This window comes from Synechococcus sp. UW140, assembly GCF_900474295.1.
Taxonomy (GTDB): domain Bacteria; phylum Cyanobacteriota; class Cyanobacteriia; order PCC-6307; family Cyanobiaceae; genus Synechococcus_C.
This window is the reverse complement of sequence record NZ_UCOB01000023.1, coordinates 55,845-163,987: the sequence shown is the minus strand read 5'-3', so window position 1 is coordinate 163,987 and position 108,143 is coordinate 55,845. Positions and strand designations below refer to the sequence as shown.

Annotated in this window: 131 protein-coding genes and 3 tRNA genes (1 of these 134 only partly in view); 64 read left to right on the top strand and 70 right to left on the bottom strand. The window is 58.4% G+C overall.

Going from position 1 to position 108,143, the window contains the following annotated elements; all coding sequences use genetic code 11:
* Positions 1-182 precede the first annotated feature (182 nt).
* Positions 183-464 carry a hypothetical protein gene (locus DXY10_RS09265; RefSeq protein WP_115018696.1) on the top strand — a complete coding sequence of 94 codons (282 nt, stop codon included), beginning with the start codon at positions 183-185 and terminating at the stop codon, positions 462-464.
* 167 nt (positions 465-631) lie between these two features.
* On the opposite strand, the gene DXY10_RS15020 is transcribed toward DXY10_RS09265, so the two are convergent.
* From DXY10_RS15020 to DXY10_RS09250, 4 genes are all read right to left on the bottom strand, one after another.
* A complete protein-coding gene (locus tag DXY10_RS15020) occupies positions 632-760 on the bottom strand; it encodes a hypothetical protein (protein WP_256359477.1) in 129 nt (42 codons plus the stop codon).
* Positions 761-831: 71 nt separating this feature from the next.
* Complete coding sequence (locus DXY10_RS09260; protein ID WP_115018694.1) at positions 832-2,202, bottom strand: hypothetical protein; 1,371 nt, start codon at positions 2,200-2,202, stop codon at positions 832-834.
* The gene (locus tag DXY10_RS09255) at positions 2,199-2,897 is read right to left on the bottom strand and encodes a TIGR03943 family protein (RefSeq protein WP_115018840.1); all 699 of its coding nucleotides are present in this window, start codon (positions 2,895-2,897) and stop codon (positions 2,199-2,201) included. The genes DXY10_RS09260 and DXY10_RS09255 overlap by 4 nt, the downstream gene beginning before the upstream one ends.
* Before the next feature lie 5 nt (positions 2,898-2,902).
* Complete coding sequence (locus tag DXY10_RS09250; RefSeq protein ID WP_115018838.1) at positions 2,903-3,862, bottom strand: permease; 960 nt, start codon at positions 3,860-3,862, stop codon at positions 2,903-2,905.
* A gap of 111 nt (positions 3,863-3,973) precedes the next feature.
* Here DXY10_RS09250 and DXY10_RS09245 point away from each other — a divergent pair, with 111 nt between their 5' ends.
* Together DXY10_RS09245 and DXY10_RS09240 are read left to right on the top strand one after the other, a co-directional pair.
* A complete protein-coding gene (locus tag DXY10_RS09245; RefSeq protein ID WP_170955768.1) occupies positions 3,974-4,909 on the top strand; it encodes a metal ABC transporter substrate-binding protein in 936 nt (311 codons plus the stop codon).
* Positions 4,910-4,965: 56 nt separating this feature from the next.
* Positions 4,966-6,099 carry a hypothetical protein gene (locus tag DXY10_RS09240; protein WP_115018692.1) on the top strand — a complete coding sequence of 378 codons (1,134 nt, stop codon included), beginning with the start codon at positions 4,966-4,968 and terminating at the stop codon, positions 6,097-6,099.
* On the opposite strand, the gene DXY10_RS09235 is transcribed toward DXY10_RS09240, so the two are convergent.
* Complete coding sequence (locus DXY10_RS09235; protein ID WP_115018691.1) at positions 6,100-6,504, bottom strand: transcriptional repressor; 405 nt, start codon at positions 6,502-6,504, stop codon at positions 6,100-6,102.
* 173 nt (positions 6,505-6,677) lie between these two features.
* Here DXY10_RS09235 and DXY10_RS09230 point away from each other — a divergent pair, with 173 nt between their 5' ends.
* Positions 6,678-6,881, top strand: coding sequence for a hypothetical protein (locus tag DXY10_RS09230; RefSeq protein WP_115018689.1), 204 nt, complete (start codon positions 6,678-6,680; stop codon positions 6,879-6,881).
* A gap of 192 nt (positions 6,882-7,073) precedes the next feature.
* Here the strand turns inward: DXY10_RS09230 and DXY10_RS09225 are convergent, their stop codons facing one another.
* A complete protein-coding gene (locus DXY10_RS09225) occupies positions 7,074-7,289 on the bottom strand; it encodes a hypothetical protein (RefSeq protein ID WP_115018688.1) in 216 nt (71 codons plus the stop codon).
* Positions 7,290-7,588: 299 nt separating this feature from the next.
* On the opposite strand from DXY10_RS09225, the gene DXY10_RS09220 reads away from it, so the two are divergent.
* Positions 7,589-8,098, top strand: a complete 510-nt coding sequence (locus tag DXY10_RS09220; protein WP_136989147.1) for a hypothetical protein — start codon at positions 7,589-7,591, stop codon at positions 8,096-8,098.
* Positions 8,099-8,269: 171 nt separating this feature from the next.
* Here the strand turns inward: DXY10_RS09220 and DXY10_RS09215 are convergent, their stop codons facing one another.
* The 3 genes from DXY10_RS09215 to DXY10_RS09205 form a co-directional block, all read right to left on the bottom strand.
* Positions 8,270-9,106: an N-acetylmuramoyl-L-alanine amidase gene (locus DXY10_RS09215; RefSeq protein WP_115018685.1), complete on the bottom strand. Its 837-nt coding sequence runs from the start codon at positions 9,104-9,106 to the stop codon at positions 8,270-8,272.
* Positions 9,107-9,721, bottom strand: coding sequence for an ARC6/PARC6 family protein (locus DXY10_RS09210; protein WP_115018683.1), 615 nt, complete (start codon positions 9,719-9,721; stop codon positions 9,107-9,109). It abuts the gene before it with no gap.
* 237 nt (positions 9,722-9,958) lie between these two features.
* On the bottom strand, positions 9,959-10,228 hold the full coding sequence (locus DXY10_RS09205; RefSeq protein ID WP_115018681.1) for a hypothetical protein: 270 nt from the start codon (positions 10,226-10,228) through the stop codon (positions 9,959-9,961).
* A 37-nt stretch (positions 10,229-10,265) separates the two neighbouring features.
* On the opposite strand from DXY10_RS09205, the gene DXY10_RS09200 reads away from it, so the two are divergent.
* Together DXY10_RS09200 and DXY10_RS09195 are read left to right on the top strand one after the other, a co-directional pair.
* Positions 10,266-10,700 (top strand): secondary thiamine-phosphate synthase enzyme YjbQ, encoded by a 435-nt coding sequence (locus tag DXY10_RS09200; protein ID WP_115018835.1) that lies wholly within the window; start codon positions 10,266-10,268, stop codon positions 10,698-10,700.
* Positions 10,701-10,816: 116 nt separating this feature from the next.
* A complete protein-coding gene (locus tag DXY10_RS09195) occupies positions 10,817-11,005 on the top strand; it encodes a hypothetical protein (protein WP_115018680.1) in 189 nt (62 codons plus the stop codon).
* Between the two features lie 8 nt (positions 11,006-11,013).
* Here DXY10_RS09195 and DXY10_RS14285 read toward each other — a convergent pair whose 3' ends face one another.
* The 3 genes from DXY10_RS14285 to DXY10_RS09180 all read right to left on the bottom strand — a co-directional run bounded on the left by DXY10_RS14285 (position 11,014) and on the right by DXY10_RS09180 (position 13,492).
* Positions 11,014-11,190 carry a hypothetical protein gene (locus DXY10_RS14285; RefSeq protein ID WP_206749697.1) on the bottom strand — a complete coding sequence of 59 codons (177 nt, stop codon included), beginning with the start codon at positions 11,188-11,190 and terminating at the stop codon, positions 11,014-11,016.
* 142 nt (positions 11,191-11,332) lie between these two features.
* Entirely contained in the window at positions 11,333-11,497 is a 165-nt protein-coding gene (locus DXY10_RS14615) for a hypothetical protein (protein WP_170955767.1), read from the bottom strand.
* 1,491 nt (positions 11,498-12,988) lie between these two features.
* Positions 12,989-13,492: a hypothetical protein gene (locus tag DXY10_RS09180; RefSeq protein ID WP_115018674.1), complete on the bottom strand. Its 504-nt coding sequence runs from the start codon at positions 13,490-13,492 to the stop codon at positions 12,989-12,991.
* 275 nt (positions 13,493-13,767) lie between these two features.
* Here DXY10_RS09180 and DXY10_RS09175 point away from each other — a divergent pair, with 275 nt between their 5' ends.
* Positions 13,768-14,223, top strand: coding sequence for a hypothetical protein (locus tag DXY10_RS09175; RefSeq protein ID WP_136989142.1), 456 nt, complete (start codon positions 13,768-13,770; stop codon positions 14,221-14,223).
* A 4-nt stretch (positions 14,224-14,227) separates the two neighbouring features.
* Entirely contained in the window at positions 14,228-15,667 is a 1,440-nt protein-coding gene (locus tag DXY10_RS09170; RefSeq protein WP_115018833.1) for a glycosyl hydrolase family 57, read from the top strand.
* Positions 15,668-15,760: 93 nt separating this feature from the next.
* Here the strand turns inward: DXY10_RS09170 and DXY10_RS09165 are convergent, their stop codons facing one another.
* The 6 genes from DXY10_RS09165 to DXY10_RS09120 form a co-directional block, all read right to left on the bottom strand.
* Positions 15,761-16,000, bottom strand: a complete 240-nt coding sequence (locus tag DXY10_RS09165) for a hypothetical protein (RefSeq protein WP_115018671.1) — start codon at positions 15,998-16,000, stop codon at positions 15,761-15,763.
* 39 nt (positions 16,001-16,039) lie between these two features.
* A complete protein-coding gene (locus DXY10_RS09160; RefSeq protein ID WP_115018669.1) occupies positions 16,040-16,492 on the bottom strand; it encodes a hypothetical protein in 453 nt (150 codons plus the stop codon).
* Between the two features lie 2,243 nt (positions 16,493-18,735).
* Entirely contained in the window at positions 18,736-19,872 is a 1,137-nt protein-coding gene (locus tag DXY10_RS09145; protein WP_115018664.1) for an NAD(P)-binding protein, read from the bottom strand.
* Positions 19,873-20,689: 817 nt separating this feature from the next.
* Positions 20,690-20,899, bottom strand: a complete 210-nt coding sequence (locus DXY10_RS09135; RefSeq protein WP_115018661.1) for a DUF2256 domain-containing protein — start codon at positions 20,897-20,899, stop codon at positions 20,690-20,692.
* Positions 20,900-21,160: 261 nt separating this feature from the next.
* Positions 21,161-22,276 (bottom strand): choloylglycine hydrolase family protein, encoded by a 1,116-nt coding sequence (locus DXY10_RS09130; protein WP_115018659.1) that lies wholly within the window; start codon positions 22,274-22,276, stop codon positions 21,161-21,163.
* 299 nt (positions 22,277-22,575) lie between these two features.
* Positions 22,576-23,727, bottom strand: a complete 1,152-nt coding sequence (locus DXY10_RS09120) for an acyltransferase family protein (protein ID WP_115018655.1) — start codon at positions 23,725-23,727, stop codon at positions 22,576-22,578.
* A gap of 660 nt (positions 23,728-24,387) precedes the next feature.
* On the opposite strand from DXY10_RS09120, the gene DXY10_RS09115 reads away from it, so the two are divergent.
* The 4 genes from DXY10_RS09115 to DXY10_RS09100 all read left to right on the top strand — a co-directional run bounded on the left by DXY10_RS09115 (position 24,388) and on the right by DXY10_RS09100 (position 26,543).
* Complete coding sequence (locus tag DXY10_RS09115; RefSeq protein WP_115018654.1) at positions 24,388-24,567, top strand: hypothetical protein; 180 nt, start codon at positions 24,388-24,390, stop codon at positions 24,565-24,567.
* A 55-nt stretch (positions 24,568-24,622) separates the two neighbouring features.
* On the top strand, positions 24,623-25,114 hold the full coding sequence (locus tag DXY10_RS09110; RefSeq protein WP_115018652.1) for a hypothetical protein: 492 nt from the start codon (positions 24,623-24,625) through the stop codon (positions 25,112-25,114).
* 113 nt (positions 25,115-25,227) lie between these two features.
* Entirely contained in the window at positions 25,228-25,998 is a 771-nt protein-coding gene (locus tag DXY10_RS09105) for a CsgG/HfaB family protein (RefSeq protein WP_115018651.1), read from the top strand.
* A complete protein-coding gene (locus DXY10_RS09100; RefSeq protein ID WP_115018649.1) occupies positions 25,998-26,543 on the top strand; it encodes a hypothetical protein in 546 nt (181 codons plus the stop codon). Before DXY10_RS09105 ends, DXY10_RS09100 begins: the two co-directional genes overlap by 1 nt.
* A 52-nt stretch (positions 26,544-26,595) precedes the next feature.
* Here DXY10_RS09100 and DXY10_RS09095 read toward each other — a convergent pair whose 3' ends face one another.
* From DXY10_RS09095 to DXY10_RS09085, 3 genes are all read right to left on the bottom strand, one after another.
* Positions 26,596-26,874, bottom strand: a complete 279-nt coding sequence (locus DXY10_RS09095; RefSeq protein ID WP_115018647.1) for a hypothetical protein — start codon at positions 26,872-26,874, stop codon at positions 26,596-26,598.
* A 257-nt stretch (positions 26,875-27,131) separates the two neighbouring features.
* Positions 27,132-27,305: a Nif11 family protein gene (locus tag DXY10_RS09090; RefSeq protein WP_115018646.1), complete on the bottom strand. Its 174-nt coding sequence runs from the start codon at positions 27,303-27,305 to the stop codon at positions 27,132-27,134.
* Positions 27,306-27,479: 174 nt separating this feature from the next.
* Positions 27,480-27,857: a DCC1-like thiol-disulfide oxidoreductase family protein gene (locus tag DXY10_RS09085; RefSeq protein WP_115018831.1), complete on the bottom strand. Its 378-nt coding sequence runs from the start codon at positions 27,855-27,857 to the stop codon at positions 27,480-27,482.
* A 107-nt stretch (positions 27,858-27,964) separates the two neighbouring features.
* Between DXY10_RS09085 and DXY10_RS09080 the strand changes: the two genes are divergently transcribed.
* Together DXY10_RS09080 and DXY10_RS14610 are read left to right on the top strand one after the other, a co-directional pair.
* Positions 27,965-28,378, top strand: coding sequence for a hypothetical protein (locus DXY10_RS09080; protein WP_115018644.1), 414 nt, complete (start codon positions 27,965-27,967; stop codon positions 28,376-28,378).
* Positions 28,379-28,588: 210 nt separating this feature from the next.
* Positions 28,589-28,741 carry a hypothetical protein gene (locus DXY10_RS14610; RefSeq protein ID WP_170955766.1) on the top strand — a complete coding sequence of 51 codons (153 nt, stop codon included), beginning with the start codon at positions 28,589-28,591 and terminating at the stop codon, positions 28,739-28,741.
* Between the two features lie 140 nt (positions 28,742-28,881).
* On the opposite strand, the gene DXY10_RS09075 is transcribed toward DXY10_RS14610, so the two are convergent.
* Complete coding sequence (locus tag DXY10_RS09075) at positions 28,882-29,067, bottom strand: hypothetical protein (RefSeq protein WP_115018830.1); 186 nt, start codon at positions 29,065-29,067, stop codon at positions 28,882-28,884.
* Between the two features lie 155 nt (positions 29,068-29,222).
* Here DXY10_RS09075 and DXY10_RS09070 point away from each other — a divergent pair, with 155 nt between their 5' ends.
* A complete protein-coding gene (locus DXY10_RS09070) occupies positions 29,223-30,491 on the top strand; it encodes a glycosyltransferase family 2 protein (protein WP_115018828.1) in 1,269 nt (422 codons plus the stop codon).
* A 3-nt stretch (positions 30,492-30,494) separates the two neighbouring features.
* Here the strand turns inward: DXY10_RS09070 and DXY10_RS09065 are convergent, their stop codons facing one another.
* From DXY10_RS09065 to DXY10_RS09050, 4 genes are all read right to left on the bottom strand, one after another.
* A complete protein-coding gene (locus DXY10_RS09065) occupies positions 30,495-31,217 on the bottom strand; it encodes a hypothetical protein (RefSeq protein ID WP_115018643.1) in 723 nt (240 codons plus the stop codon).
* A gap of 23 nt (positions 31,218-31,240) precedes the next feature.
* Complete coding sequence (locus tag DXY10_RS09060) at positions 31,241-32,185, bottom strand: LOG family protein (RefSeq protein WP_115018641.1); 945 nt, start codon at positions 32,183-32,185, stop codon at positions 31,241-31,243.
* Positions 32,186-32,292: 107 nt separating this feature from the next.
* On the bottom strand, positions 32,293-33,369 hold the full coding sequence (locus tag DXY10_RS09055) for a hypothetical protein (protein WP_115018826.1): 1,077 nt from the start codon (positions 33,367-33,369) through the stop codon (positions 32,293-32,295).
* A gap of 11 nt (positions 33,370-33,380) precedes the next feature.
* Positions 33,381-34,442 (bottom strand): hypothetical protein, encoded by a 1,062-nt coding sequence (locus DXY10_RS09050; RefSeq protein ID WP_115018639.1) that lies wholly within the window; start codon positions 34,440-34,442, stop codon positions 33,381-33,383.
* Between the two features lie 85 nt (positions 34,443-34,527).
* On the opposite strand from DXY10_RS09050, the gene DXY10_RS09045 reads away from it, so the two are divergent.
* A complete protein-coding gene (locus tag DXY10_RS09045) occupies positions 34,528-35,232 on the top strand; it encodes a class I SAM-dependent methyltransferase (RefSeq protein WP_115018637.1) in 705 nt (234 codons plus the stop codon).
* A 33-nt stretch (positions 35,233-35,265) separates the two neighbouring features.
* Here DXY10_RS09045 and DXY10_RS09040 read toward each other — a convergent pair whose 3' ends face one another.
* Positions 35,266-35,508: a hypothetical protein gene (locus DXY10_RS09040; RefSeq protein WP_115018636.1), complete on the bottom strand. Its 243-nt coding sequence runs from the start codon at positions 35,506-35,508 to the stop codon at positions 35,266-35,268.
* A gap of 46 nt (positions 35,509-35,554) precedes the next feature.
* Positions 35,555-35,827: a hypothetical protein gene (locus DXY10_RS09035; RefSeq protein WP_244282191.1), complete on the bottom strand. Its 273-nt coding sequence runs from the start codon at positions 35,825-35,827 to the stop codon at positions 35,555-35,557.
* 48 nt (positions 35,828-35,875) lie between these two features.
* On the opposite strand from DXY10_RS09035, the gene DXY10_RS09030 reads away from it, so the two are divergent.
* The 4 genes from DXY10_RS09030 (at position 35,876) to DXY10_RS14605 (ending at position 39,108) form a co-directional block, all read left to right on the top strand.
* Positions 35,876-36,331 carry a hypothetical protein gene (locus DXY10_RS09030; RefSeq protein ID WP_115018634.1) on the top strand — a complete coding sequence of 152 codons (456 nt, stop codon included), beginning with the start codon at positions 35,876-35,878 and terminating at the stop codon, positions 36,329-36,331.
* A 316-nt stretch (positions 36,332-36,647) separates the two neighbouring features.
* Entirely contained in the window at positions 36,648-37,799 is a 1,152-nt protein-coding gene (locus DXY10_RS09025; protein WP_244282189.1) for an inverse autotransporter beta domain-containing protein, read from the top strand.
* Between the two features lie 926 nt (positions 37,800-38,725).
* On the top strand, positions 38,726-38,971 hold the full coding sequence (locus DXY10_RS09015; RefSeq protein ID WP_115018630.1) for a hypothetical protein: 246 nt from the start codon (positions 38,726-38,728) through the stop codon (positions 38,969-38,971).
* A complete protein-coding gene (locus tag DXY10_RS14605) occupies positions 38,968-39,108 on the top strand; it encodes a hypothetical protein (protein ID WP_170955764.1) in 141 nt (46 codons plus the stop codon). Before DXY10_RS09015 ends, DXY10_RS14605 begins: the two co-directional genes overlap by 4 nt.
* Positions 39,109-39,161: 53 nt before the next feature.
* On the opposite strand, the gene DXY10_RS09010 is transcribed toward DXY10_RS14605, so the two are convergent.
* Together DXY10_RS09010 and DXY10_RS09005 are read right to left on the bottom strand one after the other, a co-directional pair.
* Positions 39,162-39,467 (bottom strand): hypothetical protein, encoded by a 306-nt coding sequence (locus DXY10_RS09010; protein WP_244282187.1) that lies wholly within the window; start codon positions 39,465-39,467, stop codon positions 39,162-39,164.
* A gap of 56 nt (positions 39,468-39,523) precedes the next feature.
* Entirely contained in the window at positions 39,524-41,056 is a 1,533-nt protein-coding gene (locus DXY10_RS09005; RefSeq protein WP_115018629.1) for a carboxypeptidase M32, read from the bottom strand.
* Positions 41,057-42,159: 1,103 nt separating this feature from the next.
* Here DXY10_RS09005 and DXY10_RS09000 point away from each other — a divergent pair.
* On the top strand, positions 42,160-42,624 hold the full coding sequence (locus tag DXY10_RS09000) for a hypothetical protein (RefSeq protein WP_136989136.1): 465 nt from the start codon (positions 42,160-42,162) through the stop codon (positions 42,622-42,624).
* Between the two features lie 31 nt (positions 42,625-42,655).
* Here the strand turns inward: DXY10_RS09000 and DXY10_RS08995 are convergent, their stop codons facing one another.
* Positions 42,656-42,880, bottom strand: coding sequence for a hypothetical protein (locus DXY10_RS08995; protein WP_206749696.1), 225 nt, complete (start codon positions 42,878-42,880; stop codon positions 42,656-42,658).
* A gap of 104 nt (positions 42,881-42,984) precedes the next feature.
* Between DXY10_RS08995 and DXY10_RS14765 the strand changes: the two genes are divergently transcribed.
* The gene (locus DXY10_RS14765) at positions 42,985-43,149 is read left to right on the top strand and encodes a hypothetical protein (protein WP_170953784.1); all 165 of its coding nucleotides are present in this window, start codon (positions 42,985-42,987) and stop codon (positions 43,147-43,149) included.
* 76 nt (positions 43,150-43,225) lie between these two features.
* Positions 43,226-43,570, top strand: coding sequence for a hypothetical protein (locus DXY10_RS08985; RefSeq protein WP_170955763.1), 345 nt, complete (start codon positions 43,226-43,228; stop codon positions 43,568-43,570).
* 40 nt (positions 43,571-43,610) lie between these two features.
* Here DXY10_RS08985 and DXY10_RS08980 read toward each other — a convergent pair whose 3' ends face one another.
* Complete coding sequence (locus tag DXY10_RS08980; protein WP_115018621.1) at positions 43,611-43,925, bottom strand: glycine zipper 2TM domain-containing protein; 315 nt, start codon at positions 43,923-43,925, stop codon at positions 43,611-43,613.
* Positions 43,926-44,298: 373 nt separating this feature from the next.
* Between DXY10_RS08980 and DXY10_RS08975 the strand changes: the two genes are divergently transcribed.
* Together DXY10_RS08975 and DXY10_RS08970 are read left to right on the top strand one after the other, a co-directional pair.
* Positions 44,299-44,556, top strand: a complete 258-nt coding sequence (locus tag DXY10_RS08975) for a hypothetical protein (protein WP_244282185.1) — start codon at positions 44,299-44,301, stop codon at positions 44,554-44,556.
* A 51-nt stretch (positions 44,557-44,607) separates the two neighbouring features.
* Positions 44,608-45,519: a histone deacetylase gene (locus tag DXY10_RS08970; RefSeq protein ID WP_244282183.1), complete on the top strand. Its 912-nt coding sequence runs from the start codon at positions 44,608-44,610 to the stop codon at positions 45,517-45,519.
* A 422-nt stretch (positions 45,520-45,941) separates the two neighbouring features.
* Here the strand turns inward: DXY10_RS08970 and DXY10_RS08965 are convergent, their stop codons facing one another.
* Complete coding sequence (locus DXY10_RS08965; RefSeq protein ID WP_115018617.1) at positions 45,942-46,292, bottom strand: hypothetical protein; 351 nt, start codon at positions 46,290-46,292, stop codon at positions 45,942-45,944.
* Positions 46,293-46,800: 508 nt separating this feature from the next.
* Here DXY10_RS08965 and DXY10_RS08955 point away from each other — a divergent pair.
* The 4 genes from DXY10_RS08955 (at position 46,801) to DXY10_RS08945 (ending at position 50,295) form a co-directional block, all read left to right on the top strand.
* The gene (locus DXY10_RS08955) at positions 46,801-47,085 is read left to right on the top strand and encodes a 4a-hydroxytetrahydrobiopterin dehydratase (protein ID WP_115018616.1); all 285 of its coding nucleotides are present in this window, start codon (positions 46,801-46,803) and stop codon (positions 47,083-47,085) included.
* 60 nt (positions 47,086-47,145) lie between these two features.
* Positions 47,146-48,261 (top strand): GTP-binding protein, encoded by a 1,116-nt coding sequence (locus DXY10_RS08950; protein WP_115018614.1) that lies wholly within the window; start codon positions 47,146-47,148, stop codon positions 48,259-48,261.
* Between the two features lie 67 nt (positions 48,262-48,328).
* The gene (locus DXY10_RS14600; RefSeq protein ID WP_170955755.1) at positions 48,329-48,493 is read left to right on the top strand and encodes a hypothetical protein; all 165 of its coding nucleotides are present in this window, start codon (positions 48,329-48,331) and stop codon (positions 48,491-48,493) included.
* A gap of 227 nt (positions 48,494-48,720) precedes the next feature.
* Positions 48,721-50,295, top strand: coding sequence for an iron ABC transporter permease (locus DXY10_RS08945; RefSeq protein WP_115018613.1), 1,575 nt, complete (start codon positions 48,721-48,723; stop codon positions 50,293-50,295).
* Here DXY10_RS08945 and DXY10_RS08940 read toward each other — a convergent pair.
* From DXY10_RS08940 to DXY10_RS08915, 6 genes are all read right to left on the bottom strand, one after another.
* Positions 50,274-52,418, bottom strand: coding sequence for a PhoX family phosphatase (locus tag DXY10_RS08940; RefSeq protein WP_115018611.1), 2,145 nt, complete (start codon positions 52,416-52,418; stop codon positions 50,274-50,276). The genes DXY10_RS08945 and DXY10_RS08940 overlap by 22 nt on opposite strands.
* Positions 52,348-53,379, bottom strand: a complete 1,032-nt coding sequence (locus tag DXY10_RS08935) for an esterase-like activity of phytase family protein (RefSeq protein ID WP_244282181.1) — start codon at positions 53,377-53,379, stop codon at positions 52,348-52,350. Before DXY10_RS08935 ends, DXY10_RS08940 begins: the two co-directional genes overlap by 71 nt.
* Positions 53,380-53,444: 65 nt before the next feature.
* On the bottom strand, positions 53,445-54,407 hold the full coding sequence (locus tag DXY10_RS08930; RefSeq protein ID WP_115018609.1) for a lysylphosphatidylglycerol synthase domain-containing protein: 963 nt from the start codon (positions 54,405-54,407) through the stop codon (positions 53,445-53,447).
* Positions 54,404-55,654 (bottom strand): LarC family nickel insertion protein, encoded by a 1,251-nt coding sequence (locus DXY10_RS08925; RefSeq protein WP_115018608.1) that lies wholly within the window; start codon positions 55,652-55,654, stop codon positions 54,404-54,406. The genes DXY10_RS08930 and DXY10_RS08925 overlap by 4 nt, the downstream gene beginning before the upstream one ends.
* Positions 55,651-56,328 carry a hypothetical protein gene (locus DXY10_RS08920; RefSeq protein WP_115018606.1) on the bottom strand — a complete coding sequence of 226 codons (678 nt, stop codon included), beginning with the start codon at positions 56,326-56,328 and terminating at the stop codon, positions 55,651-55,653. Before DXY10_RS08920 ends, DXY10_RS08925 begins: the two co-directional genes overlap by 4 nt.
* Positions 56,328-56,966, bottom strand: a complete 639-nt coding sequence (locus DXY10_RS08915) for a hypothetical protein (RefSeq protein ID WP_115018604.1) — start codon at positions 56,964-56,966, stop codon at positions 56,328-56,330. Before DXY10_RS08915 ends, DXY10_RS08920 begins: the two co-directional genes overlap by 1 nt.
* Positions 56,967-57,063: 97 nt before the next feature.
* Between DXY10_RS08915 and DXY10_RS08910 the strand changes: the two genes are divergently transcribed.
* A complete protein-coding gene (locus DXY10_RS08910) occupies positions 57,064-57,879 on the top strand; it encodes a lipopolysaccharide assembly protein LapB (protein WP_206749695.1) in 816 nt (271 codons plus the stop codon).
* On the opposite strand, the gene DXY10_RS08905 is transcribed toward DXY10_RS08910, so the two are convergent.
* Positions 57,839-58,132, bottom strand: coding sequence for a hypothetical protein (locus DXY10_RS08905; RefSeq protein WP_244282180.1), 294 nt, complete (start codon positions 58,130-58,132; stop codon positions 57,839-57,841). The two genes, DXY10_RS08910 and DXY10_RS08905, sit on opposite strands and share 41 nt — an antisense overlap.
* Positions 58,133-58,188: 56 nt before the next feature.
* Here DXY10_RS08905 and xth point away from each other — a divergent pair, with 56 nt between their 5' ends.
* Positions 58,189-59,019: an exodeoxyribonuclease III gene (xth, locus tag DXY10_RS08900; RefSeq protein ID WP_115018815.1), complete on the top strand. Its 831-nt coding sequence runs from the start codon at positions 58,189-58,191 to the stop codon at positions 59,017-59,019.
* 34 nt (positions 59,020-59,053) lie between these two features.
* Here the strand turns inward: xth and DXY10_RS08895 are convergent, their stop codons facing one another.
* Positions 59,054-60,511 carry an FAD-linked oxidase C-terminal domain-containing protein gene (locus DXY10_RS08895; RefSeq protein WP_115018814.1) on the bottom strand — a complete coding sequence of 486 codons (1,458 nt, stop codon included), beginning with the start codon at positions 60,509-60,511 and terminating at the stop codon, positions 59,054-59,056.
* Between the two features lie 137 nt (positions 60,512-60,648).
* Here DXY10_RS08895 and hemL point away from each other — a divergent pair, with 137 nt between their 5' ends.
* From hemL to DXY10_RS08880, 3 genes are all read left to right on the top strand, one after another.
* Complete coding sequence (gene hemL / locus DXY10_RS08890) at positions 60,649-61,950, top strand: glutamate-1-semialdehyde 2,1-aminomutase (RefSeq protein WP_115018601.1); 1,302 nt, start codon at positions 60,649-60,651, stop codon at positions 61,948-61,950.
* An 18-nt stretch (positions 61,951-61,968) separates the two neighbouring features.
* Positions 61,969-63,234 (top strand): carbohydrate porin, encoded by a 1,266-nt coding sequence (locus DXY10_RS08885; protein ID WP_244282179.1) that lies wholly within the window; start codon positions 61,969-61,971, stop codon positions 63,232-63,234.
* Between the two features lie 212 nt (positions 63,235-63,446).
* Positions 63,447-64,277, top strand: a complete 831-nt coding sequence (locus DXY10_RS08880) for a DUF481 domain-containing protein (protein WP_244282178.1) — start codon at positions 63,447-63,449, stop codon at positions 64,275-64,277.
* An 81-nt stretch (positions 64,278-64,358) separates the two neighbouring features.
* On the opposite strand, the gene DXY10_RS08875 is transcribed toward DXY10_RS08880, so the two are convergent.
* Positions 64,359-64,541, bottom strand: a complete 183-nt coding sequence (locus DXY10_RS08875; RefSeq protein ID WP_115018599.1) for a hypothetical protein — start codon at positions 64,539-64,541, stop codon at positions 64,359-64,361.
* A 63-nt stretch (positions 64,542-64,604) separates the two neighbouring features.
* On the opposite strand from DXY10_RS08875, the gene DXY10_RS08870 reads away from it, so the two are divergent.
* Together DXY10_RS08870 and DXY10_RS08865 are read left to right on the top strand one after the other, a co-directional pair.
* Positions 64,605-64,850, top strand: coding sequence for a hypothetical protein (locus tag DXY10_RS08870; protein WP_115018597.1), 246 nt, complete (start codon positions 64,605-64,607; stop codon positions 64,848-64,850).
* A gap of 38 nt (positions 64,851-64,888) precedes the next feature.
* The gene (locus tag DXY10_RS08865) at positions 64,889-65,356 is read left to right on the top strand and encodes a hypothetical protein (RefSeq protein WP_136989129.1); all 468 of its coding nucleotides are present in this window, start codon (positions 64,889-64,891) and stop codon (positions 65,354-65,356) included.
* 1,059 nt (positions 65,357-66,415) lie between these two features.
* Here the strand turns inward: DXY10_RS08865 and DXY10_RS08860 are convergent.
* The 4 genes from DXY10_RS08860 to DXY10_RS14730 all read right to left on the bottom strand — a co-directional run bounded on the left by DXY10_RS08860 (position 66,416) and on the right by DXY10_RS14730 (position 69,878).
* Complete coding sequence (locus DXY10_RS08860; RefSeq protein WP_115018594.1) at positions 66,416-67,105, bottom strand: hypothetical protein; 690 nt, start codon at positions 67,103-67,105, stop codon at positions 66,416-66,418.
* Positions 67,106-67,417: 312 nt separating this feature from the next.
* On the bottom strand, positions 67,418-67,630 hold the full coding sequence (locus tag DXY10_RS08850; protein WP_115018591.1) for a hypothetical protein: 213 nt from the start codon (positions 67,628-67,630) through the stop codon (positions 67,418-67,420).
* 1,035 nt (positions 67,631-68,665) lie between these two features.
* Positions 68,666-69,160: a YajQ family cyclic di-GMP-binding protein gene (locus DXY10_RS08845; RefSeq protein ID WP_115018809.1), complete on the bottom strand. Its 495-nt coding sequence runs from the start codon at positions 69,158-69,160 to the stop codon at positions 68,666-68,668.
* 307 nt (positions 69,161-69,467) lie between these two features.
* The gene (locus DXY10_RS14730) at positions 69,468-69,878 is read right to left on the bottom strand and encodes a cupin domain-containing protein (RefSeq protein ID WP_179949421.1); all 411 of its coding nucleotides are present in this window, start codon (positions 69,876-69,878) and stop codon (positions 69,468-69,470) included.
* 238 nt (positions 69,879-70,116) lie between these two features.
* Between DXY10_RS14730 and DXY10_RS08835 the strand changes: the two genes are divergently transcribed.
* Complete coding sequence (locus tag DXY10_RS08835) at positions 70,117-70,485, top strand: hypothetical protein (RefSeq protein WP_136989127.1); 369 nt, start codon at positions 70,117-70,119, stop codon at positions 70,483-70,485.
* A 74-nt stretch (positions 70,486-70,559) separates the two neighbouring features.
* The gene (locus DXY10_RS08830; RefSeq protein WP_115018587.1) at positions 70,560-71,015 is read left to right on the top strand and encodes an MAPEG family protein; all 456 of its coding nucleotides are present in this window, start codon (positions 70,560-70,562) and stop codon (positions 71,013-71,015) included.
* Between the two features lie 12 nt (positions 71,016-71,027).
* Here DXY10_RS08830 and DXY10_RS08825 read toward each other — a convergent pair whose 3' ends face one another.
* Both DXY10_RS08825 and DXY10_RS08820 read right to left on the bottom strand, forming a co-directional pair.
* Positions 71,028-71,492 carry a nucleoside 2-deoxyribosyltransferase gene (locus tag DXY10_RS08825; protein WP_371411142.1) on the bottom strand — a complete coding sequence of 155 codons (465 nt, stop codon included), beginning with the start codon at positions 71,490-71,492 and terminating at the stop codon, positions 71,028-71,030.
* A gap of 67 nt (positions 71,493-71,559) precedes the next feature.
* A complete protein-coding gene (locus DXY10_RS08820; RefSeq protein ID WP_115018584.1) occupies positions 71,560-72,474 on the bottom strand; it encodes an SPFH domain-containing protein in 915 nt (304 codons plus the stop codon).
* Positions 72,475-72,583: 109 nt separating this feature from the next.
* Between DXY10_RS08820 and DXY10_RS08815 the strand changes: the two genes are divergently transcribed.
* A complete protein-coding gene (locus DXY10_RS08815) occupies positions 72,584-73,042 on the top strand; it encodes an NfeD family protein (RefSeq protein ID WP_115018582.1) in 459 nt (152 codons plus the stop codon).
* Here the strand turns inward: DXY10_RS08815 and DXY10_RS08810 are convergent.
* The 3 genes from DXY10_RS08810 to ebsA all read right to left on the bottom strand — a co-directional run bounded on the left by DXY10_RS08810 (position 73,020) and on the right by ebsA (position 75,176).
* Entirely contained in the window at positions 73,020-73,538 is a 519-nt protein-coding gene (locus tag DXY10_RS08810) for a DNA recombination-mediator protein A (RefSeq protein ID WP_115018580.1), read from the bottom strand. The genes DXY10_RS08815 and DXY10_RS08810 overlap by 23 nt on opposite strands.
* Positions 73,539-73,634: 96 nt before the next feature.
* The gene (locus DXY10_RS08805; RefSeq protein WP_115018579.1) at positions 73,635-74,726 is read right to left on the bottom strand and encodes a phosphotransacetylase family protein; all 1,092 of its coding nucleotides are present in this window, start codon (positions 74,724-74,726) and stop codon (positions 73,635-73,637) included.
* 27 nt (positions 74,727-74,753) lie between these two features.
* Positions 74,754-75,176, bottom strand: a complete 423-nt coding sequence (gene ebsA / locus DXY10_RS08800; RefSeq protein ID WP_244282176.1) for a type IV pilus biogenesis protein EbsA — start codon at positions 75,174-75,176, stop codon at positions 74,754-74,756.
* On the opposite strand from ebsA, the gene DXY10_RS08795 reads away from it, so the two are divergent.
* A complete protein-coding gene (locus DXY10_RS08795; RefSeq protein WP_244282159.1) occupies positions 75,168-75,971 on the top strand; it encodes an SDR family oxidoreductase in 804 nt (267 codons plus the stop codon). The genes ebsA and DXY10_RS08795 overlap by 9 nt on opposite strands.
* Here DXY10_RS08795 and map read toward each other — a convergent pair.
* Positions 75,952-76,791: a type I methionyl aminopeptidase gene (gene map / locus DXY10_RS08790; protein ID WP_115018576.1), complete on the bottom strand. Its 840-nt coding sequence runs from the start codon at positions 76,789-76,791 to the stop codon at positions 75,952-75,954. The two genes, DXY10_RS08795 and map, sit on opposite strands and share 20 nt — an antisense overlap.
* 113 nt (positions 76,792-76,904) lie before the next feature.
* On the opposite strand from map, the gene DXY10_RS08785 reads away from it, so the two are divergent.
* The 4 genes from DXY10_RS08785 to DXY10_RS08770 all read left to right on the top strand — a co-directional run bounded on the left by DXY10_RS08785 (position 76,905) and on the right by DXY10_RS08770 (position 78,087).
* On the top strand, positions 76,905-77,219 hold the full coding sequence (locus DXY10_RS08785) for a PepSY domain-containing protein (protein ID WP_115018574.1): 315 nt from the start codon (positions 76,905-76,907) through the stop codon (positions 77,217-77,219).
* Positions 77,220-77,252: 33 nt separating this feature from the next.
* A complete protein-coding gene (rplS, locus tag DXY10_RS08780; protein WP_115018573.1) occupies positions 77,253-77,726 on the top strand; it encodes a 50S ribosomal protein L19 in 474 nt (157 codons plus the stop codon).
* A gap of 63 nt (positions 77,727-77,789) precedes the next feature.
* A tRNA-Trp gene (locus tag DXY10_RS08775) sits at positions 77,790-77,862 on the top strand.
* 36 nt (positions 77,863-77,898) lie between these two features.
* Positions 77,899-78,087: a hyperconserved protein Hcp gene (locus DXY10_RS08770; RefSeq protein WP_006043540.1), complete on the top strand. Its 189-nt coding sequence runs from the start codon at positions 77,899-77,901 to the stop codon at positions 78,085-78,087.
* Positions 78,088-78,153: 66 nt separating this feature from the next.
* Here DXY10_RS08770 and DXY10_RS08765 read toward each other — a convergent pair whose 3' ends face one another.
* Complete coding sequence (locus DXY10_RS08765; RefSeq protein ID WP_244282157.1) at positions 78,154-79,149, bottom strand: LysR substrate-binding domain-containing protein; 996 nt, start codon at positions 79,147-79,149, stop codon at positions 78,154-78,156.
* A gap of 117 nt (positions 79,150-79,266) precedes the next feature.
* Between DXY10_RS08765 and DXY10_RS08760 the strand changes: the two genes are divergently transcribed.
* Together DXY10_RS08760 and gltX are read left to right on the top strand one after the other, a co-directional pair.
* Positions 79,267-79,340 (top strand) — tRNA-Asp (locus tag DXY10_RS08760).
* Positions 79,341-79,360: 20 nt separating this feature from the next.
* Positions 79,361-80,794 (top strand): glutamate--tRNA ligase, encoded by a 1,434-nt coding sequence (gene gltX, locus DXY10_RS08755; protein ID WP_115018571.1) that lies wholly within the window; start codon positions 79,361-79,363, stop codon positions 80,792-80,794.
* On the opposite strand, the gene DXY10_RS08750 is transcribed toward gltX, so the two are convergent.
* The 4 genes from DXY10_RS08750 to wecB are packed head-to-tail and all read right to left on the bottom strand — an operon-like array spanning position 80,744 to position 83,984.
* A complete protein-coding gene (locus DXY10_RS08750; protein ID WP_115018570.1) occupies positions 80,744-82,012 on the bottom strand; it encodes a sodium:proton antiporter in 1,269 nt (422 codons plus the stop codon). The genes gltX and DXY10_RS08750 overlap by 51 nt on opposite strands.
* Positions 82,002-82,247 carry a hypothetical protein gene (locus tag DXY10_RS08745; protein WP_115018567.1) on the bottom strand — a complete coding sequence of 82 codons (246 nt, stop codon included), beginning with the start codon at positions 82,245-82,247 and terminating at the stop codon, positions 82,002-82,004. The genes DXY10_RS08750 and DXY10_RS08745 overlap by 11 nt, the downstream gene beginning before the upstream one ends.
* Positions 82,244-82,849: a DUF1643 domain-containing protein gene (locus DXY10_RS08740; protein ID WP_244282150.1), complete on the bottom strand. Its 606-nt coding sequence runs from the start codon at positions 82,847-82,849 to the stop codon at positions 82,244-82,246. The genes DXY10_RS08745 and DXY10_RS08740 overlap by 4 nt, the downstream gene beginning before the upstream one ends.
* Positions 82,850-82,871: 22 nt before the next feature.
* Complete coding sequence (gene wecB, locus DXY10_RS08735; RefSeq protein WP_115018564.1) at positions 82,872-83,984, bottom strand: non-hydrolyzing UDP-N-acetylglucosamine 2-epimerase; 1,113 nt, start codon at positions 83,982-83,984, stop codon at positions 82,872-82,874.
* A gap of 58 nt (positions 83,985-84,042) precedes the next feature.
* On the opposite strand from wecB, the gene DXY10_RS08730 reads away from it, so the two are divergent.
* Positions 84,043-85,311, top strand: a complete 1,269-nt coding sequence (locus DXY10_RS08730) for a type IV pilus twitching motility protein PilT (RefSeq protein WP_115018562.1) — start codon at positions 84,043-84,045, stop codon at positions 85,309-85,311.
* Between the two features lie 15 nt (positions 85,312-85,326).
* Here DXY10_RS08730 and DXY10_RS08725 read toward each other — a convergent pair whose 3' ends face one another.
* Entirely contained in the window at positions 85,327-85,515 is a 189-nt protein-coding gene (locus tag DXY10_RS08725; protein ID WP_115018560.1) for a high light inducible protein, read from the bottom strand.
* 46 nt (positions 85,516-85,561) lie between these two features.
* Entirely contained in the window at positions 85,562-86,632 is a 1,071-nt protein-coding gene (tsaD, locus tag DXY10_RS08720) for a tRNA (adenosine(37)-N6)-threonylcarbamoyltransferase complex transferase subunit TsaD (RefSeq protein WP_115018559.1), read from the bottom strand.
* 77 nt (positions 86,633-86,709) lie between these two features.
* On the opposite strand from tsaD, the gene DXY10_RS08715 reads away from it, so the two are divergent.
* On the top strand, positions 86,710-87,189 hold the full coding sequence (locus tag DXY10_RS08715) for a Photosystem I reaction center subunit III (protein WP_115018557.1): 480 nt from the start codon (positions 86,710-86,712) through the stop codon (positions 87,187-87,189).
* Positions 87,190-87,234: 45 nt separating this feature from the next.
* Positions 87,235-87,351 (top strand): photosystem I reaction center subunit IX, encoded by a 117-nt coding sequence (gene psaJ / locus DXY10_RS08710; RefSeq protein WP_007098612.1) that lies wholly within the window; start codon positions 87,235-87,237, stop codon positions 87,349-87,351.
* A gap of 149 nt (positions 87,352-87,500) precedes the next feature.
* On the opposite strand, the gene gmk is transcribed toward psaJ, so the two are convergent.
* Entirely contained in the window at positions 87,501-88,067 is a 567-nt protein-coding gene (gene gmk / locus DXY10_RS08705) for a guanylate kinase (protein WP_115018556.1), read from the bottom strand.
* Positions 88,068-88,133: 66 nt separating this feature from the next.
* On the opposite strand from gmk, the gene DXY10_RS08700 reads away from it, so the two are divergent.
* Positions 88,134-89,867 (top strand): NFACT RNA binding domain-containing protein, encoded by a 1,734-nt coding sequence (locus tag DXY10_RS08700; protein ID WP_115018554.1) that lies wholly within the window; start codon positions 88,134-88,136, stop codon positions 89,865-89,867.
* A 135-nt stretch (positions 89,868-90,002) separates the two neighbouring features.
* Positions 90,003-90,737 (top strand): twin-arginine translocase subunit TatC, encoded by a 735-nt coding sequence (tatC, locus tag DXY10_RS08695; protein WP_115018552.1) that lies wholly within the window; start codon positions 90,003-90,005, stop codon positions 90,735-90,737.
* On the opposite strand, the gene DXY10_RS08690 is transcribed toward tatC, so the two are convergent.
* Complete coding sequence (locus DXY10_RS08690) at positions 90,688-91,032, bottom strand: DUF3067 family protein (RefSeq protein ID WP_244282148.1); 345 nt, start codon at positions 91,030-91,032, stop codon at positions 90,688-90,690. The two genes, tatC and DXY10_RS08690, sit on opposite strands and share 50 nt — an antisense overlap.
* A 104-nt stretch (positions 91,033-91,136) precedes the next feature.
* Here DXY10_RS08690 and petC point away from each other — a divergent pair, with 104 nt between their 5' ends.
* The 6 genes from petC to DXY10_RS08660 all read left to right on the top strand — a co-directional run bounded on the left by petC (position 91,137) and on the right by DXY10_RS08660 (position 95,435).
* A complete protein-coding gene (petC, locus tag DXY10_RS08685; protein WP_115018551.1) occupies positions 91,137-91,673 on the top strand; it encodes a cytochrome b6-f complex iron-sulfur subunit in 537 nt (178 codons plus the stop codon).
* Between the two features lie 43 nt (positions 91,674-91,716).
* Complete coding sequence (gene petA / locus DXY10_RS08680) at positions 91,717-92,649, top strand: cytochrome f (protein WP_115018549.1); 933 nt, start codon at positions 91,717-91,719, stop codon at positions 92,647-92,649.
* Between the two features lie 20 nt (positions 92,650-92,669).
* Positions 92,670-93,518, top strand: a complete 849-nt coding sequence (gene lgt, locus DXY10_RS08675) for a prolipoprotein diacylglyceryl transferase (protein WP_115018802.1) — start codon at positions 92,670-92,672, stop codon at positions 93,516-93,518.
* 5 nt (positions 93,519-93,523) lie between these two features.
* A complete protein-coding gene (gene cobM, locus DXY10_RS08670) occupies positions 93,524-94,294 on the top strand; it encodes a precorrin-4 C(11)-methyltransferase (RefSeq protein WP_115018548.1) in 771 nt (256 codons plus the stop codon).
* Between the two features lie 38 nt (positions 94,295-94,332).
* Positions 94,333-94,404, top strand: a tRNA-Val gene (locus DXY10_RS08665).
* Between the two features lie 104 nt (positions 94,405-94,508).
* The gene (locus DXY10_RS08660) at positions 94,509-95,435 is read left to right on the top strand and encodes a helix-turn-helix domain-containing protein (RefSeq protein ID WP_115018546.1); all 927 of its coding nucleotides are present in this window, start codon (positions 94,509-94,511) and stop codon (positions 95,433-95,435) included.
* Here DXY10_RS08660 and DXY10_RS08655 read toward each other — a convergent pair.
* Entirely contained in the window at positions 95,347-96,969 is a 1,623-nt protein-coding gene (locus DXY10_RS08655) for a Ppx/GppA phosphatase family protein (RefSeq protein WP_115018545.1), read from the bottom strand. The genes DXY10_RS08660 and DXY10_RS08655 overlap by 89 nt on opposite strands.
* A gap of 108 nt (positions 96,970-97,077) precedes the next feature.
* Between DXY10_RS08655 and DXY10_RS08650 the strand changes: the two genes are divergently transcribed.
* Positions 97,078-97,986, top strand: coding sequence for a 4-hydroxybenzoate polyprenyltransferase (locus DXY10_RS08650; RefSeq protein ID WP_115018543.1), 909 nt, complete (start codon positions 97,078-97,080; stop codon positions 97,984-97,986).
* Positions 97,983-98,903 carry an LD-carboxypeptidase gene (locus tag DXY10_RS08645; protein ID WP_115018541.1) on the top strand — a complete coding sequence of 307 codons (921 nt, stop codon included), beginning with the start codon at positions 97,983-97,985 and terminating at the stop codon, positions 98,901-98,903. Before DXY10_RS08650 ends, DXY10_RS08645 begins: the two co-directional genes overlap by 4 nt.
* Here the strand turns inward: DXY10_RS08645 and ispD are convergent.
* A complete protein-coding gene (gene ispD / locus DXY10_RS08640) occupies positions 98,845-99,537 on the bottom strand; it encodes a 2-C-methyl-D-erythritol 4-phosphate cytidylyltransferase (protein ID WP_115018800.1) in 693 nt (230 codons plus the stop codon). The two genes, DXY10_RS08645 and ispD, sit on opposite strands and share 59 nt — an antisense overlap.
* 74 nt (positions 99,538-99,611) lie before the next feature.
* On the opposite strand from ispD, the gene DXY10_RS08635 reads away from it, so the two are divergent.
* From DXY10_RS08635 to fabG, 3 genes are all read left to right on the top strand, one after another.
* The gene (locus DXY10_RS08635; RefSeq protein ID WP_115018540.1) at positions 99,612-100,448 is read left to right on the top strand and encodes a glycosyltransferase family 9 protein; all 837 of its coding nucleotides are present in this window, start codon (positions 99,612-99,614) and stop codon (positions 100,446-100,448) included.
* Positions 100,448-101,557, top strand: a complete 1,110-nt coding sequence (locus tag DXY10_RS08630) for a TrkA family potassium uptake protein (protein WP_115018538.1) — start codon at positions 100,448-100,450, stop codon at positions 101,555-101,557. Before DXY10_RS08635 ends, DXY10_RS08630 begins: the two co-directional genes overlap by 1 nt.
* A 72-nt stretch (positions 101,558-101,629) precedes the next feature.
* Positions 101,630-102,382, top strand: coding sequence for a 3-oxoacyl-[acyl-carrier-protein] reductase (gene fabG, locus DXY10_RS08625; RefSeq protein WP_115018798.1), 753 nt, complete (start codon positions 101,630-101,632; stop codon positions 102,380-102,382).
* A 3-nt stretch (positions 102,383-102,385) separates the two neighbouring features.
* Here the strand turns inward: fabG and DXY10_RS14595 are convergent, their stop codons facing one another.
* Positions 102,386-102,562 carry a hypothetical protein gene (locus DXY10_RS14595; RefSeq protein ID WP_170953788.1) on the bottom strand — a complete coding sequence of 59 codons (177 nt, stop codon included), beginning with the start codon at positions 102,560-102,562 and terminating at the stop codon, positions 102,386-102,388.
* 129 nt (positions 102,563-102,691) lie between these two features.
* Between DXY10_RS14595 and groL the strand changes: the two genes are divergently transcribed.
* Positions 102,692-104,371, top strand: coding sequence for a chaperonin GroEL (gene groL / locus DXY10_RS08620; protein WP_115018536.1), 1,680 nt, complete (start codon positions 102,692-102,694; stop codon positions 104,369-104,371).
* Positions 104,372-104,401: 30 nt separating this feature from the next.
* Here groL and DXY10_RS08615 read toward each other — a convergent pair whose 3' ends face one another.
* From DXY10_RS08615 to DXY10_RS08590, 6 genes are all read right to left on the bottom strand, one after another.
* Positions 104,402-104,593, bottom strand: a complete 192-nt coding sequence (locus DXY10_RS08615; RefSeq protein ID WP_115018534.1) for a hypothetical protein — start codon at positions 104,591-104,593, stop codon at positions 104,402-104,404.
* Between the two features lie 94 nt (positions 104,594-104,687).
* Entirely contained in the window at positions 104,688-105,380 is a 693-nt protein-coding gene (locus DXY10_RS08610; protein ID WP_115018533.1) for an N-acetylmannosamine-6-phosphate 2-epimerase, read from the bottom strand.
* Positions 105,381-105,383: 3 nt separating this feature from the next.
* Complete coding sequence (locus DXY10_RS08605; RefSeq protein WP_115018531.1) at positions 105,384-105,896, bottom strand: hypothetical protein; 513 nt, start codon at positions 105,894-105,896, stop codon at positions 105,384-105,386.
* Between the two features lie 4 nt (positions 105,897-105,900).
* Complete coding sequence (locus tag DXY10_RS08600) at positions 105,901-106,740, bottom strand: ABC transporter permease (protein ID WP_115018530.1); 840 nt, start codon at positions 106,738-106,740, stop codon at positions 105,901-105,903.
* A gap of 75 nt (positions 106,741-106,815) precedes the next feature.
* Complete coding sequence (locus DXY10_RS08595; protein ID WP_115018529.1) at positions 106,816-107,829, bottom strand: ATP-binding cassette domain-containing protein; 1,014 nt, start codon at positions 107,827-107,829, stop codon at positions 106,816-106,818.
* A gap of 31 nt (positions 107,830-107,860) precedes the next feature.
* Positions 107,861-108,143, bottom strand: the final stretch of a protein-coding gene (locus DXY10_RS08590) for a heme o synthase (RefSeq protein WP_115018528.1). The gene runs 722 nt beyond the window's last position; the window shows 283 of its 1,005 coding nt (coding positions 723-1,005); the start codon falls outside the window, past its right edge; the stop codon is at positions 107,861-107,863.

Sequence of the window (108,143 nt, the reverse complement as noted above, 5' to 3'; positions counted from 1 at the left end):
ACCTGATAACTACGCAATGTTTATTTATATCTCTGAAGAATAAAAAACTGACGCTTGTCGTCGCTAAGCATGGCTGCGGGTGTGCCGATCCGTCTCCTGCCCTTGAGCATGTGGATAAATGTCACAACTGGGCTGACAGGGGCCCTCTCAGGAAAGAATTCCGCAAATGCCATCCACGATCCATGCCGCTGCTGTGGGAGAACCTCGCCAACCAGCTGAACAGCGTCCGCTCCACCACGAACGTTGACTACAGCACTTGGTCAACCCCTTCAGGTGCACCAGACCAAGGCAGTCGCGAAGAACGACTGAAAAAAGCCCTCGCTGCTGTGAAAGCCACAGGCAACAGCCAGATGATCGAGTCTTTGACCGCAGCGCTGGAAGGCCGCGAAGCCACGATGGAACTGCCGGATCTCGAGAGCGGTCCTCAGGCGTTCCTCAAAACGATGAATCAAACGCGAGGCTGATCCCACCCACTCAGCTACCAGCACCGTGCAGTGGATGGCCAGCGACGCTGACGCAAGGCGTTGCCCCATCCCAGCCACTGAGCTGCGCACCTTTATCAAGCTCAGGAGCCTCCGTGGGCAGGTGCTAAAGGCAGTCGCAACAGAAGGCGCTCTGACGTCAGGCGAATTTATTTCTGGCGTTTGGTGAGATCACCGAAATCATCATCGTTGGGCTGCAGAAACTGCCAAACCACCGGCACGGTGAACACCACCATCAAGCCAATAGTTGCCCAGATGGCCACGGTGTAATCGCCCACGTTGAAGTCCGCATCAGCGCCGACGTTAGTGGCCTTCCTCAAACGACAGGCCCCAGAGAGGACAGCCCGGCCTAGAAGCGTTCGATCCTGCCGGCAGCCGGCAACAGCGTGGCGCTGACCACCGACGGCTCGGCCTGGATCCGCAAGCCAAGTGTGCTGCCATCCACCCAGGCGATGCGCCCAGGCGCGCGCCGACTGGAGATCACAGACAGCAACAGCTGATCGCTGACAGGATCGAATCGCAACATGGAATCCGGTGCCATCAGCCAGGGCTCGAGGGTGCGTTGCTTGCGCACCTTGCCATCGCGATCAAGCAACAACAGCGTGTCAACAGTCTTAGGCAGGGAATCGCGCAGCACCACCCAAAGGCGTTCTCCCCCGTTATCGCAGGCCACCCCCATGACGGCCTGCTCACCCAGCCAGATCTGACGTGGTGCAAGGCCGGGAATCACCAACTCCACCGACCGGCGATAGTCCGGCCAATGACGCACAAGCAGAGCTCTGCCGGATCCAGTGCAGAACGCCCTCAGATCTCGACTGCCTGGAAGTGTCTGCCGATCAGAGGCTTGATCCTGCAGGGTCTGAAGGGACAACAGCTCCAGACCGTCGTACCCAGGCACCACCAAGCCAGTGCCATCCGGCAACAGACGGATAGGACCGGCCACCTTCAGGCTCAAATCGCGGCGCCGCCCATCGGGGCTACGCATCCAAAGCTGATCACTCCCTGGCTCAAGCCGGCCGGCCTGAACGAGTAGATCCCCTCTGAGGTTGCTGCTCACATGCGCGAACAACTGGGGTTTTTGGGTGATCCGCTCCAGGTCACCCACCAGAGGGGACCCCACTGCATCGGCATCGGTCGCGAGGGATCGCGGCATTAGGTGTCGAACGTCGACAAACTGGTCGCCGTTGTCGTCAGCACTGACGAAGGCGACGCCGCGGCCATCACCGAATGGCTCCACCTGAAAAATGCCAGGCAGCACTGGGCTCAGTGGCACCCAGGATCCCTGACGGTCTTGCAGCTGCAATTGCTGGCCCTCTTTCAGCTGCACGACGGCCAGTAACGTCGGCCGTGGATCCCAAAACCAACGGCTCGGCGCGACACGCAGACCGCGCCGATCAGCACCAGCCAGATCCAGCTGCAGCGGAGACTGGATGGGATCCGTGCGGTTGAGCAGCAATCGCCAGGCGTTGTCGGCACCAAACCAAGCATGGGACAGCTCCGGCTTGATTCGGCTCTCGGCCGCGATCGTCTCCCGTTGCATCGGGCGACTAAAACGCACATCGAGCGCGCCGGCCCCGGAACGAAGTGGCTGGATCGCCAACATCTGCAACCGGGGTGGACGGCGAAGCAGCACTTGTTGCTGGACCAGCACCAGCGCCGTCAGACCTCCCAGGGCCAGCAACAAAGGACGGGGCAACGCCCACAGACCAGATCGGGTCATGGTTCCAGAGGTCGTTCAGGTCGAGGGATGACCTTCAAGCTTGAAGGCTCCAGAACATTGCGCAGCGCACCGTCATGCTCCTGCGTCACCATCTTGCCCTTGACATCCAGCCAGGTATCAGGCTTCGGATCAAAGCCCTCCGGCCACAGCACAGGCAAACCCGATGGCGTGGCATCCGCCAGACAACACCGCACCATGAGTCGGGCGAGCTGAGCAGGTTCTCCCGGGCGCTTCAGCACAAAACCGCTGATCGACACCGGAGCCCCGGCATGCAGAGACGGATCGGGCTGTGTGCGCAGGAGCCGCACCCATTCGGTGAGCGTGCGCTGCTCAGGTGGCAACACGAACGCCAGTCGCGGCGCCTCCGGGAGACTGCTCGGTCGACTGGAGGCGAGATCATTAAACGAAGGCTGTGGCGGGAAGACGATGATCGCCAGCGCCACCAGCGCAGTCAGCCACCAGCCGCGAGGCAGAGTTTGGCTGGCCTGCCCCGCCCGCTTGCGACGCAGAAGCAAGCGCAGCTGCAGCAAGCCGATCAAGATCAACAGGCCACCGCCAACAGCAACAATCGGGTGATAGACGGAACGCAGGAGCAGATCGAGACGGCCGGATGCCGTGCTCCAGACCATCACCCAACCCCACAACAGCAACAACAGGGGAAGCGACAGGGATGACCAGCGAAGGCGAAGCGTCATGACGTTCAAAGCTGCACCAGGTTCACCCACTGACCGATCAGCAGCACCAGCAGCGACGCGGCCAAGGCGGTGACTGCAATCGCTTTGGGGCGCAGGAGCACGGTAAACAGACCAGCGAGCTTGAGGTCCACAACCGGGCCCAATAACAAGAAGGCCAGCAGCGCCCCAGGCGTGACCTGCGCAGCAAAACCGAGCGCAAGAAAAGCATCCACACTCGAACAGACCGAAACCACAAGGGCCAGCAACATCAGCGCCAGAACCGACAGAGTCGGAGCCGACCCCACAGCCAGCAACCAGGCGCGAGGCAACCAGGACTGAACTGCTGCAGCCAGGGCACATCCGAGCACCAGCAACACCAAAAGCCCGAGGAACTCTCGACCGCTATGCAGCAGCACGTCCGACAGCGAGATGGACTGGGATGAAGGGCGGGGCGAAATGGGAATCGGAGCCGCGCCGAGAACGCCACTGCCCCGCTCCAGCAGGCCGACTTCGGCGAGCGGCTGCGTCAACCGGCGCTCCTCGAGCAAGGCAGGCTCCAATAGGGCCCGTTCCCCCATCAACCCCAACAGGGCACTAAGGGCAATGGCAATCACAAAGGCCCCCAGAGGACGGGCGAATAGCAACCAGGGCTGATCAGGGAATGCAGCCCAGGTGCTGGCCAACACGATCGGATTGAGAACAGGCGCCGCAAACAAAAAACCGAAGCCGGTACCAAGGGGGGCACCGCTGGCCAGCAAGCGCCGGGCGACGGGCACATTGCCGCACTCACAGGCCGGCAGAGCGAAGCCGAGCAAGGCACCGACCACAGGAGCCAGCAGCGGGTGACGTGGCAACCGTCGCACCCAAGCAGCTTGGGGCACAAGCCAGCGGGCAAGCGCAGCAATCGTGACCCCTAACAAAAGGAAGGGAAGCGACTCAAGCAGCAAGCCTTGAAAGATCGCCCAGGCGGTGGCCAATCGCGCCATGAAGGTGAATGGTTTGGCCAATCATCACCGGCCCAGCCGCGATGGGGAAGAGCTCGGACATTGCACCAAGAATGAGAACCGTTATCATTCGGCCGTTCTCTGGTCTGCCTCATGGGCGTCTGTTATTCGCGCCTGCTGCGCAGCACTGCATTGATCGCCGCAGGCTTAGCCACAGGGCTGGCCAATCCATCACCATCCCAAGCGGCAACCCCAGCGGTCGTGGCAGGCGATGGGGTGCTTTGCGATCTCACCCGCACCCTGTCCGGCGGAGCCACCGATGTGCGCTGTCTGATTCCACCCGGCGCCGATCCCCACCATTTTCAACTCACGCCGGCCAACCGGAGAGATATCAGCAACTCCGAACTGGTGCTGATTAATGGATACAACCTCAACCCATCGCTCAGTCGTCTAGACGGCAATTTCGAGCTGATCGCCGTGGGCGAGCGCGCTGTTCCAAATAACCCCAACAAGGATCCCCATCTTTGGCACAGCCCTGCCAATACGGGTGCCATGGCCAATGTGGTGGCCGATGCTCTTCAACAATTACCGATTAATGCTGAATCGAAACAGGCTCTGAAACGACGCCAGCAGAACGTGATCGCCATCCTCAAGGATCTCGACACTTGGAACCGTCAGCAGATCTCCACCATCCCGGCTGACCATCGCGTTTTGGTGTCCGAGCATCTCGCGTTTGAGTTTTTCACCGACCGCTACGGGATGCGTCACGTGGCCATGATCGACGACTACGCCACCGGAGGCACCCTGCGGCCCTCCAGCCTGAGAGCGATCAGCAACGCCGTAAAAGCCTCCAAGACCAAAGTGCTGTTCCCCGAACAATTCCCGGTCTCCAAGACCATGAAGCGCATCAGTCGCAGCAGCGGCAAGCCCATTGCCAAGAACCTCGTTTTTGCGGACGGCACGGCACCTGGCAAGAGCCTGATCGAAACCGCCACCAGTAACACCTGCACGGTGGTGAATGCCCAGGGAGGCAGCTGCAATCAAGCCTCTGCCGAACGACTGCAACAGCGATGGAGTGCTGTCCAGTAAAGGCAGCAAGACCACTCCCCACTCAATCCCGACTCACTACCAAGACTCCATCCACAATGCGCCGCTTCTCAATCTCGCCTGCAGCCTTGGCTGCGCTTGGGCTGCTATCTCCGCTTGCCCTCGAGGCTGTCTTCGCCCCTGCTAGCCACGCAGGTGCAGGCCACAACCATGGAGGCGGCTCGGAAGAAGAGCTGCGCGAAGGAGAGACCAGGGTCACTCCTGTCATCACACTCGAAGGTCACGGAGGTTTCGAAAACAACCTCACCACCGAAGGGAAACCCTCCCACTACGCGATCGATGGTCTATTCGGCGCAGTGTTCGAATGGGGACTTCCCAACGACGGCAGTTTCAGCATTGAAGCCGCTATTGGTCCAGCCCTGGTATGGGGTGAGGCCGAACATTTCTACGGCAAGGTTCATCTGGACGAGCACGATGACCATGCAGCCGAAGGGGGTGCCCATGAGGACCATGGCGATGAGGACCATGGCGATGAGGACCATGGCGATGAGGACCATGGCGATGAAGACCATGGCGATGAAGACCATGGTGATGAAGACCATGGTGATGAGGACCATGGCGATGAAGACCATGGCGATGAGGGGCATGCCGACCATGCAGCGCATGGCCATGAGAAGGGGCAGCCCTACCGCAGAATCGACATGAAAGGGATGGTTCAGGCTCGCTACCAACCAAACGATCGGTTGGCGATTTCTGCAACCTGGCTTCCTTACGCCGTCATGAAATCCCAGGGAGAAGATATCCAGGGCGTGAAGCATGAGGTCTCAGCAGGCATCACTTATGCCTTTGGCGATGGAGACGTCAACTTCGCCCTCGGCGATGGCCTGGAGTCGGTGATCGATGGTGTCTTCGTGAATGTGAGCAATCACACCGGCTGGGAAAGCGACGGCACCTACATCGGCAACTACACCGATACTTGGGCAGGCTTCGGCTTCAATGTTGATTTGCTCAATATCACCCTCACCGGTGGCCCTCGCTTTTATAGCCCTGGCTCTTATTCAGGCCTGTCACAACGCACTGACTGGGGCGGAGACATCTCTTTTGAATACCCAATTTCGGACAGCGTTGTTGCTTTCGCCCACTTGGAGATGATGTACAGCACGCAAGGAGGGAAAGGTTGGGGCAAGGGCTTCCAGAACCATGTCGGAACTGGGGTCACCTTCCGCTTCTGATCACGGTTGCTCGTCGTCCTGCTGGCAGCGATTGCAGAGGCCATAAAACTCAAGGGTGTGGAAGAGCAATTGGTACCCGTCCTGTTGCTCTTCCGGGATCGTCATCGAATGCAACGGACAGGTGGAGAGCTCACGGGTCTCTCCACAGTTCACACAGGTGAGGTGATGACGATCTCGCATCACAGGGGCATAGAGCACCTCTCCAGTGGGCAGGTGGCGACACCTCACCAGACCGCGTTTTTGCAGCTGGTGGAGATTGCGATACACAGTCGCCAGCCCCATGCCCTGATCGCTTTCCAATAGAGAGCGATGGAGCTGCTGACCGCTGAGCTCAGCGTCGCTGGCCTCAAGCAGATCGATCAAACGTTGCTGCTTGCTACTAATTCCAAGCTTGGAGCTGACCATCACATCCGCGAGACGCCTCCATCATCCCGCGTCGGACGTGGTGTCTGTGAAGTGCTGTATTGCTCCGATTCAGCTCTTGACAGCCAGATAGGAATCACGGCGTCACCACTGGCGTACGAGGCCATCAACACCGACAATCAACGTCAAGAGCCCACCAGTGACATCCCACGGCCATGACCGGCGTCATCACAGGCTTGATCGTCCTCTACCTCCACTGCTGGTGGTGCGTGCGCACTAGCAACTCAGCCGCTCTGAAACGCAGCTGGCCTTACCCGCGCCAGCTGAAGGTGAACGCTGATCTTTATCAACGCTCCCGGAAGCGCTCAGGGCGGACATTGGCCCGCCATCGGGCCCGCCAGCTCAGGCTTCAGCCATAAAAAACCCCCGGGGGTCTCACGCCCGGGGGTCGGCAGGTTTTGCAGCAGTCCGTGTTCCGGACTGCATCAGTTGTAGTGGAGGCTCGACCAGCGCGGATGACTGAATCAATCCGCGAATGCGACCGGAGATGACTCGTGCTTGAAGCAGGTCGACCCGTTCTTCAGGCCCAACCAAAACCCGCGAGGCAAGGCTCAGAAACGCACTTGGACGGGAGCCTCCACGCTTAATCCCGCATCACGGGCATCACTGGTCATGGCCGTCAGGCTCTCGCCACTGAACACAGCCCGACCACTCAACAGGTCATCCCACTCGCTGGTGGGGAAATGGGCTTGCAGCCAGAACAAACCCAGGGCACTGCCGGGGCTGACAGCAAACGATGATTCAACCTGCTGAACGGTGAGATCCAAGCGTTGGCTCCTTCACTGGACACCATTGAGCCTTGAGCCCCAAACAAAAACTGTTTGTATTGATACAAAAACAAGGTTGAGACCCTTGCAGGTCAAGGCGAACACCGTCTGAACCCAGCCCCAGGCTTCCATCCCGCCAGAGGAGGGGATCTTGATCGGCACAGCCAACAAACCAGGTCCGTTTTTAAATTGCGATCTTGAGAGCAGGACGCGAGAAACCTGGAATCATGCATTTACGGCTCAAAACCAATACACGATCAGCTGGATTCTCCAGCCAGCAGGTTTTGCTGATGCTGTTGATGGCAATCCCGATCGGACTGATCGGGATTGGGGTCATGATCACCCTGGCCATGCACCACAACTCCAATTCCAACGCAAACTCCACAGCGCAGGAACCGAACCCAGCGGGCCCAGAGACGGTGACGCCGACACCACAGCAACAAACCATCCAGCCTTTACCGCAACAACCTCGAGCCGAACCGATCTTGCCGCTAAAACCACTGGCCAATCCTGTCGGCACACCAATCACCCGTAGCAGTAGCAGCACGTGTTGGTTTCAGATGCAAAGCGGAGGCAGCCTGATCGGTGAACGCTGTCGCATCACGCAGCGCACCAACGTCAATGGTGATCGGGTCTTCGATGTGGTTGAGCCTTCAGGACTGAAGCGATCGGTGGTGCTCTGGAACAACACAGACGTTGAGGTCTTCCTCGACGGTCAGCGCTACACAGGCACCTGGCGTATCGATGACGACGGCGACGTGCGCATCCGTCTTCCTGGTGGCACGTTTGCCTTCAGGCCGCCCTCCTGATCTCTAGCTGGTCACCCACAGAGCAGTTGAAGCCCTACGACGTCAGCGTGCCCATTCCTTTTAGACGACTCCTCTGCACATTCACTCGACGTCTTCACTGCAGTACAGGCGAAATCAAGACCCGACAGAACTAACTCAAGAGACGTTCTCCATCGTTATCAACATTCTCATTCAGAGCCCCGCCTGCCCATTGTCGAAACGCTCCAATCCGCACAGGCGAGCTGCCTGCTGATAGAGCGGCATGAAGCGATCCCAGCGGAAACTTCTTGGGTCGTAGCGACTACGGCTGCGATCCACGGCCTGATGGGTGGTCAACCGGGTCAAGGGAATGCCATGACGGGCCTGCCAAAGCAACACTTGACCAGCAAGGTTGCGGTACTGAGCTGGGGAATAGCCGGAATGGCTACCGCGGTCATCGCGTCCATCAACCGGTGACACCAGGCTCACATGCAAAGCGATGTTGTTAAGGGATCCCACCCGCCCAGGCTCACGACGCTGGGTCGCATCACCGAATGCCGACATCCCTGAGCCATAGGCACGATTGTTATCAGGAACAATGCGCAATCGTGATCCATCACGCGCAATCAGCATGTGATAACTCACCTGATCGGCATCCTCAGGATGCGGCGTCTGAAACAAGTCAACCGTGGCCTTCTCACCGATCACGGTTTCATGCAAAACAATCACCTGGGGCTTGGCATTCAGAGGTCGTCCCCAGACGTCACGGCTCTCCCGCTCACCGAAATTGGTGGGATCAGCCGGTTTGTCGAGCTCCTCCGACAAACCGAGCAGTTCGGAGCAGCGCTCAATCTGCTCAAGGGCCACTGGTTGTAGACCAGACGGCACCAGCTCCAACAAGGGGGGCGCACTCTTCGGAGCAACCGGAAGATCGGCCTTAGGCACGGGAGCAGGATCAGGGGTCGTCCTAAATCGAGGGAGCTGGATCGCACTACAGCCACACAGCATCAACAGCACACCAACAGCTGGGGAATAACGAATGAAGTCCATCTACTGCTTGCGGTAGTCCCAGATCTTCCAACGCCCAGACTCCTCCTTCAGGGTGTAAACCCAATCGTTGGTAGTGGAAGACTTTTCAGCCCCTTTTGGAGAATGCAAAGTGGAGTCTTCAGTCACAGAAACCACGATCGATGGCATCGCAATCGACGGAATGAAGCGAATGACACGATTGACACGGATGATTGAGTAGGAATAACGACTGTTGTTGTTTTTCAACCACTGAATCGATCCATCTGGCTTTGTGAGATCCGTCCAGAGTGGGCCAGCAGCCACCACCTGATCGGCAAGATCGGTATTAAAAGGAGGAGCGAAGATCTGCGACTTCACAGTGAGCCATTCCTCAACAATCGCTCGCGCCTGTTGCTGGCTCAGCCCAGACTGCGGTGCCGCTGAACGCTCCTTCGAAGGAAGTGGCTGGATCGTGGTACTGCGATCGATATCACTCGGAAGCTCCTGGACAACAGGGGGCTTTGGAGTGGGCGTCACAGCACCCTGACGCTGGATCAGCAACACAACAAGCCCCAAACCCAGCACACCAATTGGAAGGACAAGAAGCAGAGCCAGCAGGGCCTGTTGATTGCTAAAGCCCCGACCGCAAGAGGCCATTGACGATCTCTTCGATGTGAAGTTCAACCGACCCACAACATGAACACAACTTGACGATCCAAGTTAAGCCCCCTCAAATCCCTTGCAGCGACAGCCTCACAGAAAGCCATGGGGGTGGGTATGAACGACTCGCACCCCATTGACCTTGTCGTTCACCCGACAGAGCCAAGGAGCCAAAGCATCAACCTCGCAAGAAAACGACACCGACCACGTAATGCGATGGGTGCGCGCGCCCCATCACCGGCGTGCAAACAGCTGCCATCCGAACCAGAGGATCAAGACCAACACCACCCAGGGCAAGAGGGAGCGCAGCAACAGGGCGGCCACCAGGACCACACCGACGCCAATGGTGGTTTTGGTGACCAGAGCCTTGCTCTGGGGAGTCATGTACTGCCAGCGGGGCAAAAGGGGCATGGAAGCTGTCGTATCGATCCGTGCAGCCAGCATGGCCACCCTCGCAACCTTGATCAAGCCGGGCAGCACACCCTGGTCAGCCAGAGGCGTCATGCACAGTGGGTGCAAACGCCCGTCGCAGCCCGCTCCGATGTCTTCGCAGCTGCTCTCCCTCTCCACCTCCCAACCATTCCAGTGCCTTCCCCTCACGGAAGCGGTGCGTGACTTCATCCGCCTCCATGGCGAACGCGAAGGTGCCGTAGCGATCTCCGGCCTGCACACCACCACGGCTCTGATTGTCAACGAGATGGAAGAGCGACTGCTCATGGACCTCGAGCACTGGCTGGATCAACTCGCCTCCGCCTCCGCATCCTGGAAACACAACGATCTGGACCTTCGCCCAGACATCCCCGCGGATGAACCGCGCAATGCCCATGCCCATCTTCAGGCTCTTGTGCTCGGCAACCAGGTCATGGTGCCTGTGACCGATGGTGAGCCTGTGCTCGGGACCTATCAAGACGTGATCCTGGTGGAGCTGGATGGCCCGCGCCAGCGGCGGGTGTCACTGCAATGGCTCTCCGCCTGAGCCGGCCTGCTCCTGGAGCCGATCCGGGAACGCTCAAAAAGCCACCGACCTGTCGCCATTGCCACGGCGCGAGCTGACGACCACATCAAGCATGCAGATCAATCTGCCCACGGGTGATGACCAGCGATGAAGCAATGGCCCTGATCGAAGCAGCCCTTGATTACTGCAAGCATCGGCGAAAGTTACTGACCAATGCGGACCGAGATGACGACGCTTTGGCAATCGACCACGAATTCGAAGAATGGCTTCACCCCCAGGGCGGAGTGCTTCCACTGATGCCCTGCCCCAGGCCTGAGGAAGCCTGAGGCAGGGGTCAAACCGCCACTTCAGCCGACACTGAACGGATCAGCACCGCACCATCGGCGATCAGATCCAGACGCCATTGCCGCAGACGCGCGCGCGGCACACAAATCGAATGGGCCGCACCACCTTTCCAGAACTCAAGCCAAACCTGCTCGTCTGCAAGGGTGCGTCGGCCTGACACCCCCATCAATGGCCGGGAGCATGGTCGCTTCATCGCATTGCTTCAGCTAGCGCCATTGAGCCGTATCCATCCCCAGGCTGTTGTGGCGAAAGCAACGTTTCGAAAGCAACCTCGCCAAAGCGCCATTACCTAAAGCCAGAAGCATCGATCAAAGGGGTGGCTTCCCCAGGTCTCGCCGTACTGATCGCCTCAAGACCGCTGCGCCCTCCAGAGCAGAAGCACGGGGAAGCTGCACCTGCTCATGGGCCCACTGCTGAACCAACGTGGCCAGCAGCGCACGATCGCCAAACACACGGACCACAAACTCCACCATTGAGAACAGATCTCAATAGAACACAAAACCGGCTTTTCTGCAAGTGATTCTCAATTGCCTTAGCGGGTGGGGCATTGAGTGCATGAAGGCGAGGCAATCGCCAAGCCGTTCAAGCAGGGGTGCTTTTTATGCTTGCAACGCCTTGTCGCCGACCAGCACAAGCCACGACTTTCATCCAGTTATCCCAGGGGCGAGGTGCCGGAGGGCCCATCCCTTGAACGGCCACCCAGCGAGCCATCAACTGGTGATCCAACGCAGAGGGGAAGACTGGCCCTAGCCAGGCACCAATCAACTGGTCAGAACGCCATCGCACAAACAGCATAAAGAATCAGAACAGTGCTAAAAGTTGTCATCCCTATCAGACTTTTAATACGCATCCATTTCCTATCCCACTTATAGGGAGCCATCAGAACAATCGAAGTGAGCGTAAACAGCGCAAAGCCAGTTGTAGACCAATGTGGCGGCGTGCGCGTCGCCAACATGTGAATACCGTGAGACAGAAAACAAACCTGTGAGATATAGGAACTCAAAGCCCCGAGATTGTAAACCAGCGCTTTATGTTCAAAAACGAATCGAAGATTAGGCTTGGAGCTCATCCCCCATCAGCAAGCTCAATCTCAACGTAGCCACTGAATGGACAAAGCCACAAGGACACTTCGCCACTTCTGTATCATTTTGAACACGGAGCAAAGCATGCGCTACAACAGGTCATTCCTGCCATGGCTTGACATCAATGACCAACCAGAGACAAAAGCCGCAGCATGATTCCACACGCCTCGACCTTCTGGAAACCTGACAGAGGAAATCGAGCCTCTAGCTATCACGCAATGCACCTGACTCAGCCGACTGATCAATTTGATTGATCGATCCAGGCAAGAATCCAGGCACGTTTCAAGCCAAAGAGAATGCTTCAGCTTCACTCATCATTCTTTTCAGGCAAGAAGATGCATCTTCTGCGCTAATCCTTTTGGCTTACAAGCAACACTGAAGACTGCATCAAGTGATACTCATCGCAAATTACAATTGCCTCCAAGCAGGATTTATCCTCTACAGGCTCCGCCAAAAGCATCACGATAGTGATCACCGCTGCACGGCAGGGTTCTGGTGACAGCAGGTCTGCAGAAAAGGACTGACTAAGGGCAATCAATCCCGTCGCCGATTCTGCCAACCACCACAAAAGCACAACCGGGATGGGCTTCGGCCGCCATACGGCAGGCATCACTTCGGCTAGAGGCCCTCACCACAAACCGCTGTGCCCCACCAGGAGACTCCAACCTCACCTCATAAGACGAACGCATCACAAGCAAAGCAGCCCTTTTGTTCTGGCTCAGGTCGGAGGCTGAGCGCCAGTGCTGAAACACTCATCAAGGCGAAGATGCGTAGCAATTCCCACAACAGCGCCCTCCTCCCTTCGGGATAACAGGACTACAGAAGCGTCGCGCATCGGTACTTCTGTTGGGGGACTGGAGCGGGCCTGGACAGCCCGCCTTTTTAAGGCCGCGAAGGAATCGTGCGCACACCAGGAGCCGCCGTCTCGTCGAAGGCATCGGGATTGATCGGTGTGATCAAGGCTGCGTTTGCCCGCACTTTGCAACGCAGCATCTCTCCACGGGCTTGAAGAGGCCTGTGATCAAACACAAAGGTCCCCCTAGGCCCTACATCCACCGGCAACCAAGCTTGATCGTCCTGAAAAACGATCCCATTCAGCTGGGACTGCGCGATTGCAGTGCGAAGAATGCTTCCGTAATCGAGGGATACCAGTGGAACCGCATCGCCACCGAGCGACCGGCAGTTCAACCCGTTGCGATCCTGATCAATTACCAACCACAGCATCTGGTGATACTCACCTCTGTTTCCCTGCACCTTGGTCGTCAGGAAATTCCCATTGGCGGCAGGTCGAACCACATCAGCCCGCTGGGCCATCGCCGGCAATACCGGCCAAGCGCCGGTAATCACAACCAAGAACAGCAGCGGAGCCTGCAGGATCATCGCCATCGCAGCACACAGATGAGCTACCCCATGCTCGTTCGAAACGCCTGGCGCTGGATGAGCGAAAACACCGAAGCCTCGATGGGCGTTCGCAGACATCAGTGGAACCACGTGGTCGTAACAGCCACGACCACCGAGACTCCAGTCAAAGCAACACAGGACTGACGCTGACATCATTCCCCCGCCCCACCGGTCCGACAGCAAAAGCCATGGGCCCAAACCAGCACGTGCGCACGGTTGGTCGCGACACGCGGCCTTGGTGGCACAGATCACCCATCGCCATGAAGAACACCTCCCCAAGCCATAAAGCCCAGAGCATGACCCCGGTGGTCGCGACGATGCACGCGATGGCAAGCATTCTCGCCTGCTTCGGCCTGCTCTCCCCGCTCGGGGCAAGCCAACCACTCCTCGCCCAAACGCTTGGGAATGAAGCCTGGGTGAACTGCAGCTACAACGGCCGCAATCTCCGATGTAGGCGCACCTTTCTCTGCAGCAGCGCCCCTTGCAATCGATTCCGACTGACCTGGTCGGATGGCATCAGCGACACCTACACCCTGATTCGCACGACAACCCGCACATCGTCGATCTATCGCGATCCACGCGGCGGTGAGTGGAATCTGCTCTCATATGCCGGTTCATTTGTGCTGCGCAACCCCGCCAACGGCAACACGATCATCTTCGATGGCAGCCAACAAGACTGCAGCAAGGTGTGGCAGCTGGGCAGCATCTGTGGCTGATCAGATGCAAACCCTTCCAACGATCAGCGGCCGAGAACGTGAACTGCAGAAGCTGATGCAGGCAGAAGAACCTGTCTGGCTAGCGCAGTCTGATCGGCGTCTTGAGTCGTTCAGCTCCAGCTTTGCCTGTGCACTGCATATGCATCAGCCCACCATCCCCGCCGGGCCAGATGGAGAGCTGATCTCCCATCTGCAGTTCATGCTGGAGCACCCTGAGCAGGGGGACAATCACAACGCCGAACCGTTCGCCCAGTGCTACCGGCGAATGGCAGAGCTGATCCCCCGTCTCATTGATGACGGATGCAGCCCTCGAATCATGCTCGATTACTCGGGCAACCTGCTCTGGGGCGTTGAGCAGATGGGCCGAACCGACATCACAGATGCCCTGCGTTACTTGGCCTGCGATCCCACCATGCAGCGGCATGTGGAGTGGCTCGGAACCTTTTGGGGCCATGCCGTGGCCCCATCAACTCCTGTTCCTGACTTGAAGCTGCAGATTCAAGCCTGGCAGCATCAGTTCGCAGCAATCGCCGGTGATGCAGCGTTGCAACGCGTGCGCGGCTTCTCGCTGCCGGAGATGCACTTGCCCAATCACCCCGAGACGCTATTTGCTCTGGTCCAGGCCCTAAAAGAGTGCGGTTATCGCTGGCTTCTCGTGCAAGAGCACAGCGTAGAAACCCTGAATGGCGCAGCATTGCCTCGCGAGCAAACCTTGGTGCCGAACCGTTTGATCGCCCGCAACTCCAACGGGGAGGAGATCAGCATCACTGCGCTGATCAAAACCCAGGGATCCGACACCAAGCTGGTGGGTCAGATGCAACCCTGCTACGAGGCCCTTGGCCTGGAGCGACAGCCGCTGGACACGTGCATGGTTCCGGCCCTGGTCAGCCAGATCGCCGATGGTGAAAATGGCGGCGTGATGATGAACGAATTCCCTGCTGCCTTCATTCAGGCCCACGAGCGAGTGCGCAACGAAGCAACGCAGGCGATCAATGGCACGGAATACCTTGAGCTACTGCAAGCTGAAGGGATTGGGCCAGAGCAATTCCCGCCGATACAGGCGGTGCAGCAGAAGCGCCTCTGGGATGCCGTGGAAGGTGAGCTAAGCGCAACCTCCGTTGACGCAGCGATCAACCGATTGCGACAAGAGGATGGCGGATTCTCCATGGACGGGGCTTCTTGGACCAACAACCTCAGCTGGGTGGAGGGCTACACGAACGTGCTCACACCGATGCACCAACTCAGCGCTGACTTTCACGCCCGCTTTGACGATGCTGTCGCTGCTGATCCGGCGATGAGCGCAACACCCCACTACCGCAACTGCCTCCTGCATCTCCTGCTGCTGGAGACCAGCTGCTTCCGTTATTGGGGGCAGGGCACTTGGACCGACTATGCCCGCGAGATTCACCGCCGCGGCGAAGCCCTACTGAGCAAGCCGCAATGATGAAAGACAGGAGCTGGCCATCGTGCCGCCCTTGCCGCTCTGGCATGACCAGCCGCTCGACTGGTCTCAGTAGAGAACAAAACTGACCGGTTGCTAAAGCCTGAGCAAGCTGCGTAGCCAACGAACCACTCGTGTGATCACAGCCCACAACCCTTGGCTGGAGGCAGGGCTTTCCGGTCGGGCTAATGCTGCAGATGCAACGGCTGGCCTTTGGGGTGCATAGCCCTCGAAAGCGTGCTGCATGGCTTCGTCTCCTTGCAGGTCAGCCACAAGCGTGCGCTCACGAACACGGGCACCGCAGCCGGGAGAGTAACGACCCTGGTATTGCCGCATTCCAGTCATCAGAACAAGCCTCCAATTACGAACAAACCATCACACCGGATCCACCTCCTGAGCTGCTCTCTCACGGCAAGCCTTTTCCCGAAATGCGGATGTCGCCAACATGAGCACCAACACCGTCGGTTCTGCAGCACGGGCAGGATCTGACCAAACAGCGTCAAGCATCACAAAGGAACCGACGGCGGTGCCACAGCCCAGGGCTGTGGCCGCCATCACCGACACCACACCACACAGCAAAGGGGTACGACTCAGTTGTTGGTGATTCAGCACGGTGTTCATCACAGCCACGCCGCTGCTTTCACCATGACCACAGCAGGCGAAGCAGGCAGCCAAGGAGAGAAAAAGGATCGAATCATTTCCGGATTCACCGGAATAGAAGTGGACTGGGCAGCCATGGCCTCTTACCCAGGATCCAATTGTGCAGATGCTCACGCCCCAAGCCGGGCCAAAGGCGAAGCGATCCCAAGCAGAAGCGGTGCTTTCCACATCAATGCCACCAGCCGCTTTAGAACGGTGATGCTGCAGTCAACTCAATGAAATTCGACAGCTCAAATGCTCATCCGATGGGAAGCGTGATCTGTGATGGAACACACGCCCCATTCCATGCTTTGGCCTGCCCGCTGCATCCAAGTGCCACGCGAATTGGCAAACGCAAGTAAGAGCAAGACGCCAATAGGGCGACTCTGGTCTCGGTCACGAGACCTTTGCTGTTTCAGAGACCTGAGGACCCTTGCTTGCTTGAAGGGCCTCTGTCAAGGTCAGTGACTCTGCCCAAGGGTTGCCACGACGCTTACGCCACTGGCGTGACGTTCAACGCTCCAAATTGGCGTGTCTGTGCTTCGAGGACAGTTGAAGCAGGTTCGAAGCCCTGTCGTGGTCTTCGGTTTTGCTGAGCTGGCGAACGAGATTCCAGGTATCTTGGGCAGACATCTCGCCATTCTCTTCCCATTTGAGGCTTGAGAGCTGAGAAGAGTTCATCGCGGGACCGCCTGGTGATTTAAACCTAGGTATTAGTGCAGGGATGGCGTGACCCCAGCTTCACACTTGTTTCCTGTAGAAATCCTGAAACTGCTCGGACGACAACAGAGGCCAAACGACCTTCCAGCCGGGAATCATGCCCTGGAGCAAAACCGTCTCTGCTTGCTTTGAAGCCAAGACCATCCGAGCCAACCAGTGGGACAGGGGGGGGAGAAGCAGCCACGCATCGATCAGCGCCCTGCAAGCCAGGATGGCTGAGCAATCTGCCCTACAGCCAGGCAACGCTGATCGTTGACCAAAACGTTGCAGGCATGAAACATGCCGCTTGAGTATTCCTACTCCATCAAAGATTTTGGTATCACAAGCAACGCCAACTCAAATTCGTGATCAATACGTTATTAGTAATCACGTCAATCTAATGAGCTTCTCAATAACTACGATCGCCGCAGGTACGGTGATCTACATGTACTTCCTGGCCTTATTCGGCCCGGTACTGCGCTGACTCCCGCCATCAGGACAAGGCGAAGAGGCGAGATCAACCTGGAACTCAGACCTCCAAGCCAGCGTGAACGGGGTGAAACCAGGAAGCATTTTCTGGCCTGCATTCAGGGAAAGTGGCGACCCTAGACGCATCAAGCCATTGAGCAATATCCAAGCAAAGAGAGACTGGCCCGACTCAAGAAAGCAAGGGCGACAAAATGATGTGCATAAAAAGATACGTTGCAGCACCAATCAGGATGGTTGTAAGCGAAAAGCTCATCAAAACTCCCGTACTCGACTACCTTTTTAGGCGAGATTCAACAACAAACCACCAAAAGCACATAAAACTTTGATAGAGCAATAATACTTAGCCTCCTGGACTCGCGCGGGCGATAATTGCAAGGCCGCCCTATTGGCAGCAATTTGATTGCGCAACAATCAGAAAAATACAAGCAAAAGGTTTCAATCCAGCCCTTTTGATCAGCGCTCTTGACAAGTATCGACAGCCAAAAAGGTCACTAGTCGTCATCGACAGAGCAGACAAGCGGCTCTGAATCGCAAATCACAATGCGAAATACTGAAACGCGAAGTCAAGCTCAACTACAGGCCACCGCCTCAACGCCATCAAGCAACGTGTTGCAGAGTTAATGGATCAGCGAGATCACGCCTATTCAAGCAGGGAAGAATAGCCATCTTCCCTAAAGTGAAGCATTGGCTTACCAAGCTTTCTCTATAAACTCATCGCCGAGACAACTCGTCATGCCGCCCAGGCATCACATTCCTGCGGTTCACTCCACGGCAGGAGACACCTAAACCTGTGAACAACTTAGGCCTCGGAAACAGATTCAAAGCGATGAAGACCCCAGCCTCTACTACTGACTTGGAAGGCTGACTCGATACAGCGTATCGACGGCTGGCTTCCATTGCACAAGATGACGGGAGTCGATCTTATGACTATTGAGGCAGTCCCAAATATCATTACCAGCCAAAGTTGCCTTCGACCAATTGTCTCCTTCACTTTTCATTTTCTTCCTATTACTGTCTTTCCATTCAGTCCATTCCATCTGCGGATAAGCAGAAACATATCGATTAAGGATTACAAGCGTAAACTCCATTGCGCATCTGTGCTAAAAATCAGTCAAATCATAACATTGCAATGGGCCACATACATCAGATGCTCTGCACTTTTTGATGCATCGATGGAGCATTCGCCATTGCCAGCAATCCACTCTGAGCTTGTTGTGATCAATCCCTCAGCGATACTGCCTCATTTAGATCAGTTCGGTGGCAAGATCAACCGCACTTTGAAGAGCCCCTTCAGCCATGCCAAAGCCTGGGCCGGCAATCCAATCTCCACAAAAACCAACTGCGCTGGACTCGCACCATTGAAGGGAGTTGGCTAGGGGGGCATCCAGGGGCTGAGACGCTCCCCAACGCATCACGCCTAAGCAACGGGCCAGGGCAAGTGATTGAGCCAACTCGGGCCAAGGCAGCAACAGCTCCGTCAAAGCCTTCCGTTGGCGTGATTCTTGCTCCACCAACAAACCAGGCTGGCTCGCTGGCGTAATTGGGGATCCGTCGTCCAAGCCGTGGACGACTAAGCCCAGCCTGTGATCTTGCTGACGATGAAGAACAATCCGTTCGATGCCAAATTTTGCTTGAGCTTCAGGTGTCAACCAAATTTGCCGAGGTAGATGATCGGAACAGCGAGGCAATTCGAGCATCAAATTCCAACGTACCGATGCACGCATCTCACTAATTTGCTCGAGTGCAGCATCGAAGCAGGGATCCACATGCAACGGAACTGCCGAACGCAAAGGAACATCGCGCCAACCCAACATCGCCAGGGAACGGGGATGGGCCAGAAGATTTCCAGTGACCACGAGAGAACGTGCCCGACGCTGACCTGAGAGACACCACCATCCGTCTTCCCTGCGCAGGCTGCTAATTCGTTCTCCAAACGCCCCTTGCGTTTTTGAGCCTGCAGCCTTCAGCAACGCTTCTGGCACCGATGCCATGGTTGGCACACCACGAAAACGTGGGCCCTGAAGCAGTGGATGATCGGGTGGATCGACAATGGAACCCGCCGCACTCAAGCCAACAACAAGACCTCGATCGGGCTGAACAATTCCCTTCTCCATCAGAGGATTCCAGAGTTCAGCAAGAAGACCCTGCGGTGGTTGGCTGAAGCTGAAACAAGGTGCTCCATGATCAAGCCGCCAAAGCGAATCATCACGTCGACGCCGCGACGCTGCTCGACCACCCGGACCACGACCAGCCTCTAACAGCAGAATTGTGCCGTCAAAACCGCGCTGGCGAAGCGAAGCAGCAAGACCAGTGCCGGCAAGACCAGCTCCGATCACAGCAAGATCAACGTCTAGGTGCGATGAATCAGGAACAACGGTCATGAAGCGCCAAGGGCCACGGAGTTATGTCCAAGCGAATCGTGGGGAACGCAATGCCGGCCTGAGACCTACTGGGATCCACAGCGTGCAGCTCTTCTGAAAATCTAGGACGCTTGAGCTCGGCTCAGCGCCCGGCGGACCTCGCTCAGCAGGTCTTCACTAGAGATCGTCCTGCACTTGCACAGAAAGGAGCACGAGCTTTCGCCAAAGCCCAGTCGATGTTGACGGCATCGACCAAGACGACCCTTGCCACCATTAAATCGCTGCTCGCCTTCACGGCGGGGGTCGCTGGAGGATCTGTGCTGATGCTGGGTTCAGCCTTGCTCGCAATGAACTGGAAATGCAGCACCTTGAGCTGAGCACCTAGACGAAGCCATTTTTATTCGCGCCTGGTAAAAAGTACTTAGGCACTTCACCCAGCTCAATACAGCGTTTGACCCTATTAAATATTCGGCATAGTGTTTGAGGAGCGCAGGAGGATTACCAATGAGAGATACATTCAAGAACGAACACAACGCCACATCCATAGTCGAGAGATGGCAGTCAGTAGACAGCTACTTCGAGTGCATTACTGAGTGCGATCTCGAAGACAAAACATGCGTAACCAAGTGCATGATTACTTACCTTTGGCAAGAATCTGAGTAAAAGTGGCGGGGTCTATTTATTAACCGCATCGCTTAAGCAGATGCTCACCTTGCTTCAAATGATTGAACATGAGGTTGCACCAATAAGTGCTTGCCAGCCCTGATCCAGGACATAGGCGAAGTCCTGACAGGCCAGGCGGATTCGTACACCCTTGCAATTCAGCAGCTCCAGGTCATCAACAAATCCCTAGTCCTCCATCCGAACCACTGCAAGCAATACATCTGCTCTGCTCCCACTTGAGGCGGTTCCACCTCCTACAACTCCTTCTTCGGCGTCGTTCGAAGCAGTAGCGCACCTCCTCCCACACCTTCTTCCATTGGCAACGCCACTGAAATGCCCGCCCGCAGGCCGGGCCTGCCCCGGGGGGCGACGACCTTGCACGCACTTTACACTTCTTAGCAATAGGATCAGATCATCTGTTTCAAGGCGACATGACCACCGAGGACCTCATCGTGCTTGCAGTCAGCTTTTGCGCAGCCTGCTTCGCTCTTAATCTTTATAAGCTCAACCAGCCAGCGAGGTAATCAGTCACTCAGACTTCTAACACTGGCAGGTGGGCCAAACTTTTCAATCGAACCAGGCTCACTAGTCAATCAGAGCTCAAATTGACCTCTGCATCGAATGCACCAACGCCGAGGCCTCCTCATCAACGCAGTTCGGTAATCGATTGCTGTTGTGTCAAAGGCATCAGCTTGATCTCGCCTCCGGAGAGCGGCAGGTCGGCGAAACGCAATTGGCGTAGATCGGGATTCTCGAACGTTTTGATCGAGTAGGTGCCATTCTTCTGATCAGCAACAACGCTCCATTCGGTGATCTCATAGCTGGCTTTGGAACTCCCACCACCAAACGCACCACCAGGAGGAAGGACGATGCTTCCAGGCGGCAAATTAAACTGGCCAAGCAGATGAAACGCCGTGCCTACTTGCTGGGCTGAGCTCAAATCCGTGGGCGCGTTGTGACTGAGAATCAGTGCGCGGATAAAACGCGATGTCGACAAAAAATCACCCGGCAAGCCATGCAAGCCGACGCCTGAACTTGCAGGCGGCAACGTCTGCCCATTGATGCGCATCACAGCAGGAGGGTTGGCGCTGAGGTTGGCGTAGTTACCGGCAGCAGCCAGGTGATACGGCAAGGGAGGGTTGTTGGTGTAAACCCCCGTTGGGTTATCCAGCATATGGAGCTCACCCTTGATGTATTCCACCGACAGGCTCTGACCTGAGCTGTCGTGCAGGGTCATGTGAATCGGCACCGGGCCGCCGAAGGCTTGCAGCACCGATCCGTTCACCAGGATGTTGGGGAGCGCCTGCTTCACCTCGGCGATCGACTCGAAGTTGCTCAACACATAAGTGAGCAACTGCCAACTAGCGATGGATCGATTCTGTTGGCCAGACGGAACGTCTTGAAACTGGGCATAACCGGCGAAATTCAGCAGTCCGCCAGCCATACCGCGTTCGTTCATGCCATCAACGACGATGTCATCGACGCCAACGGCATTGAGTCCGACCACGGCATAGCGACTGGTCCATGCCAGACCGGTGCCTTGTTGCCCCGATGCCCCCACCCCTCGTAAGGATGTGCCGCGTTGAATCAGCAACGCCTCGCTGTTGAGTGGTTGGCCCCACTCCATGGTGCGGCCATACACCCTGCCGCCGTCATTGCCTTGCAGCATGAAGCTAGTGCAGGCAATGGCGGGGCTGATGGCACACCCCAACAAACTGATGCCGAGTAGGCATGCGAGCTGAAGTGTTCTCCGAGCGAGCATGGCGCAATAACTGAACCTCGACTTCAAGTCTTTGCAAGACCCATCGAGGGGCTCGTCAGTTCACGGAATGTTTTCCACCGGCACCGTTCAGGCTCACAGCAACGGCAGCTCGGATGCCACCCAGAACGGACGGAGCTCCTTAGAACCCGCTGATCCGTTCGAACAAACTGCCCAGTCCTCTTCGGAACCAGACCGAGAAGCAGCATCTGATCTGAGTGCCACCCTGTGTCCACAAAACTCCCCCATTGACTGCGAAGCAGGAGCAGAAAATGACATGTTAAAAACAGGTGATTTGTGAACTAGATGATTCTGGCGACAGGTGGAATCCGTCTGAGTTGATGGCTGATTCCAAATGAGATCGTGATTCCAAGAGCTGATGCAATGAGTGCAATCAGCCAATGATTGAGACCGATAAAACCAATGGCTTCTAGCACCACCACAAGCACCAGTGGGTGGATGATGTATGCCCCAAAGCTGTCGACTCCCGCTGTAGCCAACCACTGCCCGCAGCGATTCTCATTACGTTGAAACCAAAGCAACAGATAGGCGATCACTCCCCAACCAATGAAGGGATAGAGGAGAGCCATCAGAAGTGAGAGCTTGCCAATCTCAGTTGACATGCTGCCGTTGAAGGTCAGCACAAGCGAAATTGCCAGAAGGCCGAGAGCCAAAGCGACGGAGAAGCGGAACCACCGCAGAACCAAATGGGTGTCAAGCCGCTCCAGCCAGCGATGCAACGATGCCTTGCAGCCAAGAAAAAATAAAAAGCTATAAGTAAAAATATGCATGCCTTGGAAACCCAGGCCATCTAACGGTGAACTTCTCAAAGCAGACCAGAGGTCGGTGCGTGTGACCATGACGACTTCAAGGATCCCTAGCGCAACGGCACTGATGAGCCAAGAGCGCAGCTGGGGCGTAGGAACTGATGTGTCTACAGCGAAACGATCTCCTCGCAGCGCAACCCAGGAGCAATAGAGCAAATCGAAGACGAACAAAACGACCAAAAACCACAGCACTGATACTCGGTTAAAGGGCATGTCGTTCCAAGGCAGTTCCGCTAAAGGACTGGCCGGGGAGAGCCTCCCAACAAGATACGAGGCATTGTTGATCAACAGCAGACCAAATAAGAAGGGAATACCAATTCGCAGGAATCGATCTTTTAGGTAACGTGCAATGCCTTTCTTATGCACCGAACGCGGGACGAAGTATCCCGAAAGCAGAAATAACATGTACATGAAGAATGTATTGCAGAAATAGAAAAACAAACCGCATGCAACTGCAAAGAAAGGATCAGCAGACCCCCCGCTGGGAATCTGTACGCCAAACCAGCCCCAACCGCTATCGGAAAATGCTATTGGAACATGGACGGCAATGACTAGCGCAATCATTAGTGCCCTGATCTGATCAAAATAGAGCACACGTTGGTTGCTGTTGGTTTGCTGGCAAGTCATAGGACCAGTCTCACCAAGAGCCCCAAAGCCTTGCCCCCAGAAATTGGGGGTTCTCCTAATTCTCTTATGGAGAGATGCTTTTGATGGGTGTGAATGCATTGCTTTGCCGTGAGTTGTGAGCCTCTCGCCCCGTCAATCAATCATCTCCCCGCCCACCATCTTCCACACCCCCCAAATGGGGGAGACATTGATGAGAACTTCCTGAGTCAGCTGAATCTCAAAGGAACGCCTACAGGGCTTGCCATGGCTCTCAGCAAGCTCTTTCCGGTCACTGTCATGAGGGCCAGCAACAAACCCAGCAGCGTTGCAAAGTCCTCAGGGTCACCATCAGTTAGTGCCACCAGGCATGGTCCTGCTAATTGCTCCAGATCCGCCAGCATTTGAAAGGCAGGTCCGCTCAACTGCAGGCATGGGCGAAGTGGCAAACCTTTTCAGTGTGCCGAGCCCATCTCGATGATTTCGCCAACGTGTCCAGATGCCGAACAAGGACCGCCCACGCGTTGATGGACCCAACTTTGGTATCGACTGCCTGACATGCGTGACACCTCTACCGTCCAGCTTCAGAGAGGGCAGCAGTCCCTTTCGGCGTGGCATCTGCTGTCGTTATGACACCACTCCTTCTTATGCCAGTACTTTTGGTCATCCAAAAGGAGTCAACCAGTGACGCATGATCTGCGCTGGACCCTGCTCGCATGGAGTGTCTGCGCGGTGGCAGCGGCCTTCAAATTCGCACGCCTGGCCCGACAGATGCGAGGCAGCCTGACTCCAAACCAAGACCCAGATAACAGCGAGGCGGTGCGAGCTCGCCTGGAACGAATTTGGCAGAAGGATCTCCCCTAACCCTGCCAGCCCCAGACTCCATGTTCAGCTCCGCGTCTTTGCCTGCGACCCAAGCATGAAACCCTCTCCAAGCCGGATCCGACTCGCTCTTGTGATCGCCGTGCTGCTGGGCACTGCTCTTCCCGCAGCAGCAGGCCCAAAGCGGCAAATGGTGCGCGATGTGATCCAGTGCACACGCATGCAGCAGCGTTTCATCTTGGCTAGGGACCTCGGATTTGAGACTGGCCTCAACAGCTCGATCGATGCGGACGCGATTCCCGACGAACTGAAGCAACAGATACTGGAGGCCTATCTCCAAGTGGCTGACGAGGTGTTCTCATGGGACAAGGTGGAGTCCAAATATGAACAGCTTTATGGCCGCCACTACACCGAGAACGAGCTGAAGACCGTGCTGGAGCTGTGCCAGGACAGTCGCTACCAAATGGTGTTGAGCAAGGACTTGGAGATGCTGCCTGGAGGGCTCAAGATCGGCGAAGAGTTTGCTCCGGAACTCCAAGTCAAATTGCTGGAAGCGATGACCCGGCTGATGAAGAGCTGGCGACAATGACCAGCCTCACGCCCCATGCCAATGCCAATGGGACAGGGATAAAGAATCCACAAACCAGGCGTGCACAGCCAATCCGTCCCCCCTATCAGTGGAGCAAGACAAATCGCCTCCCCATGGATCGCCTTCCCCTGCAAGCCGTTGCCGTTGCTGGTCTCATACCACTGGCTCTAGGCCTACCCAGCAGTGTTCAGGCCCAGGTGCAAGGTGTGGCACCACGCCAGCCCGTGACCGTGGCCGTCAAAGAGATCACCAACAACGCCTCTGGAGTCTGGTGGTGGAGTCCACGGGTGTCGAAACAGCTCACCGACATGCTCTCCAATGAACTGAAGAGCACCGGCAACTTCACGCTGGTGGAGCGACAAAGCGTCAAACAAGTGCTCAGCGAGCAAGAGCTGGCCGAGCTAGGCATCACCCGCAAGAGCACAGCACCGAAACGGGGAATGATGACTGGCGCCAAGTACTACGTGCTTGGCAGCGTCAGCGACTATCAGCAGGGAATGGAGACCAAAAGCGGCGGCGGTGGCTTCAACATCATGGGATTCGGCCAACGCAAGTCGTCCAGTCAGAGCAAGGCCTACGTCGCCCTCGACATCAGGGTGGTCGACACCACCACCGGTGAAATCGCTTACTCACGCACGATCGAGGGCAAAGCCACGTCGTCGTCGAACTCCACCTCCTCCAGCGGCGGAATGTACGGAATCTCCTTCAGCGATTCCCAGTCATCGTCCAAGAAGGTTCCCGCCTCCAAAGCCGTTCGGGCCGCCATGATCGAGGTGAGTGAATATCTCAACTGCGTTTTGTACCTGCGCAACAGTTGCATCGCGGACTACGACCGCAAGGAGCAGAACCGTCGCGAGGCCACCAAAGACGTGCTCGAGTTCTGATGCAGGGCCCCAGCCAATCCGCAGCCAGGCTGGCAAGAGCGTGTTTGCTGCTCTTGCCACTGCTGGCGGAGCCTGCCTTTGGCGCTAGAGCTCGAGCCTCAACGGCAGCCAATGACACTGCGGTGATCGCATCAGCACCTGGTGCCACCAGCAGGGACGCTCTCAATACTTTCCTGCGCCAGCTTGATCGGGCTGAAGAGCTTTATCGCGCCCTGATGTTTGAGGAAGCGGATCGCATCAGCGAACTCACGGTGATGCGAATCAACGCCTTCCTCGAGAGTCATCGCCACCTCAATGGGGTGGATGAGATCGAAGCGGTGCTCCAGGCCCGCACCGCTCAGCTTCGGGAGTTGCGATCGCTGCTAGAGCATGACCGGGCGCTGGAAGAACAACGGTCCGCGGAGCGCTACGACCGTCTGAAAGCAGAACGGGAGCGGCGGCGGCAGGCCTACCAGCTGGCGCTGGAACAGCGCCGAGCAGCGGAAGCACGCGCCGCCCGCTGGTGGCCTGTCTGGTTCGGCCGGCCGCTGATCCTGAGGTACTGAACCCTCGAAAAGGAGTCGAGTCGTTCGCAGGTTGGAAGCCAACCTGATGCTCTTACCACCAGCGCAGCTGATTGCGCAGACGCTGGTACCAAGGAGTGGCATTGCGAAGTGGCTCGCCTCGTTCAGTCGCGGGGCCCTGCCCAGACTCCATGCTCTCCAGCTCACGTCGAAGTTGACGCAAAACTGGCAGCAACAACACACCGGCAACCAGCCCCACCAAGAGCAGAACAGGCAGCAGTGAAACCAGCCAAATGGTCATCACCAGGCCCGCCAAAGCACTGGCCAAATGCTGCAGCCAACGCGGCCGCTGCCGGCCCGGCAGCTGCTTCATGGCTTCAGAGCTCGAAGACCGTGCCCAGCAGACCTGCTGGATGGGCGAACTGCTCCACACCCTGCCGTTCAAGCTGAATCAGCATGACGATATGGGCCATAAAGCGAAACGCTGAGAGCAGCGCCAAGCCAATACAGAGGGGGCAATGTGTGATTCCCATGCAAAAAGCATCCCTGCTTCCTTGTCTAGGGGCCTCTCACCGTTCTATTTCTTGATCTTCAGCCGGAGCGGGTGCTCCGCTCCGGCTGAGCCCTGATTCACTGATGATCCCGCTGCCAACGGGTGAGATTCGCTGGGGAGAACTTATGGCCATGGCGCTGGCCAACCTTGGCCACACAGGTGTTGTCCTTGCCGCATTCCGCCACTTCGCGGCGAATGGAATCATTGCTCTGTGCTTTGGACAGAAACGTCTGCAGTTGCTTCATCGACATGGGTGAAACCTCGCGATGGGTTAAACCACCGTTAAGCAAGCCAGGCAAGACCTACGACCAGCCCATCGCTTTTCTTCCAATCTGGATGGTGAGCAGGACCCCTGTTTGAGCAGGCTCGGGGTTTCGATGAAAGCCCCTCACGGCCCCACTGCACTGCCTAAACCCTGGCCAGGGCTACAAGGCATCGGGATCGGGCCTCAGGCCCTGGATGAGAAGAGCCAGGCGCCGGGCCAACAGCAAGGCCGGATAAGCGAAGGCAGCACGCTGACGATCATGGAAGACAGCCTGGAGAAGCTTCAACAGCGGATCACTCGGCTTCATCCGCCGGGAGATCTCTGCGATCGCCGCACTACCGTGCCAGACCTGCTCACCTTCGAGCAACACAGCTCCGTCAGCCAGATTGAAGCCGCGTTGACTCAAGCGTCGCCGCAGCTCATGCTCCTGGCGGCCATCAATGATGTGCAAGTCCGAAATGCCTGCCTTGAGCTCGCTGCGCAGGGCGAACTGACGGCAGAAAGGGCAGGCACCATCAAAGACGAGGGTGAGCGCCATCAGAGCAGCAGATTCAGGCAGCTCACGAATCATGGACGTCTGCATCTGAATCAAGCTCGCCTGAAACGAAGCGAAAGGGGCAGCATGGCAACAGCCACAAGCCTCTAGTGCCGTTCTTTCTGGTTCAGCCACTGCTCAGCCTGCTGCTGGTGCTACTGATCATTCCCCTACCCGCAGCAGCCTTGAACGAACCATCCTTGATGCCCTCCGACAGGGCAATGCAAGTCTGGGAGTGCGATGGAGATCGACTGAGCGTCCGCACGACGCCAGGAGCAGTTGACCTACGGGGCCTAACCACAGAGGTGCCCAACATCGAGGCAGGCACCGCCCCAGGGGATGGGGTGCTGATCACCTGGCGTGGAGAAACACTGCAGCTACCCCGAACGAATAATGCAGGCACCCCCAGCTATACGGATGGACGTTGGTGGTGGCGTGCTGAAGACCCCGCAACGCCTGAATGGAAGGAACGTCGCGGCAGCATCATCAGCTACGCCTGTCGCCCCCTTGATCCAACGCTGTGAATCCAACCGGCCCAACAACCTGCAGGGATTGAGCGATCCAATCAGGCTGAAAGCCGCTCCAAGCTGGGCTGAGTTTTGACTGCCCGGCGGATCGCATCCTCAAGACGACGGCATTCAAGACATCGGCAGGGCTCTTCATCCTGGGAATGATGAAAGCGAATCGGGGGGCGACTGGCGGGCATCAACACGTCGTCAAGATCTCCTGCTGTTATGACGCTGAAATGGGAGAGCGCCCAACCCAAGGCTGGCCAGCTGCAACAGACCGTGATCGAACCTGTTCTCCCTCGTCGTCACCAGCGCATTCGCCGGCGTGAACGATGCCTGAGGGATTTGATCATCCGTCTCGGCTTGGCGATCACCTGATCCAACTCAGCCAGGTTGAGAGCCCATAGCAGCACAGATAGCAACAGAATCACTGCCGCGATCCACACGTAGAACCAGACCATCAAACTGATGTCGCTGCACACGACCTAGCACCGATCCGGTGGCGCAAGCCTTAGCGGTCAGGCGGCGTCGTAATGCATCTCGACTTCAGGCGCGGCCTCAAGATCAGAGAAGCTCTCCCCCTCCTCAATCGCGTAGAGCTTGTACAAGGCCATCGCCGCTTCGTTCCAACGCTCCTCCTCAATGGCCTCCAGCATCTGCTGGAAACACAACACATTGACCACTTCAAGATCGAGCTGGTGCATCAGATCCCAATCACCTGGGCGCAACCTATCCAGAGAAGGCCAGGAAGACAGCAGGGAAAGCAGAACAATCCTGGAAGATCCTGTCCGACCAAGACGACGCAACTCGCCACCCATTGTCCGAGCTGCCCAGACTCAGGCCCGGTGGCAGTCTGACGATGGCGACATGGAACCTGGACCCGATCAGCCTGACCAGCCTGGGCCTGATCGCTCTGGGGCTGATCGCCAATGTTGGCCTTCTGATCGTGCTGGTCAGCCTGCAAAGGGTGTTCTCCACCGCCCCGACCCTGGCTGCCGGCCCGACAACGAAGGGCTCAGCGCCTCTACCCACTGGCCTCACCGTGGTAATCCCGGCCTACAACGAAGCCAACAACATCGAGCGATGTCTCAGCAGTGTGCTGCGCTCCGATCAGCCTGCTCGGGAGTGGCAGGTGATCGTGGTCGACGATGACTCCAGTGACGCCACTGCCAGCCTCGCCGAGGCCACGGCCCAAGCCAACCGTTCTCAACAAGCTTCGGTTGCGATGATCGCAGCGGGCCCCAGGCCAGAGGGAGAGCATTGGGTCGGGAAGAACTGGGCCTGCACCCGCGCCATGGAGCAGGTGACGAGCGACTGGGTGCTCTTCATCGACGCCGATGTGAGACTGCATCCCCAGACCCTGCGCCGGGCCTTGGATCACGCCATCCGCGAGGAGGCCGATCTGTTCAGCCTCGCTCCGCGACTGGTGTGCGGCTGCCTGGCGGAGTGGATGGTGCAACCGATCATGGCCAGCCTGCTCGGCATCGGCTTCCCGATCCGTGAAGCCAACGACCCACGATCGGAGGTTGCCTTCGCAGCAGGGCCATTCATGCTCTTTCGTCGCCAGAGCTACGACGCGATCGGTGGCCACCGCGGCCTAGCCGGAGAGGTGGTGGAAGATCTCGCCCTGGCACGCAAGATCAAATGCAGTGGCAAACGGCTGCGCTACTGCCTCGGTCTCGATGCAGTCGATCTGCAGATGTATGCCGATTTCTCCTCCCTCTGGGAAGGCTGGAGCAAGAACTGGTTTCTTGGACTCGACCGCAATGTGCTCAAGGCCCTGGGAGCCGGTGCGGTGGTGGTGCTGATGTTCACGGCCCCCTGGGCACTGATCGCTCTTGCCGGAATGATGCCAGTGGTTGCGCTACCAACATCTCCGCAGCTTGTGCTCGAGGAGGTGGTGATGGCCACGGGGCTAATGGGCATCAGCCTTCAGCTGGGCATCCGCCTCTGGACCCGACAGCGGTTCGGCGTGCCCATCACCTACTGGTGGCTGATGGGTGTGGGAGGGCTCATCGTGGGTGCGATCGCACCAACCTCCGTTTGGCGCAGTCTCACCGGCAGGGGTTGGACCTGGAAAGGCCGCTCACTGGCGTCGGTCGCAAGCGCATCGGATCCAGGGATCTGAGCCTCAGCGCATCTGATCAAGGATCCTGCTCTTGATCTCGGCGATATCCATCTCCTGGTCAGGAAGGCGATAGCCAATGAAATCCCAAATTGGCACGTTGATCATGCGCGCGAGGTCGCCGGCATCCCAACGGATCTCCTGCTGGTTGCCGTGGTCAATCAGATGGATGCGTTGACCATTTCGCAACACCAAATTCAGCTCATAGCTCCAATAGTGGCTCTGACGGGTGTGAACCTCTTCATCAAGAAGCTGAATGCTGTAGACCTCGTGAAAGGGAATCGCTCGGCAGACCAGGCCCCGCAGCAGTTCCACCCGGCCGAGCCAGGCCAATCGCTGCGGTCCGAGGCGCACCTCCCCGACGTTCCCGTCAATCACAACGGGGCGATTGGTCAGATACAAGGAAACCGAACAGGCCACCGCGATCTGCACCAGCATCGGCCACGATTGCAGCGTTGCATGGTCATTGCCCTGAAGACCGACAACGAGGGCATGGATCATGGCCACGAGCCCTGCCACCTGCAGCAGCGTCTGCCAGTGGCGTTGGAGAGTCGGCCGAAAACTCAGTACTCCAGGAGAAATCGGCCGGAGACGATGCAACGTCTGGCGATAGCCACCGGGGGCGAGTGGGGTCCAGCCGGTCTGGATGGCCACCGGGTCATCGAAGCAACCGGGATCGAGGACCGGATAGCGCTTGCGGCCAATGGGCCAAGGGAGTCGCCATTTCATTCAGCCCCCTCTTGCCTCAACAATCAGAGTGTCATGGAGGAGGAGGTTGTAGCGGACGCATCACAAGCGTGTGCATCGAAAGCCTGAATCAAGTTCCAGGCCTCCTCAGCCGTCTCGGCGAACTGGAAAAGATCCCGATGCTCATCCCGAATCAGCCCGCATTCAGCCAGATAGCCAAAGTCGATCAGTCGACTCCAAAATTCTTTGCCGAACAGGATCACTGGCATCGGGCTTTTGATCGCCGTCTGGCGCAGAGTAAGCACCTCAAACAGTTCATCCAGTGTTCCGAATCCACCTGGGAACAACACTGCCGCCGCTGAGCGCATCACGAAGTGAAACTTGCGCAGGGCAAAGTAATTGAACTGGAAGCACAGTTCCGGGGTGATGTAGGGATTCGGCTCAGGCTCCCCAGGGAGCTTGATACTCAAACCGATCGAACGACCACCCGCATCGAAAGCTCCTCGGTTAGCCGCCTCCATGATCCCGGGCCCACCACCCGTTACCACCACATGGGAGTGACGCCCCTTCTGCTGATCTTGAGCCACGAGCCGGGTGAACTCCCGTGCCGCTTCGTAATAGCGGGAGAAGTCGAGTTGGCTGCGACTACGCCTGAGCTGATCTTGGAGGCTGCGATTGAGCGGATCATGGAAAGCTGCGGCTTCTGCCTGAGCAAGGTTCTTCTCAGCAAGAGAGCGCTCAATAACATTCACACCACCAAAGATGATGATTGTTGAGTCAACAGCTTCAGCATCAAGAACCTGCTGGGTCTTCGTAATCTCCAGCAGCATGCGAACCCCACGCATGTCCTCACTCTCCAGCAACGACTCATCGGAATGAGCAAGGCGATAGCTCGACGAACGAAGAATCATTTCGAGATTGTGATCAACGAGAGCTTGGTCCTCACTTCTCCAACCAAGACCTGCTTCTCCGGAGCCAATAGCCTCTTTACCAGGAAATTGGTCTGACATCGTGCTCATTTTACACAAACCAATCTCAACAGATTTCAATGAGATTTCACATCTCCGTGGAGATTCTTCATGAATGAGCAGCCTTTGAAAAGGGCTTCAAAGGCTGCTCATTGACACAATCTGCGCAGACGTGGAAGAACACATAACTGGCCGCCTCGAGTGAGCTTGCTCGCTTCAAGAGCTCGCCATGGCACGATCCAGTGAGCAGGGTCCACCCCCGCCAAAGCCTGAGCGGCATCGGGATTACGCAGATGAATCACCCTTCGCTGACTCAGGTTGAGACGGCTCCGAAGCCATGGGGTGAAGATCACCTCCTCCAACAGCAGCTGATAAGAACCATCAGCAATCGCTCTCTTGAACCCCACCTCGATGGCCTCAGCCAGAACAGGGTTGGCACGACTGACATAAAAGAAGCCAGCAAAGGGATAGGTAATCAGGAGATGGTGATCGAGCTGGGTATCTTTGGCTTGGCGCCGCACGACGAGTGATTCCCTCTCGAGTTCAGCGATCCCCCTTGGGAACAACTGAACGCGCTGATTGTCGACCAAGCGCAGCAAATCATCAGGCGACGTGGTGTAAGTGCGCAGCCCTGCAGCATCAAAGATCTCGACATCGCTCCAACCCAGCCCCTGAATCAACACCAACCTGCGCAAGTCGGGAAGATCCTTCACCTCAGCCAGGAGTGGCAGGTTATTGCGATTGGTCCAGCCGGCCCGTAAACCCAGCAATCCGCCCGTCAGCGGGATCATCACAGGCAGCAGGCGGCGATTGAGCGCAGCTCCTGCTCCATACGCTCCCACCGTGACACCAGTGGGGTTGCGACTTCCCTGGAAACGCTCTGAAGCCAAAGCATTCACCACCTCATCCTGGGGCAAAACCTCAGTGCTGAAGCCAAGGGCGAAAGGCTGATCGCTGCGCTCAAGCACCAGACGCAGAAGGCGATAGTAAAAGCTGGCTTCGCTCTGGCCCATCCGCCGGTCAAGCACCACGGCAAGAGTTCCTGAGGGCAGTGCCGCCACCTCCACCGGTGTAAGCACATGGCTGTCATCGATGAACAAGCGCCGCTGACCCACACGGGTTTGCACAACCAAGGCGCCGATCAGCAGGATCAGGATGCTGATCAGAGTCGTGGTGAGAGCCTTCACACCCTTCTTGGATCCTGGCGATAGAGGTCTGATCTGCATGGCCGAACGCATCAGGGAATGATCCAGACAATGCCGAGCACGGTAATAGCCATGTAACTGGGCAAAAGCACCACCCGCAAAATGTTGGACACCCTTGGGGTATAGCTGCTGAGGTGGTGATCAATGATCTCATCGGCTGCCACCACATAAAGGATTCCGAGGAAGACAATCAACTGCAGATTGCCGATGAAACCGGTCATCGCCGTCACAGGAAGATTGCCGGCAATAAAGACGTAATTGCCTCCGGCAGACACGACAGCTGCCAGGATCAAATCATCACGGCTGCGCGTGATCATCAGGCTCATGCAACACAACCCAACCGCCAGCATGTAGCCAAGAAAATCAGGGGCGACATACAACAGGCTGCGTCGCTGGATCGGCAGATCAAACGACACGGTGGGTTGGCGGCGCACTGCCTGCTCCGCAGCGGGAGGGATGCCGAGATCGCTCATCAGACTGAGGCTGCTGGCATAGGCGCTGGGCTCCTTCAGCAGCCAACCGGGCAAGAGCAATCCGGGACTGATCACGAAGGGGTGATCATCCTCCACATCGAGGCGAACTGGCTGGAGCGGATCATCAAGACCAAACTGAAGTTGGAGAATTTGGTCATCAAACGGGTATCGGCTCAACTGCCAGCGCTTCACCACGGCCGAGCGGATCCGATAGAGCGTCCAGACCCCTCCAGGTCGTTGTTCCTGGCGCACCGACTGGAAACGCTGAATATCGCCGTCATAGATACCGTTGATCAAGCGCAACTGACCACTGGGATCAGCCGAAGGATCCCCTTCCCAGAGCGTCCATAGCAACAGCTCGATCGAAAACTGATCATCCAGTAAATCAATATCGCTGATATTGGTGGCATACACACCCACCGAAAGCCGAGGAAGATCCTGATCAGGAGCGATCGTCTCCTTGGGAGGAGATGATGACCACTCGATCGGCGGCAAGGCATCGATCACTAGCTCAGGCTGCTCGGGAGAAGGAGCGCGCAGGAGCGAGACCAGCAGCGACATCAGCAAAGCGAGCAGCAAACCGAGAAGCAGCCAACGCCGTCGACGGGGCCCTGCAGCCACGAGTCAGATCATTCAAGAGGCTCCCACCTTGACACCCGGGACTGTCTCTCGCCAGAAAGAGTGATCAAAGCCACGACGTCGAACGATGCCCAACCTCGACTTCGACGGCGACTACGGACGGACCTACTGCACCAGTATCCGTGACTCAGTGCCTGGCTACGACGTACTGCACGAGATCGCTACAGCCGCTGTCCATTGCGTGGCGACTCCCGTCAGACGGGTTCTGGTGGTAGGTCCTGGACCCGGCGACGAGCTTTTACCACTGCTCAGTGCCTTTGCTGAAGCTGAGGTGGTGGTGGTGGTGGTGGAGCCTAGTGGCCAAATGCTTGAGGCATGCAAACACAAAATCGCCTCACTGCCTGGAGTCGAGCGCTGTCGATTCCTGCAGGCGAGCCTGACGGAAGCTCGCTCCGGGGAGCTTGATGGTGCCCACTTCGATCTGGTGCTCTGCCACAACGTGCTGCATCTGATGGCCTCTGCAGAGCAAACAGTCATGCTGCGTGCGCTGGCTGATCTCACCACTTGCGGAGGCACACTGCTACTGAGCGGCTACAGCGAGCCGGAAGCGCCAACCGATTACCAGCGAATGCTGGCGGTGGGGAGCCAACGGCTCGTGGATCGCGGCATGTCAAAAGACACCGTCACCACCTTGCTGGCCACGCGCAACCGCTTGGTGTTCTCCGTGGATGACAAACGCGTGCGCACGGTTCTAACCCAGGAGGGACTGGACACACCTGTCGTGCTTTATCAGGGGTTGTTCGCCCACCTCTGGCTCTGCCAGCGCCCCTGACCCTCAGGTCTGGCAGTTCAGCGCTCAGACCAATCAGGACTGCTGCGAACGAAAGCCCTTCAACTTATCGAGATCTTTCGACTGATCAAGTTTGAAGTCGGTGAGGATCAACGCCTTGCCGATCGTATTGATCGCATCTTCCATCCGCTGCAATCGCTCAGCACCTTCAGTCGACGCTCTTGCCGCCCGGATCACATCAGGCGTCAAGGCTTGGGCGGCTTGCTCCATCGCAGTTGCGATCTCACTGACCTGCGCAAGCGCCTCGTCCTTACCCATCGGCCATCAATGCTGGTAGGCACAGTCTGCCTGCAGCTGCTGCCGCTCAACGCATTCCCGTCTCACCGAAGGTGACCTCCAGAATCGCGGCATTGAGCAGCACTTGCATGCGCTGCAAATCAGCCTGCTCCATCGGATCACCTCCTGGCCAACGGTCGAGGCGGAACGTCACCGCATCCAAGAGCAGACGTAAACCACCTGCATTCAGAGAGAATTCCACCGTTGGCTCGGAAGCATCAGGTCGAGCATCACGGTCTCCGTCCTCCATCAGCAAGCAAAGCGCTGCTTGCAGTGTGGCTAGGGTGAAAGGAAGCGGCATCAGGTTGAAACGCCCCGCTGCACCAACTTGAGGGAAGGCTCAGGCACCATGCAAGACCACGGCATTGCTTCCAGGCCACGCCGACTGGCTCACCATGTCTTGACGTCGCTTGCCATGACAGCCATTGCCATACCAGCACTCAGTGCCAGTTGGCAGCCGCCGCAGGAACCAACGCAATGGCTGAGCGTTCGCCAAAGCCTTCAGAACGCAGGCAAGATCGCCGTCGCACCGTGGATCTTCTTCGGCTCCCTCGACCGCGAGAGCACACAAGCCGCTGAATACCTAAGCAATCTCAGAGCAGAGGATGGCCTGGTGGAATTCGATGGGCTCCTGCTACTGAAACGATCCACTGCATCGCCATGGAGTGTGCGCCCTCTCACCATGCGCGCCATCTGTGGAGAAGGGCGACTGGAACGCCAACAGGCCGATGGCAGCTGGGAGGACTACTCAGGCCGTCCAGGCACCCTTGAGAAGGTGGATTGGATCTGTCAACAGCCCGACTAAGGCCCTAGGGCTCCGGTCGCTCCTGATCTTGATCAGCACCGGTCGATTCCTCCCCAGACTTCTCTTAAGAGTCTGATATCTGCACTTACAGCGGACTCAATAGGTAGTTATTCATTGATCTTGCTGACCGCACCTTCGACCGTACCTTTCTTATTGGGTTAACCGTACCTCTATATCTATCGCGCATCTGTCTGTAGAATGAATATTGGCAAATCTTCTAATTGGTTGGTGTATGGGATTGCCCGTATTCATTTCCTTTAAGGATCCTGTCCAGACTTGTTAAAGACGGCATCATGCGCGGACTGATGTCAGCCCAATGCTCCGCCGCCTCTCGATTGGATTACTGGCTTCTGCTGTTGCCATTGCACCGCTGCCTCTAAAAGCACAGGACGGCAGTGCAGAGGATCTGGGTGTGATGAGCATCAGCCTCAAAGACTTCGTCAAGCCACGGGTTGGCTTCCAAGGTGCCTTGCAGGGTGCTGGAACACCGAATCAAGCAGGTATCGGCGGCTTCCTTCCGATCTCTGTTGGCGAGAACAGCGTCTTCTTTGCTGACGTGCTGGCGAACGTCAACTTCGCTGACCGTGAGGGCGATAGCAGCATCATCAATACCGATGTGGCTGGTACCACCATCTCCACCTCATCACGTCTGGGTTATCGCTGGCTGAATGGTGACCGCAGCTGGATGTACGGGCTGAATGCTGGTTATGACAGCCGCCCGATGAATACAGGCGGAACCGACACCTGGGTCGATGTCAGCGGCACAGAGAAGAGTGCCTTCTTCCAGCAGGTGGCTGTCAATGCAGAAGCTGTTTCCAATGCCTGGAACCTCAATGCCTATGCCTTGATTCCTATTGGAGATACCGAGCAGAAACTGAACTGGTATTACCAAGGTGGTGCACTGGATACCTATGGGCTTGATGTTGGTTATTTCATCACGCCTGAGCTGAATTCCTCTGTTGGTTACTACTACCAAAATGGGGATACGGGCGATGCTGATGGCTCTGGTGTGCGTGGACGCTTGGCTTATGAGATCAGCCGTGGTTTAACAGCAGGCCTGAATATCTCCTACGACGAAGCATTCGATACAAGGGTTTCAGCTGATCTAAAAGTTCGCTTTGGTGGTGCAAGTACAACAGCCCAGCGCAAAGCAGTTCAACAGCTACCCGTTATTACTGCCTTGACCTCATCGCCTGGCTACCGCGATGTAAGGGTTCATGATGGCCCCGCCTTAGGAAAGTGCGTGTCAGAGGATGACAGTGGGTATTCAGACGCTCAAAGAAGCGCAATAGTGGATCTTAAACGTAAAGAGGTAAGACTTGAGCAAGATTTTATGGAGGAGCTAAATCTCTCGTCCAGGCAATGGGGGGAAATGCTTACTAGGGAAAAAAATGCTAAATGGAATGCTTTCCTGAAGCGAAAAGGCCTATGCGAATTCGAAAGACTGATTCTCGGTAGTAAATTTTAATAAGCCAAACCTCTCCTTTCTCTCTCTTTATTAGCCTCCAATACCTGGCATGATTGAGCGCAGTTGAGCAGAGATAGACGGGTCTTAATTAGCAATCAATCCTTCAATCAACTAGCAACTACGGCCAATACTCGTTCAGCGACAGCAATCAGCTCAGACTCGCTTGTCTTAGTGCCCTGAGCGCCGGTGATGCTGACGAGCATTTGAGTCACGATCTCAATAAATATATTACCAAGGTCATAGGAGCAGAGAATGAAGATGACAAGCTTTATGCAGGCACTTTCCACCTGAGAGCAAACTGCTACGCATAATCAAATTAATTACAACTGATGCTGAGCTTTAGCACCAGCCCAATAAATAAATCTCGGGGAGACCCTCCTCCTTGCCATCCTTACGAGGAGTTTCGATGTCTCAGTTGCTCAAGGGAAATTCAGAGTAGCTTGTGATGCAGACCTCGGCCTGCCTGAAAGACTTTGAGTCAACAGTTAGTTTAATCGCATTAAGCTGTTGTTGGCTCTCCAAGCCGTCAGGAGCTAGCCCTGAGCTATTGGGTCAGCAAAGGGTGGATACTGATCACCTCAAACAATAGCAAAGTTGGTGCAACCCCAGCTGACGGTATTACCTAATTAACTATAAATGAACACTAATATTACCTACATCACCATTCAGGTAGATGCAGCTCATATCAAGTTTGCGTCTGCTTTGTCTGGTCTTCGTACGGCTTCTGACATTTAAAGGGAGTTGCTGATAGACGATCTCAATGAAGCTCACCTAACGGCACAGAGACTTGGTAACGCTTACAGCAAATACCTTGTCGGTCAGAGTCACGCCAAAATCACTCACATGACTAGCCGATCCATTCAGCAGTGGATTTCTTTTCTCAAGATCGATGGCCACAAGAAAAATCTTGTTAACCTAAAAACCTAATGTCAAATTACGCTCAGATTGTTGATGGTATTGAAGATCAAATCCAGGACCTTCTTGCTGCACAAACTAATTACACAGCACAACTTGAAGCACTACAGGCTGAACTAGACCGTATCCCCCAACAGATTGCTGATCTGGAGGCTCTGAAGACCTCAGCACAATCCCTCTCTTCAAATCAGATAGATATTAATCTCAACATCACTGGTGCCAACCTTCGTAGCCACTCAACCCCGGTTGGGTCATGAGTGCCTCTAAGTACCTCAAACGCCATCAGATCGAAGAGGTCGATGAAGAGGACGTCGGTTGTCAGTACCTCAAGGTCGTCCAAGTCGTGGAGGTGCTGGACCAAGAAGGCAACCTGTTCCCAGACCCAGATGAGTAAGTGCAAGTTGTAAGTGCATCTAAAACAGACTCTTCTAGAAACCCTTTGTCTGACTACGTTTCTGGCGACTCATCCGATAAATCGCTTTTCTTGATCAACTCAGCCAGGATGTTGAGTTTCGCATTCTCAGACTCTGAGGCTCGAGCAGCCAACCATGCACGAGCCGATTTCTGTTGATCAAGCTGTTTCAGCAAGGCAAGCGCCGCCTCGCGCAACTCGTCGATGTCCTGACATTCACGAATCCATCGCGACAAGCGCTCACTCTCAAACGACTGTTCCAAACCTTGTTGAATTGGTTCCATCAGCTTGATCCAGGCGATCGGAAGCCAGTCGGGCTGCGCTGTGATCCACCTTCGCATGGGTTTCAAGCAGCCTGTCGAGCCACCGCAAGCACAGCCTGAGATGCCGGCCTCAATCAGCCAGCGGCGCGCAATTGGATCAGCTTCGCTTCGAGATAGGTGAGGAAGGGCTGGCTGGACAAGGGATGACCACTCACCTCCGCCACGAGATCCTCTGCATTCAGAGCCCGCCCCACGGAATGCACCTTGTCTCTCAACCAGGCGAGCAGAGGTCTGACATCACCGCTGGCCACGTGCTGCTCAGGAGGACCGATGTCTGCCGTCATCGCCTCACTGAGCTGAGCACTGACCAAGTGCCCCAAAAGATAGGAAGGGAAATAGCCGAAAAGGCCCTCACTCCAGTGAACGTCCTGAAGGCAACCCTGGGCATCGTCGGCAGGGGTGACGCCAAGCAGCTCGCCATAGCGACGGTTCCATTCCCGCGGGAGGTCCTCCACAGGCAACCCCTGCTCCAGCAACGCCAACTCAAGGTCTGTACGGATCATGATGTGAAGCCCATAGCTGAGCTCATCCGACTCCACTCGATTCGGACCCGGAACAATCGGATTCATGGCCCGCCACAACATCGTGGCGGAATCAAGAGGCGACCCCTCGGCAGCAAAACGCTGCCACCAACGCTGCGCAAACGCTTCACTGCGCGCCACTCTGTTCTCCCAAAACAGGGACTGACTTTCATGCACCGCCATGGATGTGGCCTGCCCCAACGGCCAGGCGAACCATTGATGACTGGCAGGAGGCAATCCCTGCTCATAAAGGGAATGCCCCCACTCATGAGCGGTCGCCAGGAAACAGGAGAGGGGTTGACCGGTGACCACCCTTGTGGTGAGACGGAAGTCACGCGGACCGAGCGTGATCGAGAACGGGTGAGGTGAAGTAGCCACACAGGTGATCGCTGGATCACGGCCCCATTCCTTCAAGAGCTGATCACACAAACGGTGCTGCTGGTCTGCACTGAGATCCCAATCGACACCACGAGTCGATGGTGCTGCCTGCACCTGATCGAGCAGTTCCGGCAAGCGCTGGCGCAAGGGAGCGAAGAGCTCAAGCAGGCGATCGAGGCGCAGATCAGGTTCGAACGGTTGAGCCAGGGTCTCCCAGCAGCCTCGAGGCTCATCCAACTGACGAGACTGCTCCTGACGCAAACCAATCAGACAGCGAAGTGCCGGTGCGAACAAAGGAAAATCATTGCTGGCACGTGCTTGCTGCCAGCAGTCATACCCTTCAGCCTTTGCGGTAGCGAGGGCTGCCACCAACTCTGGATCCTGCCGCTGCTGACGGCGCAGATCCTGCTCCAGCAGCTCCAGATTCCTGCCCCGCTCCTGTTCCTCAAGCTCTGAGAGCTGCTCAAGGCGGCGGGCATGCTGCCAATCAGCACGAGCTTCAGCGACAAGCGCGGCGTAATCAGCCGAACTCTGGCGCTGATGCAACTGACGGGCCAGCAGCGTCAGTTGCTCGCCTCGCCAGGGGGCGCCTCCAGCGGGCATCCGGGTGTTCTGATCCCAATAGAGCGTCCTGTTTATGGAGTCAATGATCTGGGTTTCGCGTAGGTGCTCCGCGAGGCGTTCCCAAGCCGTTTTCCCGGCACCCATTGGCTCTCCGATCTAAAAAGACCCTAACCAGCTTCCAGGTGGACCACCAACTCAGAACACAGAACCAATGAGACCCAAATTCACAGGCTCACCACCAGAGAACATCCGCGTCGTGATCGGCAGTGCCGCGAGCTCCAGGTACTAGCGCTGTTGTTCAGAGCCATTTTGATCGTCGGACCGAAGTTTGGCCTCCCACCCTCTCCGTTGCACTGGTGTTTCGGCCTCTCCCGGTCCAAACGGACTCAGAGCTGGCCGACCCACTGGCAGAACTTCAAATAGGCAGGGGTCCCGATGGCAATAACTGCGGCGAACGTGAGAAGGGGCATTTCGCCATCTCCTGAACTCCTTTCAACATCGCTGCAGACCTCCACCTTCCACATCCCCCAAATGGGGGAGATGTTGCTGAAAACTTTTGCGGAACCTGACAAATTTGTAGACGATGGACTAAAAGACAAGCCACAGCTAGAAACAGAGTAGAGTCTTGATTCCCATGTCTGAAATGAGCTCTGATCATGAACTCTCAATAGATGAGCTAAAGCGAGTTGCTGGTGGTAATGATGAGAACAAAAAGCCAATAATGGGAGCAAGAAAATAGAAAGTGAGGTTACTGAAGCAAACGACCCATACGGAAGGAAGTTTGTAACCAAAATGGTGTTCCTTTTGCCTTAGATTTTCCGACTTAGAAGTTCCTTTTACGGACCAATAGCAGTACTGTTTGTCTTGAAAGTGGTTCCGGTCAGACGTAGATTCAAGATCACATCAACTTGAGCTGCACGAAGTTCCATTATCTTTTATAAGCTTAAGGGTTTACAAGGGGCCTCCAATGAGGCCTATGTTACGTAGCAACTAAGGCGAGTCGGAGGCATCTTGCAGAGCCTTCTGAGGGCTCTGAGTGCATGTTTTGGACATGTTTTGGACATGCTTTGAGCTGCGTTGTATCTATCGTAAAACGATCCACGAACAGCAGCTTGACCACAAAGGTAGTTGAACTGTTTAAGGTTAATCTGTTTTGTTTTCATTATTATATTTATTGTTTATGTTTGTTCCTTTGCGCTTCACAGGGCCTCACCTAGCATGATGAAAAGCCAATAAGTCAACCTTTCGTGAAGCAACCGGAATCACTGCCAGAGTCGATGACGCTTTATCCCAGCAGGATCAAGTGGATCTTGATATTGCTGGTATGTATCGCCCTTTTTATCTCGGGCATCTTGTTAATCGAAAACAAACCAGAAATGATGCTGGTGAGATTGATTCTGCTGGCAGGAGGTGGCCTCGGAATTCCGCTATCCGTATGGAAGCTGTGGCCAAATAGTAACTGGTTGAAACTTGGGCCGGATGGAATACGCGAGAAAGTGCTATTTAGAAAGTTCCATTATCTCTGGAGTGATTTGCTTTATTTTGAAATTACAACTGTTCAACATCGATCAGGATATTCCAGTAGCAAGACGGAGTTGGTGAGCTTCTGGATCAAAACCGATGAAAACAGGCACTCTTTGAGTGAGTGCTATGGGAAAAAGCCTAAAGAGCTTGTTGGCATTCTGGAGTCTTATTTGAGTAGGTATCGTTAGTCTCTGAACGAATCCCAGGCCTAATCATCGTTTAGCAGTGACTATTCCTCCCTTTCCCACCAGCAATGGCGACCAGAGCGATGGCATCCAGTTCAACGTCATCAAACTCTTCATCGACGTCAATGGTTTTAATCAGTTCCGAGACCTCAGCTTGATTGAGCTCCAGCCCTTCCTTGGCGGCTAGAGCAATGATGCTGTTGATGCCTGCTTCTGGATTGGAAACAAACTGCTGATAGAGCTCAAGCTTTGTCGCCATCGGCATGGCGTCAGAAAGCTGCGGCAAAGAAACAGATTGCAGCCAAGGGAACACATCAAAGCCAGATCAGGCCATCGTCGAAGACGTCAACGCACAAGACCACCATGCTGAAAGAAGATTGGATCCGTCTGGCGATGCCTGCCGCGATCACGCTGCTGGCTGCAGCAATCATCGTGAGCCCATTCACAGCGAAAGCACAACTGGACGGAGCAACAGTCCATGTAAAACAGGCCTGGGGCGATCGCTGGGACATCAACGACTGCAGATAGCCCTCGACCAGACAGATGAGCCTGAAGCAGTGAGAGAACCAAATCACATTCCCAAGTGATCTGGATCAAGCCATTGATGCGACAACGGCCTGAGGGTGGCTGGCAACAGACCCGAGGCTCAACCACCGTTATGGCATTTCCCCGTCCTTGCAACAGCCTTGCCATCACCATTGCCCTCAGCGTGGGCACGCTTCTCACCTCGCCACAAAGCCAGGCCGGAGGATGGTTCGCCTGTGCGGTGGAGGGCAGCAGTGGGAACAAAGCGCTGGTGGTGGGAACCGAGGAGGTGAGCCTGGATGCAGCCGTGCCGTTTCAGGCCATCCCCATGCAACCCAACCCGAAACTAATGCTGGCCTCCGGGGCGACTGCAGGTCGCTGTTATCTCACTGACCGCCAGGAACGTGCTGTGCTCAACCGCTGAGCAGACAACAAGGCCCACTGAGCGAAGCGTTGCGATTCGCTCAGCCGCCATCCACCTGACAACCCACCAGAGCACCGGCAGCGCCGCCCAAAGGCACACCGATCCAGCGACCATTGCCTCGCGACAGTGCTGCACCAAGGCCGGCCCCAAGCAAGCCACCGATCACGCTGCCCTCGACACAGCTGTTGGTGTCTGGATCACTCACCGTGGTGGTGGAACGATCCCTCTCATCATCAGCGTCATCGAAATCGTCGAGGAACACTGAATCGCCGTGGTGATCGGCAAGCAACGGAGGCACACTGAAGGTGCAGATGGTGAACAACGCCAGGCCGGTGATGGCAAGCGCGCGTTTCATGGGGAGAGAAATGCAACGCCCCAACACTGCTGTCACTGGGATCCGAAGCGTGACTGAAACACATCGAAAATCCATTCAGATGTGACTGAGTCCGAGCCTGCCCTCAGGACTGACATTCGCCTCACGACCAGCCACCTTGCCATCCGCAGCTTGTCAGCACTTCTTCACCAGCGATCAGACGCAAGCATGGAGGCTTCGAGGCCCATTCAAGGAACACAGACCGAAATTACGGCAAGTCGCCAGATTGCTTGAGCTGAGTCCAGGCTGAGCAAAGCCGTGAAGCTGACGAAGATCCCCAGCCAGCCTGAGCAACCTGCGCTCACCCACCAGGGCGATGAAGAACGACTAAGAATGATCCCGCCTGATCCCGGAATTGTCAGACTCTGAAAACATGACCGGAGGGTGTCTCGTGAACGACCCAATCAATGCGCCGGCCTGCCACCTGAGCTGGACCGTCACAAAGGTGTCTCGACGGCTGTTTGCAGTAGCCGCCACCTTGAACGGCGCCGACTATGACTTTGTTGGCAACTTCCAGTCGTTAAGAGAGGCCCATGCGGCCGGACGCCTCTATGCCAGCAATCTCGCTCATCACCAACTGAGCACCCAAAGGCTGATCTCCAGAGCAGCTTGAACCGCTGTTCAAATCCATCAGACTGCGGCGGTGGCCTGATTTGAACCGGCTGTGCTGCCGCTTGTCTACCACCCTCTTTATTCAGCCCCCCTTCCGAGCAGCCATCGCTTCCCGATGGCCAAATTCAAGCTGCTCTATCACCATCTGCTGAACAGCTCTCTGATTCAAGAACAACAGATTCACCGGCCACTAAGCATCAGCAGGCGTGATCTCGAGCTCGTGCACGATCGGCATTACCACCAATCCTTTTGCCGGGGCAACCTCACCCGTGAACAGCAACGCCGCATTGGCCTGCCATCCACCCGCCCACTGGTGCAGCGCACCTGGCTGGCAGTAGGAGGCACCCTGCTCACAGCCCGTCTGGCACTCAATGCAGGCTTGGCCTGCCATCTTGCCGGTGGCACCCACCATGCGCATCCCAGCTTCGGCAGCGGGTTCTGCATCTTCAATGACTGTGCCGTCGCCGCCTCAGTGCTGCTTCAGCAGGCCTTTGTGCAGCAGGTGCTGGTGATCGATCTGGACGTCCACCAAGGGGATGGCACCGCCGCCATCTTCGCCCAGGAGCCAAAGGTGTTCACCCTGTCGGTGCATGCCGCCAGCAACTTTCCTCTGCGCAAGGTCAACAGCGACTTAGATATCCCCCTTGAGGATCAAGCCGATGATGACGGCTACATGGCGGCCATTGGTGATCGATTACCAGATCTACTAGATCACCTCAAGCCAGACCTCGTTTTCTACAACGCTGGTGTAGACCCACATCGCGACGACAAGCTTGGACGGCTTGGCCTCACCGACCAGGGATTGCTGAATCGCGACCGCCTAGTCATTGACGCCTGTTTACGCAGAAGCATTCCGATCGCCACCGTGATCGGCGGCGGCTACGACGCGATCACCCCGCTCGTAGAACGGCACGCAATCGTGTTCAGGGCAGCCGTCGAACAGGCCAGGCTCTTCGGGATCTAACACCTTGGCCTGCAACATCAGCTGACTCAGCAAAAGCTTGGAACAGCAATGCATGACGCCTCACCTCTGACACTCACACCAACACTCACTTTTTGAGAACCAATACACCCGGGCAAAAAGAAACAAGCTTTTGAGACAAAGAAGCTGCTTGACAAAGACTCTCCCTTCAAGCAGATACGGAATGCCCACGATGCGCCCAACAAAAACGAGCACAACTGATCTCAACCCAGCAGGAAGATTGAGAACAAAAGCCCTACAAGAAAGCTCCGAACATAAGGTTGCATGCCGACTGGACAACACTCCCCAACGACGATCGCCTCAACACAACCAACCGCATCCCTTCAGCCGCAACCCTTCGAGACCGGCTCATAACAGGCAGAGCCACAAAACCATTCAGAAAACAACAACAGAAAGCTCACAGCTTAGGCAACAACGTTGCCGTAATAGCGCCTGACATCAGGCTTGATCCAGAAGATCAGAAGCGGGATCGTGACCGGCAGGCAACACACACTGGTCATACCTATGGCAATCAGAACAAGAATCCACACCCAAACCCATGGCTTCGGAGGAAGGAAGAGTGGAACAAACGAGATAACAAGGCAAGGTATACCTAAAACGAGAAAGACCAAACCAGTAACGACAGCCTCTTCTTCGCCCGACAGAAACATCAAGGGCGACAAAAGAATCAAAACGAGATACATCAAAGACAACCCACCCATATACACCTTTGCCCAGAGAACGACGCCAGGCTTCTTGACAGGAGCAACAGTCATTCACTCAAAACAACTTTCTGCAGACTAGGACAGTGACCCAAGCTCTTTCCACGGATTACAGAGGTAGAGCCACTACCTGCGAAAGCAATTAAACCTATAGAAGAATGATCCAGAAAGGCCAATCGAAGAGGGAATCAAGCAATCAGGACGACTTGAACTAGCTTCCATCGCTCTTGCGGCAATAGCCACCACCTGCATTGGCCCATCCCGAAGGACAAGTCTCACCCTTTGACGGCTGCACTGTATGGGTCATCAGCCCAAGAGTGCTGCACGTTCCTTTAGCAGTATCCACGTAGCCCATTGGACAGATCTCCCGGAGCTTGGGGACCACGCGCTGGCCCCAAGCTGCAGGCGCGCAAACCGATTGGACGAGGGCGCCACCAACGGCTGTGGCACCGATTACTCCCTTCACCAGCGTCCAGTGTTGGAGCTTCACACCATCAAGACATTGATCTCCACACGTTAGGCAGCTTGTTCAACCCAGGCTGAGCGCAGACCAGTCAGAACCATGGCAACAACCCTGCTCAATCAAGCGGAGATCCAGGCACTTCCCCAGACCCTGCCTCAATGGCAACTGGTGGAGGGGAGGCTTGAACGCCACTGGACGTTTGCCGATTTCGTGAGCGCCTGGGGATTCATGAGCCAGGTCGCCCTGCTGGCAGAAGCCATGAACCACCATCCCAACTGGAGCAACGTTTATTCCCGTGTCACGATCCAACTGAGCACCCATGATCTGGGCGGACTGTCCAATCTCGACCTCGACCTGGCGCGGGCGATCGACGCGCTGAGCTAATCCCTGCCAGCATGAGCAACTCTGGCGGCCGATGAGCGCCCTCTTCACCTGCAACAGCCAATGACCGCTTCATCTCCCACTACAGAGATACAGACCAGCGGTGTGCCGGTCACCATTCTTACGGGCTTCCTGGGGGCAGGCAAAACCACTCTGCTCAATCACATCCTCACCAATCAAAACGGCATGAAGACAGCCGTTCTCGTGAATGAATTCGGAGAAATCGGCATCGACAACGACCTGGTGGTCAGTGCCGGCGACGACATGGTGGAACTCAGCAACGGCTGCATCTGCTGTTCGATTAACGACGAGCTACTCGAGGCAGTGGACAGGGTCCTGGACCGACCTCAGCCAGTCGATTATTTAGTCGTCGAAACCACTGGTCTGGCGGACCCCTTACCGGTTGCCATGACCTTCCTTGGCAGCGAGCTACGAGACAAGACCCGGCTCGACTCGATCATTACTCTCGTTGATGCCGAGAATTTCGACGACCAGCTTCTGGCGAGTGAGGTTGGGCGATCCCAAGTGGTGTATGGCGACATACTTCTCCTGAACAAGACAGACCTCGTTGACGAGCAACGCCTCCAGGGCATCGAGCAGAAGCTTTGCGATGTCAAGAAGGATGCACGCATCCTGCGCTCAGTCAAAGGCGACGTACCGCTTCCTCTGCTCCTAAGCGTGGGCCTGTTTGAAAGCGATCGCGTTGTCAGCCCCACCGAGCATGACCACGACCATGAGCACGGGCATGAGCACCATCACCATGGCGGGCATGAGCACGACCATGAGCCCCACAACCATGGCGAACACGGGCACCATCACCACGACCACGACCATGGCCACGACCATGGCCATAACCATGCCGACCACTTAGCGATCGAGGGATACACATCCCTCTCCTTCAGAAGCGATGGGCCCTTCTCCTTACGCAAATTTCAGTATTTCCTCGACAATCAGCTTCCCTCCTCTGTGTTCCGTGCCAAGGGGATCCTCTGGTTCAACGAAAGCGAGCGTCGACATGTGTTTCACCTAGCGGGCAAACGCTTCTCCATTGATGACAGCGACTGGCCTGGAGAGCGCAAGAACCAGCTGGTGATCATCGGCCGCGATCTCGACCACAGCTGTCTGCGCAAGCAACTTCAGGCCTGTGTGGCCAAGGATGCTGGCAAAGGGTTCGCTTAACACAGGCCTCTGGATGACAGGGCCGCAATTGCGACAAGCAGGATCTGATCAACGTGTTTAAGGTGACATGACTTCGGGAGACGGCATGGTTGAACTCCTTACCGCAGCACTCGCGCTCACAGCGATCTTCGTTGCTGTGCTGATGCTTGCCGACTCCGACGACGACAACAGCGGGGGCGGCCTCATGGAACCCTCCCTTGTTCCCATTCCGATTCGAACCAATCGGCGCTGAAGGAGTAGCGATCACCATGCCCCTCACCCCCGCCCAGAGGCGGGTTTTTTGTTGCCTGCAGCGACCAGCACAAAGCGCTATTGCGTATCATTATCATCGTGCCGATACGCGCTGATGCGGTTCAGTTTGAACAGTGCCTTCTGGCAACGAACCGCATCACTCTCTTTACCTCTGGCTTCGACACTGAATGGCAACGCCGTGGAGCTGATGACCGCTAATCGCTGGCGATGAGTCAGCCAGCAGGGTCACCACGCCCCTCGAACCGGATCCTGTGGGGACCCAACCGCAGGCTGCTCAGCCTTCTGGCCATGCTGCTGGCAGTGCTGGCGCTGCTCCCCCTGGTCGGGCTGATTGGAGCAGGGCTGCAAGGGATGAGGGATGGGTCCGCCAGCCTGGGCGCCGATGGTGTTGAGCAGATCACCGGCACGATCAGCCTGCTGATCGGCACCACCTTGCTGGGCTCCCTGGTCGGCACTGCCAATGGCTGGCTCCTCGCCAATTGCCGCTTCCCAGGACGTCGACTCCTGCGCATCGCCCAACTGATTCCGCTGGCCACCCCCTCCTACCTCCTCGCCGCCACCCTGGTGGACCTTGGCAGCCCCCATGGTGTGCGCATCTATGGCCTCGGCTGGGGGGTGGTGGTGATGGCACTCTCCACCTATCCCTACGTCTTTCTATTAAGCACGGAAAGTTTCACAATCTGCGGCCGCCGCCAACTGGAGGCCTGTCGCTGCCTTGGCGTCGGCCCCTGGAACAGCTTCTGGCGGATCGCGCTGCCAATGGCAATGCCAGCAATCGGTGCCGGCATTGCCCTCATGGGCATGGAGGTAGTGAATGAACTTGGCGCTGTGCGTCTCCTCGGCATCCCCAGCCTCTCCTCCGGAATCCTCCAGGCCTGGGAAACGGAGGGCAACCCTGCCGGTGCTGTTGGTCTGGCCCTGATCACTCTTTGCATCGTGATGGTGCTGCTGGGAGGAGAGCGTCGGATGCGTCGGCGCAGTCGGCGCTGGTCAGAAGGAGTCGCCGGAGGCGAATCCCCGGCTTGGCCCCTGCATGGAGGCCGGGCGATCACAGCACAGCTGCTTGGCTCCATTCCACCCCTGCTGAGCCTGGGGACTCCTCTGCTCTGGGCCGGCATGAACGTTGACCAACTCGAACAAGGGATCTCTCCCGAACTGCTGCTGCTCACGGGGCGAAGCTTCGGCCTAGCCCTTGCCGCCGCCGGGCTTGCAATCGTTGCAGCCCTGCTGCTTTCAATCGCCAAACGCTGGAGCCAATCCCGCTGGCTCCAAAGCCTCACCTTCCTCGCTGGCATGGGCTATGCGATCCCAGGCGTCGTGCTGGCCTTAGCCCTGCTACTGCTCGGCGGGCCATGGCAACTGGCCCCACTCCTGCTCCTGCTCTGGGGGTACAGCGATCGCTTTCTGGCCGTCGCCAAAGGGGGGCTCGACGCCGCCTTGGAACGACTCTCCCCCAGCCTCGACGAGGCGGCCACCGGCCTCGGCTGTCGATGGCCTGATGTGCTGCAACGCATTCATTTACCACTGCTGCGCGGCCCGCTTGCTGTGGGTGGCTTACTGGTGTTCGTCGACACCGTGAAAGAACTACCGCTCACCTTGTCCTTACGCCCCTTCGACTTCGACACGCTGTCAGTGCGGGTGTATCAGTACGCCAGCGATGAGCGTCTGGCGGCAGCGCTATGGCCAACGCTCATGATTCTGGCCCTCGGCCTGATGGCATCTCTGGCTCTGGTGCCAGGTCTCGACCACAGCCCCAAGGATCAGAACCCAGTCAAAGATTGACCGTCTCGGCGCTGCACCGCCACCACCCCCGGCCGTGGTGGACGAGCTGGTGCCTGGGCTGGCCAGTTTGACCCCAATGGCACCGTGCGTAACTGCTTGATCGGCTGGCCATCGCTGTCCTGAACCTGATGGACCTGCACAACCTCAGCCCCTTGAAGGCGACGGCCATTGCGCTCACCTGGATGCTGAACGGCCAGGAACAAACTGCGCTCCTGAGCATCAAGGCTGAGGCCGCAGAGTTCCGATTCCATCGGAGCAATCGCGAAAGAGGCTGCCAGCTCCGCGCTGCCTTGTGCAGCACGGGGAATGAACCAGCAAGTGTTATTACCGAAGACCTCAGCGTCTTGGCCGACGTGATCGGTCACAACCCAAAGGTTCCCGCCGCGATCGATTGCAAGGTTGTCGGGATTGGAGAATCCCAGCCCTCCGCACCAGGGTTCCCCCCCGGTCGCAGCCATGCGCCAACGAAAGCGGCAACCATCCACCTCACTGATCCGCATCACCCAGCCATGCGACCAGTTGGCTTGGCCATTAGGCCCTCGAAAAATCGCTGGATCGGCTCCGCCCTGACCATCGGCAGTCCCTGAGGTGAAGGCCACCAGCAGGTCACCGCTGATCGGATCGAGTTCGGTGTCTTCGGGGCGCGCCGTCGGCGTAGCCCCGATCGCACTCGCGGCGAGATGGGCATCCACCAAGATGGCCCCCTGCAAGGCGTCGCCTTTGCCCAGGTAGAGGCTGGCCAAATCAGGGTAAAGGCGGGCATAAGCGGCCACGGCCTCATCGTCACGAAAGAGCTCTTCACCCGCTTGGCTTCGATCGGAATGGGGCAAGGCAAGCGGACAGTCGATCCCCGCCGCCGCATACGCGCTCGGGAGAAAAGGCCGCACAGACGTGTCGGGACGCAAAGGCAGCCACTCCCCACTGCCATCGGGACTGAAGCGGGCCACCTGCAGCTCACCCTTCTCCAGCAAGCGCGAATTGGACGGATCCTGAGGCGAACCCAGCCGTTCCGCACTGACATAGCGATAGAGATGCCCCCCACGGCGATCACAGCCCGAATACACCTGCAGGTATTCACCGGCCACAGCCCGCACCGCCACAGCTTCGTGGCGAAAGCGCCCAAGAGCGGAATGTTTCAGCACGGTTGAGTGCGGATCTAGCGGATCAATTTCCACCATCCAGCCGTACTTGTTGCCGGCGAGACCATAGACATTGCCCAGCCCCTTGAGACGCCCCTCCCGACACTCAAAGGGGCAAGCCTGCAGTGCCTGGGCACTGCCATCGGCATACACCCCCTCTGGCACTTGAACCTGAAAGTTTTCCTCGGCACTGAGCACCGTGCCCCAGGGGGTCATGCCTCCGGCGCAGTTCGCGAAGGTGCCGATCACAGCGGTACCAAGTCCATCGTCGTAACCAATCCGGCTAGAGGCCGAGAACACCGCCTGGGCAGGACCTGTGGTCTGAAGACAACGCTCCGGCTTGTACCAACCAGCCAGACCATCAATACGGCGCTCACGAGGATCCAGATGCCGCGTCCACACCCCCTGAGCCGACCGGCGCAGGTGAATCACCCCGATTCCCAGATCAGCCATGGCCTGATCACTCACAGCCCGAATCAGATCCAAAAGCGGATCATCAGACTCCAGGGCACTCGCATCAATCACACCGCCGCGGGACGCCAACGCATCCACCAAGGCTTGCCAGGGCAGCGGTGCAGCGATCACGTCCGCAAAGCCATCCGCCCAGGGCCGAGGGCTGATGTATTCGAAATTGACGCTCAGTAGGGCGCGGTCCGTCCCCAGAGCCACAAAGCCGAGATAGTCGTTGTTGAAGCCAAACCGACCATTGGCAAGCGGGTCTCCCCAAGCCGCGATGAGATCGGCTCGGAACTCCTCAGGCACGACAAGCCGGTCGTCGATACTCACGCGGCGATACACCTCCCTCTGCTCAGCAGTGGAGAGACCATCACTGTGCAGCGGCAAGGGTGTGGCCACGGGCGTGAACGGCCAGGAGGGCCCAGTCGAGGTCGACAAGGCAGAAGCCACTCCTTCCTCAGTCGACTGAGAGAGCACCAGGCCCGCACTGCCAAGACCGAGCAGGCTGAGCGCCGAACGGCGATGCATGACGAGGAGCCAACACGGTGACCCAGCTTCGCTGAAGGGGGTTGAAGTTGTCGTCGCTCACGGCTACAAGAGTGCGCCGTCCGTCCGGAAGCCGCGGCCCCCAGGCCAATCCCTCCCAATTATCCGCCGGCAGACCAGCATCGAGAAGATCCCATCCAACGAGCGGCTGGAGCACCGGAGCGCCGGAATGAAGCACTAACCGCCCCCCCCACTGGGCAGGAGGCTGATAACGACGCACCAGAGCAAGAACACCGGGGTGATCCTGCAAGGCCAGCAATTCGGTCAGACCTTGCCCCATGGACGATGAACGAACGGCAGGTCCAATCGGGAGAGACCCGAGCTCGCTCCAGCCTCCATCCAGGCTGAACGCAGCAAGCCGAACCTGATCGAAACCAACGGCAGACTTGTCCTGAAGCAAGGGTGCTTCCGCTGCAACGAGCAGGGAACCATCCGCACGAGAGGTGAGAGATTCCGGTCCCTTATTGGTCGCCAGCCCAAAGCCATCGGAAAACTGCCAGGTCCGAGGCAGATCCCATTGCTGCTCAAGGCGTCCGTCCCGCAGAGACACCCGCAGAAGCTGAGCCGGACGATCGTGTTGCCGGTGACCTTCGCTGACGATCCAGGCCTGGTCGCCTCGCATCACCAGCCCCTCTGCATCGAGACGCACCGGCAACGGTTTGCCTTGTGACCTGCGCAGCATGAGCCTCAGCCCCATCTCCAGAGGCCGGCCGGTTTGAATCCAACGGGCCAAGCCCCGAACCGGCACCAGATGCCCCTGAGGCGCATCACTGAGCAACCAGAGCTTGTCATCATCAGCCGCATACGCCGCCGCTGAAAACCCACCGAGCGGCTTGCCATCATCCGCCCGTCGAGGCAAGGCCTGCTGCCGCACCAGCTCCCAACCTGCCGATAGCGGGCAAGGGAGAGCGTCAGTCCAGGACGGCAGATCCACGGCGGTCATCGGTCCCATCCTGAAGCCAGCTTTGCAAGCGAAGCGGCTCCCAGGCTGGCGGACCAGAGGGGTGTTCAACGCTTCGCAGACGCATCCTCGGCCCTCGCAGCACCGATGAAGGGCCATGGAGCCCGCTGATCCAGGAACACCGCTCCCGCCGCCAACACGTCGGCCAAGGTCACCACCAATCGGTAACTGAGGGCGACGGCGAGCAGCGGGGCTTCAGCGACAAAACCACTCAGTCGCAGCAGCAGGATCGCTTCAAACACCCCAAGGCCTCCTGGGGCCGCAGGAACAACCAAGCCAACCGTCCAGGCCAGGGAGAACCCTGCCAGCCAGATCCCGAGAGGGTGCCCCTCGCCGAGACCGAACGTTTGCACACAACACCAGAATCCGGCGAACCGGAAGAGCACAAACCCCATCTCCATCGCGAGGGGCCACCAGGGGTAACCGCCCCGACCACTACCGAGAGTGTTGGGATCAAGAGGGGCCAGCGTGTCTGCATCGGCCCGATTGATCTGCTTCCATTTGGCCCGCTCCAGCCTCTTCAGCAGCGGCTCCCGGAAACGGGGAAGAAGCACAACGGACGGCAGAACACACAACAGTGCCAACCCTGTTTGCCAACCACCAAATGGCACCCAGAGCAGGGCTGCTACAGCCATCACCAGCGGCTCCAGCAACACCGACACCAAAGCTCGGTTGGCACCGAGGCTGGGCTGCAGGGTGCGCAGGCGATCGACGAAATGCCAGACGCCTCCGGGCAGGTACTTGAGCAGATTGGTGCGCAGATGCAGAGGCACGAGCGCCAGGGATTCACGTCCATGGCCCAGCCAATCCACCAGCACCCGCCAGGCCAGGGCATTCACCACCAGACTCATCCAGCTGAAGGCCAAACCCAGCAGCAGCCACCACCATCCCCGGGCACTGATCGACAGGTCGCTCAGACCAGCGATGTGGCCGGACAGGGCCCAGCCCACGAAGCCAAAACTGGCAAGCGTGACCCAGAGCCGAAGTCCGCCCGGCAGCTGCAGCTTCACAGCGACCAATCCTCGAGAGGTCTGAAGCGATCGGCCTGCGACAACACTGTCATCCGCACCTGTTCGATCGAGGCTTCTGCCTGCAGGCTGACACGACGCAATTCGTCGTGTTCCACTTTGAGCGTGGTGTGTCCACCTGGCCTGCGCACCTGCTTCACACGCACATCACCCCAGGGAGATGGGCAGAGCCCCATCCTTCGCCAAAGCAGCCAACGGCCCTGACGCCGTTCACGCAAGCCCAGACTGGGACCCTGCCCAAACCAAACAGCCCTCAACGCCGCGGCCCGGTCTGGGAGGAGCAGCGCCGTCATCGCCACGCCCTGGCGGGCTTTGTGCATCAACGCAGGTGTGGTGACCACCTCAAGCGCACCCGCCTGGCGCAAGCTTTCCGCAAGATGGGCAAGGTCTTCAGCGGAAGCATCATCGATCCAGGCTTCCTGAACCACGAGCTCTTGCCAAGCCAGATTCTGCTGTTCCGGTGGGGCCTTTGGCTCACCCAGCTCCCGTGTCTGTACAGGCATCTCATCCACTCGCAACAGGCGGAGAAGATTGGGACGATCGAGTTGACGGTGTCCTAGCCCAACCCCAATCGCCTCCACCACGAGGTCACCGGGCTCTTCGAACCCCTCTGCCAAGACCGCCATCAGGGCCAACCCCGTTGGCGTGGTGAGTTCACCGCTGGGGAGAGCAGGGCCTGATCGCAGCGGCACCCTGTGCTTTCGGGCCAGTTCCAAGACAGCCGGTACCGGGACGGGAAGGCATCCATGGGCGGTCTGAACGGTTCCCCGACCCGCAGGCGGTGCAAGACACAGCAGTCGCTTCGGCGCCATGAATGTGATGGCAGCACACACACCCACCACATCCACAAGGCTGTCGATCGCCCCCACTTCATGGAAATGAACCTGCTCCGGGGAGCTGCCATGCACGGCCGCCTCAGCATCTGCGAGGGCAGAGAACACCGCCAGCACGCGAGTCTTGAGCAAGGGATCCAAAGCGGCCTCAGTGATCTGCAAGCGCAGGTCCCGCCAGTGACGATGCTCTGCTGCTGCATTGGCCTCCACCTCGAGCTGGAGTCCTCGCAGGCCTCCATTCGTGCTCTCCTCCACCACCAAGCGATAGGCCTCGCCGAGGCCGAGGGCTGCCAATGGTTGATGGATCACCTCCGGAGGCACCCCCAAATCCAGACAGGCCGCGAGCAGCATGTCGCCCGCGAGACCCGTGGGGCAGTCGACCACAAGGGTGCTCATCCGGCTTCAACCGCCTCGGACTGGGGCGATGACAGGAGCTGTTCCGCCAGCTGTTCCAGCCGGGGCTTCTCTTGTCGCAACCACTGATCCACCTCCCGGCGCGCCCGCCTCTGCTCCCGTTGGGCGGTGTCGACGTCATGACCAGACAGACCCCAAAGACGACCGAGCAGAGCAGAATCATCCGCACCTCCACGGGCTGAGCCATACAGGAGGGTTTCCGCCACGATGCCGGCCTGCAGCACCCGACTCCAGCGCCTGAGGTCTTCCAGTGGCATGCGCGCACTGTCAGGAATCACGAATTCGGTCGCACCGTTGCTACGGACTCCAGCCTGAAGGCAGGCCTTGGTGCCGACGAGCACACGCTTAACAGGCAACGCATTCTCCTGAGCCAGCAGCAGATGACCCGCCTCATGGCAAGCAATCCGACGTAATCGGGCCCGGCCGCCGGGCAAGGCCTCTGCCAGCAAGTGCCCCCCCAGCCCTTGCCACTGGGAAGCATCCACAGTGAGACCAACCAGCAGACCGATCACGCCCACGGCGATCCAGGCCGGGGAGATTCCCACGAGAGGGCCGAAAACACCCACCAGCGTGGCCCCGCCCACAACCACTCCAGCAGTACCGCTCGACACCGCACCCTGCGACTGAGGACGTTCAGGGGGCGAAGAAGGCTCCATCAGGCCTCGGCCCTACGACCTCGCCCCTTCCCTCCCCGACCCTTGCCGCCGCGGGTGGGCATCGGCGCAATCGCCTCACAGTGTTCAACCTGCAAATCCTGACCCTGACGTCGCACATCGAGGCTGACGAAATGTCGCAGCTGATCAAGCGGGAGCTCACCCTTGAGCTGCAGCTTGAAAGGGAGCGGGCGACTTCCATCCGCTCGGGGCTGCTGGCGCACCTTGACCACAAGGTCCCCACTTTCGGGCCGCGTAAAGATCAGCTCACCGCGGATGGAGAAAAAATCATCTCCCTCCGGCAGGGTGTCGTGCACCGGCTCCGCCTCGGCGACTGGCGACAGATCGGTGCGATCGAGAGTGCTCGGCTCCCAGATCCCAGCAATCTGAAGATGCAGATGGCCGCCATCGCGGGAGCGGGGGTACACCACCCAAAGATGAGGCTGCTCCATCGCCAGGTGACGACGCATCAGGGTGAGCATCCGGCCGAGAACCACGGCCTCCAGTTCCTGCCCCTGGTCATCGACCAGCACCCCTCGGGTCAGCTGCTCATCAGACTCGGGTCGGTAGGTGCCGCGGACAACGCCGATGGCCCGGTATTGCAACGGTTCAGTGACCGGGGAAATCGGATGGTCGCGCATCAGTCAGAAAGGGCATGCAGTGGCCCGCAACAAACTCTAGCCAGCATTGGTGATGCCCCCCAGACTGATCGGACCTGGCGGGGAAAGGACGAAATCGGTGGCAGGACACAAGCGCTGGTGGCTGGGGGGTGGACTGGTGGTCGCTCTGGGAGTGGGGTGGCTGCTGAGTGAGCTGATGAATGGTCAGTCCACGCCATCACCCAGCCGGATCGAAGTGGATCGTCAGGTGAGTGCACTGCTCAGCAGACGTGAGCAGGAGCCCCTAAGTACAGCCGACGAGCGGCGTCTGATCGAACGTCTTCTGGCCCTCGGACGACTCCCTGAAACCATCGTGCTGGTTGAGGAACAGCTGGCAGCCCAGCCCAAGGCCTGGCGCTGGCGCCTACTCCTGAGCCAGCTGCACCTGCGCAACGGCAATACCAAGGCAGCCGAGACGCAGCTGCTGATCCTCATGCGTCTTCAACCGAATGAGCTTGAGGTGCTGCAGACGCTGGCCTTGCTACGCATGCAGCAGGGCCGTCCCCTGGAGGCAGTGAAGACAGTGCAGTCAGCCCTGAGCGCCAGCCCCAAACAGGAACGGATGCCGATCGGCCTTCTGCTGGCCGACCTTCAACGACAAAGTGGTTCTGCTAACGCTGCCCTAAACACCTATCGACAGCTCAGCAAGGAAGCGCCTCAAGATGCCAGGCCTCTGCTGGCCGAGGCCGTACTCAGACAGGAGCAAGGGGAACGGGAGAGAGCCCTGGCCCTGCTCGAAACAGCACGGCAACGGCAGATGGCAACCAAAACCGATACTCAGGTCCTGGATGCCTTGGCAGCCCGTTGGGGGCTGGTAACGAACCGCGCCAAATCCGTCGGTGACGGAACGACGGCTACTGAACCGAACCCGGGGTCTGCGACTCCCACCCCTTGAGGGCGGCATCGATGGCGTCGGAGGGATCCGTGGCATCGTCCATTGACGTGGCCTGACGCAACCGGTTGAGCAGATCCATCGGATTGGTTGCATCGAGCACCGAACCCTTGGGTTTACCGGGTTCCGTGTTGTAAATCTCCTGCTCAGCTGGAGTCTGGTAGCCAGACAGCGGAGCCTGAGCCTGGGCAGCACCTGCTCCACTCAACGCCACAGCCATGGCGATCACAGCAACGCGTCGTGGGATCGGCAGCATCGTCTGACTCCGGAGGGAGATCAATGCTAAGGGTCACCAACGATGGAAGGAACCCCATGCTGATTGCCAGCTGGAACGTCAACTCCGTACGCACCCGTCTGGAGCATGTGCTGGCCTGGCTGGAGCACACCCAGCCGGATCTTCTCTGCTTACAAGAAACCAAAGTGGATGACCCCCTCTTTCCTGCAGAGGCATTCGAATCGAGCGGCTATCAGCTGAGTTTCCATGGTCAGAAGGCCTACAACGGCGTGGCCATGCTGAGCCGCGAGCCACTCGACGATGTGCGCAAAGGCTTCATCGGTGAACTGGCGGAGGATGGCGAAGCCCTGCAACTCGGAGAGCAGAAACGGGTCATTAGCGCTCTGATCGACGGTGTGCGCGTGGTGAACCTTTATGTGCCGAACGGATCGTCACTCACGTCAGAAAAATATCCCTACAAACTGCGTTGGCTGGCCTGCCTCAAGCGTTATCTCGAAGCAGCACGGACGCGAGACGAACCCCTCTGTGTGGTTGGGGACTTCAACATTGCGATGGAAGCCCGTGACATCCATGACCCTGAGCGTCTGAGCGGAGGGATCATGGCCAGCGACGCCGAACGGGAGGCCTTGCACCAAGCCCTCGGCGACAGCATGAACGACGTGTTCCGCGTGTTCGAACCTGATGCGGGTCACTGGAGTTGGTGGGATTACCGAAGCGGCGCCTGGAACCGTGACAGCGGCTGGCGTATCGACCACATTTATCTCTCCGACGACTTGCTCAGCACGGCACGAGGCTGCGTGATCGACAAGCAGGAACGAGGCCGAGAGCAGCCCAGCGACCATGCACCAGTGGTGGTGGATCTCTGTTGGCCTCCGGCAGAGGAGGAGGAAGAGGACGACTGGGAATGAACTGTTCTGAACCACGCCCCTGGCTGGGGTTGGTTCAGAAGGCGACCACAGAGGGATCGGCCGGAAGCGTCACAACCTTGCGGGAGGCCTCTGCACAGCTGGTGGGGGTGGGAAAGATCTTGCCGGGGTTCGCCAGTCCCTCGGGGTCAAACGCCAGCCGCAGTCGGCGCATGGTGGCCAGATCATCAGGTGAGAACATCCAGTCGAGATAACAGCGCTTATCGGCGCCCACACCGTGCTCACCGGTGATGCTGCCCCCCACCGCCAGGCACTCACGCAAGATCGCCGCACCGAGCTCTTTGACACGGGCATCAACGCCGGGCTCATCACGGCTGTAGAGAATCAATGGATGCAGATTTCCGTCGCCGGCATGGAAAACATTGGCGACAGGAAGACCATGGTCACGGCTGAGGTCCTCGATTGCGGAGAGCACCTGAGGCAGGCTGCTGCGAGGAACCACTCCGTCCTGCACGTAATAGGTAGAGGAGATCTGGCCAACAGCGGCAAAGGCGGACTTGCGCCCCTTCCACAACAGAGCCCGATCGGCCGCCTCATCGGCCCGGCGCACGCCGCGGGCTCCGGCATCACGGCAGAGCTGAGCAGCACGGTCTGCCGCGACAGCCACTTCTGCGGCCTGGCCATCGAGTTCGACCAACAACACCGCCGCCGCATCACGGGGGTATTCGTCGTGCCCGAACAGGTCGTTCACCGCATTGATCATGAAGTTGTCCATGATCTCCATCCCCGCAGGCAGCACTCCTGCAGCGGTGACCAGCCGAACCGCCTCTCCTGCCGCTTCCATCGTGGGGAAATCAGCCAGCAGCACACTCACTCGCTCCGGAGCCCGCAAGAGGCGCAAGGTAATGGCCGTGGCGATGCCGAGCGTGCCTTCACTACCGATGAAGGCACCACGCAGATCCAGCTCAGGACACTCCACCAAATCGGCCCCGAGATGGGTGACGCTGCCATCAGGAAGGACCACTTCCATACCCAGGACGTGGTTGCTGGTCACGCCGTATTTCAAGCAATGCACGCCACCGGAGTTCTCGGCCACGTTGCCGCCGATGCTGCATACCACCTGGCTTGAGGGATCCGGGGCGTAATAGAACCCTTCCCCCGCCACCGCTCGGGTGACCCAGCTATTGATCACCCCCGGCTGAACCGTGATCGTCTGATTCGGCAGGTCAAGAGCAAGAATCTGCCGCATCCGGCTGGTGACAACCAACAACGCCTCCTGCTCGGTCACGGCCCCCCCGGACAAGCCTGTGCCACTGCCGCGAGCGACGAAGGGCACGCCGTGATCGCGACAGCAACGCAGCGTGGCCGCCACCTGATCCGTCGTGCGTGGCAACACCGCCAGAGGGGGCTGATGACGGTCAATCGTTAAACCATCACAGTCGTACGCCAGCAATTCCTGACGTTTGCGCACCAGAGCATCAGACGGGAGGATCCGGCTGAGATCTCTGTCCAGAGCTGCCCAGTCGTGGGTCAAGGGGCCCAAATTCGCTTCATGCAACTCTGACAGAACCGGAGCTGAAGCAGCAGGGCCAGGTTCACAGTTCAGTCGCAAGTGACCATTTTGAGTCAGGATGCTTCACGGTTTGCATCTGCCCCTTGGCATCCGTCCCCGTGACAGCTCCCACCCTGAACACCAGCCACTCCCAGGCCATCTTCAGTGCTGCCCAGAGCCTGATGCCCGGTGGCGTGAGCTCGCCGGTGCGGGCGTTCAAGTCGGTGGGCGGCCAGCCGATCGTCTTTGACAGGGTCAAAGGTCCCTACGCATGGGACGTCGATGGCAACAAATACATCGATTACATCGGCAGCTGGGGGCCGGCCATTTGTGGCCATGCCCATCCAGAGGTGATCAGCGCCCTCCAAGAAGCGATTGAGAAGGGCACCAGCTTCGGGGCACCCTGCGCCTTGGAAAACACCCTGGCAGAAATGGTGATCGACGCTGTCCCCAGCGTTGAGATGGTGCGTTTCGTCAACAGTGGAACCGAGGCCTGCATGGCCGTTCTGCGCCTGATCCGTGCCTTCACCGGTCGTGACAAGGTGATCAAATTCGAGGGGTGCTACCACGGGCACGCCGACATTTTCTTGGTGAAGGCTGGTTCCGGTGTTGCCACCCTCGGACTCCCAGACTCCCCTGGAGTACCGCGCAGTACGACCGCCAACACCCTGACCGCCCCTTACAACGACCTTGAGGCCGTCAAACAACTGTTTGCCGAGAACCCAGACGCCATCTCCGGCGTGATTCTCGAGCCCATCGTCGGCAATGCTGGATTCATCACCCCCGAGCCAGGCTTCCTGGAAGGACTGCGAGAGATCACCAAAGAAAACGGTGCTCTGCTGGTGTTCGACGAGGTGATGACAGGCTTCCGCATCAGCTATGGCGGAGCCCAAGCCCACTTCGGTGTGACGCCTGACCTGACCACGATGGGCAAGGTCATTGGTGGAGGCCTCCCCGTGGGTGCCTATGGCGGACGCAAGGAGATCATGGAAATGGTCGCTCCTGCTGGCCCCATGTACCAGGCCGGAACCCTCAGCGGCAATCCCCTGGCCATGACGGCTGGCATCAAGACACTTGAGCTGCTCAAGCAACCTGGCAGCTACGACAAGCTCACCGCCACGACCGAAAAGCTGATTGCAGGGATCAAAGCTGCTGCTTCGGAAGCGGGGCTGCCGATCACAGGGGGCAGCATCGGAGCCATGTTCGGCTTCTTCCTGTGTGAAGGCCCTGTTCGCAATTTTGAAGAAGCCAAAGCAACCGACGCCGAGCGTTTCGGCAAGCTGCATCGCGCCATGCTCGAACGTGGTGTTTACCTCGCCCCTAGCGCCTTTGAAGCTGGCTTCACCTCCCTGGCCCACAGCGATGGTGATATCGAGGCCACCATTCAGGCCTTCCGCGACAGCTTCGCCGCCATTGCCTAAGCCTTTCCAACCACAGCCATGACCTGCAGGTGCACGGTTCAGCGAGTGCTGGCCGGCCTGACAGGTCTTTTTTTTGCCGGATTCCAACCACAGGCTGCGGCCGCAAGCCCGATGCAGTCCTGGCTGGGGCTTCCCGAGTGGGTGGACTTCGATGTTGACTACACCGCACAACCGATGGCGGGGCTTCTGGGTGGCTTGAATCCAGCGGCTACGAGCTGGATTCAAGCCACCGTGCTCAACCTGACACTCAGCACCGGAATTGAAAAAGCAGCACAAGACTGGTCGGAATTCGACCACTGGCAGCTCAATCTGGAGCTCAGTCACTATGCGGGCAATCAGACTTTTGCTAACGAGCTTGGTGCAGAATTTGCACTACAAGAGCTGTCATATCCAGACGGAACTTGGATCAGTGAATCCAGCATTCGCCGCAATCGTGGCACGAGCTGGTGGAGTGCGGAGGTCGGATTAATCTCACTCAATCCTGATTTCCTGGTCACACCAGCTACGAACAACTACATCAACTCCAGCTTCAACAACACGCTCAATCTTCTAATCGAGGGGCTGCCAATTGATCCGTTTGTCGCACCTGGAGTGCGATTCAGCGTGCATACAACTGCACTTGGAGATGCGAGCTATGGCTACTTCAATCTGGGCAAGGAAACCAACATCGCCGCAAGCCTGGGTGTCAACCCCGAACAACCTGATCTGCGCGGGAGTGTTCAGGTTGCGCAATGGAGCATGAACCCTTTACCAGCACGCACAGACCTGCTGGAGCCCATTGAGATCGGCAGCAGCAACAGCCATGTGGCGCGACAGCTCCCCCCACCAGCCGTCCAATTAGGAGGATTGCTAGCCAACACGCAACTGCTGACAGAGAACGCCTCTGACATCGGCGACGGGGTCAATCGCGTGGCCTACGCATCCATCACCTGGCCAATGGATCTACCCATCGGCCAGGACAACAGAGTGTGGATCGCAGGCGCCCTAGGTCTCGACTCTGCCAACAACCCAATACCAAGCTTTGCTGAAGCCGGCTGGCTTTCTCAGGGTCCCGTACCGCATCGCCCACTTGATGTGCTCGCCTTAGGCATCAGCCGCAGCAGCTTCAGCCCAACACTGATGCCCCAACAAAGCTTTGAAGGCGTGATTGAACTGAACTATGCGATCTGGATCTCCCAACACGTTCAGTTGCAACCCCTGATGCAATGGATTCTCAATCCATCTGGTCGTGGTTCCGTGCCTGGGATCTGGGCGACGGGGTTGCAGCTGAACCTGAATCTTTAAGCCGTTGATGCCCGAAAGTACGGACCGGTTGGTCCAGCCTCAACGAAGCACACCAACGCAAGCAGTGGCATGAGAAAGTAGCCGCGGTTCTTCGATGCCCCTTGGTCTACACCTTCAACTCTGGGGCCCACCACCCAATCGGTGCGCTCGCCATCATCAGCGTGCTTGCGAGCGGAATCACGTGTCCGATAAGCAGCGCTCAAGCCGAGACGGTGGAGCTGATCCTACGCAATGGTGACAGCCTCAAAGGCACCATCGTCAAGGAAGAGAGCAATGGAGACGTCACCGTACTGATCCATCCGGACCTTGGACGCATGGAGATCAAGACCGCAGCGCTCAAGCCCCGTACCACCAGGCCCTGGAGCGCCAGTCTCTCCGCCGGTGTCAACAGCTCCAACACTGACAATGACCTTTCCGCTGGCGGAGCACTAACACTGTCTGCGAAGTACAAGCAGAACAAGGACGAGCTGGCCTTCAATGGCCAGGCCCATTACGACGTTTCTCGCGATGTCGGAGAAACCGAGAACAGTGTCGACACCAACGAGGGAAATGCCGAACTGCGCTACTCCCGCCAACTCAAGGGTGACCTCAGCGCCTACATCTCCAGCCGCTACAACTACGACACGCTCAATTCAATCGGAACCGACACCGTGGTCGGCTCGATCGGACTGGGCCTTGATGTGGTTAAAACGCCAACCACCGTGGTGAACCTGTCGATCGGCCCATCACTGCAACAGCTCTGGGGTGGTTCAGGCTGCATCAATGATCCGGTCTGCGGCAACCTCTACGCCGCCAGCACAGCACGTGCTCACATGGAATGGAAACCCAACAAAAACATCAAGCTGAGTCTCACCAACCAGTTCACCGGGGCCTATGTGAATGGGCTCTCGCCGAGCAATACATTTTCCGGAACCCTGAAGGTATTCCCAACGGGAAATCAGTCCTTTTTTACCTCATTCAGCGCCCAGACCATTTACAACTCACTCCAAACACCACAAATCAACAACAGCATGTCGATTCAACTCGGAACCGAATTGAAGTAATCAAATCAAGCCCTAGCCTTCACCCTCTTAAACCCGCTTCTAAAAGACTTTCAGAAAAAACTACAAGAATGCTAGCTGTATCTATTTCTTCTTGCCGTCAAGCAAATCAATCAATCCTTGCAACTTTTCGATCGATTCCCGCACCGCAGCCGCCTCAGGCATGGTTCCGTCCTCCATCACTGCAAGGTGCATCTCCTTGCACATATTGCGTAATTGCTGAATTCTCTGCTTGACGTCGGCTTTCTTTTCAGCTGCAGTCGGCATTGAAATCCAAGCAATTTCGGCATCTTACCATTTACTGCATGGAAACATGAGGCGATTCTGCCGATGGCGCGTGACATCCCAGCCCAGGAGCAGACACGCAAGTGGTTCCGCAGCCATCTGCTTGGCCGCGAACTGGAATTGCAGGAGCTGTACGACCTAGCCCCTGGAGAGCTGGATCTGCTGATGGCGGAAACAGCGGAGATCCGCTCCGACCTCGAAAACAAAGCCCGTAGCCATGGCCGGTGGTGCACCGCCGGCTACGTGCTTCAACTGGCTCGGATCATCGATGCACGCCGCGATGCCGAGTAAAGGATTCACAGGGATGATGCAGACATGATCCAACGGCCTTGGAGCCTCCATCTGTGAATGCGCCCCTTGCCGACCAGCTGCTGGCCATGGGCATGCAGGATCTCGACATCAGCCTGGTGCTGGCCAGGCTTGGCGATGAGCACTACGACCTCAATGACACGTGCTTCCTTGCGGAAGTTTTAGCTCCCAATCGAATCCAGGCGATCGAAAGCTTTATCTGGGGTCATCTCAGACCAAGCTTCCGCGGCAAACGTTTCTGCTTGAGCCCCGATTTCCTCAAAGCAAACGTGGACTGGGGCAGCGCCTGGCGACTGCTGCGTCAACGGCACGGCATGGGCTGCGTCCAGCTCCCCAAGGAACCGGACCAGGCCATGGTGCGTTTCCTGTTTGTAGCAGGTCGAAATGCCCTGTCGCCAAACACTCCAGCCCTACATCTTGATCAAGCCGATCCGCACTGCAGCGACCAGCTGATCTGGGGGCAGCCCCTGAAAGCAAGTGCTTCCTGAACCAGGTCAAGACCAGCCGAGAAGCACTCGCAGGGAGACGAGACTATCGATCAGAGCTGACGATTAGCCCAAGGGAACAAACCAGCAACCAACCTCAAGCCAAGCAACGCCAATCCATAAGGATGAATAGATCACGCACGGCAGTCGAAGTTAATCCCCACCAAGTTTGCAACTAGTTTGGACCACATACTTTGAGCGCCATGCCTCTTCGCCAATAAATCGACGGATTTCGCTGTCCCTCAACTTTAAGAGCAATACTGTCATCATTCACAATAGAATAGTCGCCTCCATACTTCCACGCGGACGCGACACCCCTACCAAACACTGGTAAGTAATAAATGCCCTTTTCAGCGTAAATCACATCAGACGTAAAACATCCACCGAAGTAATTCCATGACGTCTTATTATTGGGCACTGCGCTTGCCGCAAAAGGAACAAAGAGAGAAAGCAGCAAAGGCAAAAACTGCTGTAACCGAATCACTTGCTTCATCAAGAGGCGAAGGCTCTTCCTTCACGTGGCCGTGACTGCAACGATAGGGAGCATCCGTCAATGCGCAGAAAACTCTGATTGAGCTGATAAGCATGGCAACGATGATCGGCGCGAGACCTGGCGGAACTCAGGAGCTGATCATTGCGTTCGCAAGGACAGGCCGATCTCATTCAACCGTGGAGCTGCGCAAACCAGAAGCCGGCCAATTGCCAACTCGACCAGAGGAAGATGGCCAAAAAGATCCAGTTCATCCACGCCGGTCGATTTCTGTTCTCGAACATGGACTCCTAAGCAAGGCTGGGCTCATCTTCGCCGGCAACCACCCAAGCCCTGCAGAACTCGTCACGGTTTGATGCTGGCCACCCAGCTGGGGAACACCACCTGCCTCATCTGCGGCGGTCACTCCCCATTCTCAAGCTGTAGCCCTGAGATCGCCAACACTGCTCAAGAACTTCAGCTGACCATCTCGGCGAATCGCCAATCAGGCAATCAGCACGGACAACGGAGACATCAATAGCAACGGCTTTGGCCTAGCACTTTCTTGGATCCAGACTGTCAACGCACACAAGCTAATGAACCTCGTTGAAGACTGGCGGATTCAAAACATAGTTTTCACCATAAACCTCGCACAACGTCAGAAGTTTTTTGTCCTTCAGGGGCACTTGAATCAAGTTGTGATCAACACGTGAAAAAACACGGCAGCGCGTCCTTGATGGGTCGCCTACATCAACACCAACCATGACTTCATAAACGAGATCACTGTCACTAATGGGGTCATCAGTCATTGGTTTCTTGTAGACCTGGTGATCCCATGAACAACAACTAGACCGACCACTTGCGACGTAATAGTCGGAAACACGTTCGAACCCAGCATATCCACCCTGGAAGAAAAGATAGGCGTTGATCGGCCCAGGCCCTACAGAAGTCTTGAAGATACGATGCTCACAATTGGGGCCTGCACCGCAGGCACCAGTCTCTTCAATTTCAAACAGTCCATCCGCATCAACATCTCTCAACCGCCAACCACCTGTGGGGGTTTGAGAGACAGACTGTGTGCGTTTGAGCAGCGAGAGACAGGATTCACTGCCTTGAGGCTGGAATTCAACGTGGAGCGTTCGACGTTTTGTCGCATCACATTGACGTTGTGTGATGCGAATCTGAGAGCCATCCGCATTGCGCTTCTCAGAATGCTTGATCTCACATGCAGCAAAGGCTGAACCATGGCTCAGCATCAAGACGGCAACAAGAAGTATTCGCATCAGCTCAGCCCAAAAAGCCGTTGATTCTGATAGGTCATGCCACGAGCTGGCAAGTTGAAGAGATGGAGAAAAACCAAGCGGAGCAACAGAACGCCGTTGAGGTTTGTACTTCCCACCAGGTGGCAGAGTTAGCCCATTCACCCACATCGAAAGCTCAAGCCATCTCAGCCAATACCAACGTGAAGTTGCTCAAGCAAGAAACGCATCTGAGCAGTCATAGAGGCAAAAATAAAGCACCGATGCCATTCAGAATCGGTGCGCGGATCAGGGGCAGGAAGCCAACCGGGACGTTGTCGCCACAAAAGGACTGATTCAGGAGCCCCCATGACAGATCCTTGTTGCCAAAGCACGCTTGGCCGCGAAGCTGGCTTCCCCTTCTGCATCCTTAATCACTTCATCAACGCAGTGATCGAAATAGCGGGCTTGGTTGGCAATCGGTGCAAGCTGAATCGCTCCATAAATCACCGCAAATGTTGCCAGCACTGGATAGAGGTGAGCATTGATGAGATCACGTGCTTTGGACATTCATACAAGGCTGAACTGACTCCAGCAAAGCAGAGATCAACAAAAAAGCACATGCAGAGCGCATTGATCGCAATCGCAGGCCTCAGCAACAAATGGGCAGGCAGCTCTCAGCCCTCGCTGAAATGAAGGGAGATCGCTGAGGCAAACCATCAAACCCCTTAGCAACATGCAAGCCAGAAGCAGGCATTGGGGCTTGCCTTGCACTGGAATCTGTCACTTTGATTGCCAATAAGCCCCAAACAGGAAGCGTTGCTAGCAATGAGACAACGACCTCTAACACTTGGACTCACTGATCGCAATCATCTTGACGCTGGCAATAGCGTCAACAGCAAGCGTTATGGCGCTAACAACGCCAGATCTAGAAATCAAACCATCGACAGATCGCTCAACAGGCACAATAAGAAATCCTAGCGATATCGAATGAAGCGAGTCGCGGCACTAGCTGCAGTGTTCAAAGCGTGCAGCGTGCATAGAGACAGTTAACAAGTTGAGCGATCACCTCAATGCAGAAAACTTGACAAAATGGATCGAACGCGAAGCCTATAAAGGCACCTGCTCAGAATGGAGGGATCACTGTTCTATTCCCCGAGGTTGATCTTATTTGAGTACCCCTGCCACTTGAGGTCGAAGCGGCGTAGGCAACTCTCCCATTATCCTCAACGATTTTCACATGACACTCATCAACGGTTCCACCAGCATAATTCCTGCAATTTGAATAGTAATAACTAACGACCTTCCCATCACTGATCCACTTAACTTTGACCCCCGACATGTTGCCGTTGCTCCATAGCCTGGTCAAAATACAACTCTCCTTCACGCCATTGAAGTGGCATTCGGATTGGACCTGAGAAGATACTGTGGTCGGAAAAACCATTAGAATGATCAGTCCAAGAACAGACCTCTTGAAAATTGTCTGTTCCATTGCCTTCGTTTCTACTTAGTTCAGTCTGAACACCATCGACAAGTTTGACGACAGAGAGAGATTGGGATACCGAAAAAGAGTCGAAACCTGCTGTTAAAGCGAGAAGGGTATCCCTACCGGTAGTTCTCGAACTGGAGAGGCACATCTAGATCATCCTCCTTGGTTTTCAGCAGCTGGATCGCCTGCTGCAGATCGTCCTTGCTCTTGCCAGTGATGCGCAGGCTCTCCCCCTGAATCGCAACGGTGACCTTCTTCAGCTCATCACGGACGCTCTTGCTCAGCTTCTTGGCCAGCTCCTGACTGAGCCCCTTGCGCAACTTCACCACCTGCTTCACGCGGTTACCGCCAACGGCCTCAGGGCTCTGAAAATCAAAGATTTTGAGAGAAAGGTTGCGCTTGGTCGCCTTCGCGCGGAGCACATCCTCCACAGCCTGAAGGGTCATATCGCTGGCAGTGGTAATCACCACCTCGGTCTCCTCGAGATCGATCTCCGTCGCTGAGTCCTTGAGGTCATACCGGTTGCCAACATCCCGGCGAACCTGATCAAGGGTATTCACCAGCTCCTGGCGGTCAAAATCGGAGACCACATCAAATGAAAAGCTTGCCAAAACGCTGCTCTCTTGGTTGCCGACTGAGTTCAGTCTTGCAATCAGAGCGCCGAGCTGCCAACTGCAGCACCTCAAAAGGTGTCTCTTACGCTCAGAGAGAAGAGGCGCATGCCCTCACCCCAGTCAGTCGCAAGCCACGGTCGCCGCTGCGGTGGGACTGCATGCAAAGCAACAACCACAAGTACAGCCGAGGGCCATCAACGGCGGCCCCCAGTCCTGATCAAAGCGAACTGCAATGACATGAACCGACTCCGACTCAAGCTTTGGCTTATCAATCAACGTGTTGGCTCAATAAGGCTTCAGATTTTTATGGCTTGGTCAATAATGTCGTTGGGACTCCTTTCTCACCTGCATAAACGACAACAACATTGACAGCTTGTGAGCCCAGAGCCTTGCCCGAATGGATGGTATTAACCACCTCAATCAAGGCATCACTTTCTTGGTAGATCTTTTTCCTACCATCCGTTAACTGCAGCTCAAGATTCCCCTGAAGGATGACAGCGGCATTAATGACAGGGTGATAGTGCCAAGGCAAGGTCACACCCAACTCTGAGGCGCCATGGCCGTCATGGGTGCTTCCAAGGGCCGCAATCAGCCCCGAAGCAACCAGCAACAGCGGCAGAGTCAACACGATGTTTTTCATGGTTGCAACGTGGGTGCTCAATACATGGTGGCGACGAGAGAAGCTGGAATGCATCACCACACCGGCACGTCCCAACGATGCCTAGCCACACTTCGCCGACCCCATTGCCGCAAGCAGTTTTCAGCAAACAACGCTTGAATTTAGGGATCGAGATGCTGAACATTGGTTGCATGAGCTGCACGTCCCAGTGAGGGCCCCAGAGCACAACGCAGCCGTGAAGAGCTTGATCAGAATCACAACAACTGGAGATCCCGATCACCCAATCGTGTAGCCGAATCCATCAGCTTCCCAACAGTCATTCCGCAGTCTGGCCATGCCTCCACTTCCAGCAAACCTGAAAGCCACCCTGATCAGTTGTGCCAGCGGCACTGCAGTCTTGGCAAGCACCGCCATGGCCCACCCGATTCTGATCACCACACAGTCAGCCGCCTTCCTGCGCGATTGCGGCCATCAATCACCAGCAACCGTCAGCTCGATCTCCTCAGGCTGTCCCAACCGAGAACGAGGACTGGTGGGAAGCGGCAGCCGTCTGGAGCAGCTTCAGACGGTGCATCGCAGCCGCTCTGGGATGAAAGGCCTCTGGTATCAGGTACGGATTGTGGAGAACAGCACGGCATCGCAAACCGCATCCACCCATGCGCAAGCCGGAACGATCGGCTGGCTGCGGGCGAATGCTTTCTGAGCGAAGGCTGCGGTCAGTAGGGCTCACAGCGATCGGGATCCGTTCCTTTGAATAGAGGCATCAGCATGCACACGATGCCTCTCACCGCACTCTTCACCGCCAACGCCGCGGCCCCCTTCGCCTGGTCGCTGGTGCTGGCTGGAGCCGTGGTCATCGTCAGCATCATTCCCCTGGGGGCTGCACGATCCCAAGCGGACTTCACCATGGCCGACATGGCCGCGCCGCGGGCCATGTTCGACCGCCTTCCAGCGTGGGGCCAACGGGCCAGCTGGGCGCATCAGAACAGTTTTGAAGCCTTCAGCCTGCATGCCCCTGCAGCGATTTTGTCGTTGGTCGCAGCCTGTGAAACAGGTCCGCTACCAGGGCTCGCCATTGCCGCGGCCTTTCTGCAGCCAGGCTTGAGACTGCTCTACATCGGGGCCTACGTCGGCAATATTCCTCCCTTGCGGGGTCTGTGCTGGGCATCAGCGCTGATGTGCACAGGTGTGCTCTACCTGGAGGCACTCAAAGCCCTTCTCCAAGCAGCCTGAACACAGTGGCGTTCAGCCCAGGGCCCACTGGGCGAGAGCTTTGTCAGGGGATCCAATCGAATTGATCGAGTCGTGCACGTAGCTCTCCCAGCCTTGCTGAGGCAGCCCGGCATACACCATCAAATTGAGTGGATAGTGATCCGAATCGGTACAGCGACGGAAATCATCTCGAAACAAGAACACGGGCTTAGCCAGAGCGAAAGCAACCCCCAGCTCCACCATCACGCCCTCATCGGGTGGGGTGCCGTTCACAATCGCGAACAGACCATCAGCCTCACGCACGTCTTGCAGACATTGCTGCGACACCGCATAGGCCCAACCAGGCTGATCAAGATCGACGCCAGCATTGCGCGCGAAAGGCTCCCAAACTCTCAAGCCCAAGGCCTGAAGTGCCTCGACATAACGGGGGAGCAGCAATTGCCGACTTTCGACTGAAAACCCCAACGGAGATGCCAGATAGATCGTCTTAGCGGTCACTGGCACCAGCTGTGATGAGCCTCGGTCGACCGAAGGAAGAGCTGCTCAGAATCCTTCCCCATCTGCATCAGCCTTGATCCCCTTGAAACTGCTTCAGGGCAGCCAGCAGGGCGGCAGGCGACTGGGGATCAACCATCAGCACGCTGCCACCTGGGGAATCCGCCAGTTGTTCGCCCATCGCCATCCAGTCCTTCGCGAGCATCAGACGCATCGCTTCCGCCGTTTTGGGATTGGCTTCCAAGGCTTGTGCCATCACCAGGGCTGACTTGGATTTCGCTTCGGCCAGCACCTGCTGCTGATGCGACTGAGCCTCAGATTCCAACAGGAGTGCCTCCTTCTGAGCCTGGGCATCAAGCACAAGAGCTTCGGCGCGTCCACGTGCCTCGTTGAGCTGGGATTCCTTTTCTCCTTCCGAGCGCAGAATCGCCGCCCGCTTCTCCCGTTCCGCCGTCATCTGCTGTTCCATCGCCTGCTGCACCCCTGCGGAGGGAACGATGTCGCGCATCTCAACACGGGTGACTTTCACGCCCCAAGGGTCCGTGGCCTGATCAAGCTCCCGAAGCAGCAATTCATTCACTTCACTGCGGGTGGTGAAGGTCTGATCGAGATCCAGTTTGCCCATCTCGGCACGGATCTGAGTCAGCACCAAATTCACCATCGCCGCCTGGAGGTTGTCAACGGCGTAATACGCCTGTGAATGCTCCAGCAGCTGCCAATAAACCACCGCATCCACTTCGATGGAGACGTTGTCACGGGTGATGCACTGCTGAGGAGGAATGTCGAGCACCCGTTCCTTGAGAGACTCGTGGCTCACGACCTTTTCCACCACTGGGAGCACAAGGGACAAACCTGGCTGAAGCTCGCGATCAAACTTTCCCAAGCGCTCGACCAGACGAGACCTTCCTCCGCTGGTCACCTTGACGCTGCCAGTACCGAGCACCGCAAGAAGGATCAAAGCGGGCAGGCTGAAAAATGCTTCCAAAACAGCTGAGCAGTTGTTCGGACCTTAAGGACAGCGCTCCTAACGCACAAGCACGTCCACAACCGGCAGGATCGGCTTCAAAGTGAGGTGTGTTGCCGCAACAACCCCAATGACCACGTTCTGGGTGCCGCTGATCTGGCTTCTGGTCGCTGGGGTGCTGCTTGCCCTGGAACTGGCGCAACCCACATTCGACGGCCTGATGTTCGCTGCCATTGGGGCCCTGATCGTGTCGGTGATCACCGCCCTTGGGCCGTTGCCAGTGCTGCTTCAGGTCAGTCTGTTCATCGCCATCACGGTGATAGGCACCCTCTGGCTGATGCGGTGGTCAGCCCAGCGCAATCCTGCGCCGGAGAGGCAACGGCAACGCGACGATCTCGCGGAAGTTCTGGGCACGATTGCGCCAGGCGGAGAGGGGAGGGTTCGCTGGCATGGCCAAAGCTGGGCCGCTGCGTCACTGGATCTGGACCGTTCAATCCCCCAGGGCGAACGCGTACTGGTTGTGGGGCGTGATGGCACCCAGCTTCAAGTGATGGCGCAGACCACGGTCAGTCGAAAAACAGCAGACTGACCACCTTGCCCATGTCTTCGGCACTGCGACAGCTGTTCAGAAGTGTCTCACTGTCGTGAAAAGCAAGACAGATCAGCTGATCACAGCGCGTGATGATGTCTTGATTGCAAAGGCTGCTTGCCAGGGGCAAAGGCAAATCATCCTGCTCAGGCTTTTCAATCAAATGCAGCACCCGATCAAGGCTGTCTCGAATCTCCGGGACCTGCCGGTCGAGGCTCTGTGGCAGCAGAACGGTCAGTTGAGCCGGATCAACCTCGAGGACACCGCGGATCACGGCGGCATTGACACCCTGCGCTCCTGATGTGATTAGGGAATGTCCTTCCTGAGCCAAAGAACGGGCGATCAACTCGACGAGATGAATCGCCACGACCGGGACGTGCCGACTACCAAGAATTGCGATCCGTCGTTTGCCTTTGTCCTGGAGAAGAGCCAGTTCCTGGGCAAGTGTGTCAACCCTGTCAAGGGAAGGAAGATCAAGGGAACGGCTCAAAGACATCCCGCCATTGTCAAGTTGAAATTAGCAGCAATGTCCTTGACCAGGAAGCAGCAATCGCACCGGATCTAACTCATGCGAAAGCGAGGGATCCAGCGATCAACAAGTCCATCCCAAAGCATCGAACAATCGATCGAGCTGGCAGTGCTCTTCCACGAGACGGAACGCATAGGTGGCTTTCACAGCTTCATGAAGGCGCACATGGCCAAAGGCCTGTTCAATCACTTCAACCGTGGCAAGCGTGTCGTGTTCCACCTTCAGTAAAGGCACCTCAAGTTCATCCGCCCGACTGATCAACTGAGGCAAAGGCTCACCAGCACCTGTGAGAATCAAACACTGGGTGGAAGCCTCCAGGGCTGCCAGCTGAATATCAGTGCGATCGGCACCAGTGACCACGGCCATGTTGCGGCGGCGACGGAAAAACTCCATTGCCGAATTCACGTTCATGGCGCCGATGCTCAGGGTTTCCACCAGCAGTTCAAGCCGCTCTTCACAGCACAGCACCCGGGCATCCAAGCGACGCACCAGCTCCCCCACCGTGACACTGCGGAGCAAAGGAGAACGCGGCATCACACCGAACACAGCCAAACCAAGCGATTCGAGCTCAGGCACCACATGGCGCTGCAGCGACTCGACATCATCTGGCGTGACGGCATTGAGAACGATGCCTACCAAACGTTCTCCAAGTTGATCTCTGGCCGCCAATAGGGCATCAACGCTGCGGCTGTCTTGCCAGAGGTGGACAAGCACGACCGAGGCATCGAGGCCACGGGCCAGCTGACCGAGGCTGAGACCGTAAAGCAGGCCCTCGTGAAGACTGCCAGCCGCTTCCAGCAACGTGACCGTCTCATCGTCGCTCTGCAGTTGCTGCTGCAGACGGACAAAGCCCTCGCCGGCCTGAAGGTGTCCATCCGCCAGCCGTTGATCGGCGGTGGCGGGGGCCAGAAGGTGGAGAGAGGGAATCAGCTGATCATCCTTGAGGCCCAGGGTGGTGCCGATGAAGCGAACGTCGTCATCGATCAAAGGGTCCGGCAGCGGGCCGACCTCCGGTGTCCAGTCCAGGCTTGTGGCCAGGGGCTTACCAAAGCGAACCTGCCGCCCGGAGGATGCCAACTGGCGGGCCAGACCAAGCACAAGAGCAGACTTCCCGCTGAAGGGTTCACACGATCCGATCAGCAAGGTGGATCCCATCAACGGCTCCGCAGGCCTTTCAGAGGATCAATGTAACGGGCCTTCCCCGAGCGATCCGGTTGGGGTCTGTTCCAGCAGAAGCCATTGCCAAAAGCGGTCAGGCAGATCAGCCACACTGGCCTCAGCTTCGGCATGCATCAACCACTCCACCAGTTGGTGACCTGGTACATCAAATGTGTAGTGCAGAGAAGCTTCCCTGGGGAAGCTGAGCGTGCAGTGAGCCGGGGTGAGCGGAGCTCGCACCGGCTCCCAGCAGAGCAGAAAAGCATGCCCTTTCCCCTCGCCCAGTGAGCGCGCCCCCTCAAGCCGGCCCCGGGAGAGCAGCGGCAACACCTGTCGCAAAGCCTGCTCGTTCTGAAGCCCACCGCAATAGGGAGCGAACAGGGCGAGCTGAGCTGCATCGGCTGGACTGATCAAAGGCCGCGCGTGTTTCTCTTCAGGATGCCCCAAGCTGGTGGGATGGCCCACATCCATGCCCCAGGAGAGCGCACGGTGCCTGAGACCACTGCATCGTCCCCATCCGGCAATCACTGGCAAGGACGCCGGATCGGAATCACTGGTGTGCGAGGCGCCTTAGGACAGGCTCTCTGCCGGCAGTTTCTGCTGAGGGGCGCCGTGGTGGTCGGTCTCAGCCATGGCCCTCGGCCCGAGCACAGCGAACCAGACCATGCTCCGCAGGAATGGAGGCAATGGACATGTGAGCAGGAGTCCGAGCTGGATCCTGTGCTGAAAACCCTTGATGTGCTTGTGCTGAACCACGGCATCAATCCTGGAGGAGACCAGCGCAGCGAGACGATCACCCAGGCCCTCACCATCAATGCCCTGAGCAGCTGGCGACTGATCAACCGCTTCGAGGCCATTGCCACTGAGGCTGGCTGCGATGGGGGGCCAAAAGAACTCTGGGTGAACACATCGGAAGCAGAGGTCCAGCCCGCGCTAAGCCCTGGCTACGAATTGAGCAAACGTTTGATCGGCCAGCTGGTCAGCCTGCGCTGGAGCCAACGCAGCAAGGCTGAACAGCGTCAGCTGCGCCTGCGCAAGCTTGTGCTTGGACCGTTCAAATCCAATCTCAACCCGGTCGGAATCATGACGGCGGATTGGGTCGCCAGGCAGGTCCTGAGCCAAGCCAATCTGGGCCTGAACCTGATCATCGTCACGCCCAATCCGTTCACGTATGTGCTGATGCCTGTGAACGAACTGGGGCGAGCGCTCTACAGCAGATTATTCAGTCGCCCCGATCCGTGAGGATGTCGCAGCCATCGGACGTCACCACGATGGTGTGCTCCCACTGAGCCGAGAGGCTTCCATCCCGGGTGACAACGGTCCAGCGGTCCTTGAGGGTTCGGCACTGCTTGCTGCCCGCATTCAGGATCGGCTCCACCGCCAAGGTCATCCCTGGTCGCAGGGTGAGATTGGGGAGGTCATCAGTACGGAAATTGAAGACAGAGGGCTCTTCATGGAGATTGCGGCCCACGCCATGACCGGTGTAGTCCTCCACCACGCTGTAGCCATTGGCCAGCACGTGATCTTCCACAGCGCCAGCGATATCGAGCAGCGTGTTTCCAGCCTTGATCTTGGCGAGACCAGCCATCAAAGACTCACGGGCCACTCGGCTGAGGTTCTGAGCCTCTTCGGGAGCATCGCCAACACAGATGGTGACGCAACTATCACCGTGATAACCGTCGAAATAGGCGCCGGTGTCGACCTTCAAGAGGTCACCTTTGTGAATCACCCTCTTGGCGCTGGGAATGCCATGCACCACTTCGTTATTGATGCTGGCGCAGATGCTGGCCGGAAAACCGTGATAGCCCTTGAAACTGGGAGTGGCTCCCATTTCACGGATGCGGCGTTCAGCAATGGCATCCAAATCACCCGTGGTCTGGCCGGGCTGAACAGCCCCCATGATTTCGCGTAACACCGTGGCCACGATCCGGCTCGCCTCAGCCATGATTTTGAGCTCCCGGGAGGATTTCACCTCCACCCCGCGACGCTGCTGAATGCGGGGGCCGGTGGATGTGGCCTTGGCACTGTTGGAGGCAGCCAGAAGGTCAGCAAACAGATTCATCGAGGCGCTCGAGAAGGTGACTGGGATGTCGCGGCAGGCGAGTCGTGATGGGCGGTGCAATCTCGACGATCCTGAATTCACGCTATCAATAGCTGCAGGATCTGTGAGAGTTGATGGCGTGGCTGCGACGGATCCGCCAGCTGCATCGATGGGTTGCACCCTTTGTGGTGTTGCCTCTCCTGCTCACCGTGATCACAGGCATTGCCTATCGATTGGCCAAAGACTGGGGAGGGATGGAGCGCGATCAGGTGCATTGGCTGATGACACTCCACGACGGTGAGTGGCTCGGCCCTCAGCTCGAGCCTGTGATGGTGCTGCTCAACGGGCTGGGACTGCTCTGGATGCTGATCACCGGCAGCACGATGCTCTGGAATCAATGGCGGACGCCCCGCCAGGAGAACTCCTTCGAAGGGAGGGCGAAGGGGTAAGCTGGTTGTTTGGCGTGATTACCCGGAGCTGGGATGGCAGCGGATCCGAAAGAGACTTCCGTACAGGAAGAAGCCACAGACGTGGCCAGCAGTGATGTAGCTGTCGCCGATGCTCCTGCCAAGGAGACTGGCAGTGCATCGACCGTGAAGCTGAGCGCCCAAGAACTGATCAGGGAATTCGAAGCCGGTCAGCAGAAATCCGAGCTCCCCGACATTTATGTCGGAGACACCGTCAAGGTGGGCGTTCGCATTAGCGAAGGCAACAAGGAGCGAGTGCAGCCCTATGAAGGGGTTGTGATTGCCAAGCGCCACGGAGGCATCAACGCCACCATCACCGTTCGACGCATCTTCCAAGGAATCGGTGTGGAGAGGGTCTTTATGGTCCATAGTCCGCAAGTCGCCTCCATTAAGGTTGAGCGTCGCGGTAAAGTGCGCAGGGCGAAGCTTTTCTATCTGCGGGACCGGGTGGGCAAGGCCACTCGGGTGAAGCAGCGCTTCGACCGCTGAGGCTTTCGCTTCATTACCGTCTAAAAACCATTGTTTTGCGATGGTCGAGGGGTCCATCGCCTTGCGCCGTTAGTTCAGTTGGTAGAACGCAGGTCTCCAAAACCTGATGTCGGGGGTTCGAGTCCTCCACGGCGCGTCCGATGCCCCCTCATGCAGTTTCCTGAGTTCGAGCATGGAGTTGGATCTTCAACCTGGTGACGTCGTGAAGGTGCTCGAATCAGCCGCCCTTGGCTGGGTTCGTGCACGAGTGATCCGCGTCAAATCTGGTGGTCGTGTCGTGGTACAAAGCGATCAAGGCCGAGAGTTCACAGCTCGGGGGAATCAGGTGCGCCTGATTGAACCAGCTGGATTCCGTCCCTGACGATCAACGTCATGGTCATTTCTATCCCCGAAGCTCCGCCTCAGGCGGGGCTTTTTTAATTGCTCATCAAGTGAGAGCCATCTCCAGCTCAGGGAAGTCTTCTGCAAGCAGTTCGCAACGGTGTATGAGCAGCTGGAGAAGATCCTGAATCACCACTTCCTCCAGGAGATCACGGCGAACAACTAGAGATTCACCGCTGATCAGGCCGAGGTTGAAATCCAGAGGAACCAAGCCTGGCATCACCTCCAAAGCGATACAGGTGGCATAGGTCAACGTGACCTGATCCTCAGTTCGCCCATGCCAAAGCTCTGGGCGGTAGCGCTTCATGCGTACCCGGGTCTGCCATAGGCCATGGCCCCGCAGGATCGCCTCAGTCTGTGGAAACATGCCTGATGGCAAGCCAAGACTGGGAAACGGATCGAGATCCGACGCCGAAAGTGGTCCGCATCCAGCCAGGGGATGATCAACAGCAGCCACCAGGTGCACAGGAGATCGGCAGAGATCGATCACACACAGATCGGGATCCCTGTTCGGCAGATCTGGTTGGTAACTGGCGATCCAGGCATCGATCACACGCTCACGCAAGAGCTGTAGTGGCCGCTCCATGCCCACATGATCCCAAGTACCACCCTCCCAATGTTTCGGGATGGGCTCCAAAAGAGAGGGTGCCGCCCAGAAATTGGCTTCAACCCTGAGCGGTGGAGAGACGGAATCCCCAAGCAGGCGCTTTTTCTGATGAACCAAGCGCTCCATCATCAACAGATTGACGTCGCCATGCATCTGCCACTCGCCATCCACGCGCTCCATGGCAAGACCGAAGAGGGTCAGACTCTCCATGTTGTTTCTCGACACCGTGCTCTGAGAACAGTGCAGACGCTGTGAAGCTCTCTCCCCTGACCTCAGCCAGTAGGTGGTATCCAGCATGCGCAGTGCATCAAGCGTGATCATGGCGGAGTGGCGCCGTTCAAATCGCAACCTCTGACTGCCACCCATTAATTCAGCTAATCGCCCAAACCCCTCCAAGAGATGAAGGAAAGACGCGATTTCATCCGCGACCTGCATAATTTGCCCGTTTCAAGCAGTTGGTTGACGGAGGGCAGGGCTGAGGTTGATACTGCCTAAGTCGTGCAAGCGACACAGGGCAACCGCAGAAGATCATTCTCCTGAGTGGGTGCACCTGGGACCGTAGTTCAACCGGTTAGAGCACCGCCCTGTCACGGCGGAAGTTGCGGGTTCGAATCCCGTCGGTCCCGTTCCAAAGCCTCACGTCACAGTGTCGGTTCGCGTTCGTCTGGCTCCTAGCCCAACCGGAACACTTCACATCGGTACGGCTCGAACCGCAGTTTTCAATTGGCTGTTTGCCCGTCACAACGGAGGCTCCTTCCTGCTGCGGATTGAGGACACCGACAAGGAGCGCTCCAAACCAGAATTCACGCAAAACATCCTCGAAGGACTGCAATGGCTTGGGGTCGACTGGGACGAGGAACCCATCATCCAGAGCGAGCGCGTTGCCGAGCACCGCGCCGCGATTCAGACGCTGCTCGACAAGGGCCTGGCCTATCGCTGCTACGCCAGCGAGTCCGAACTGGAGGCCATGCGGGAGGCCCAGAAAGCGTCCAACCAAGCCCCTCGCTACGACAATCGTCACCGCAACCTCACTCCGGAGCAAGAAGCAGCTTTCCAGGCGGATGGCCGCGAAGCGGTGATCCGATTCCGTATCGATGACTCCGCCGAAATCCGCTGGAACGATCTAGTGCGGGGTCCGATGAGCTGGCGTGGAGCGGACCTCGGTGGCGACATGGTGGTGGCGCGCCGCGCTCCTGCGGATCAGATCGGCGACCCCCTCTACAACCTGGTGGTGGTGGTGGACGACGCATCCATGGCCATCTCCCATGTGATCCGTGGCGAAGACCACATCGCCAACACCGCCAAGCAACTCCTGCTCTATGAGGCGATGGGCCTGCCAGTGCCGACTTTTGCCCACGCACCGCTCATCCTCAATGCCGAGGGGCGCAAACTATCCAAGCGGGATGGTGTCACCTCGATCAATGATTTCCGCTCGATGGGATACAACGCGGAGGCCCTGGCCAACTACATGACGCTGCTGGGCTGGTCCGTGCCAGAAGGCATGGAGGAGCGCTTCACCCTGAAGGAAGCGGCCGCATCGTTCAGTTTTGACCGCGTCAACAAGGCTGGAGCCCGCTTCGACTGGGACAAGCTCAACTGGCTCAATGCCCAGGTGCTGCACAACTGGAGCAGTGATCAGCTGCTGGAGTCACTGATACCGCTCTGGCACGACCAAGGCTGGAGTCTGCCTGATGACCGGAACTGGGCAGTCACACTGGCTGAGCTGCTCGGCCCCTCCCTCACCCTTCTCAACGACGGGGTTGACCAAGCCAGGCCGTTCTTCGATGAACCACCCTTGGAAAGCGTCGCCGTGGCTCAGATCGAGAGCAATGGGGCCCGCGATGCCCTTCAAGCTCTAACCGTTCTGCTTGACGCCACCCCTTGGGACGGGATGGATGTTGCTCGCGGTCAGGACATGATCGGAGCTGCAGCAAAAACTGCCGGCGTCAAAAAAGGTGTGCTGATGAAATCACTGCGAGCGGCTCTGCTGGGGCGACTCCAGGGACCTGATCTGATGACCACCTGGAGCCTACTGGCCAGGATCAGTTGCGACCGGCAACGACTCAACCGCTGCCTCTGATTCGGACACAGCCGCTTCCGCGGGATCAGGATCCACCAGACCCAGAAGCTTGGCCAAAGGTTGGGCTGTTAAACCCTGCAGGCCAACGGTCATCAGGATCGTTAAAAACACCAGGCCCTGCAACCGACCGGCGCCAAGCACACCCGCCTGCTCCAGACGGATCGCGAACAAGGACGCCACCGCAGCCGTGACAATGCCCCGTGGCGCGAGCCAACCCATAAACAAACGCTGTCTCCAGTCCAGAGGGAGGCCAATGGTGGCCACGCTGACAGCTACAGGGCGAACCACCAACATCAGCACCAGCACACAGCTCACCCCACCCCAGCCCAGGGGGCTGAGCTCGGCCCAGGACACATCAGCCGCCAGCAGCGGGAACAACATGGTGATCGCCAGCTGGGCCAGTTCACGGATTACTTCATCGAGCTGAGCTGCCTGCGTGGAGGGACGACGGCCCACCACCACACCCGCCGCCACGGAAGCCGGTAGCCCTGACTCGGGCAACAGCCACTCACAGGTGCCGAACATCAGGAACAGAACGCCAAGAGTGATCTGCAGGCGAAGCCCCACCGAGGGATCGGGCCGCAGACGACGCAGTCCCTCAGACAGCAGCCAGCCAGCGGCAAGACCGATCAGCACGCCGCCACCGAGACGGGCCAGAAGACCGAAGGCCAGCTCCCGCCAGCCGTGAAGGTTGCCAAGCAGAAGCTCCAGCAGCAACAGGGCCAGAACAGCTCCCACCGGTTCCAGCACCAGACCCTCGGCTTCGAGCACATCCCCCAAGGGTGAGGCGAGGCGAATCTGCTGGATCAATGGCGTCACCACCGTGGGACCGGTCGCCAGGACGATGGCGCTGTAGACCGCCGCCACCGACCAGTTCAGCCCCGCCAGCCAATGGGCCGCCAGCAGTCCCGCACCAAGTGACAGCAACAGCCGAATCACCGAGATGCGCAGGACCGTGGCCTTAATCGTGTCGCCAGGAAGGCGCAGATTGAGGCCACCGTCGAACAGCACCAGGCTGACCAGCAGACCCACCACTGTGGCCAGCCCCTGGCCAAGGTCTAGGGGTTCAACAAGCCCCATGCCAGAACGGCCGATCAGCAGCCCGGACAGCAGCAGCAGCACCACCCCTGGTAACCCCGAAAGGGCTGCCAGCAGACGAGCTGAGGCCCCGGCGAACACCGTGACACCCCAGAGCAAACCCAAACGCTCAGGCGTCATCGATGGAGGTGAATTGCGGCTCTACCCGGAGCCCGATCACCGCGTCCGGTCGCACCACGAGATATTCCCCCTCCAAATCCCCTAGAGGCACATTCACAAATCCAGACTCGGCTCCGGCACTGACCAATCCCTGATACCACTGCTGAAACTGCTCCAGAGTCGAGAAATGCACCCTCTCGGTCTGCCCACCGATCAGATGGAGCGAGACGGCGTAACGGCGCGGTGTGCGAGTCATAGCCGAACCGTACTAGCAGGACCCTTGGCCCCAGGCTGCACCAGCAGGCACGGCGGCTCTCCAATCCAGGCTTGAGGCATGGCCGAAGCGGGGCGATAGAGAGGGTGCCGGGGATGCCCTCCTTGGGTTGTACCGAGGCAGAAGGCAGCAGCTGCGCCGCCAATGCGGCGCAGGGCAGCGCATGAGGCAAGGCGCTCCAGCAGCCAGTGATCACGACCTTGGAAACTGCCATGAGCTCCCCAGCCCAACCAAAGGTCCACAGAGGCGGTCAGGCTCCAGCGCTGTAACCAGCTCTCCAGCACAGCATCATTCCCAGCTCCAATGGGAAAGGGGTGACGGCGCAGCGCCGCAGGAGAGGGCGTCACCAGGGCAAACAGATTGAGCACCACCAAGCGTTGGTATCCCCAGCCACGGGCAAAACCGCAGAGTCGACGAAGCGTTGGGTCATCGCTGCCGGCATCAGCCCGGGATGGATTAAGCCCGCAATAGATGAGGGTGTTCAGGCCTTGGCCAGCCGGTGTGATCTGATTGGGGGGGAGCCATCTCCGCTCCAGCAACCAGCGATAACGCCCGCAGCGACTAAAAGCGGCACGACCAACCACGGCTGTCGCGCAGGGCCGAGGCTCAGACCGCGAGCAGGGCACGGGCCGCCTCAAGGATCCTGGCACTGGCCTGACCATCACCAAAGGGGTTCACAGCCCGGGCCATTGCGTCGTATGCCTGCGGGTCGCTGAGCAACAGCGACGCCTCGGCCGCGATGGTGTCGGCATCGGTGCCGACAAGGCGCGCCGTGCCGGAATCCACTGCTTCTGGACGCTCGGTGGTGCGACGGAGCACGAGCACGGGCTTACCCAGGGCGGGAGCTTCCTCCTGGAGACCACCTGAATCGGTCAGCAACAAGGTGCAGCCTTTCATCGCCGCCACGAGCCGGTCGTAATCCAGGGGTTCGGCAAGGATTACCCGAGGATGGGAAGCCAGCAGAGCTTGAAGCGGTTCACGCACTGTCGGGTTGCGATGCAGCGGAAGCAGCAGAGCTGTGTCGGGATGAGCGTTGAGCACCTTGAGCATGCCCTCGGCAATGCTCGTCAAGCGGTCACCCCAGTTTTCGCGGCGATGGACGGTCGCCAAGATCACCCGCTGAGTGGACCAGTCGATTGGCATGTCATCGAGCTCAGGCGCACGCTCAGCCATACGCAACAGGGCATCGATCACGGTGTTTCCAGTGACCAAGACCCGACCCACGACGCCCGATGCCTCAAGGTTCCGTTCAGAGCGCTGAGTGGGTGCGAAATGAAGCTGGGCCACCTGAGAAATCAACCTGCGGTTGGCCTCTTCCGGGAACGGGTCGAGAATGTTGTCGGTGCGCAGGCCGGCCTCGACGTGGCCAACAGGGATCTGTTCATAGAAGGCGGCCAAGGCTGCCGCGAAGGCGGTCGTGGTGTCCCCCTGTACAAGCACCAATGCGGGGGGGTAGGCCTGAAAGTCGTCTCGCAACCCCTGCAGTGCCGCACATGTGACATGGGTGAGGGTCTGACGCGGGGCCATCAGATCGAGATCATGATCGGCACGCAGACCGAACAAATCCATCACCTGAGTCACCATCTCGCGATGCTGCCCCGTCAGCACAACGCGGGTCTCCAACAGTGGGCAGGCCTGAAACTCCTGGATCACCGGAGCAAGCTTGATGGCCTCGGGACGGGTGCCGAGCACGATCGTCACCCTGGGCTTCCCAGCCATACATCCCTCAACGATCGCCTCAGTTTAAGAGCGAGTCCTGCTTGCCAGATCCACAGCCATGGCGAAGCTGAAGAGATCAGGCTCTGCTGACACTGTGACCAGTCCGGTTTTTCCACCAGGCTTCCCACCGCTTCCGCCGCGCCCGGTCGCGGACCAGGACAACAGCGGCAGCCTTGGCGATGCAAGCTCTGAGCAAGCCACACCTTTGGGGTCCTCGGCAGCGCAGGTCGCGCCCTCTCAAGCAGCGACCAACGCCGGGCCAAACGGTGGTCCAAGCCTTGAGGCGATCGTGCGCATCGCCCATGACGCCGGACACTCCGATGTGCATCTCGGGGTGGGGGAGCAGCCGCGCTACAGGGCCCGCGGCGAGATGGTGATCACCGAGTGGCCTGAGACAACCGCCGCAGTGTTTCAAGCCTGGCTGCAAGAAATCCTCAGCCCACAGCAGATTGACGCCTTCACCACCACGAAAGAGTTCGATGGATCTCATGCCTTCCCCTTCGTCAGGGTGCGGATCAACCTGCTGGACTCACTGCGAGGCCCGGCAATGGTGTTGCGGCTGATCCCCCAGACGATCCTCAGCTTGGAACAACTTCAGCTTCCTGAGGTACTGCAGGGGTTGGCCTCCCGCCCCAAGGGCCTAGTACTGGTGACAGGACCCACAGGCTCTGGCAAGAGCACAACCCTCGCCGCCATGATCGACTGGATCAACAGGCACCAGACACGCCACATCCTGACGATCGAGGATCCGGTGGAATTCGTCCACGAGAGCCGACAATCGCTCATCCGCCATCGGGAGGTGGGCCAACACACGCTGAAATTTCACAACGCCCTAAGGGCAGCCCTGCGGGAAGACCCGGATGTGATCCTCGTGGGTGAGATCAGAGATCGCGAAACCCTGAGCACAGCCCTCGAAGCCTCCCAAACCGGTCACCTGGTGTTCGGCACCCTTCACACCAATTCCGCCGTTAAAACTGTGGAGCGCGTGCTGGGCATGTACCCCCCGGATGAACAAGAGAGTGTGCGTCGCGCCCTGTCGGAGTCGCTCCTGGGTGTGATTGCCCAGGGACTGATCCGCTCGGCAGATGCCAAACGCGTGGCTTATCACGACATCCTGATCAACACCGACGCTTGCAGGGACTACATCCAGCGAGGTGCTCTCGATGACGTTGAGGAAATCATGGAGCGCAGCAGCTTTGATGGCATGGTCACGTTGAACCAGTCCTTACAAGCGCTGGTCGAGGCGGGCCGGGTCGAAGGAGAAGCTGCAATCGCCGTCAGTCTCAAACCGAATGAATTGGCTCAGGCCCTAAGGGGCAGGAGTTGATTGCAATGCGAGCGTTTACGACAACCCGCTGCTGAATAGGCGCACGATCAGAAGCACAACAAGGGCTACCGACAAGCCGAGCATGGCCAGTCGGCCATTCCAGATCTCCGCTTGCGGAGTAATGCCACGACGCCAGGCATTGAGTTCATCACTTGGCACGTCTTCCAGGAGAGAACTGCCATCGGGAGCGGATTCAGTTGCCATGGGGCGGCCCGCAATTTTGTTGCTAACAACGTTAAGGAAAATCCGTTCAGAACGGCGGCGCCTCCGCTTGCAGCGCAGAAGCCTGATCGAGCGGCCAGCGGGCGGAGACCCCTAGCGAGATCGAACTCTTTTGCGGCGCCAGAGACAGACGCTGCAAAGCGGCCGCTCCAACCATGGCGGCGTTGTCCGTGCAGTAAGCGAGCGGCGCGCAGCACACGTCGACGCCGTCCTTCCCGCCTCGGAGCTCCATCAGGCTCCTTAAACGACGGTTGGCCGCCACCCCTCCCACCATCACCAGGCGTGGAAGGCCAAGCTCGCGGCAACAGCGCAGGCTGCGGTCAACCAGAACATCTGCCACCACCTGCTCGAAACTGGCAGCCAGATCAGCAAGGGGCAGCGGATCCGCCAGGTCTCGCAATCCCTCCACCTGGCGAAGCATTGCTGTTTTAAGACCACTGAAAGAGAAGTCATAGGGATAAAAGCCCCCCTCTGGCCGCTTCACACGCCCCTTGGGCAGGGCGAAGCGGCGGGGATCCCCTGTTTCTGCCAACGCCTGGATCGCAGGCCCTCCCGGATAGGTCAGGCCCAGCAAGCGGGCCACTTTGTCGAAAGCCTCTCCAGCCGCGTCATCGTGACTGCGGCCGAGCCGCAGCATCCCCCCATCAGCATCGACACGGATCAGTTCCGTATGGCCTCCGCTCACCAGCAGCACCAAGTAAGGAGGATTGGGTGGATCGGGCGCCAGTTGCACTGAAGCGAGATGGGCCTCGAGATGGTGAATCGCAAGAAACGGCCGTTGGTGCAACACAGCCAGGCTGCGCGCTGTCACCGAGCCAACCATCAGGGCACCCACCAGCCCCGGAGCCACGGTGGCCGCCACCGCATCGAGCTGATCAAAGGCCACGTCAGCCTCTGACAAGGCCGCCTCCACAAGATGGGGCAAGGCTTCAACATGCCTGCGGGATGCAATTTCCGGTACCACCCCACCCCACTGGGCATGTTCCTCAACCTGGGAGGCGATGCCATGGGCAAGCACCTCCATTCCTCTGCCGCTCCGGCGCACGATCGCAGCAGCTGACTCGTCACAACTTGTTTCGAGGGCCAGCACCGTTGTCATTTGGCTGGGGAGCCTCCCCTAGTGTCCGCATGTGACATCCTGCCGTTTCGGGGCAGGCTTAATCAGGATTCCTTCCGATGCGTCGTCTCTTTGCCCTTGCGCTTTCGGCCCTTCTTGTCTTCGGCTTCGCCCCAGTTGCCAAGGCTGATGTGGCAGGTCTGACTCCCTGCTCCGAAAGTGCCCGTTTCCAGCAGCGTGCCAGTGCAGCTGCCACCCCGCAGGCCAAAGCCCGCTTCGAGATGTACAGCCAAGCAGTTTGTGGTGAAGATGGTCTTCCCCATCTGATTGTTGACGGCCGCTTTAGCCACGCTGGTGACTTTGTGTATCCAGGCCTGATGTTCCTCTACATCACCGGATGCATCGGCTGGGCCGGGCGTGAGTATCTCAAAGCCACTCGTGGCACCAAAGAGCAATACACCAAGGAAATCCAGATCGATCTCAAGCTCGCCCTTAAGAGCTGTATCGCTGCTGCTTCCTGGCCTCTGGCTGCCTTCGCCGAATTCACCAGCGGCAAGCTGCTTGAAAGCGACGACAAGGTGACCGTCTCACCTCGCTGAGCCTCTCTCAAGATCACTTCACTCGTTTTCAACAACTGAATTCCGATGCAGAAATTTCTCACCACCGCTCCCGTGGTTGCCGCCATCTGGTTCACCCTCACCGCAGGCATCCTGATTGAGTGGAACCGCTTCTTTCCCGATCTCCTTTTCCACCCCATGTGATTGGAGAACAATCCATCAAAAAAGGAGGCCTTTGGCCTCCTTTTTTGATGCCTTTTCATCGCATCGACAGTCCTAGTCGGCAACACGGGTTGAGCAGCAAAGAGCTGTCATCGACAACGAGGTTCATCGACAACAGCCTTCCGCTCAAGTCAAGCCAAACCCATCAGGCTCTCCAGAGCAACAAGAGCAACATCGAGATCGTCATTGATGACGACCGCATCAAATTCGCCCTGAGCCTCCAATTCCAGCTTCGCTCTGGCCAGACGGCGTTGGATCGCCTCTTCTGCATCGGTGCCGCGGCCGCGGATGCGCTGTTCAAGCACCTGAAAGCTAGGGGGAGCTAAAAAAATCTGCTGCGCATCAGGAAAGGTGCGACGCACCTGACGAGCTCCCTCCAACTCGATCTCCAACAACACCGGCGAGCCAGCCGCCAACCTGACTTCCACAGGCTGGCGGGGGGTGCCATAACAGTTGCCGGCGAATTCAGCCCACTCCAACAACCCTCCCTCCGCCACCAGAGCATCAAACTGCTCTCGACGATGGAAGAAATAGTGCACACCGTCCTTCTCCCCCTCACGTGGAGAGCGCGTCGTAGCAGACACGGACAACCACAGCGAAGGATGGCGTTCCCGTAAACGGGTCACGAGAGTGCCCTTGCCAACGCCGCTGGGGCCGGTCAACACCGTGAGCCTTGCGCATGTCTCGGATAGGGGCATGAATCGCTTCCGGTCACCCCGCAGGGTAGGAAGGCATCCTGCTCAGCAGGTTCCACCATCCCAACGATGGGCACGCCTTCGCCACAGGTCATGGACGTCACCACCCTGCTGGCGGTGGTGAACGATCTGCGCGGACGCATGCTGCCGAGTCGATTCGAGAAAGCCCAGCAGCCTGATAGCCAGACCCTCCAACTCGGTTTCCGCACGCTGCAGGGCATGGTGTGGCTTGAGCTGAGCTGGCGCGCCGACTGCCCCCGGCTGGTACAGATTCCGCCACCACCCAGGAACGGCAGCGGCAGCACCTTGGCGCAACAGAGCCAGCACAGTCTTCGCCAGCTCGCTCTGGTCGAGATGGAGCAGGAGGGATTCGAACGGGTGGTGCGCTTCGGATTTGCCAGTCGGCCCGGCAATCCCGTGCAACGACGTCTTGTCCTGGAGCTGATGGGCCGCCACAGCAACCTGCTGCTCCTTGATGAACGCAATCGGGTCATCGCTCTGGGCCGCCAGGTGAGGGATCATCAATCGCGGGTACGACCCATCGGCACCGGTGATGACTACGTGCCACCCCCACCACTGCAAAGCAGTCCACCGCAGAAGGATGAAGACTTCGCGCGTTGGAAAAAACGGCTGAGCCTGCTCCCGGTTCCCCTAGCCAAAGCCTTGCCCCAGGCCTACCAGGGCATCAGTCCGGCGTTGGCACGACAACTGGCCGCAGATGCCCCCAGTGCTACCAGCCCTCTTCTCAACACTCCTGTCCAACAGATTGATCAGAGGCAATGGAAACAACTGCATGAACGCTGGCAGCAGTGGCTGCACTGCCTGGACGAGACCAGCTTCAGCCTCCACATCTCCACCGCAACGAATAGCTATCGCGTGTGGGGAGCGACCGCAGTGCCATTAACGACCTCAACCCAAAAAGAACCACCCCTGAGCCTGACGCTCGGTTGCTACTACAGCGATCAGCTGCAGGCCCGAGAACTGGAACGTCAAAGCGAGGAGCTGCGCCAGCAGCTCCTCCAGGCCAGACGCCGGGAAGAGAGGCTTCTGCTTGATCAGAACTCCAAAATGCAAGCCACCAACTCTGCGGCGGAGCTGCAACAGCAAGCGGATGCCCTGCTGTGTCTGCCGGCTCCCAGTCGCGACCAGATTGATCAGGCACAGAAGCTTTACCGACGCGCACGCAAACTGCGACGGTCAGTGCCTCAACTGGAGGAACGGCAGCGCCACCATCGCCAACGACTGGCCTTGATCGAGGGCAGCGAGGCCTTCCTTGAGGAGGTGCTTTCTGCAGACTGGGACTGCCCTAGGCAGCGATTGAAGCGCCTGGATGAGCTGCGTCTCGAGGCGCAGGAACTGTTGACCTCTCAGCGGCGACGTGGCCGCCGCCAGGGGGCACTCCGACCAGCGCTCCAGCCCCAGCCATTGGAACTGCTCTCACCAGGAGGTCTGACGATCCAAGTGGGCCGCAACCACCGACAGAACGACTGGATCAGCCTGCGCCAAGCCAAGCCAGGCGATCTTTGGTTCCACGCCCAGGAATGTCCAGGCAGCCACGTTGTGCTGAAGGCGTCTACCGGCCTGGCAGATGAAGCCGACCTCATCCTGGCGGCTGATCTTGCAGCCCTATTCAGCCGAGCACGCGGCAACCGTCGCGTGGCGGTGGTGATGGTGCCGGTGGAGCAACTACAGCGCATTGTTGGGGCTGGGCCCGGCACAGTGCGCCACCGCGGTGGCACTGTGCGTTGGGCCGAACCTGAGCGCGCTGAGCGACAGCTCCAAGCCGGAGAACTTCTAGCCTGAAGCCAGAACAGGCACGTCTTTCTGAGCCCTCCCGAACCGATTGATCAGCCGGACGTCATCCCTACGCCGCTCGAACCTCCTCCGCCGATCCAGATCGGTCGCTCCGGGGGGTCGTATCTACCGGCGGATAAAGAGATGCCTCTGCTGGACCATCTCGAGGAACTGCGCCAACGCGTCCTGCGCAGCCTGCTTGCGGTGGTGCTGGCAGCGATCGCCTGCCTGGTAGCGGTGAAGCCCCTAGTGCGGCTCCTGGAGGAACCGGCCGGCTCGATCCATTTTCTCCAACTCGCACCTGGGGAATTTCTGTTCGTCTCCTTCAAGGTGGCCGGCTACGCCGGCCTCACCCTGGCACTGCCCTATGTGCTCTATCAGGGACTGGCCTTTGTGCTCCCCGGCCTCACGCGCAATGAACGCCGGCTCATCGCTCCAGCCGTGGCTGGCTCGGCAGTGCTGTTTCTGGGGGGATTGGCCTTTGCCTGGTGGGCACTCGTGCCTGCGGCCCTGCGCTTCTTGGTGAGCTATGGCGCCGATGTCGTGGAACCGCTCTGGTCGATCGAGCGCTACCTCGACTTCGTGCTGCTGCTGATGCTGGCGACAGGTCTCGCCTTCCAACTGCCTGTGCTGCAACTGCTGCTCGGATTGTTTGGGCTGATCAACTGGAAATCAATGCTGGCGGCCTGGCGCTGGGTTGTGCTGTCGGCATCCCTGGCTGGGGCCGTGCTCACTCCTTCCACCGATCCGATCACGATGCTGTTACTGGCGGGAGCGATCACGGCGCTGTTCCTCATCGGCGTGGGCCTGGTGGCCCTCACCGAGAGATTCAGAGCACAAACTCCTCCAGACGCTCCCCCCCCTGAAGCGGCAGGCTGAGGGCCTTTCCGAGGCGAGGGCGATCGCGAGTCGTGGCCAACCACTCGCGTACCACCTGCGCCTGAGCTAAACGATTCACAACATCAATCACCTCAGCGATGTGCTCCCGATAGGCGTTTTCGTCGAGGGGGAACGACTGCTGCTCGAGATACGCCCACATCACATGGAGGTAAAGACGCCCCCTACGAACGACCAGCTGAAGGTCGTAACTCGCCTGCCAGCGCTGCTGTAAGCAGCCAATCACCTCATCGACGGTCAGGGGGCTTTGAGCCTCTCCAGCACGAACGTCAAGCACGGAATCGCAAGAAAGAACAATCGGTAAAGCCCTGTCGTCGCAAAGTGTGACGGGACCTTTAGCGTCCATAATGATCGCCATTCAGTGACGGTTGATCACCCGCCATGACCCAAGCCTCCTCGAGCGATGTGCCCGGAATGGGTCGTCGGCAGTTCATGAATCTGCTGACATTCGGCTCCGTGACTGGCGTTGCCCTGGGTGCTCTCTATCCGGTTGCCAACTACTTCATCCCTCCCCGGGCCGCAGGTAGTGGTGGTGGAACCAGTGCCAAGGATGAACTGGGCAACGCTGTCACCGCCTCCGGATGGCTGAACAGCCACCCCAGCGGCGACCGCAGCCTGGTGCAGGGCCTCAAAGGTGACCCCACCTATCTGATCGTCGAAGGCGATGACGCCATCGGCAGTTACGGGATCAATGCCATCTGCACCCATCTTGGCTGTGTCGTGCCTTGGAACAGCGGTGCCAACAAATTCATGTGCCCGTGCCACGGCAGCCAGTACGACGCCACCGGCAAGGTGGTGCGTGGTCCTGCTCCCCTTTCTCTGGCCCTGGCGAACGTGAGTGTCGAGAACGACAACGTGTTCGTGAGCCAGTGGACCGAAACCGACTTCCGCACGGGCGAGAAGCCCTGGTGGGCCTGATCAACCCAGCCGTCCTCCCATCCCACCCCGCTCCTCGTCCTCCATGCGTCGCCTCCTCTCACCTCTTCTCGCAGCCCTGATCATGGGAATGGCCGTGCTCACGGCCCCCACCGCATCCTGGGCTTACCCCTTCTGGGCTCAGCAGAACTACGACAGTCCCCGGGAAGCCACGGGCAAGATCGTTTGCGCAAACTGCCACCTCGCCAACAAGCTCACCCAAGCTGAGGTGCCCCAATCGGTGCTTCCCGACAGTGTGTTCAAAGCTGTTGTGAAGGTTCCTTATCAGTCAGGCCTGCAGGAAGTCGGTGCTGATGGCAGCCAGGTGCCGCTCCAAGTCGGCGCTGTGGTGATGCTTCCCGATGGTTTCACCCTTGCACCGCAGGACCGTTGGACCGACGAGATCAAAGAAGAAACTGAAGGGGTGTACTTCAGTCAGTACAGCGACGATCAACCCAACATCCTTCTGGTGGGGCCAATCCCTGGCGATCAGAATCAGGAAATCGTGTTCCCGATCCTTTCTCCAGACCCCTCAACCGATAGCAGCATTCAGTTCGGCAAATATCAAATCCACGTTGGCGGCAACCGTGGCCGTGGCCAGGTGTACCCCACCGGTGAAAAAACCAACAACACCCTCTTCACAGCCACTACTGAGGGCCGCATTGCCTCGATTGAGCCTGGTGACAACGGTGCAAGCTTGGTGACCATTGAGACGGCTGACGGCAACACCACCACTGAGACCATTCCTGTGGGCCCCGAACTCGCTGTTGCAGTGGGTGATCAAGTGGAAGCAGGTGCTGCCCTCACCAATGATCCCAATGTGGGAGGCTTCGGCCAGCTCGATGCAGAAGTTGTTCTGCAGAACCCGGTTCGCATCTACGGCCTGCTCGCCTTCTTTGCGGCCGTAGCCCTTGCCCAGATCATGCTGGTGCTGAAGAAGAGACAGGTGGAGAAAGTGCAGGCTGCTGAAGGCGTCTGAGGTCTGTGTCACTCCTCTCGTTGTTCACGTCACCAGGGCCCGAGCTTTTCCAGCTCGGGCCTTTTGCTCTGCGTTGGTATGGGTTGCTGATCGCCCTGGCGGTGTTGATCGGCCTCAACCTGTCCAGCTGGCTGGCCAGGCAGCGTCAGCTCGAGCAAGGACTGATCAGTGATCTGCTGCCAATCCTTGTGCTCTCAGCGGTGATTGGAGCCAGGCTCTACTACGTCGCTTTTGAGTGGCGTAACTACGCCGCCACTCCCTTGAAGGCTCTGGCGATCTGGGAGGGCGGCATCGCCATTCACGGCGCCTTGATCGCAGGAACCCTTGCCGTCATTCTCTTCTGCCGCTGGAGGCGACAGCCCTTCTGGGATGTGTTGGACGTGCTCGTGCCATCCGTGGCCCTTGGTCAATCGATCGGCCGTTGGGGCAATTTTTTCAATAGCGAAGCCTTCGGAGTGCCTACAGACCTCCCCTGGAAACTTCTGATCAAGACGGTTCCGATCAACGTCCAAAGACTGTTCCCGAACGCCCAGTTTTTCCATCCCACCTTCCTCTACGAATCCCTTTGGAACTTGGTGGTGTTTGCTTTTCTGATGCTGCTCTTCCTCCGAGCCAAACAGGGATCGCTGAAACTGCCTGCCGGTGCTCTCAGCTGCGTGTATCTGCTGGCCTACAGCCTGGGCCGCCTTTGGATTGAAGGCCTGCGCATCGATCCCCTCTGCCTGGGTGGCATGCCCCCCTTCTGCGATGGCGGTCTGCGCATGGCCCAATTGATGAGCCTGATGCTGATGGCCCTTGCGGCGGCTGGGCTGTGGTGGCTGTATGGACGCGATCGGTCCCTTCCCGATCCGGGCCTCCGTCAGGGCTGATTCCCATGTCTTCCACACCCAGCAGAATTGCCATCGTTGGCGCAGGACCAGGAGCGCCCGATCTGCTGACCCGACGCGCCGAAGACCGACTCAAAACAGCCGACGTTCTGATCTGGACCGATTCGCTGGTCTCTCCTCAGATTGCTGCGCTTGCATCACCAAGTTGCGAACGCATCCGCACCAGCAACCTCACCCTTGAAGAGGTGCTGCCAGTGATGATCGATCGTGCACGCAAAGGATTGCGTGTGGTCCGTCTTCATGACGGTGACCCCTGTCTTTATGGAGCCTTGTCTGAGCAGGTCTGCGGACTGGCTGATGCCGGTCTCAGCGTTGAGGTCGTGCCTGGGCTGAGTGCTTATCAGGCCACTGCATCCGCTCTCAGCGCAGAACTCACAATTCCAGGCGTCGTCCAAACCATCGTGCTCAGTCGCGCCGGCGGACGGACCGGCGTGCCACAAGCCGAAGAGCTGGCGAACTTGGCCCGCCTCCAAGCATCCCTATGCCTCTACTTGAGTGCCCGTCACGTTGATGAGGTTCAGGCCACCTTGCTCGAGCATTATCCGGCCGACACCCCGGTAGCCATTGGCTACCGGGTGAGCTGGCCTGATCAGTGGCTGGATGTGGTGCCGCTGAATGCGATGGCGAAGGCCTCCAAAGAGCGAGATCTGATCCGCACAACCCTCTACATCGTCAGTCCAGCCCTTGCAAGCCAAGGACGCCGTTCCATGCTTTATTCCCCCAGCCACGACCATCTATTCCGTCCCCAGCAGGGGTAACAAACAAGCACCGGTGGTGGTTTAAGATCCCTGCGTGCGGGCGATTAGCACAGTGGTAGCGCACTTCCTTCACACGGAAGGGGTCACTGGTTCGAATCCAGTATCGCCCATTGATTCCTGATGCTCAGCAGCACATTTTCAGATCAATTGGATCAGGACAAATCCGATCTTTACCATTAGGTTCTGCCTGATCGAAAAGAGCGTGCTCTTGGATATGGCGAATCTCGACCATTCCTCCAGCGACAACCACAGGGAGACCAGGCAAGAATCATTCACCGGTCTTCAACAGGTCGGGGCGGCTCTCCAGTCCGCCCGAGAATCCCAGGGCCTGAGCCTTCATCAGCTGGCCGAAGGCCTGCACATGGGCGATGAGCAGCTCAAGGCCCTTGAAGCCGGTGACCGCGCCAATCTCGCCGAAACCGTTTTTGTTCGTGCCACGGTGCGACGTGTAGCCGACAGGCTACGGATGGATCCAGAGCCCTTGATCGCCGCCCTTCGCGATCTGGATGGCGTTAGCTCCGACCAACGCTCCAAACGCTCCACTGCGAGATCCACGGCGAGATCCACTCCGGCCCAAGCTCCTGGACAGACCGGTGCAAAACCCAACCAGAGCGGACGTTTAATCCGAATCGCAACGGTGGCCGTGGCCGTGGGGGCGGCAGTCGCTGCCGGTTGGAGCTGGAGCCAAACCACCTTCCGGCCTCAGCCCTTGCTGCCGCAACGACCACAATCAGCCTCGGCTTCCGTCCCATCGCTCCAGCCAACACCCCCTCAGCTGCCGGCCAGTCAAGGGCTCGAGGTGACTGATCAAGTCTCCACAACCAGGGGCAGCAACAAGTCGGTCACCATTTTCACGAAGGAGCCCAGCTGGATCGCTATCCGCGATCGAGAACGCCAGCTTCTGTTTGAAGGCATGGTGGACTCCCAAAAAACCGTCGACGCAAGCAACGGCATTGAGATCTATGCCGGCAGGCCGGATCTGGTGACGGTGAACGATGACGGTGAGAGCCAAGGCCCCTTGGGTGCGATCGACCAGCTGCGTTGGTATCCCATCACTGCTGCACCTTCACCTTCAGTGCCAAACCCGTCGCTTCCTGCAACACCGGCGAACAACCCTCGAGGCTCCACTGCTCAAGACTGAGGTTCTGGTTCAGTCGCTCTGGCACCAGTTCAAGCGAGAGAACCCCCGTTTTTGTTTTGACGCGGATCAAATCGACCACCGGTTCAGGGCGTCGATCGAGGGCTGAAGCCAGACGAAGCAACAAAGCCATCTCAGACACGGTGCGGCGTTCAGAGCGCGTTTGCAGGGCCTGCCAAGCCTCATGCCGCTTTTTAGGCAGGCTGCGGCGGTGGTAACGGGCGATCGCCGCAACCATCAAGTGTTCGGTTTCGGAGTAACCGAGCAGCTCACCGTGACGAATCAAATACCAGGAATGCTTGTGATAAGCGCTGAGGTTGATGTGCTGACCACAGGCATGGAGCATGGCCGCAGCCCAGAGCAACTCCCGTCCCAAGCCGGTGTCCCGATGCAGCACACCGGCGGTGTTGTCATAAAGACAGAGAGCATGCTTGGCGACCCGTTCCGCCCGCTTCTGATCAACAGCGAAACGCTGTACCTGATGGATGACAGTGCGCTGGCGAATGCTGCTCTGAAAACTGAAGCGGTCTTCGAGAAGACCGTGACGCAACATCCAGTCAACGATCAAGCCCTCCCGAAGAGCCCTTTCGCTCAGAACCATCTCCTCAACGTCGAGCATTTGCATGGTGGTCTGCAGGATCAACGCGCCCGGCACGATGATCTCGGCACGTCGGTCGTTGATCGGCGCCAAACCCTTGCGCTGCTCAGGGGAGAGCGTCAGCAAACGCTCAACAACCCGGTCAAGGCGATCACGATCCAGGCGATAGCCATGCAGCTTCAGCGGAGCACGGTCGTCCTCGCTGGCGGCGAGAGCGCCAATCGCCATGGCGGTGCCACTGGTGGCGACCATCACAGGCGTTTCTCCCGGCTTGATGCGCCGCCGAACCTTGTCGACTGCAGGCTCCAAGGACCCTTGGATGTAAGCCCGTAGGAAGGCCTGTCCCTTGGGCGGCAGAGGATCTTCCCTGACGAAATCACGCTGAAGCCGTACGGCTCCGACGCGGGTGCTGGTGAGGGCGCGGGCATCGCGTCCGTCAGCCAGGATCAGTTCGGTGGATCCACCGCCGATATCCAGCAGCAGGTGAGGGCGGTCCCCAAAAGACATGCCAGAGAGCACCCCGAGGTAGATCAGTCGCGCCTCTTCAGGACCACTGACGAGATCGACATCGAGATCGAGTTCATCTTTGACCTGTTGCAGAAACTCACGGCCATTCGGTGCTTCCCGCACGGCACTGGTGGCCGCCGTGACAATCTGCTCAACCTGATGGCTGGCGGCCAGATCGGTGAAGCGGCGCAGGGCATCCATGCCACGCGCGAGTGCCTCCTCACTGAGGTGTCCCGTGGCAGCATCCCGTTCTCCGAGCCTTGTGGTGGATTTCTCCGCCAGCACAACACTGAAGGTGCGCAAGCTGGGATCCACCGCTGCGACCAACAGGTGGGTGGAATTGGTGCCGATGTCGATCGCGGCGACGCGTCTCAGCTCTCTCACGCCCTGGCGCTGAGCGTTGTCAGATGACGCGGCGTCGGCACCTGCCATCAGCAGAGACTTGCAAACCGCTCACACTCTGGCATCGGTCAATGGCGTGGCCATCAAGCACCGCCGCAGGGAAGGGAGTGCCTAAGGTTTTTTGAAACACCGCTCAACGTGATCGGCGCACTACAACGCCAAGTCAATCCGGCCTTGGCCGCCTGGATCCAACTTTTGCGCTGGAACAAACCCAGCGGACGACTGATTTTGCTAGTGCCGGCCGGATGGAGCCTCTGGCTCTCTCCCGAATCTCCGCCACCAGTCTCCCTCGTCCTGCTGATCATCGTCGGTGGTCTCGCCGTGAGTGCGGCAGGGTGCATCGCCAATGACCTCTGGGACCGACGCATCGACCGCCAGGTGGAGCGCACCAAAGGCCGTCCTCTGGCCCGAGGAGTCCTGCCCTTAACGGTGGCCATTGCCTCATTGCTGGCACTGCTGCTGCTCAGCCTGCTTGTGGTGCTGGGCCTTCCGTCACCAGGACGCGGCCTATGCCTTGTTCTGGCCCTGCTGGCGCTACCACCGATCCTGCTTTATCCGTCGGCCAAACGCTGGTTCCCCTTCCCTCAAGCCGTTCTGGCGCTCTGCTGGGGCTTCGCCGTGTTGATCCCTTGGGCCGCGGCTGAAGGAGAGCTAACAGCCACACCAGCTCTGTGGCTGTGCTGGCTGGCGACGATGGCCTGGACCTTCGGCTTTGACACCGTGTATGCCATGGCCGACCGGCTCGATGACCGTCGTCTTGGCTTGCGCAGCAGCGCCCTCACTCTCGGCAAGGCCTCCGTGCCCGTCGTGACCGCCTGCTATTCCCTCACTGTGCTGGCCTTGGGGGTCGCAGCCATCGAGACAGGTGTGGGGGCTGCCTTCTGGCCCTGCTGGTGCGTCGCTGCAACCGGCATGGTTCTGGAGCCCAGGCGGTTGCAGCGTCTAAGCCAGCAGCCGATGTCGGTCTACGGCCGGCACTTCAAACATCAGGTCTGGCTGGGGGGGCTGTTGCTGTTTGGCCTCGTGCTGGGCGGGCTACAAGGATGAGCAGACTCACAGCGCCTCTGCGCAACGGCGACGCCGTCCATGTGGTGGCAGCCAGCTCGGCCTTTGATGACCCCGAAGCGCTCAGCCAGGGCCTGGAGGTACTCAGTCGCTGGGGCCTGCAAACGGATCCCACTGGAATCCCTAGGCGTCGGTGGGGCTACCTAGCGGGAGAAGACCACGAACGTCGCAACGACCTTTACCCCGTGCCGGCAGCACCACTACTGGCCTGTGCACGCGGTGGCTGGGGGGCAGCGCGCCTGCTGGAACAGCCAATCCATTGGCGACCAGGCTGGCTACTGGGCTTCTCCGACGTGACCGCCCTGTTGCTGGCTCGCTTCAGCGCAGGGCTTGATGGAAGCATTCACGGCCCCCTGCTGAGCACCCTGGCGGCTGAACCGGACTGGAGCCAGCAGCGGCTGAAAGATCTGCTGTTCGGGCAACCACTGCCTGACCTACAGGGCATCAGCTGGGCTAGCGGCACAGCACGGGGGCCCCTGATCGCAGCCAATCTCACCGTGGCCTCCCATTTACTAGGGAGCCCCCACATGCCAGGCCTCAGCGGAGCAATCCTGATCCTTGAAGACGTGGGGGAGAGTCCTTACCGGATCGATCGCATGCTCACCCACTGGCGCCTGACCGGTGCGCTGCACAAGCTGTCTGGCCTGGGCTTCGGACGTTTCAGCGGCTGCGAGGACGAAGAGGACAGCGATGGATTCGCTTGTGCCGAGGTGCTGCAGGAGCGCAGCCTCGATCTAGGCATTCCCGTTGTGGCCGACCTGCCACTGGGGCATGGGCCTGGTGGCAACGCCGCCCTCCCAATCGGGAGAGAGGCCTGTCTGGATGGTGACCGCGGACAACTCAGGCTGATCGAAACGACAGCACCGCCTCGGCAACAATCAAATCAAAAGGAGTGGTGACCTTGATATTGGCGGGGCCAGCGTCCAACACCTTCACATCCCAACCGAGTCGTTCATACAGCGAGGCATCATCGGTGACTTCCCAGCCAAGCCGAAGGGCCTCGGCATGCCCTTGGCGCAACTGATCCACAGCAAAGGCCTGGGGTGTCTGGGCAGCCCAGAGTTCGGAGCGATCTGGTGTGGCCGTGATGAAGCCTTGATCATCCACCCGCTTGATCGTGTCGGTCACAGGCGTGGCAGCGATGACGGCCTCACCCTCAAGCACAACCTGAGCACAGCGGTCGAACAGGGCCGACTCCGCCAGACAACGGGCCCCATCGTGAATCAACACATGGGAGGCCTCTGCAGGCAGCCCCGCCAGACCACGCAGCACTGATTGCTGCCGCGTGCTGCCTCCCTCGATCCAATGAATCGGTTTAGCGGGTGCCAGGGGCTGGGCCTCAGCGATCAGGGCCTCAATCGCAGCACGATCGACCTCTTGCCCGACGATGCCGATCCAGCCGACCGTCTCCGCCTTTAAGGCAGCCTCAAGCGTCCAAGCCAGAACGGGACGTTCCCGCAGCGGCAGCAACAACTTGTTGCGGTCGCCCCCCATGCGACGACCGCTTCCGGCGGCAGCGATCAACAGATGCACAAGCGACTCCTGCGGCCGGCAGCGGGATACGGCCTCCATACAATCAGCTCGCACCCTCCTTGTGCTGCTGGTTCATGCGTGTTCTTGTCCTAAGTCCGGGGACTCTTCAGCAGCAACTCGAGCGTATCCCCGCTCTGGCCGCTGCTGCTGAACAGCTCAACGCCACCATTCAGGTGGCCTGTCCGCTCGCCCACCGCCAGGGATGGGAGCTGCTTCCAGCCGTTGAGAAGGTGATCCCCTTCGGATTCGACGAGGACTCCAATCTGTCGGACTGGGCCAATCTGCTTGGCACCGTGCGCGAACCCGACTTCCAGGTGTGTTTCAACTTCGCCTCCGGGCGACAGGTGAACCTGATGCTCAGCATGAGCCATATCCCCACACGAATCGCCCTCGACGGTTTCTCCACCACCGACCAGATTCAGCCCGGTAGTGGTTGGAAGGCCCAGAAGACCAGCAGTTTTCTTCAGCCGATCGGCCTAAAGCTCGATGCCGACGCCTTCCGCCTGTCCCTGCCTGCTGCAGCGCTGGAATTAGTGCGTGCCGACCAGCCCGCCGGTGACGGTCCCTTGCTGCTGCTTGCTCCTGGTCAGGACAACAACGACTGGCCCGCCGATCGCTGGCAGCGGCTGCCAGACACCATCCGCCAGCGCTTGGACTCTTTGCGCAGCCAGCACTTACCGGCTGGAGGGAAGCTCAACATCCGCGCCGCCCAGGTGGCCTGCTCGGATGTGGTGCTCAGCAGCTGCCCCGTCACTCAGCTTCTGGCGGTGTATGCCGGTGTGCCACTGGTGGCCCTTGGAGCGGATGAGGCCGATCTACCAACACGTCAAGGGGTGCGCTGCCTGGGGGGTGCGGGCTCTGATCTCCGCGACCTCAGCGAAGAGGACGTGCTTTCCGCTCTCGGGTTCTGATGCCAAAGAAGCGACTGGGCCAGTCCAGCCGCAGACCATCCTTCTCACCATGGCGGCTGGTGCCCAATCTGAGGCTGCTCGCTCAACCCTGGATCGGCCCCCTGCTGGCGCTGGTGGTGGTGGTCCTCACAGGGGCCGTCGGGTACCGGGTCACCGAGGGTTGGGACTGGGGGGATTGCTTCTGGATGGTGCTGATCACAATCAGCACGATTGGTTACGGCGAAGTGGAGCCCCTCTCGCACGCCGGGCGGTTGGTAACGGTCTTGATCATCGCCGGGGGCATTGTGGTGGTCCAACTGACCATCCAGCGCATCCTTGGCCTGACCGAGGCCGGCTACTTCCGCCAGTTGCGAGCACTGCGCTTTCGACGCAAACTCCGGCGCATGCACGATCACGTGATCATCTGCGGCTATGGCCGTATCGGCAGGGAGATCGGCGAACAACTCCTTCAGGAGAACATCGCTGTCTTGGTGGTGGAGCTGGACCCCCAGCGAAGCCAGGCCGCCCAGGAACGCGGCTTGCGGGTGCTGGAAGCGGATGCCACAGGAGATGAAACCCTCCTCGAGGCCGGGCTGAATCGCTGTCGCAGCCTGGTGGCAGCGCTACCCAGCGATGCCGCCAACCTCTATGTAGTGCTCAGTGCCCGTGGCCTGCAGCCGAACTGTCGACTGATTGCACGCTCCGACAGCGAAGAGGCAGCAGCGAAGCTGAAACTTGCCGGCGCCAGTGTGGTGGTGAGCCCCTATGTCGCCGGGGGACGGGTGATGGCAGCGTCTGCTCTGCGCCCCCTCGCCGTCGACTTCATGGAGTTGCTGGTGGGCTCCGACTGCGAAATCGAGGAGTTCCAACTGAGCAACAACCCGCTGCTTCTGCACAACCTCCCGGGGCAGACCCTGGCAGATCTTCAGCTGGGGCGAAGAAGCGGAGCCTTTGTGCTTGCCATTCGGGACCGGGGCCGACTGGTGGCCAATCCCGGTGGCGATATGCGCCTGGAAGCAGGGCAGCTTCTGGTGGTGCTGGGCAGCAAAGAGCAACTGATGCGCTTCCGCGAGCTGCTTGGCCCTGCCGTGGACATGGTGGAGACCATGGGCGGTTCCGCCTCTGGATAAGCGCTCCCTAACCCTTCCCGGTTGAGCCCATACGGGGCGGATCCCTACGATCCATCCACTGTGGAGCCCTTCATGACGTCCAACGACTCCCTCAACGGCCAGACCGCTCTGGTGACCGGTGCCAGCCGCGGCATCGGCCGCGCCGTTGCTCTGGCTCTTGCTGCGGCGGGCGCTGAAGTGGTGGTGAATTACTCCAGCTCTCCGGATGCAGCAAACGCAGTGGTAGCAGAGATCACCTCAGGCGGAGGCAAGGCCTATGCCCTCCAGGCCAACGTGGCTGAAGAGGAAGCAGTCGAAGACCTGATCAAAACCGTGCTCGAGCGCAGTGGACGCATTGACGTGCTGGTGAACAATGCCGGCATCACCCGCGACGGACTGCTGATGCGGATGAAGACAGCCGACTGGCAATCGGTCATCAACCTCAACCTCACCGGTGTCTTCCTTTGCACCCGTGCCGTCACCCGCACGATGCTCAAACAAAGGAGCGGGCGGATCATCAATATCACCTCCGTGGTTGGCCTGATGGGCAATGCCGGCCAGGCCAATTACGCCGCCGCCAAAGCCGGAGTCGTAGGACTGACCCGAAGTGCTGCCAAGGAAATGGCCAGCCGCGGCATCACCGTCAATGCCGTCGCTCCCGGATTCATCGCGACGGACATGACCAAGGATCTCAATGCCGAAGGGATCCTGGCGGCCATCCCCCTGGGCAGCTTCGGGACACCTGAGCACATCGCAGGCACCGTTCGTTTCCTGGCGGCCGACCCTGCAGCCGCCTACATCACCGGCCAGGTCCTGCAGGTGGACGGCGGCATGGTGATGAGCTGAGCATCAGCGTTCTAGGGGTTGATTCAGTTCATCCCGCAGCCGGCGGATGCGCTGCAGCAGGCGCAGCCGGCGGCTGCGCTCCGTGGCGGTGAGGAACAGCCTCAAGGGTGCATAGATCAAGGCCATGCCACCCGCCAGGGCCGCAAACAGGGTGAAGGACTGAAAGCCGGGTTCATCCATGGCCGGACCATAACGAGCCGAGTTGGGCCGGACAGCATCAGGATCGCTTCGATTCGGCTTTCCCCACCAAACGGGCGGTCCGAAGGGTCAGCTTCCTGTGGGACATTGACCAGCGGGTACCTGTAGAACATGGCCAAACTCCTCAGCTTTTCGGATGAGTCCCGCGGCGCGCTCGAGCGCGGTATGAACGCCCTTGCCGATGCCGTGCGCGTCACGATCGGCCCCCGCGGACGCAACGTGGTTCTGGAGAAAAGCTTCGGCGCTCCTGACATCGTCAATGACGGCGACACCATCGCCAAGGAGATCGAACTCGAAAGCCCGTTCGAAAACATTGGCGCCAAGCTGATTCAGCAGGTGGCGTCCAAAACAAAAGACAAGGCTGGCGACGGCACCACCACAGCCACCGTGCTGGCACAGGCCATGGTGGAGGAAGGTCTGCGCAACACCGCTGCAGGCGCCAGCCCGATCGAGCTGCGCCGAGGCATGGAGAAGGCCGTTGCCCATGTGGTGAGAGGCCTCTCCCAACGCAGCCAGGCCGTGAGCGGCCAAGCCATCGGCCAGGTTGCCACCGTCAGTGCCGGTGGCGACGAAGAAGTTGGCCGGATGGTCTCCGAAGCCATGGACAAGGTGAGCGTCGATGGCGTGATCACTGTTGAAGAGTCAAAATCCCTGGCGACCGAGCTGGAGGTCACCGAGGGCATGGCCTTCGACCGGGGCTATAGCTCCCCCTATTTCGTCACCGATGGCGAACGCCAGCTGTGCGAATTCGAGAACGCACTGCTGCTTCTGACCGACCGAAAGATCAGTGCGATTGCCGATCTGGTTCCCGTTCTGGAAACAGTCCAGAAGTCCGGCTCACCCCTCGTCGTACTGGCCGAGGAAGTGGACGGCGAAGCCTTGGCCACGCTCGTGGTGAACAAGAACCGCGGCGTTCTTCAGGTAGCAGCCGTTCGCGCACCCTCCTTCGGCGAGCGACGCAAGGCCGCACTGGCTGATATCGCCATCCTCACCGGTGGCACCGTGATCAGCGAAGACCGTGCCATGACCCTCGACAAGGTCACTCTGGACGACCTGGGCCGTGCCCGCCGCATCACCATCACGAAAGACAGCACCACGATCGTGGCCAGTGAGGAGCATCGTGCAGCGGTCAATGAACGTGTTGGATCGATCAAGCGCGAACTCGACAACACTGAATCGGACTACGACCGCGAAAAGCTGAGCGAACGCATCGCCAAGCTTGCCGGCGGCGTTGCAGTGATCAAGGTGGGGGCGCCGACAGAAACCGAACTGAAGAATCGCAAGCTGCGGATTGAGGATGCTCTCAATGCAACCAGGGCTGCCGTTGAGGAAGGCATCGTGGCCGGCGGTGGATGCACCCTGATCGAGCTTGCTGAGGGACTCGATGATCTCTCCGCGCAGCTGCAGGGTGACGAGTGCACCGGGGTGGAGATCGTGAGGCGTTCTCTAAGCGCACCCCTACGCCAAATCGCGATTAATGCTGGAGCCAATGGTGACGTGGTGGTCGAGGAAGTGCGTCGCTCTGGCAAGGGATTCAACGCCCTCACCGGCAACTTTGAAGACCTTCTCCAGGCCGGCATCGTCGATGCGGCCAAAGTGGTACGCCTGGGGCTTCAGGATGCTGTTTCGATCGCATCTCTGCTCATCACCACTGAAGTGGTGATTGCCGATAAGCCCGAACCTGCTCCTGCTGCAGCGCCAGGAGCCGATCCCATGGGCGGCATGGGCGGCATGGGCGGCATGGGCGGCATGGGCGGCATGGGCGGCATGGGCATGCCCGGCATGATGTGATCCACCGCTCAAGGCTGGCGCGATCCACTCTCAGAGGGAGCGCACCAGCCGAGCATGGATCCTGCAGACCGCGAGTGCCTCCCGAGGCGGGCGACTGCAGAGCCGCCCCAGCTCATGATTCAGAGCCTGCAGCTCCCCCATTGGCAGCCCTGCAAGAGGCATGGCAAACACGAGACCGCCGAGGGCAAGAGGCAACGGCAGACAAAACCGGAGTCTTTTCATCGGTCTCACGCGTCTCAGTCACATTGTGCGTCCAGGCGGCCCCGTGGTGTCAATCCCTCAGATTCGCTTCAAAGCCCTAAAGCGGATGGCTTGATCAACCCGCCATCTGGCGGCAATACGCTGCCACTTGCAGATCCACGCCAGTGATCGCTGTGCCCACCACCACACAGTCGGCACCCTGCTCAAGCACTTGTGTGGCCATCACGGCTGAGGCAATCCCTCCTTCACAGATCAAGGGCACCTCTTGCGGCAACTGAGCACGCAACGGCGGCAACAGCTCCAGCCCAGGCGGCGTTGATTCAGCCGTCTCAGCGGTATAGCCAAACAGGGTTGTGCCCACCCAACGACAGCCAAGCTGGGCTGCACGCAATCCATTCGCAACGCTATCGACATCAGCCATCAAGGGGAGTTTCAGTTCCCGATCAGCGCGTTCAACCAGAGCTTCCAAAGACTCTCCATCCGGTCTTGGCCGTGATGTGGCATCGATCGCCACCACATCGGCCCCAGCACCCCAAACAGCCTGGATCTCCTGCCAACGCGGTGTGATGTAGACCTCACTATCAGGAAATGTACGTTTCCACAGCCCAATAATGAGGGCCTCTGGACAGCGGCGACGCACAGCTCCAATGTGCTCAGGACTCTCGAGACGTACTCCGACTGCACCGTTGTTAAGACTCGCCTCTGCCATGGCGGCGATCACTTCGGAATCTCGCATCGGCGAGCCCTCAGGCGCTTGAACAGACACGATTAGCCCCCCCCTGAGGGCTGCCAGATCCAGACAGCTCATCAATCAGGAAGCTCGTGGCAGCTCGTCAGGGGATGCAGTCGGCAGCCATCGACGCAACCGATGCAAACGAGGAGACGGAGGTGGAGGAACCGCCCCTGCGGGAGACAGTCGATCCAGCAAAGGCTTGTCGATGCCTTCAGCCTCGTTGGCGCCCTCATCCGTACTAGCCACCTCATCGACGGGGGCTGTATCGAGGCAATCGGCGTGTTCGCTTTTGAACCGAGCCAGTGGAGAAGGCTGTGCAGGTGTTCCGATGGGTGCGACAGCTGCCAACGGTGAAGGCGTGGCCGGCTCAGCATCAGCAGCGGGATCAGCAGTGGGCTCCACAACAGTCAAGAGAGGTGGGGATTCAGGGCTCTCGACCGGCTGAGGCAACGTCCCCACTCCGTAGCGATGCACCCACTGGAGTTCAGCACGATTGATCGCCAACTGATCACCCTGAGCACGGGCATCGTTGAGCTGCTGCAACTGAGCGTCCCGTCGACGCTGAGGGGAAGGGGCACGAGAGGCAGTCACAGGATTAGGAAAGCTTGCGGTTGAGTAATGGGCGGATCAGCAGGAACAGTCCCACAGTGAGCAGCATCAAGACCAGGAGGCAGACATAACCGCTCACCGGACCATAGGGTGCATCCAGAAGGACGACCGATAGATCCAGAGGGCCGGCATAGGCAGCACGGATTGGTTCTATGGCGAAGGTAAGTGGATTCAGTGCTGCAAGCCAGCCCAACCAAGGCGGCATGAACGACAAAGGTGCTAAAGCCGTGCTGGCAAAGAGCAAAGGCAGATTGAAAACGAAGATCACCGCGATCAGCTCAATGTGCCCTGGCAGAGCGAAGGCCAGACCGAGGCTGAGGGCCGTCACTGCAAACACCAAGAGCAACAGCGTGATCAACACCAGCCCGAGGCCTGCCATCCCAGGCCAGCCATAACCGAGCAGGGCAGCAGTGGCCATGATGGCCAAACTCTGAATCAAGCTCAAGGTGGTGATATAGATCACCGATGCCAGCACGATCGAACTGCGACTGCGCAGAGGCGCCACCAACAGACGATTTAGAAAGCCGAATTCCCGATCAAACATCACCGGCAACCCGGCATTGAGAGCAGCACTGAAGGCGGTGAAGACAATCACTCCGGCCCCGAGAAAGCGGCCATAACTGATCCCGCCTGGCAACAGGCCCTCAGGAGCCCTCGAGAACAAGGCCCCAAACAGCACCAGCCAGATCAGGGGTTGTAGGACCCCGGCCACCAATGTGGAAGGACGGCGTTGCAGCTGCAGAAACAGACGACGCGTTAGAGCCATCGTTTCCTGCACCAGTTCAGCCATCGGAGCGCTGGTGGGTGTAGCAACAGGACTGGTCATCAGGAGATTGGATCAGACGAAAGAAGCTGAGAAGCAAAGACGAAACAAAATCGGCGAAAGCAACAATCCGGAACCTCAACGCATGGACTGCTTCCGCTCCTGCTTGGTGTCCCGCTGACCGGCAACAGCCAGTTCCGCATCCATCAGAGTGCGACCGGTGGCCTGAAGGTAGACATCATCAAGGCTCGGCCGGCTCTGGGCCAGGGCAAACACCGGCAAACCTGCTTGATCAAGCTGCTGACGCAGACGTTGCAGCACCTGATCTCCTTCCACAACCAGATTGAGGGAGTACCCCTGAGCCCGGTTGACCACGATCTGAAGCACGCCCTCCACAGGCTGGAGCAGGCGTTGGAGTCGCTCTGCCTCGAGCTGATCGCTGAATTCACGCACCCGCAGGGTCACCCGATCACCACCGAGCCTCTGCTTGAGCTCATCTGGTGTGCCTTCGGCGATCACACGCCCTGCATCGATGATCGCCATCCGGTCAGCAAGAGCCTCCACCTCTTCGAGGTAATGACTACTGAGCAAGACCGAGGTGCCCTGCTGGACCAACTCCCGTAGCACCTGCCAAATCGCGCCACGGCTTTCGATGTCCAGACCGACAGTGGGTTCATCTAAGACGAGCAGTTGGGGTCGATGCAGCAGCCCTGACGCAAGATCCAACCGGCGACGCATCCCACCGGAGTAGGTCCCACAACGGCGATCGATCCAATCCTGCATTCCCAGCAGTGCGATTAGCTCTTCCATGCGCTTGTCGCGATTCGCAGGCTGAAGGTGATAGAGATCACCCTGAAGCTGCAGCAGCTCTCGACCGGTCAGAATTTTGTCGATGGCCACCTCCTGGGCCACATACCCCATCAGACAACGCACAGAGCGGGGATCTTGCAAAGCATCGATGCCTGCTACCTCAACCGTGCCCTGATCAGGAGCCAAGAGAGTGGCGAGGATCCGCAACGTCGTGGTCTTGCCGGCACCATTGGGGCCCAGCAGGCCATAAAGACACCCCTCAGGCACCTCCAGGCTGAGGTCTTCGAGCGCCTTCACTGGCCCGTAGGACTTCTGGAGATGTGCCAGCTCCAACAAGGGCATTGAGCTGTAGCGGGAGGATCGGGATGTGAATCTAGGCAGCGATCTGTGGAAGCCCACGGATCAGCATGTCGAACACAGCATGAACCTGATCATCAAACACGACAGAGACAGGCAGGCGACTGAGGATCAGTAGCAGGCAGATGCCAAACAGATAAAGGATGGACCAGCGAAACAAGCCCTTCGCCCGTTCTGTGCTCTCAGGGGCTTCGGCCAGATTGTGCACCATCTGCAAGAGACGGGCGTTGAAGGGGAGTAGTAACAGGCCATAAAGAAGACCGCCTTCCGGCAAGGCCAACACACCAAAGCCACTCAGC

Excerpts from the sequence above, each read along its gene's own strand:
- DXY10_RS09265 (WP_115018696.1), top strand. The coding sequence starts at position 183 with ATGCCGCTGCTGTGGGAGAACCTCGCCAACCAGCTGAACAGCGTCCGC.
- DXY10_RS09260 (WP_115018694.1), bottom strand. The coding sequence starts at position 2,202 with ATGACCCGATCTGGTCTGTGGGCGTTGCCCCGTCCTTTGTTGCTGGCC.
- DXY10_RS09255 (WP_115018840.1), bottom strand. The coding sequence starts at position 2,897 with ATGACGCTTCGCCTTCGCTGGTCATCCCTGTCGCTTCCCCTGTTGTTG.
- DXY10_RS09250 (WP_115018838.1), bottom strand. The coding sequence starts at position 3,862 with ATGGCGCGATTGGCCACCGCCTGGGCGATCTTTCAAGGCTTGCTGCTT.
- DXY10_RS09245 (WP_170955768.1), top strand. The coding sequence starts at position 3,974 with ATGGGCGTCTGTTATTCGCGCCTGCTGCGCAGCACTGCATTGATCGCC.
- DXY10_RS09240 (WP_115018692.1), top strand. The coding sequence starts at position 4,966 with ATGCGCCGCTTCTCAATCTCGCCTGCAGCCTTGGCTGCGCTTGGGCTG.
- DXY10_RS09235 (WP_115018691.1), bottom strand. The coding sequence starts at position 6,504 with ATGGTCAGCTCCAAGCTTGGAATTAGTAGCAAGCAGCAACGTTTGATC.
- DXY10_RS09230 (WP_115018689.1), top strand. The coding sequence starts at position 6,678 with ATGACCGGCGTCATCACAGGCTTGATCGTCCTCTACCTCCACTGCTGG.
- DXY10_RS09220 (WP_136989147.1), top strand. The coding sequence starts at position 7,589 with ATGGCAATCCCGATCGGACTGATCGGGATTGGGGTCATGATCACCCTG.
- DXY10_RS09215 (WP_115018685.1), bottom strand. The coding sequence starts at position 9,106 with ATGGACTTCATTCGTTATTCCCCAGCTGTTGGTGTGCTGTTGATGCTG.
- DXY10_RS09210 (WP_115018683.1), bottom strand. The coding sequence starts at position 9,721 with ATGGCCTCTTGCGGTCGGGGCTTTAGCAATCAACAGGCCCTGCTGGCT.
- DXY10_RS09205 (WP_115018681.1), bottom strand. The coding sequence starts at position 10,228 with ATGACGCCTCTGGCTGACCAGGGTGTGCTGCCCGGCTTGATCAAGGTT.
- DXY10_RS09200 (WP_115018835.1), top strand. The coding sequence starts at position 10,266 with ATGTCTTCGCAGCTGCTCTCCCTCTCCACCTCCCAACCATTCCAGTGC.
- DXY10_RS09195 (WP_115018680.1), top strand. The coding sequence starts at position 10,817 with ATGACCAGCGATGAAGCAATGGCCCTGATCGAAGCAGCCCTTGATTAC.
- DXY10_RS14285 (WP_206749697.1), bottom strand. The coding sequence starts at position 11,190 with ATGGGGGTGTCAGGCCGACGCACCCTTGCAGACGAGCAGGTTTGGCTT.
- DXY10_RS14615 (WP_170955767.1), bottom strand. The coding sequence starts at position 11,497 with ATGGTGGAGTTTGTGGTCCGTGTGTTTGGCGATCGTGCGCTGCTGGCC.
- DXY10_RS09180 (WP_115018674.1), bottom strand. The coding sequence starts at position 13,492 with ATGGCGATGATCCTGCAGGCTCCGCTGCTGTTCTTGGTTGTGATTACC.
- DXY10_RS09175 (WP_136989142.1), top strand. The coding sequence starts at position 13,768 with ATGAAGAACACCTCCCCAAGCCATAAAGCCCAGAGCATGACCCCGGTG.
- DXY10_RS09170 (WP_115018833.1), top strand. The coding sequence starts at position 14,228 with ATGCAAACCCTTCCAACGATCAGCGGCCGAGAACGTGAACTGCAGAAG.
- DXY10_RS09165 (WP_115018671.1), bottom strand. The coding sequence starts at position 16,000 with ATGCGGCAATACCAGGGTCGTTACTCTCCCGGCTGCGGTGCCCGTGTT.
- DXY10_RS09145 (WP_115018664.1), bottom strand. The coding sequence starts at position 19,872 with ATGACCGTTGTTCCTGATTCATCGCACCTAGACGTTGATCTTGCTGTG.
- DXY10_RS09130 (WP_115018659.1), bottom strand. The coding sequence starts at position 22,276 with ATGCTCGCTCGGAGAACACTTCAGCTCGCATGCCTACTCGGCATCAGT.
- DXY10_RS09120 (WP_115018655.1), bottom strand. The coding sequence starts at position 23,727 with ATGACTTGCCAGCAAACCAACAGCAACCAACGTGTGCTCTATTTTGAT.
- DXY10_RS09110 (WP_115018652.1), top strand. The coding sequence starts at position 24,623 with ATGAAACCCTCTCCAAGCCGGATCCGACTCGCTCTTGTGATCGCCGTG.
- DXY10_RS09105 (WP_115018651.1), top strand. The coding sequence starts at position 25,228 with ATGGATCGCCTTCCCCTGCAAGCCGTTGCCGTTGCTGGTCTCATACCA.
- DXY10_RS09100 (WP_115018649.1), top strand. The coding sequence starts at position 25,998 with ATGCAGGGCCCCAGCCAATCCGCAGCCAGGCTGGCAAGAGCGTGTTTG.
- DXY10_RS09095 (WP_115018647.1), bottom strand. The coding sequence starts at position 26,874 with ATGAAGCAGCTGCCGGGCCGGCAGCGGCCGCGTTGGCTGCAGCATTTG.
- DXY10_RS09090 (WP_115018646.1), bottom strand. The coding sequence starts at position 27,305 with ATGTCGATGAAGCAACTGCAGACGTTTCTGTCCAAAGCACAGAGCAAT.
- DXY10_RS09085 (WP_115018831.1), bottom strand. The coding sequence starts at position 27,857 with ATGGCGCTCACCCTCGTCTTTGATGGTGCCTGCCCTTTCTGCCGTCAG.
- DXY10_RS14610 (WP_170955766.1), top strand. The coding sequence starts at position 28,589 with ATGACGCTGAAATGGGAGAGCGCCCAACCCAAGGCTGGCCAGCTGCAA.
- DXY10_RS09075 (WP_115018830.1), bottom strand. The coding sequence starts at position 29,067 with ATGCACCAGCTCGATCTTGAAGTGGTCAATGTGTTGTGTTTCCAGCAG.
- DXY10_RS09070 (WP_115018828.1), top strand. The coding sequence starts at position 29,223 with ATGGCGACATGGAACCTGGACCCGATCAGCCTGACCAGCCTGGGCCTG.
- DXY10_RS09065 (WP_115018643.1), bottom strand. The coding sequence starts at position 31,217 with ATGAAATGGCGACTCCCTTGGCCCATTGGCCGCAAGCGCTATCCGGTC.
- DXY10_RS09060 (WP_115018641.1), bottom strand. The coding sequence starts at position 32,185 with ATGTCAGACCAATTTCCTGGTAAAGAGGCTATTGGCTCCGGAGAAGCA.
- DXY10_RS09055 (WP_115018826.1), bottom strand. The coding sequence starts at position 33,369 with ATGCAGATCAGACCTCTATCGCCAGGATCCAAGAAGGGTGTGAAGGCT.
- DXY10_RS09045 (WP_115018637.1), top strand. The coding sequence starts at position 34,528 with ATGCCCAACCTCGACTTCGACGGCGACTACGGACGGACCTACTGCACC.
- DXY10_RS09040 (WP_115018636.1), bottom strand. The coding sequence starts at position 35,508 with ATGGGTAAGGACGAGGCGCTTGCGCAGGTCAGTGAGATCGCAACTGCG.
- DXY10_RS09035 (WP_244282191.1), bottom strand. The coding sequence starts at position 35,827 with ATGCCGCTTCCTTTCACCCTAGCCACACTGCAAGCAGCGCTTTGCTTG.
- DXY10_RS09030 (WP_115018634.1), top strand. The coding sequence starts at position 35,876 with ATGCAAGACCACGGCATTGCTTCCAGGCCACGCCGACTGGCTCACCAT.
- DXY10_RS09025 (WP_244282189.1), top strand. The coding sequence starts at position 36,648 with ATGCTCCGCCGCCTCTCGATTGGATTACTGGCTTCTGCTGTTGCCATT.
- DXY10_RS09015 (WP_115018630.1), top strand. The coding sequence starts at position 38,726 with ATGTCAAATTACGCTCAGATTGTTGATGGTATTGAAGATCAAATCCAG.
- DXY10_RS14605 (WP_170955764.1), top strand. The coding sequence starts at position 38,968 with ATGAGTGCCTCTAAGTACCTCAAACGCCATCAGATCGAAGAGGTCGAT.
- DXY10_RS09010 (WP_244282187.1), bottom strand. The coding sequence starts at position 39,467 with ATGCGAAGGTGGATCACAGCGCAGCCCGACTGGCTTCCGATCGCCTGG.
- DXY10_RS09005 (WP_115018629.1), bottom strand. The coding sequence starts at position 41,056 with ATGGGTGCCGGGAAAACGGCTTGGGAACGCCTCGCGGAGCACCTACGC.
- DXY10_RS08995 (WP_206749696.1), bottom strand. The coding sequence starts at position 42,880 with ATGGCGACAAAGCTTGAGCTCTATCAGCAGTTTGTTTCCAATCCAGAA.
- DXY10_RS14765 (WP_170953784.1), top strand. The coding sequence starts at position 42,985 with ATGCTGAAAGAAGATTGGATCCGTCTGGCGATGCCTGCCGCGATCACG.
- DXY10_RS08985 (WP_170955763.1), top strand. The coding sequence starts at position 43,226 with ATGCGACAACGGCCTGAGGGTGGCTGGCAACAGACCCGAGGCTCAACC.
- DXY10_RS08980 (WP_115018621.1), bottom strand. The coding sequence starts at position 43,925 with ATGAAACGCGCGCTTGCCATCACCGGCCTGGCGTTGTTCACCATCTGC.
- DXY10_RS08965 (WP_115018617.1), bottom strand. The coding sequence starts at position 46,292 with ATGACTGTTGCTCCTGTCAAGAAGCCTGGCGTCGTTCTCTGGGCAAAG.
- DXY10_RS08955 (WP_115018616.1), top strand. The coding sequence starts at position 46,801 with ATGGCAACAACCCTGCTCAATCAAGCGGAGATCCAGGCACTTCCCCAG.
- DXY10_RS08950 (WP_115018614.1), top strand. The coding sequence starts at position 47,146 with ATGACCGCTTCATCTCCCACTACAGAGATACAGACCAGCGGTGTGCCG.
- DXY10_RS14600 (WP_170955755.1), top strand. The coding sequence starts at position 48,329 with ATGACTTCGGGAGACGGCATGGTTGAACTCCTTACCGCAGCACTCGCG.
- DXY10_RS08945 (WP_115018613.1), top strand. The coding sequence starts at position 48,721 with ATGAGTCAGCCAGCAGGGTCACCACGCCCCTCGAACCGGATCCTGTGG.
- DXY10_RS08940 (WP_115018611.1), bottom strand. The coding sequence starts at position 52,418 with ATGCATCGCCGTTCGGCGCTCAGCCTGCTCGGTCTTGGCAGTGCGGGC.
- DXY10_RS08935 (WP_244282181.1), bottom strand. The coding sequence starts at position 53,379 with ATGACCGCCGTGGATCTGCCGTCCTGGACTGACGCTCTCCCTTGCCCG.
- DXY10_RS08925 (WP_115018608.1), bottom strand. The coding sequence starts at position 55,654 with ATGAGCACCCTTGTGGTCGACTGCCCCACGGGTCTCGCGGGCGACATG.
- DXY10_RS08920 (WP_115018606.1), bottom strand. The coding sequence starts at position 56,328 with ATGGAGCCTTCTTCGCCCCCTGAACGTCCTCAGTCGCAGGGTGCGGTG.
- DXY10_RS08915 (WP_115018604.1), bottom strand. The coding sequence starts at position 56,966 with ATGCGCGACCATCCGATTTCCCCGGTCACTGAACCGTTGCAATACCGG.
- DXY10_RS08905 (WP_244282180.1), bottom strand. The coding sequence starts at position 58,132 with ATGCTGCCGATCCCACGACGCGTTGCTGTGATCGCCATGGCTGTGGCG.
- xth (WP_115018815.1), top strand. The coding sequence starts at position 58,189 with ATGCTGATTGCCAGCTGGAACGTCAACTCCGTACGCACCCGTCTGGAG.
- DXY10_RS08885 (WP_244282179.1), top strand. The coding sequence starts at position 61,969 with ATGACCTGCAGGTGCACGGTTCAGCGAGTGCTGGCCGGCCTGACAGGT.
- DXY10_RS08875 (WP_115018599.1), bottom strand. The coding sequence starts at position 64,541 with ATGCCGACTGCAGCTGAAAAGAAAGCCGACGTCAAGCAGAGAATTCAG.
- DXY10_RS08870 (WP_115018597.1), top strand. The coding sequence starts at position 64,605 with ATGGCGCGTGACATCCCAGCCCAGGAGCAGACACGCAAGTGGTTCCGC.
- DXY10_RS08860 (WP_115018594.1), bottom strand. The coding sequence starts at position 67,105 with ATGCGAATACTTCTTGTTGCCGTCTTGATGCTGAGCCATGGTTCAGCC.
- DXY10_RS08850 (WP_115018591.1), bottom strand. The coding sequence starts at position 67,630 with ATGTCCAAAGCACGTGATCTCATCAATGCTCACCTCTATCCAGTGCTG.
- DXY10_RS08835 (WP_136989127.1), top strand. The coding sequence starts at position 70,117 with ATGCCTCCACTTCCAGCAAACCTGAAAGCCACCCTGATCAGTTGTGCC.
- DXY10_RS08830 (WP_115018587.1), top strand. The coding sequence starts at position 70,560 with ATGCCTCTCACCGCACTCTTCACCGCCAACGCCGCGGCCCCCTTCGCC.
- DXY10_RS08815 (WP_115018582.1), top strand. The coding sequence starts at position 72,584 with ATGACCACGTTCTGGGTGCCGCTGATCTGGCTTCTGGTCGCTGGGGTG.
- DXY10_RS08810 (WP_115018580.1), bottom strand. The coding sequence starts at position 73,538 with ATGTCTTTGAGCCGTTCCCTTGATCTTCCTTCCCTTGACAGGGTTGAC.
- DXY10_RS08805 (WP_115018579.1), bottom strand. The coding sequence starts at position 74,726 with ATGGGATCCACCTTGCTGATCGGATCGTGTGAACCCTTCAGCGGGAAG.
- DXY10_RS08795 (WP_244282159.1), top strand. The coding sequence starts at position 75,168 with ATGCCCCAAGCTGGTGGGATGGCCCACATCCATGCCCCAGGAGAGCGC.
- map (WP_115018576.1), bottom strand. The coding sequence starts at position 76,791 with ATGAATCTGTTTGCTGACCTTCTGGCTGCCTCCAACAGTGCCAAGGCC.
- DXY10_RS08785 (WP_115018574.1), top strand. The coding sequence starts at position 76,905 with ATGGCGTGGCTGCGACGGATCCGCCAGCTGCATCGATGGGTTGCACCC.
- rplS (WP_115018573.1), top strand. The coding sequence starts at position 77,253 with ATGGCAGCGGATCCGAAAGAGACTTCCGTACAGGAAGAAGCCACAGAC.
- DXY10_RS08770 (WP_006043540.1), top strand. The coding sequence starts at position 77,899 with ATGGAGTTGGATCTTCAACCTGGTGACGTCGTGAAGGTGCTCGAATCA.
- DXY10_RS08765 (WP_244282157.1), bottom strand. The coding sequence starts at position 79,149 with ATGCAGGTCGCGGATGAAATCGCGTCTTTCCTTCATCTCTTGGAGGGG.
- DXY10_RS08750 (WP_115018570.1), bottom strand. The coding sequence starts at position 82,012 with ATGACGCCTGAGCGTTTGGGTTTGCTCTGGGGTGTCACGGTGTTCGCC.
- DXY10_RS08745 (WP_115018567.1), bottom strand. The coding sequence starts at position 82,247 with ATGACTCGCACACCGCGCCGTTACGCCGTCTCGCTCCATCTGATCGGT.
- wecB (WP_115018564.1), bottom strand. The coding sequence starts at position 83,984 with ATGGCTGGGAAGCCCAGGGTGACGATCGTGCTCGGCACCCGTCCCGAG.
- DXY10_RS08730 (WP_115018562.1), top strand. The coding sequence starts at position 84,043 with ATGGCGAAGCTGAAGAGATCAGGCTCTGCTGACACTGTGACCAGTCCG.
- DXY10_RS08725 (WP_115018560.1), bottom strand. The coding sequence starts at position 85,515 with ATGGCAACTGAATCCGCTCCCGATGGCAGTTCTCTCCTGGAAGACGTG.
- tsaD (WP_115018559.1), bottom strand. The coding sequence starts at position 86,632 with ATGACAACGGTGCTGGCCCTCGAAACAAGTTGTGACGAGTCAGCTGCT.
- DXY10_RS08715 (WP_115018557.1), top strand. The coding sequence starts at position 86,710 with ATGCGTCGTCTCTTTGCCCTTGCGCTTTCGGCCCTTCTTGTCTTCGGC.
- psaJ (WP_007098612.1), top strand. The coding sequence starts at position 87,235 with ATGCAGAAATTTCTCACCACCGCTCCCGTGGTTGCCGCCATCTGGTTC.
- gmk (WP_115018556.1), bottom strand. The coding sequence starts at position 88,067 with ATGCCCCTATCCGAGACATGCGCAAGGCTCACGGTGTTGACCGGCCCC.
- DXY10_RS08700 (WP_115018554.1), top strand. The coding sequence starts at position 88,134 with ATGGGCACGCCTTCGCCACAGGTCATGGACGTCACCACCCTGCTGGCG.
- tatC (WP_115018552.1), top strand. The coding sequence starts at position 90,003 with ATGCCTCTGCTGGACCATCTCGAGGAACTGCGCCAACGCGTCCTGCGC.
- petC (WP_115018551.1), top strand. The coding sequence starts at position 91,137 with ATGACCCAAGCCTCCTCGAGCGATGTGCCCGGAATGGGTCGTCGGCAG.
- petA (WP_115018549.1), top strand. The coding sequence starts at position 91,717 with ATGCGTCGCCTCCTCTCACCTCTTCTCGCAGCCCTGATCATGGGAATG.
- cobM (WP_115018548.1), top strand. The coding sequence starts at position 93,524 with ATGTCTTCCACACCCAGCAGAATTGCCATCGTTGGCGCAGGACCAGGA.
- DXY10_RS08660 (WP_115018546.1), top strand. The coding sequence starts at position 94,509 with ATGGCGAATCTCGACCATTCCTCCAGCGACAACCACAGGGAGACCAGG.
- DXY10_RS08655 (WP_115018545.1), bottom strand. The coding sequence starts at position 96,969 with ATGGCAGGTGCCGACGCCGCGTCATCTGACAACGCTCAGCGCCAGGGC.
- DXY10_RS08645 (WP_115018541.1), top strand. The coding sequence starts at position 97,983 with ATGAGCAGACTCACAGCGCCTCTGCGCAACGGCGACGCCGTCCATGTG.
- DXY10_RS08635 (WP_115018540.1), top strand. The coding sequence starts at position 99,612 with ATGCGTGTTCTTGTCCTAAGTCCGGGGACTCTTCAGCAGCAACTCGAG.
- DXY10_RS08630 (WP_115018538.1), top strand. The coding sequence starts at position 100,448 with ATGCCAAAGAAGCGACTGGGCCAGTCCAGCCGCAGACCATCCTTCTCA.
- fabG (WP_115018798.1), top strand. The coding sequence starts at position 101,630 with ATGACGTCCAACGACTCCCTCAACGGCCAGACCGCTCTGGTGACCGGT.
- DXY10_RS14595 (WP_170953788.1), bottom strand. The coding sequence starts at position 102,562 with ATGGATGAACCCGGCTTTCAGTCCTTCACCCTGTTTGCGGCCCTGGCG.
- groL (WP_115018536.1), top strand. The coding sequence starts at position 102,692 with ATGGCCAAACTCCTCAGCTTTTCGGATGAGTCCCGCGGCGCGCTCGAG.
- DXY10_RS08615 (WP_115018534.1), bottom strand. The coding sequence starts at position 104,593 with ATGAAAAGACTCCGGTTTTGTCTGCCGTTGCCTCTTGCCCTCGGCGGT.
- DXY10_RS08610 (WP_115018533.1), bottom strand. The coding sequence starts at position 105,380 with ATGAGCTGTCTGGATCTGGCAGCCCTCAGGGGGGGGCTAATCGTGTCT.
- DXY10_RS08600 (WP_115018530.1), bottom strand. The coding sequence starts at position 106,740 with ATGACCAGTCCTGTTGCTACACCCACCAGCGCTCCGATGGCTGAACTG.
- DXY10_RS08595 (WP_115018529.1), bottom strand. The coding sequence starts at position 107,829 with ATGCCCTTGTTGGAGCTGGCACATCTCCAGAAGTCCTACGGGCCAGTG.